Source organism: Streptomyces sp. NBC_01116 (assembly GCF_041435495.1).
GTDB lineage: Bacteria > Actinomycetota > Actinomycetes > Streptomycetales > Streptomycetaceae > Streptomyces.
The window spans coordinates 1,831,754-1,947,096 of sequence record NZ_CP108644.1 but is presented as its reverse complement, the minus strand read 5'-3'; the positions used below and the strand labels follow the sequence as shown (position 1 = coordinate 1,947,096).

The following is a 115,343-nucleotide window of genomic DNA, read 5'->3' as shown; positions in this document are numbered from 1 at the left end:
CCGCCCGCAGCGGGACGAGCGCGGTCTCGAAGTCCTCGTGGCGCACGGCCACTTCGGCCACCGCCTCGATCGCTGACCGGGTGCCGTCCCTGGCCAGGGAGAGGGCCGCGTCGACCACGGTGCCGGGGGTGGCGCCCGGGCGGCAGGCGGCGGCGACGGCGGCCGCGAAGACCCCGGCCGCCTCCCGTCCGTAGGAGGACTGGTGGGGGGCCGCGACCTCCAGCGCCTCGGCGTACGCGGCCTCCGGGCGGCCGGCGTTGACCAGGCCGACCGGGGCCATGTACATCGCCGCCCCGCAGTTGACGATGTTGCCCGCACCGGCCTCGCGCGGGTCCACGTGCCCGTAGTGCAGCCGGGCCACGATCCACTTCTCCGCCAGGAAGATCCGCTGGAGGGGGAGGGCCTCTGCCTCCAGCTCCGGGATCCAGCGGGGCGACAGCAGGTCCGGGACGAGATGGTCCGCGACGGCGTACGCGTCGAGGTGGTCGCGGACCCGGTCGTAGACCCGGATCAGCGCATGGGTCATCAGGGTGTCGTCGGTGACGTGCCCGTCGCCCTTGTGGTACGGGGCGATGGGGCGCGCGGTGCGCCAGTCATCGCCGTGCCAGGGGCCGACGATCCCGGTCACCCGGCCGCCGTGGCGCTCGGCGATCTGCTCGGGGGTCCAGCCCTCGACCGGGCCGCCGAGCGCGTCGCCCACGGCGGCTCCGACGAGGGCCCGGCGGACGCGTTCATCGAGTCCGGGCGTGGTGGGGGAGGGGCGCGGTGTCGAGAGGACGGCTTCCATGGCCGTGGCGGGCGTCATGTCGGAATTGTCCACCCGGGGTGGCCGGTTCCGTGGCTGCCAGCAGCCCGGCGAGTTCGATCAGATCCGTGCCCGCCAGCCGGGGCAGCGCACAGCCCGCCAGTGTCCGGCACGCCTCGCGCCAGCCCGCCGGAACGGCGCTGACCGAGCCGATGGTCCCGGTCAGCGCCCCGGCGAGGGCGGGCGCGGAGTCCGCGACCCGGGACAGGCAGGCGGCGGCCGGGACCGCCTGGGCGATCTCGCCCCGGGCCGCGGTGGTGAGGGCCAGGGCGACGGGCACGGTCTCCGCCGCCGCGATCCCGTAGCTGTAGACGTGATCCACGATCTGGTGTTCCAGCACCGGGACCAGGGCGAACGCCCCGGCCGGCTCGCCCGCGAACTCCCGGGCCAGGCGGACCGCGTGCGCGGCGTTGCGGGCGATCTCGGTGCCCTCGGGGAGCCGGTCGAGGGCCGCGTTCACCACGGTGTCGACGTCCGCCCCGGCCAGCGCCACGGCGATCGCGGCGGCCACGGCCCGTGCCCCGTGCACCCCGTCGCCGTCCTGGGTGTAGCGGGCGTCGAACTCGGCGAGCGCCGCCGCCTCGTCCGGGTCGCCCGGGTGGACCACGGCGAGGACGGCGGCCCGCACGCAGGCGGCGTCGTCGAAGTAGTGCGGGTTGTCGTGCCCGGTGGCGGGCGGCCGCAGCCCGGCGGCCAGGTTGCCGAGCCCGGCCCGCACCGAGATCCGGGCCCGCAGCGGGAGCACCGCGGCCTCGACCTCGGGGGCCCGGGCGCTGGCGGCGGCGACGGTGGCGGCCAGCGCGTTCCAGGCCCGGTCCACCGCGTCCCGCATCCGGCGGCCGGAGGAGAGGCCCGCCGCCTCGTCGGCCGCCGCCGCCAGCACCGTACGGGCGGCGAACGCGGCCCACTCGGCGTCGTCGGACGGGCCGAGCCGCAGCGGCTCGGGCGGCTGGTTCAGGGCGATGGGCACCGGCAGTGTGGTGGTGGCGTTCTGCTCGGCGAAGGTGTCCAGCTCCCGGGTGAGCCGCCGGGTCCACTCGGGCATCCGGGCCGCCCGGTGCCGGGCGGCGGGCCACCCGGCGGCGTCGCCCGCCGCGAGCCCGAGCAGCAGCCCCTCGATCCGGGCCCGGCGGGAGGGGACGGGGGGCCCGGGGGCCGCGTCGGAGGTGGTCATGGGCGGGCCTGCGGGGAGTGCTTCCCGTGGCGTGGTCATGGCCGGACGGCTCCCGGTCGCCTCACCCGGCCCCGTCATCGCCGCTCCTCCCATACGGGCCCGGAGGAGGCCGGCGCGGACGCCAGGTCCCGTACGGGTCCGGAAGAGGCCCCCGCGGACGCCAGGTCCCGGACGGGCTCGAAGGAGGCCGCCGCCGACGGCAGGCCCCGTACGGCCGCCGGTTCGCGACCGCCGTCCCGCCCCTGCGGGGGCCCCGCGGGACCGGTTCCGTCCGGATCCTCCGGGGTCAGCAGCTCCGCGATGTCCAGCACGTGGTAGCCGCGCATCGAGGGCAGACAGCTGCCCCGGACCGGGCCGATCGCGGCGGCCCAGTCCGGCGGGACGGCGCTCTCCCCGTTCAGCGCCCCGGCCAGGGCGCCCGCCACCGCAGCCGTCGTGTCCGCGTCGCGGCCCATGTTGACGGCGGTGAGCACCGCCGTCCGGAAGTCCCCGCGCGCCGCCGTGAACGCCCCGAACGCCAGGCCCACCGCCTCCGGCGCGAGGTCCGTCCACGGGTAGCCGGCGATGACCACCGCCGAGCGCACCGCACGCTCCATCGTGAGCCGGTCGGGGTGGGGCCGCTGGGCCGCCGCCACCGCCCGGCGCAGCGACCGGGCCGTCCAGGAGTCCATCGGGACCACCGAGAGCGCAGCCGCGATCACCGAGGCGAGGCCCGAACCGACCATGGCCGCCGCCACCCCGGCCGCCACCGCCTGCCCCCCGTAGATCCCCTCGCCCTCGTGGCTGACCCGGCCGTCCACCGCGACCAGCCGGGCCGCCTCGGCCGGGCGGCCCGCCGCGAACACCCCGAAGGGGGCCGCCCGCATCGCGAGCCCGTCGCTCCAGGCGTGCCGGTGCTGGGCCGAGATGGGGGCGGCCAGGCCCCGGCGCAGGTTCTCCAGCGTGCCGCGCTCGCTGAACCCGGCGCCCCGGAACGGGCCCTCGTCCAGATCGGCGATCCAGTGGTGCCAGGCCCGCTCCACATGGGAGACGTCGAGCGCCGAACCGTGCCGGGCGAGCAGCAGCCCGGAGAAGATCGCGTACTCCGTGTCGTCGGTGCCCGCCGGATCATCGCTCACGAAGCCCTCGATCCGCCCCCAGCGGCGGCGGATCTCGGAGGGCCGCAGGTTCTCCGCCGGGGCGCCGAGCGCGTCCCCGACCGCCAGCCCCAGCAGCGCACCCCTGGCCCGGTCATTGCCGACGGCCGTGTCCATCGCGTCGCCCTTCGCTCGTCCGGCGGTTTCCATCCGCGCCCGCATCCGCACCCGAGCCCGCATCCGCATCCGCATCCGCATCCGAGTCCGGATCCGATCCCCGTGTCCCGATTCCGGGCCCTGTCCGCATCTGTGCCACGCGGCGGGCGAGGAGAGGCGAAAAACGGCGGGAAAGGAGCCGCCCGGGTGACGGCCCGGATAGCTGAGGCTGTCCTTCCTTCGCAGGTCAGAGGGGTGGTAAGCCAGGCTTGCCTTGCTGGCGGCGGTCACCCGGACGGCGTAGTTTGGACTTTGTCGAAAGTTGTATTCAGCGGGGAACGGCGGGGTGACGGCCCGCCGGAGCAAAGGGGAGAGACACGCCGTGGCCATCATCGAGACCGAAGCCGTCCTGCACGAGGCGCACCGGGACAACCACACCCACCGGGACGTGAACGGCGGCTGGCTGCGCCCGGCCGTCTTCGGTGCGATGGACGGCCTGGTCTCCAACCTCGCCCTGATGACCGGGGTCGCGGGCGGCGCGGTCTCCCAGCAGACCATCGTCATCACCGGCCTGGCGGGGCTCGCGGCCGGGGCCTTCTCCATGGCGGCGGGTGAGTACACCTCCGTCGCCTCGCAGCGCGAGCTGGTCGAGGCCGAGCTCGACGTCGAGCGCCGTGAGCTCCGCAAGCACCCCAAGGACGAGATGGCCGAGCTGGCCGCCCTCTACGAGTCCCGGGGCGTGGACGCCCCGCTCGCCCGCGAGGTCGCCCGGCAGCTGTCGCGCGACCCGGAGCAGGCGCTGGAGATCCACGCCCGCGAGGAGCTCGGCATCGATCCGGGCGACCTGCCCTCGCCGCTCGTCGCCGCCGTCTCGTCGTTCGGCGCGTTCGCGCTCGGCGCCCTGCTGCCCTTGCTGCCCTACCTCCTCGGCGCGAGCGCGCTGTGGCCCGCGGTGCTCCTCGCGCTGGTCGGTCTGTTCGGGTGCGGCGCGGTGGTGGCCAGGGTGACCGCCCGCAGCTGGTGGTTCAGCGGGCTGCGCCAGCTCGCCCTGGGTGGTGCCGCGGCGGCGATGACGTACGGACTCGGCACCCTGTTCGGCGTCGCTGTCGGCTGATGCGGCTGACGTAGGAGGCAGATGACGCGGCTGATGCGGGTGGTGCGGGTGGTGCGGGGCTGAGGGCCGGCGGCGTACCCGGGCCGCCCGAACGGCGCAACGGCACGGCAACCCGTGTGACGTACGTCTTGGCGCCGCCCACTGGGCGGGAAAGGCCCTGCGGCCGTAAAATGAGACCCTATGCAGGGCTGCACATAAGTAGCCATTACCCGGTGGTTTCGTTTCCGTCGCCACCGGGCATGAGCCGTAGGCACCGCAGGCAACGACGCCTGCTCTCTGCGGGTCCCCGGGCGCCGATCGTTCCGACAGCGACCCACCCCCTGGACGGTCCGGTCACCACTGGTCACCCAGTCACTTCCGGTCACCACGGTGTCCGCATGTTGGAACACGCCTTCCGCTTCTTGAGAAGCGCCCCATCATGTAACCTGCACGAAATTTCGCAGAGGGCCAACGTCGTCCCTCGGCACCGCAAATGCCACGACGACGACGGGAGAGCCGATGCGTATCGACGCCTGGTCGCCCATGGACGGTCGCCCCGCCCAGCAGGGGATGTACGACCCCCGTAACGAACACGACGCCTGTGGTGTCGGGTTCGTGGCCACTCTGACCGGTGTGGCCAGCCATGAGCTGGTCGAGCAGGCGCTGACCGTGCTGCGCAACCTCGAACACCGCGGCGCCACCGGCTCCGAGCCCGACTCCGGCGACGGCGCCGGCATTCTCTGCCAGGTCCCGGACGCCTTCCTGCGCGCCGAGACCTCTTTCGACCTTCCCGAGGCCGGCTCGTATGCCGTGGGCATCGCCTTCCTCCCCGCGGACGACTCCACCGAGGCCGTCCGCACGATCGAGGAGATCGCCGCCCAGGAGGGCCTGGAGGTCCTCGGCTGGCGCGACGTCCCGGTCACCCCCGCACTTCTCGGCAACGGCGCCCGCGCCACCATGCCCACCTTCCGCCAGGTCTTCGTCGCCGACGGCGAGTCCACCGGCATCGTCCTGGACCGCAAGGCCTTCGTCCTGCGCAAGCGTGCCGAGCGTGAGGCCGGGGTGTACTTCCCCTCGCTCTCCGCCCGCACCATCGTCTACAAGGGCATGCTCACCACCGGGCAGCTGGAGCCGTTCTTCCCGGACCTCTCCGACCGCCGCTTCGCCTCCACGGTCGCGCTGGTCCACTCCCGCTTCTCCACCAACACCTTCCCCAGCTGGCCGCTGGCCCACCCGTACCGCTTCGTCGCGCACAACGGCGAGATCAACACGGTCAAGGGCAACCGCAACTGGATGAAGGCCCGCGAGTCCCAGCTCGCCTCCGAGCTCTTCGGCCCGGCGCAGCTGAGCCGGATCTTCCCCGTCTGCACCCCGGACGCCTCCGACTCGGCCTCCTTCGACGAGGTCCTGGAGCTGCTCCACCTCGGCGGGCGCTCGCTGCCGCACTCGGTGCTGATGATGGTCCCCGAGGCGTGGGAGAACCACGACTCGATGGACCCGGCCCGGCGCGCGTTCTACCAGTACCACGCCACGATGATGGAGCCCTGGGACGGCCCGGCCTGCGTCACCTTCACCGACGGCGTCCAGGTCGGCGCGGTCCTCGACCGCAACGGTCTGCGCCCCGGCCGCTACTGGGTCACCGACGACGGCCTCGTCGTGCTCTCCTCCGAGGTCGGCGTCCTGGACATCGACCCGGCGAAGGTCGTCCGCAAGGGCCGCCTCCAGCCCGGCAAGATGTTCCTCGTCGACACCGCCGAGCACCGCATCATCGAGGACGACGAGATCAAGGCGTCCCTCGCCGCCGAGCAGCCCTACGAGGAGTGGCTGGAGACCGGCGAGATCGAGCTGAGCGACCTGCCCGAGCGTGAGCACATCGTGCACACCCACGCCTCGGTCACCCGCCGCCAGCAGACCTTCGGCTACACCGAGGAAGAGCTCCGCGTCATCCTCGCGCCGATGGCCCGCACCGCCGGCGAACCGCTCGGCTCCATGGGCACCGACTCGCCGATCGCCGCGCTCTCCGAGCGCCCCCGGCTGCTGTTCGACTACTTCACCCAGCTCTTCGCCCAGGTCACCAACCCGCCGCTGGACGCCATCCGCGAGGAGCTCGTCACCTCGCTGCGCTCCTCGCTGGGCCCCCAGGGCAACATCCTGGAGCCGACCGCCGCCGCGTGCCGCAGCGTCACGCTGCCCTTCCCGGTGATCGACAACGACGAGCTCGCCAAGCTGATACACATCAACGCCGACGGCGACATGCCGGGCATGAAGGCCGCCACCCTCTCCGGTCTCTACCGGGTCGGCGGCGGAGGCGACGCGCTGGCCGCGCGGATCGAGCAGATCTGCACCGAGGTCGACGCCGCCATAGAGGACGGCGCCCGCCTGATCGTCCTCTCCGACCGGCACTCCGACGCCGAGCACGCGCCGATCCCCTCGCTGCTGCTCACCTCCGCCGTCCACCACCACCTCATCCGCACCAAGCAGCGCACCCAGGTGGGCCTGCTGGTCGAGGCCGGGGACGTTCGCGAGGTCCACCACGTCGCGCTGCTCATCGGCTACGGCGCCGCCGCGGTCAACCCGTACCTCGCCATGGAGTCCGTCGAGGACCTGGTCCGCGCCGGCACCTTCATCGAGAACATCGACGCCGAGCAGGCCATCCGGAACCTGATCTACGCGCTCGGCAAGGGCGTCCTGAAGGTCATGTCCAAGATGGGCATCTCCACCGTCGCCTCCTACCGCGGCGCCCAGGTCTTCGAGGCCGTCGGCCTGGACGAGGCCTTCGTCGCGACGTACTTCAACGGCACCGCCACCAAGATCGGCGGCGCCGGCCTGGACGTCGTCGCCAAGGAGGTCGCCGCCCGGCACACCAAGGCGTACCCCGCCTCCGGCATCGCGGCCTCGCACCGCGCGCTGGAGATCGGCGGCGAGTACCAGTGGCGGCGCGAGGGCGAACCGCACCTGTTCGACCCGGAGACGGTCTTCCGCCTCCAGCACGCCACCCGCAACCGGCGCTACGACATCTTCAAGCAGTACACGGAGCGGGTGAACGAGCAGTCCGAGCGCCTCATGACGCTCCGCGGCCTCTTCGGCTTCGACTCCGGCCGCGAGCCGATCTCCCTCGACGAGGTCGAGCCCGCCTCCGAGATCGTCAAGCGCTTCTCCACCGGCGCCATGTCCTACGGCTCCATCTCCCGCGAGGCGCACGAGACGCTCGCCATCGCGATGAACCAGCTCGGCGGCAAGTCCAACACCGGTGAGGGCGGTGAGGACCCGGACCGCCTGTACGACCCGGCGCGCCGCTCCTCCATCAAGCAGGTCGCCTCCGGCCGCTTCGGTGTGACCAGCGAATACCTGGTCAACGCCGACGACATCCAGATCAAGATGGCCCAGGGCGCCAAGCCCGGCGAGGGCGGCCAGCTGCCCGGCCACAAGGTCTACCCGTGGGTCGCCAAGACACGTCACTCGACGCCCGGCGTCGGCCTCATCTCGCCGCCGCCGCACCACGACATCTACTCCATCGAAGACCTCGCGCAGCTGATCCACGACCTGAAGAACGCGAACCCGCAGGCGCGGATCCACGTGAAGCTGGTCTCCGAGGTCGGCGTCGGCACGGTCGCCGCCGGTGTCTCCAAGGCCCACGCGGACGTCGTCCTCATCTCCGGCCACGACGGCGGAACGGGCGCCTCCCCGCTCACCTCGCTCAAGCACGCGGGCGGCCCCTGGGAACTCGGCCTCGCCGAGACCCAGCAGACCCTGCTGCTCAACGGCCTGCGCGACCGCATCGTCGTGCAGACCGACGGCCAGCTCAAGACCGGCCGCGACGTCGTCATCGCCGCGCTGCTCGGCGCCGAGGAGTTCGGTTTCGCGACCGCGCCGCTCGTCGTCTCCGGCTGCGTCATGATGCGCGTCTGCCACCTGGACACCTGCCCGGTCGGCATCGCCACCCAGAACCCGGTGCTGCGCGACCGGTTCTCCGGCAAGGCCGAGTACATCGTCAACTTCTTCGAGTTCATCGCCGAAGAGGTCCGCGAGATCCTCGCCGAGCTGGGCTTCCGCACCATCGAGGAGGCCGTCGGCCACGCCGAGCTCCTCGACACCGACCGGGCCGTCACCCACTGGAAGGCGCAGGGCCTGGACCTGGCTCCGCTCTTCTTCGTTCCCGAGCTGCCCGAGGGCGCGGTCCGCCACCGCATCGTCGAGCAGGACCACGGTCTGACGAAGGCGCTCGACAACCAGCTGATCAAGCTGGCAGCCGACGCGCTCGGGGCGGAGAGCGCCGAGGCCGCCCAGCCGGTCCGCGCCCAGGTCGCGATCCGCAACATCAACCGGACCGTCGGCACCATGCTCGGCCACGAGGTGACCAAGAAGTTCGGTGGTCCGGGCCTGCCCGAGAACACCATCGACATCACCTTCACCGGCTCGGCCGGCCAGTCCTTCGGCGCCTTCGTGCCGCGCGGGGTCACCCTGCGCCTGGAGGGCGACGCCAACGACTACGTCGGCAAGGGCCTCTCCGGCGGCCGGGTCATCGTCCGCCCCGACCGGGGCGCCGACCACCTCGCCGAGTACTCCACCATCGCCGGCAACACCATCGGCTACGGCGCGACCGGCGGCGAGATCTTCCTCCGCGGCCGCACCGGCGAGCGCTTCTGCGTCCGCAACTCCGGTGCGCTCGTCGTCTCCGAAGGCGTCGGCGACCACGGCTGCGAGTACATGACCGGCGGCCAAGCCGTCGTCCTCGGCGAGACCGGCCGCAACTTCGCCGCCGGCATGTCGGGCGGCGTCGCGTACGTCATCGACCTGAACCGCGACAACGTCAACGTCGGCAACCTCGGCGCGGTCGAGGAACTGGACGACACCGACCGGCAGTGGCTGCACGACGTCGTGCGCCGCCACCAGGAGGAGACCGGCTCCACCGTCGCCGCGAAGCTCCTCGCCGAGTGGGACAGCGCCGTCGGCGGCGCGTCCCGCTTCAGCAAGATCATCCCGTCCACGTACAAGGCAGTGCTCGCCGCCAAGGACGCCGCTGAGCTCGCCGGTCTCTCCGAGCAGGAGACCACCGAGAAGATGATGGAGGCGGCGACCCATGGCTGACCCCAAGGGCTTCCTGACCACCGGACGCGAGGTCGCCCAGACCCGCCCCGTTGCCGAGCGCGTCAAGGACTGGAACGAGGTCTACGTTCCGGGCTCGCTGCTCCCGATCATCAGCAAGCAGGCCGGCCGCTGCATGGACTGCGGCATCCCGTTCTGCCACAACGGCTGCCCGCTCGGAAACCTCATCCCCGAGTGGAACGACTACGCCTACCGCGAGGACTGGACCGCGGCGTCCGAGCGGCTGCACGCCACGAACAACTTCCCGGAGTTCACCGGGCGGCTGTGCCCGGCCCCCTGCGAGTCGGCGTGCGTGCTGGGCATCAACCAGCCCGCCGTCACCATCAAGAACGTCGAGGTCTCCATCATCGACAAGGCGTGGGACAGCGGCGACGTCACCCCGCAGCCGCCGGAGCGCCTCTCCGGCAAGACCGTCGCGGTCATCGGCTCGGGGCCGGCGGGACTCGCCGCCGCCCAGCAGCTGACCCGGGCCGGCCACACCGTCGCCGTCTACGAGCGCGCGGACCGCATCGGGGGCCTCCTCCGCTACGGCATCCCCGAGTTCAAGATGGAGAAGTCGCACATCAACCGCCGCATCGAGCAGATGCGCCTGGAAGGCACCAAGTTCCGTACGGAGGTGGAGATCGGCAAGGACATCGACGCCGCGAAGCTCCGCCGCCGCTACGACGCGGTCGTCATCGCGGCCGGCGCCACCGTCTCCCGCGACCTCCCCGTTCCCGGCCGTGAGCTGGGCGGCATCCACTTCGCGATGGAGTACCTGCCGCTCGCCAACAAGGTGCAGGAGGGCGACCTGACGGTGGCCCCGATCCACGCCGGCGGCAAGCACGTCGTCGTCATCGGCGGCGGTGACACCGGAGCCGACTGCGTGGGCACCGCCCACCGCCAGGGCGCGGCCTCCGTCACCCAGCTGGAGATCATGCCGAAGCCGGGCGAGGACCGGAACCCGGGCCAGCCGTGGCCGACCTTCCCGATGCTCTACAAGGTCACCTCCGCGCACGAGGAGGGCGGCGAGCGGGTCTACTCCGTCTCCACCACCCACTTCGAGGGCGACGAGGACGGAAACGTCGCGGCCCTCCACCTGGTGGAGGTCGAGTTCAAGGACGGTAAGCTGGAGCAGAAGCCCGGCACGGAGCGGCGCATCCCCGCGCAGCTCGTCACCCTCGCCATGGGCTTCACCGGAACCGACCAGTCCAACGGTCTGGTCCAGCAGTTCGGCCTGGAGCTCGACCAGCGCGGCAACGTCGCCCGCGACGAGCACTACGCGACCAACGTCGACGGCGTCTATGTCGCCGGTGACGCGGGACGCGGCCAGTCGCTGATCGTCTGGGCGATCGCCGAGGGCCGCTCCGCCGCCCGCGGAGTGGACCGCTTCCTGACCGGGACCAGCGCCCTGCACGCGCCGATCCGCCCGACGGACCGGTCCCTGCTGGTCTGAGCACCACCCGGGTTCCCCTGGGCCACGCGGCCCGGGGGAGCCCCCACAAGACGTCCCGTACAACGGCGTACGGAACTGAACGCGGCGCCTGCCTGTCCCCGACCGGACTCCAGCGGGCGCCGTGGCGCGTCCGGGGCCGGGTGCCTTCCACGGCGCCCGGCCTCAGCCGTTCGGCCGCGTCCTTGCCTCAGCCACCCCCGTGGCGCCGGGCTCAGCCACCCGGCCGTGGTGTCCGGCCTCAGCCGCCCGTCAGGGCCGAGGTCTTCAGCACCACCGCCACCGCGAACAGGCCCGTCAGCACCAGCGCGCCCGCGAGCTGGACCTGCCAGGTCCGCAGCTTCGCCGGCGCGAACGCGAGCCCGTACGTCACCAGCGCCCCCGTCAGCAGCCCGCCCAGGTGCCCCTGCCACGAGGTGAACGCGGCCGAGATCAGCATCCAGAGCAGGAATCCGGCCATGAAGCGGTTGACCGCCGCCATGTCACGGCCGAGCCGCCGGTGGATGACCCAGTACGCGGCGGCCAGCCCGAAGACCGAGCCGGAGGCGCCGACCGTCGAGGTGTCCGGGGCCAGCAGGTACACCAGGACCGAACCGCCCACCGCCGACAGCAGGTACAGCGCCAGATAACGGGCCCGCCCGAGCTGGCCCTCCACCGCACGGCCGATGTTCCACAGCGCGAGCATGTTGAACACCAGGTGCATCACCCCGAACGAGGCGTCCGGCGGAAGGTGCAGGAAGGCCCCGGTCACCAGCCGGTACCACTCGCCGTCCGCGATGCCCGTCAGGTCGTACCCGGGATAGGTGTCACCCCGGTAGTAGTACTGCTCGCCGTCCGGCCCGGTGAGCGCCGCCCCGAGCACCGCGAACCGGTCCACGGTCTCGGGCCGCACCACCTCGCCGAGGTAGGCCAGGACGTTGAGCGCCATCAGTACGTACGTCACCACCGGCGCGGTCGCCCGGGACACCGCACCGCCGAAGACGGTACGGGCCTGCCGCACCGACCGCTGCCCCTCCTTCACGCACTCCACGCAGTGGTGGCCGACAGCGGCCTCCCGCATGCAGTCCGGGCAGATGGAGCGGTCGCAACGGGTGCAGCGGACGTACGTCTCGTAGGACGGATGGCGGTAACACGCGGTGGCGGCGGCCTCCATGGCCGGCTCCTTCACTGAAGATGTGCAACGGGGCCGGTGAGGGCGGCGGCGATCAAGATAGCGAACCGGGATGAAGGCCGTTAAGTCCGGGGCCGGTGGTGGCCTACGCTCAAGGTCCGCAGAGCACAGATCGGGGGGCCGTCATGCAGGGTGTGAACACGGCCGCGGGCACCGGCCCGGCCATCAGCCTCACCAAGGTGCGGGAGACGGCTCCGGCCCTGGTCAGCCACTACACGAGCGCCGGGATCTCGCTGGAGAAGCACGGACTGGGCGGTCACCGCGCGGCCGTCTACCTCGTCCTCGACCACTCCGGCTCGATGAAGCCCTACTACGACGACGGCAGCGTCCAGGCGCTGGCCGACCGGGTGCTGGGCCTTTCGGCCAACCTCGACGACGACGGCACGGTGCCCGTCGTCTTCTTCTCCACCGACGTCGACGCGGTCACCGACATCGCCCTCGCCCACCACCACGGCAGGATCGACGAGATCCGGGCGGGCCTCGGGCACATGGGGAGGACCAGCTACCACCTGGCGATGGACGCGGTCATCGACCACTACCTCGACAGCGGCTCCACCGCGCCCGCCCTCGTCGTCTTCCAGACGGACGGCGGGCCGATCAACAAGCTCGCCGCCGAGCGCTACCTCTGCAAGGCCGCGAAGCTGCCCCTGTTCTGGCAGTTCGTCGGCTTCGGCAACACCCGCAGCAGCCAGTTCGACTTCCTGCGCAAGCTCGACGAGCTGTCCGTCCCCGCAAAGCGGATCGTCGACAACGCCGGGTACTTCCACGCCGGCGAGGACCCCCGGAAGGTCCCGGACCCCGAGCTGTACGACCGGCTCGTCGCCGAGTTCCCGCTCTGGCTGGCCGCCGCCCGGGAGCAGGGGATCGTCCGATGACGGTACGGATCCTGCGCGCCGCCGACCGCGCGCCCGTCCCCTGGAAGAACGGCGGCGGGACCGTCCGCGAGATCGCCGCCGGCCCCGGGGGCGCCGGGACCGACGTCTTCGACTGGCGGGTGAGCCTGGCGGACGTCACCGCCGACGGGCCGTTCTCGCGGTTCCCGGGTGTGGAGCGGATCCTGACCGTGGTCGAGGGCGCGGGCATGGACCTCGTCGTCGGCGGCGAGCACCACATCGTCGACGAGCCGCTGTGGCCGTACGGCTTCCCCGGTGACCTGCCCACCGAGGGCTTCCTGCTGGGCGGGCCCGTCGTCAATCTCAACGTCATGTACCGCAGGGCCCGTACGCGGGCGGAGGCCGCCGTCGTCTGCGGCACGGTCCGCCTGCTGCCACCGGAGGGCGGGGCGGTGCTGGCCGTCTCCCTGGACGACGGCGCGGAGCTGGAGCACGGGGGCGTCCGGCTGGACCGCTACGACGCGGTCCTGGCGGCCGGGGTGTCGCCCGGGGTCCTGCGGACGATGGGCCGGGCGGTGCTGATCACGCTCTCCGACGCGTGACCGACCGGCTCCCGGTGATCGGCTCCCCGGGACCGGCTCCCCGGGACCGGCTCCCGGCGACAGGCTCCCGGGGACCGTCCGAAGACGACCGTCTGTCTGCGACCGCTGTCGGCGGCCGGGAAACTCGGCTGCCGAACTCCCCGCCTCGGGATACGGTCGCGCGCATGCCCGAGAACACACCCGAACGCGCCGTGATCCGCCGCTATGCCGCCGCCGACGAGAACGCGGCGGTGGACGTCTGGTCCCGTGCCGGCAGCCTGGCGCATCCCTTCATCCCCGGTGAGGGCGAGGGCGAGCGCGCCCGCAAGATGCGCGAGGTCTATCTCGTCCACGCCGAGAACTGGGTCGCCGAGACGGACGGCCGTGTGGTGGCCCTCCTGGGGCTCCTGGGCGCCGAGATCGGCGGCCTCTTCGTTGCTCCTGAGGCGCAGGGCACCGGGGTGGGCCGACGCCTGGTCGAACACGCGGCGGCGCTGCACGGCGCGCTGACCCTGGAGGTGTACGAGAAGAACACGGCGGCCCGGAGCTTCTACACCCGGATGGGCTTCGTGGAGGAGAGCCGCCGCGTCGACGAGGAGTACGACGAGGTCATGCTGAAGCTCACCCGCCCGGCTCCGGAGAACCACGCCTGAAGCGGTGAGGCGGTGAGGCGGTGAGACCGTGACGGCGGTGAAGCGGTCGGACCGTGGCGGCGCTGAGGCGTTCGGCTCGCCGGAAACTCGCCCGCCTTTCGCGAGCAAATACCGACAGGAGATGTCGGGTAATCGGTGTTCCATGGCATCCATGGCATCCACGACGTCTTCATCGCCTTCGCACGCGCCTGTCTCCTGGGACGGCTTCGCCACCGCCGAGCCCGAGTTCGCCGACACCGTGCAGCGCCGCTTCCGGCTCTACAAGCACCACGTCCTGGCCACTCTCCGCAAGGACGGCTCGCCCCGGGTCACGGGCCTTGAGGCCGACTTCCGCTTCGGTGAGCTGCTGCTCGGCATGATGCCGAACTCCCGCAAGGCCCTGGACCTGCGGCGCGATCCGCGCTTCGCCCTCCAGGCCAACCCCGGGCCCGACGCCGAGCTGAACGACGGGGACGTCCGCGTCAGCGGCCGGGCCGTGGAGATCAGCGATCCGCGGGTGATCGCCCGCTTCATCGAGGAGGCGACCCCGCCGGAGCCCTTCCACCTCTTCCGGGCCGAGCTGACCGAGGTGGTCCGCATCGGGCTCGACGGCGAGGCGCTGGTCATCCGGTCCTGGCGTCCCGGGCAGCCGCTGCGCACCGTGCGCCGCACCGGCGACGACACCCCGCCCACGACCGACGCGTCCTGAACCGGGGGCGGTGCGGACCGGGCCGGGGGCGGGGTGCCCCCGGGCTCAGCCCGCCAGCACCCGGGCCCGGCAGGCGGACGGCGTCCCCCAGGCGTCCCGCAGCGGCCGGGCCCGGCGCAGCCACCACGCGAGGTCCAGCTCCTCGGTGTAGCCGACCGCGCCGTGCGACTGGAGCGCGGTGCGGGCCGCCGCGTACCCCGCCTCGCCCGCCGCCGCCTTCGCCGCCGCGACCGCCGCCCCCGCCCCGGCCGCTCCGCCCGCCAGCTCCACCGCCGCGCCGTACAGCAGCGGACGCGCGAACTCCAGGCCGAGCAGGGTGTCCGCGAGGCGGTGCTTGACCGCCTGGAAGGACCCGACGGGCACCCCGAACTGGGTGCGCTGCTTCACGTACGCAACGGTCGCCCGCAGCAGCTCCTCCCCGCAGCCCAGCGCCAGGGCCGCCGTGGCGAACGCCGCCAGGTCGCCCGCCGCCCGCGCCGCCCCGCGCACCCCGGGACCGGCCGCCGCCACCTCGCCGCCCGGCTCCGGCCTGAACAGCCGCCGCGCCGGATCCGCCGACGCCGACGGCTCCCCGGGCCCCGGTGCGAGCCGCAGTTCGTCGCCGTCCACCGTGAACACCGCGTCCGCCGCGTCCGCGTCCAGGGCGTACGGCCCGTGCCCGGCCAGCCGCAGCGACACCACCGCCCCGCCGGAGGCGATCCGGGGCAGCCACTCCTTCGCCGCCGGTCCGCCCGCCCCCGCCAGCAGCACCGCGGCCGCCAGGGTCTCCGCCACCGGTCCGGGCACCGCGTGCCGCCCCAGCCCGACGCAGGCCACGGCCATCTCCACGGGGAGCGGCCCGAGCCCCCCGTACGCCTCCGGGACCGCGAGCGCGAACACCCCCGCGTCCCCGAGCCGCCCCCACAGGGCCCGTCCCGGCCCGTGATCCCCGGCCGCCCACGTCCGCAGCACCGACGGTGTGCCGGCCGCCGTCAGCATCGCGTCCAGCGACCGGGCGAACTCCCGCTGCTCGTCGTCGAGAAGGAAACGCATCAGCGCCGTCCCTTCGGCAGGCCGAGCAGCCGCTCGGCGATGATGTCCCGCTGGATCTCGTTCGTCCCCGCGTACACGGGGCCCGCGAGCGCGAAGACGTACCCCTCCGCCCACGCCGTGTCCGCCAGCTCCGCGTCCGGGCCCAGCAGATCGAGCGCCGTCTCGTGCAGCGCGATGTCGTAACGCGACCAGAAGACCTTGTTCAGGCTGGACTCGGGCCCCAGCGACGCCCCCGCCGCGAACCGGGACGCGGAGGCGGCCGTGAACAGCTGATACGCCCGCGCCCCGATCACCGCGTCCGCCACCCGGTCCCGCAGCGCCGTGTCCGCCGGGTCGCCCGCCTCCCGCCACAGGTCCTGGAGCCGGTCGGCGGCGGCCAGGAAACGGCCGGGGGAGCGGAGGGTGAGGCCGCGCTCGTCGCCGGTGGCCGACATGGCGATGCGCCAGCCCTGCCCCGGCTCGCCGATGACGTCCGCGTCCGGTACGAAGACCTCGTCGAGGAAGATCTCGGCGAACGCGGGCTTCCCGTCCAGCCGCCCGATCGGGCGGACCGTGACCCCGGGGTCCCGCAGCCCGAACATCAGGTACGTCAGCCCCTGGTGCGGTTTCGCCGCCCCCGGGTCCGTACGGAAGATCCCGAAGGCCCGGTCCGCGAACGCCGCCCGCGAGGACCAGGTCTTCTGCCCCGACAGCAGCCAGCCGCCGTCCGCGCGCACCGCCCGCGACCGCAGCGCCGCAAGGTCCGACCCCGCCTCCGGCTCCGACCAGGCCTGCGCCCAGATGACCTCGCCGCTCGCCATCGGGGGCAGGACCCGGGCCCGCTGCTCTGCCGTGCCGTGGGCGAGGAGGGTCGGGGCGAGGAGGCTGATCCCGTTCTGCGAGACCCGGCCCGGCGCGCCCGCCGCCCAGTACTCCTCCTCGAACGCCAGCCAGCCGAAGAGGTCCGCGCCCCGGCCCCCGTACTCCTCCGGCCAGGAGACCGCCGACCAGCGGCCGGTGTGCAGCAGCGCCTCCCACTCCCGGTGCGCGGCGAACCCCTTCCCGGTCTCCAGGGAGGGCAGCGGCCGGGCCGGCACGTGGTCCCGGAGCCAGGCCCGCGCCTCGGCCCGCAGGGCTGTCGTCCGTGCCGTCTGCGCCAGATCCATGAGGCGCCCGCCTTCCGTCCGGTCGGCGCCGTCGCCGAGGGCGTTCCCTAACAAGTGTTTGGTAGGTTAACGTACGACCCACAGACCGTCGAGAAGCCGGGGGACCGGGCCATGGACACACCGCCGTACCTGCCGGGACACGGACTGCTGGCCGGCCGCACCGCCGTCGTCACCGCCGCCGCCGGAGCCGGGATCGGCGGCGCGACCGCCCGCCGCTTCCTGGAGGAGGGCGCCCGCGTCGTGATCGGCGACGCCCACGCCCGCCGCCTGAAGGAGAGCGCGCACGCCCTCGCCGACGAGTTCGGCGCCGACCGCGTCACCCACCTGACCTGCGACGTCACCGACGAGGACCAGGTCGGCGCCCTCTTCGCCCACGCCGAACGCGCCCACGGCGGCCTCGACATCGTCGTCAACAACGCGGGCCTCGGCGGCACCGCCGAACTCACCGAGATGACCGACGACCAGTGGACGAGGATCCTCGACGTCACCCTGAACGGCACCTTCCGCTGCACCCGCGCCGCCCTGCGCTCCCTCAAGGCCGCCGGAACCGGCGGAGTCCTCGTCAACAACGCCTCCGTCGTCGGCTGGCGCGCCCAGCGCGGCCAGGCCCACTACGCCGCCGCCAAGGCCGGTGTCATGGCCCTCACCCGCTGCGCCGCCGTCGAGGCCGCCGACTACGGCGTACGCGTCAACGCCGTCGCCCCCAGCCTCGCCATGCACCCGCACCTGGCCAAGGTCACCTCCGCCGAACTCCTCACCGAACTCACCGCGAAGGAGGCCTTCGGCCGGTACGCCGAACCCTGGGAGGTCGCCAACGTGATCGTCTTCCTCGCCAGCGGCTACTCCTCCTACATGACCGGCGAGGTCGTCCCCGTCAGCAGCCAGCATGCGTGAACACCCGGGCCGCGGGCGGACAATGGCCCGGTGCCTACCAAGAAGAAGCCCCAGGTGACCCCCACGCCGGAGCGACGCCGTGAACTGCTCGCCACCGCCGCCGAGGTCTTCGCCGCCCACGGATACAACGCCACCACCGTCCGCCGGATCGCGGACGAGGCCGGGATGCTCGCGGGCAGCCTCTACTACCACTTCGATTCCAAGGAATCGATGATCGACGAAATCCTCTCCACCTTCCTCGACGAGCTCTGGCAGGGCTACGACACGGTCCTGGAAGCCGGTCTCGGCCCCCGCGCGACCATCGAGGCGCTCGTCACCGAGTCCTTCCGGGAGATCGACCGGCACCGCCCCGCCGTCGCGATCTACCAGAAGGAGTCCAAGCACCTCGCCCACCAGCCGCGCTTCGCCTACCTCGTCGACTCGCAGACGAAGTTCGAGAAGGCCTGGCTCGGCACCCTGGAACGCGGCGTCGCCGAAGGCGCCTTCCGCGACGACCTCGACATCCGCCTCACCTACCGCTTCGTCCGCGACACCGTCTGGGTCGCGGCCTCCTGGTACCGGCCCGGCGGACACCACAGCCCCGAGGAGATCGCCCGTCAGTACCTCTCGATGGTGCTCGACGGAATCGCCCTGCGTACGTAACCGAAGAGCCGGTCCATCCCGAGCGCACCGAGGAGCAGCAGCCATGGCCGAGGCATACATCGTCGAAGCGGTACGCACCCCCGTCGGACGGCGCAAGGGCGGCCTCGGGGCCGTCCACCCCGCCGACCTCGGCGCGCATGTGCTCGGAGAGCTGATCGCCCGCTCCGGCGTCGACCCGGCGGCCGTCGAGGACGTCGTCTTCGGCTGCCTCGACACCGTCGGACCGCAGGCCGGCGACATCGCCCGTACGTCATGGCTGGCCGCCGGACTGCCCGAGGAGGTCCCCGGCGTCACCATCGACCGGCAGTGCGGCTCCTCCCAGCAGGCCCTCCACTTCGCGGCCCAGGGCGTCCTCTCCGGCACCCAGGACCTCGTCGTCGCGGGCGGCACCCAGAACATGACCCAGATCCCGATCGCCTTCGCCTCCCGGCAGGCCGCCGAACCCCTCGGCCTCACCCAGGGGCCGTACGCGGGCAGCGAGGGCTGGCGCGCCCGCTACGGCGACGCCCCCGTCAACCAGTTCCACGGCGCCCAGCTGATCGCCGAGAAGTGGGGCATCAGCCGCCGGGACATGGAGGAGTTCGCCCTCACCTCCCACCACCGGGCACTCCGCGCCATCGACGAGGGCCGCTTCGCCCGCGAGATCGTCGCGTACGGGGACGTCACCGCGGACGAGGGGCCGCGCCGCGACACCACCCTGGAGAAAATGGCCGGTCTGCGACCCGTCATGGAGGGCGGCACCATCACCGCGGCCTGCTCCTCCCAGGTCTCCGACGGGGCCGCCGCCCTGCTCATCGCCTCGGAGCGGGCCGTCGCCGAACACGGGCTCACCCCGCGGGCCCGCGTCCACCACCTGTCCGTACGGGGCGAGGACCCGATCCGGATGCTCTCGGCCCCGATCCCGGCCACCGCGCACGCCCTGAAGAAGACCGGCCTCACCCTCGACGCCATCGACCTCGTCGAGATCAACGAGGCGTTCGCCCCGGTCGTGCTCGCCTGGCTGAAAGAGACCGGTGCGGACCCCGAGCGGGTCAACGTCAACGGCGGAGCCATCGCGCTCGGCCATCCGCTCGGCGCGACCGGGGCCCGGCTGATGACGACCCTGCTGCACGAACTGGAGCGCACCGGCGGCCGCTACGGGCTCCAGACGATGTGCGAGGGCGGCGGACAGGCCAACGTCACCATCGTCGAGCGGCTCTGAGAACCCGCCCCCGGCCCCGCCCGCGCCCCGGCGGGACCGCCCGTACGCCCTCTGGTCAGCCAAGTTTTCCCTCCGGCGGCGCGGCGCGCTCCGCCGCCGGAGGAGAGGACGTGCTAGGGTGTTTCCCGTTGCAGTTTTGGTACCCATGAACTTTATGTGCGCCTGACGGGAATGCTTCCTCAGGCGCTTTATTGTTTTCCGGCTTTCTCCGGGTGGGGCTCAATGCGGCGACTTGGAATCCGTAAAGTGCGGATTCTCGGCACTGCACCTCTTTTAGGAGAATGACATGGCTACTGGAACCGTGAAGTGGTTCAACTCGGAAAAGGGCTTCGGCTTCATCGAGCAGGACGGCGGCGGCGCCGACGTCTTCGCCCACTACTCCAACATCGCCACCTCGGGCTTCCGTGAGCTCCAGGAGGGCCAGAAGGTCTCCTTCGACGTCACGCAGGGCCAGAAGGGCCCGCAGGCGGAGAACATCGTCCCGGCCTAATTGCCGGACGCGTACCTCGCTGACCGGGGCCCGCACCGTGAAGGTGCGGGCCCCGGTTTGTGCTGTCCGAGCGACAACCCGTCGCAACAACCCGTTCTGTGCGCACATCCTGGGGGCGCACCCGGACGGCCGGGCCGGCACATCGCAGTAAACCCATTCGGCAGTTGCCCAGGAATCCCCCAGGAGGGCAATTCCATATGACCAGCTCCGAACGCCAGGACCGCACCCCCCGCTCGCGACCGGCCCGTGGCCGAGGCCGCGGCCAGGGCGCCGGCACCCAGGCTCCCGCGAACGGCCGGGGCGGCGCACCCCGCTCCCGGGCCCAGGGCGGCTCCAAGCCCCCGGCCCGCCGCCGCGCCACCCCGCCGCAGGGCGAGTTCGCCCTGCCGGAGACCGTGACCCCCGCGCTGCCCGCCGTCGACGCCTTCGCCGACCTGGACATGCCCGCCGGGCTGCTGAAGACCCTCACCGCGCAGGGCGTCACCGAGCCGTTCCCGATCCAGGGCGCGACCCTGCCGAACTCGCTGGCCGGCCGCGACATCCTCGGCCGCGGACGCACCGGCTCCGGCAAGACGCTCGCCTTCGGCCTGGCGCTGCTGGCCCGCACCGCCGGGCGCCGCAGCGAGCCGCGCGCCCCGCTCGCCATGGTCCTCGTGCCCACGCGTGAGCTGGCCCAGCAGGTCACCGACGCCCTGACCCCGTACGCGACCGCCGTGAACCTGCGGCTCGCCACCGTCGTCGGCGGCATGTCGATCACCAAGCAGTCCGCCACCCTGCGGCGCGGCGCCGAAGTGCTCGTCGCCACCCCGGGCCGGCTCAAGGACCTCATCGAGCGCGGCGACTGCCGCCTGGACGAGGTCTCCATCACCGTCCTCGACGAGGCCGACCAGATGGCCGACATGGGCTTCATGCCGCAGGTCGTCGCCCTGCTCAAGCAGGTCGAGGCGGACGGGCAGCGGATGCTGTTCTCCGCGACCCTCGACAAGAACATCGACCGGCTCGTGAAGATGTTCCTCACCGACCCGGTCGTGCACTCCGTCGACCCGTCCGCCGGTGCGGTCACCACGATGGAGCACCACGTGCTCCACGTCCTGGACGAGACCGACAAGAAGGCCGTCGCCACGAAGATCGCCGCCCGCGAGGGCCGGGTGATCATGTTCGTCGACACCAAGCGCGCCGCCGACCGCTTCGCCAAACGGCTGCTCGCCAGCGGTGTACGGGCGGCCGCCCTGCACGGCGGGCGTTCGCAGCCGCAGCGCAACCGGACGCTCGACCAGTTCAAGAACGGTCAGGTCACCGCGCTCGTCGCGACGAACGTCGCGGCCCGCGGCATCCACGTCGACGACCTCGACCTGGTCGTCAACGTGGACCCGCCGACCGACCACAAGGACTACCTCCACCGCGGCGGGCGCACGGCGCGCGCCGGGGAGTCCGGCAGCGTCGTCACGCTGGTGCTGCCCGAGGAGAAGCGCGAGATGACCCGGCTGATGCAGGACGCCGGCATCGCGCCCCGCACCACGCGGGTCACCTCCAGCGACGCGGAACTGGGCCGGATCACGGGGGCCCGCGAGCCCTCGGGCGTCGCGATCGTGATCGAGGTGCCGCAGGCGACGCCGCCGAAGCAGCGGACCCGGTCGGGCGGCGCGGCGGGCGGCTCCGGCGGGGGTGCGGTGCGCTCCGGCAGCCGCGGACGTGGCCGGCGCGGGGCCGGCGGGGCCGGTGGCGTCGGTGGCGGTGGCGGTGCTCAGGGTGCGCGTTCCGGTGGCGGCGCGGGTCGCTCCGGCGGCGCGGGCCGTTCGGGCGGCGAGGCGCGCGGCGCCGGTCGCTCGGGTGCGCCTGCCCGGGGCCGTCGGGCCGCGTAGGACCGACTTCGACCCCGGTCCGGAGCTTGAGGACCGGGGTCACCCCCCAGCCGTCCGGCGATGGAGGACCGGGGTCCGGGGCAGAGCCCCGAAAGCCCCGGGCCGGGGCTTTCTCCTCAAGCGCCGGACGGGCTGGATGTGGCCGCCTGGTTGTCGGTGTCGGTGTCGGCCGAGAGCCTGGGCTCGGGCCGATGCGGCGGGGCCGGGTCGGCCAGAAGCACGCGAGTCGTCTCCGCCTCCGCCACGATCCGGTCCACCAGCTCCGCCACGCTCGGCAGGTCCTCGATCAGGGCCGCGACCTGGCCCGAGGCCATGATGCCGAGGTCCGTGCGCCCGTCGACCATGGACGCCCTCAACAGCATCGGGGTGTTCGCCGCCAGCAGCACCTGACTCCAGCTCAGCTCCTTGCCGTGCCGCATCGCCAGGCCGTCGCGGACCATGCCCGGCCAGCTCAGGCCGGAGATCCGGCGGAAACCGGACGCCCGGCGCAGCGCCCGGTACAGGGAGCGCAGCCGGCCCGCACCCTCCAGTTCCGCCACCATCTCCGTACGGAGCATCCGGTGCGGGAGGCCGTCCACCGCCCTCGTCAGGGTGATGTCCTTGGCGGTCGCCGCCAGATAGCGGGCCTTCACCGCGTCCGGGACCGTCGAGTCCGACGTCAGCAGGAACCGGGTGCCCATCGCGACACCCGCCGCCCCGTACGCCAGCGCCGCCACCAGGCCCCGGCCGTCATGGAAGCCGCCCGCCGCGACCACCGGGATGTCCACCGCGTCCACGACCTGCGGCAGGAGCACCGTGGTGGCGACCTCCCCGGTGTGGCCGCCGCCCTCGCCGCCCTGCACGATCACCGCGTCCGCACCCCAGTCCGCGACCTTCTCCGCGTGCCGCCTGGCCCCCACCGACGGGACGACGACCACGCCCGCGTCCTTCAGCTCCGCGATCAGCTCCCTCGACGGGGCGAGCGCGAACGACGCCACCCGCACACCCTCCTCGACGATGATCCGGACCCGCTCCCGGGCGTCCCCCGCGTCCGCCCGCAGGTTCACCCCGAACGGCGCGTCCGTCCGGGACTTCACCTCCCTTACGGCCGAACGCAGTTGGTCCGGTGACATGGTCGCCGAGGCCAGGACGCCGAGCGCCCCGGCCCGTGCGGTCGCGGTGACCAGGCGGGGGCCCGCCACCCAGCCCATTCCGGTCTGCACGATCGGGTGCCGGACGCCGACGAGGTCGGTCAGGGCGGTGCGCATCAGGACCGGACCTCCCGGTCCCGGGTGCGGGCCGGGTCGACGACCTCGCGGATCAGGGTGAGTTCGGCGGCGGTCGGGGCGCGGGTGTGCGGGACGTCCGCGGGGACCGTGAGCGCGAAGCCCGTCGCTTCGCGTACCTGGTCCACCGTGACGCCGGGATGGACCGAGGCGAGGCGCATCGAACGGTCGGGCGTCGCGAAGTCGAAGACCCCGAGATCGCTGACGACCCGGGGGATGCGGTGGAAGCGGGTGGCGGAGGGGCCCGCCGCCCGCGCGCTGTCGTGGCCGACTCCGCAGATCATGTCGACGCGCTCGACGAAGACCCGGGGGGAGTGCCGGGGGATCCAGTAACTCACCGGGTTGTTGAGGGTGTTGACCGGGGCTCCGCGTACGCCGAGCAGCTGCCGCGAGGGCCGCTCCCAGTCGCCGATGCAGGAGATGTTCTGGTTGCCGAAGCGGTCGATCTGGCTCGCGCCCATCATCACGTGCCGCCGCCCGCCGGTCACCAGCGCCAGATGCCTGCGGTAGGGGAGCCAGCCCTCCGCCTCGCCGTCCGGGCCGACGAGTGTCGCCTCGCCGTCCGTGAGGAGCAGGTCGGGGGCGAAGGTCAGCCGGGCCAGCCGCGCGCCGGCCGACGGCACCGCGCCCATCGGGCTGGCCAGGATCTCGCCGTCGCCCCGCCAGGCCTCGGCGCACGCGATCACGCAGTACTCGGCACGGGTGATGTTCTCGGTGTCGGTGTCGGTGTCGGTGTCGGTGTCGGTGTCGGCGTCGGGAGTGGTGCTGGATGCGTTCATGTCTGCTCCTCGTGCCAGGTGCGGACCGCCTGCTGGTAGCCCTTCTCGTCGCCGTCCGGCGGCAGGAAACGGGCCGCGAACTCCGCCCAGGCGGCCGGGTCCGCCGCCGCTGCCGCGTAGGCCCTCTGGAACGGCTCGTCGCGCTGGTGGTCGGGTACGCAGGACGTGAAGTGCGCCCCGCCCGGCGTCTCCACGACACCGGTGACCGAGTGCCGCTGGACGAGAAGGGTCTGCGGGGCGGTGGCGTTCCCGGCCAACTCCTCCGTCCGCACGATGCGTTCGCAGGAGACGTACGCCGCGTCCGCCGCTTCGCAGAACAGGTCGTCGAAGTACGGGTCCGGACCCAGGTACTGGCCGTTGCCCAGGCGGTCCGCCCGGTTGAGGTGGACCAGCGCCGCGTCCATCCGCAGGGCCGGCGCCGCCACGAACTCCTCGCCGTCCTCGTACGGTGAAGTCACCGTGCGCAGCTCGGGGTTGACCCGCATCACATCCGATCCGAGGCCCGCGCGGACCGGCAGGAACGGCAGCCGGTTCGCCGCCGCGTGCAGCCCCCACATGAACATCGCCTCGTCGATCTCCGTCAGCGCGAACGCCCCGCGCTGCCGGGCGGCCCGGTAGTGCGGCTCCAGCGGGATGGAGTCGAGCGTCACGAACGCCGTGACCAGCCGGGCGATCCGGCCCGCCGCGGCCAGCAGCCCCACGTCCGGGCCGCCGTAGGAGATCACCGTGAGATCGGTGACGGACGACCGGAGCAGCGCCCTGACCAGGGCCATCGGCTTCCTGCGCGATCCCCAGCCGCCGATCCCGATCGTCATGCCGCTGCTCAGCCGGTCGACGACCTCCTCGGGCGTCATCGTCTTGTCGCGCACATGAGGGGGAGTGGTCACGGTTCAGGCCTCCTTGCCGAAGGTGTCGCGGACCCGGGCGGCGGTCCCGGCGAGGTTCGCCTCGAAGGTGAACCCCTGCTCGAAGCGGTAGCTGCGCTGTACGTCGACGGGGTCGATACCGTTCAGTGCGGCTTTCGCGAGCCGCAGCAGGTGGCCGTCCTTGGCGGCGATCTCGGCCGCCAACTCCAGCGCCGCTTCCATCAGTTCCCCGGCCCGGACCACCCGCCAGACCGATCCGTGGGCGAGCAGCTCGGCCGCGGTGACGGTGCGGGAGGTGTAGTACAGCGTGCGCATCAGGTGCTGCGGGACCAGCCGCGCCAGGTGGGTCGCTGCGCCGAGCGCGCCCCGGTCCAGCTCCGGCAGGCCGAAGACCGCGTCCTCGCTCGCGACGATCGCGTCCGCGTTCCCGACGAGTCCGATCCCGCCGCCCAGGCAGAAGCCCTGCACCGCCGCGACGACCGGAACCTCGCACGCGTACACCGCGGCGAACGCCTCGGCGCAGCCCCGGTTGGCGCCGATCAGGGCCTCGTGCCCCGTATCTCGCTGCAACTCCTTGATGTCGACGCCCGCGTTGAAGCCGCGCCCGGCGGCGGCCAGGACGACGCAGCGGACCCCGGGGTCGCGGCCCGCCGCCCGGACGGCGTCCGCCAGGTCGTGCCAGCCCCGCACGGGGAGCGCGTTGACGGGGGGACGGTCCACGGTGACGACGCGGACGCCGTCCGAGGGGCAGGCGGTGGAGACACTCATCGGAGGATCAGCTACCTTTCCACCAAACATTTGTTAGGTGGACGGTAGCAGCCCCGCCCCCGCGCGCCAACCGGCCGTCTCCCGGTCGCCATCGACCGTCCACGGGCCGCCGACCGTCGACCAGCCGCCGATCATGGGGAGATGAGATGACCGCACCGTTCGCACGCCGTGCCGGACTCTGCGCGGACCGGGTCGTCGCCGTCACGGGCGCCGGGCGGGGGCTCGGCCGGGCCCACGCCCTGGCCTTCGCCGCCGAAGGGGCGCGGGTCGTCGTCAACGACCTCGGCGTCGGACCCGACGGGGACGGGGGTTCCGCCGGTCCGGCCCGGGAGGTCGTCGACGAGATCGTCGCGGCGGGCGGCGAAGCCGTCGTCCACGGCGGCGACATCGCCACGGCCGAGGGCGCCGCCTCCCTGGTCGCCACCGCCGTGGAGGCCTTCGGACACCTCGACACCCTGGTCAACAACGCGGGCTTCCTGCGCGACCGGATGCTCGTCAACCTGGACGAGGACGACTGGGACGCGGTGATGCGGGTCCACCTCAGAGGCCACTTCCTGCCCCTGAAGCACGCCGCCGCCCACTGGCGGGCCGAGGCGAAGGCGGGCCGCCCGCCGACCGCCCGGATCGTCAACACCAGCTCCGGCGCCGGACTCCTCGGCAGCGTCGGCCAGGGCAACTACGCGGCGGCCAAGGCCGGCATCGTCGCCCTGACCCTGGTCGCCGCGGCCGAGCTGGGCCGGTACGGGGTCCACGTCAACGCCCTCGCCCCGGCCGCCCGGACCCGGATGACCGAGCTGACCTTCGCCGAGACGATGGCGGCCCCGGGGGCGGGGGAGTTCGACGCCATGGCCCCCGCGAACGTCTCGCCCCTCGTCGTCTGGCTCGGCTCCGCCGCGAGCGAGGGGGTGACGGGCCGCGTCTTCGAGGCCGAGGCGGGCCGCATCACCGTCATGGAGGGCTGGCGCCCGGGCCCCACCGACGACCGGGGCGCGCGCAGATCCCCGGCCGAGGCGGGCGAGACGGTGCGCCGGCTGCTGGCGGACGCGGAGGAGCCGGGGCGGGTCTACGGGGCGTCCTAGGTGTATTGATCCGCAGGGTTGTTGACTCGGCCGATGGGCGGGTGTCCGTCGAGCGCGTACGGCGCGGGAAACCCGTTTGCGTACCCGTGCGGGCGCCCGGTATGCAGCAGGGGACACCGGAGGAGCACACGATGACGCGGCACGGCCCGATGAACGAGTTCTGCTGGATGGACCTCAAGACCCGCGACCCGTCCGGCACGGCCGCCTTCTTCTCCTCGGTGCTGGGCTGGGACTTCGCCGTGGACGAGGAGGACTGGCGCCGGGCCGTCAAGATATCCGCCGGGGCCGACCGGATCGGCGGGGTCAGCGATCTCGCCCAGCCGGTCTACCCGCCCGGCACTCCGCCGCACATCGCCTACTACCTCGCGGTCGACGACGTGGACCACCGCACGGCTCTGGCGGTGGCGAACGGGGCGCAGGTCGTCGTCCCGCCGTTCGACGCGGGGGACCAGGGACTGATCGCCACGCTGACCGACCCGGTCGGCGCGGCCGTCTCCCTCTGGCGGCCACGGGGATTCGCCGGGTGGCCGGTGTCCGCCACGGCGGAGGGCACGCCCCACCACGCGGTCCTGGCCTGCGAAGACCCCGAGCGGGCCCGGGAGTTCTACGCCAGGACGACGGGCACGCCCCTCGGCCGGGCCGCGTTCCGGGAAGCAGCTCCCGCCGCGACCGGCACCGCCACCGGCACCGGCTCCGCGCCCCAGTGGGAGCTGGCCCTCGCCGTGGACGATCCGGACGCCGTGATCCGCCGGGCCCGCGCCCACGGGCCGGACCTCGTCACCCCCGCAGGAGAAGGCGGTCCCCGCACCGTGCGGCTGCGCAGCCCGGAAGGGCTGACGTTCCTGGTCCAGGGCCGGGACCAGATCTAGTCCATGGCCCTGGCAACGGCACCGGCACCGGCACCTGGGCCATGGCCGGGCACCGGCCCCGGGAACAGGACCGCCCCAGGCCCAGGAACCGTCCAAGCCCCGGCCCGGACCGGTGACGCCCGCGCGCATATCGGGTGGCGCTGCCCGGCCGCCGGCGGTGAGGATCGCCGTATGCGCACCTTCCTGGAGACCGACCGGCTCGTCCTGCACCCGGTCACCGAGGCCGACGCCCCCGACCTGCTCGCCCTCGACAACGACCCCGCCGTCATGCGGTACATCAACGGCGGCCGGCCGACGAGCCCCGAGGACATCCGGGACCGGACCCTGCCGAGGCTCCTCCACGACCACCCGTGCACCGGAACCCGCGGCTTCTGGGCCGCGCGGGAGAAGGCCACCGGTGCCTTCCTGGGCTGGTTCGAGCTCCGGCCGCTCGACGACCACGACCCGGCCGTCGCCGAACTCGGCTACCGGCTGAACCGGGCCGCCTGGGGCCGGGGTTACGCCACCGAGGGCGCGCGGGCCCTGGTCGACAAGGGGTTCACCGACCTAGGGGTCCAGCGGGTCACCGCCAACACCATGGCGGTCAACACCGCATCCCGGCGCGTGATGGAGAAGACGGGGCTGACCTTCCTGCGGGCCTACACCGAGGACTGGCCGGAGACCATCGAGGGCTCCGAGCACGGCGAGGTCGAGTACGTCATCACCCGTGAGGCCTGGCAGCGCGGCCGCCGGCCGGGAGCCCGATAGCGACTACGACGGCCCACCCAGCAGGGCCACGATCTCTCCATGCCCCGTGTGCTGGTCCGTGCCCGCCGACGGCACCCCGTCCCGGAGCAGTTCCACCGCCAGCGTCTCCTCGCCGTCCCTGCGGTCGCGGAGCGTCACCGTCTCGATCCCGGAGCCGTACGACTCCTCCAGCCGCCGCCGCAACTCCCGTTCCGGATCGAGAGCGGCGATGCGCCGCGCCTCGGCCAGCGCGAGGGCGACCACGGACTCCTGACCCGCCGCGCCCGCACCGTGCGCGAGCAGCGCCCGTACCGTCCGCGAGGACCCGCGCTGCGCCGCCAGCACCAGCATCGCCTCGCCCCGCGGACCCGGCAGCAGCGGGTCCGCGCCATGGGCGAGGAGCGCTTCCACCGTCGGGGCGTGCCCCAGGCCGACCGCCCACCGCAGCGCGGTGAAACCGAACTCCTCGCGCAGATCCGGCCGGGCCCCGGCGGACAGCAGCGCCTCCACCACCCCGGTGTGCCCGCCGCAGGCCGCCCCGCACAGCGGCAGGTCGCTCGCCCCGGGGCCGCTCGCCCGGTTCGGGTCCGCCCCGACGGCGAGCAGCAGGCGCACCGCCTCCAGCCGGTCCTGCACCGACGCCAGGTAGAGCGCCGTCGTGCCCTCCTCGTCGCTCGACTCGGCCCGCGCGCCCGAGCGCAGCGCCCGCACGACCGCGTTCTCGTCCTCGTACAGCGCGTCGAACAGGCGTAGTTCGTCCCTGATCGGCTCGTTCGTCATGCTTCGATCGTACGGTGGCCGAAACGATGCTCAGGTGTCGCAATCCAGGTCGGTCCGGCACAGCCCGCAGCGCGCGGTGAACCGGCCCCGGACGGGGACCCGGATGCGCTGGTGGCAGGTGGGGCAGGGGAAGGAGACGCGCAGTCCCCGATCGCCGGTCTCGAAGGCGTACGGGAGGTCAGGGTCCGGGCTCGTGCCGGGGTGGTCCCGGGCATACCGCCGGTCCTTGGCGTAGCGGCGACGGCCCGCCCAGCCCGCGGCGGTCAGCGGGGGCCTGCGCAGATCGTGCAGCGCCCGCTCCCGCCCCTTGGTGTACGCGGTGTACGCCTGGGGGCTGGTGAACCACGGGGAGGGGTCCTCACCGAAGGCGAACGCCCGCTTGGCCAGGACGTATCCGAACTCCTCCGGGGTGAGGTAGCCGAGCTTCTGGCGGGACGTGGCGTCCTCCCGGAACGCGTCCAGCAGCAGCCAGCCCGCGCCGAGGTACGCCGTCGTCGTGTCGGTCAGGATCTCGTTGGCGCGGGTGCCGGGGAACTCCAGGCCGAGCCGGTGCAGCAGCACATGCGTGACCTCGTGCGCGAGCGCCGCGCCGATGTCCCTGCGGTGGGTGCGGAAGCGGTCGTTCAGCTCGATGAAGTACTCGGGGCCCGCGGTCAGTTCCACGCTCGCCGCGTGCTCCATCGCCCGGAAGCCGACGATCATGCGGGCCTCGGGCAGATGGAGGTGCTGGACCAGGGAGCGGGCCACCCGTTGGGCTCCCAGGTGCAGGTCGTCCTGGTCCGCGAAGGCGGCGTCGGCGGGCGGGAGGCTGGTGGCGTAGGCGCGGACGCCGTCCGCGGAGAGCCGGCGGTAGAGCGCGGTGATGGCGGAGCGGACCGTGTCCAGATGCGGAAAGCCATGGACGACGGGGGCGCCCGGAGGGCCGTTCGCCACGTCGGAACCCCCATCCGTGACGGTCGACGGACCTCCACTGTATGCCGGGTCGGGGAGGGGGTCCCGGATGTTCCGGACACCCGCCGATGATCTTGGCCGAAAAGCGTGCCTTGTGGCAGCGGTCACCCGGCACCGATAATCGGAGTGTTCTTGTCAGGTGCATGACTAGTTCGGCTTCGGTGCCGGAGGCCGTCACCCGGCAGGGGCACGCGTGCCGGACCGCGCGACCCACAGCACTTCCGTACGCCCGCACTTCCGAGCGTCAGCACCCCGTACACCAGCAATTCCGTACGCCTGTACGTCCGCAGGACCTCACGCGGCACCGCTGTGCGGAAGACCACCGCCCAGCGCTCCGTACAGGGACTCCTGCACCGCAACACGGCACGGCAACCTCCCACAGCAACCCCCCACACGAAATCCCCCCACGAAAGCAGGTCCCCGTGAAGCTTCTGAGCGCGCTGAAAAGGTGTTCCGTCGCCATAGCCGCCGTCGCCCTCGCGACCGTCAGCCTCCAGCCCGCCTCCGCGGCCCCCCAGCCGATCGTCGGCGGGGAACGCGCCGCGCAGGGCGAGTTCCCCTTCATGGTCCGGCTCTCCATGGGCTGCGGCGGTGCGCTCTACGCCCAGGACATCGTCCTCACCGCCGCGCACTGCGTGGACGGTTCGGGCAACGACACCTCGATCACCGTCACCGGCGGCGTCGCCGACCTCCAGTCGCCCGACGCCGTCGAGGTCCAGTCCACCAAGGTCCTCCAGGCCCCCGGCTACAACGGCACCGGCAAGGACTGGGCGCTGATCAAGCTCGCCCAGCCGATCGACCGGCCCACCCTGAAGATCGCCACCGACAGCACCTACGACGAGGGCACCTTCACCGTCGCGGGCTGGGGCGCCGACCGCGAGGGCGGCAGCCAGCAGCGCCACCTGCTCAAGGCCGACGTCCCGTTCGTCTCCGACGCCGACTGCCAGAGCGCCTACAGCGACCTCGTCCCCGGTGAGGAGCTGTGCGCCGGCCTCCTCGACACCGGCGGCGTCGACAGCTGCCAGGGCGACTCCGGCGGCCCGATGTTCCGCAAGGACGACGCCGACGAGTGGATCCAGGTCGGCATCGTCAGCTGGGGCCAGGGCTGCGCCCGCCCGAACTACCCGGGCGTCTACACCGAGGTCTCGCACTTCGCGGGCGACATCGCCTCCGCGGCCGACTCGCTCTGACCCGATCCGGTCCGGCCACCTGATCACCGCGCGTCCGGCCGGTGATCACGGCTGAACCATCCCGGGGGCGTCCGCATCCGCGGGCGCCCCCGGACCCAGCTCCACCCGCGGCTCGCCCGCGTCCTCCAGCTCCAGCACCCACACCTCGTTGGCGCCCTCGCGGAGCACCGGACCCGGCACGTACAGGGTCCGCTGCGGGCCCACCGACCAGTACCGGCCCAGGCAGAATCCATTCACCCAGACGAAACCGCGGGTCCAGCCCGGCAGTTCGAGCCCCGCGTGATCAACGCCGACAGCGCCGGAAGCGAAGGAAGCGCCAGAGGCGGTCGCAACTGCTGACGCGCCCGTGGTCCCCTCGATCGTGAACGTCCCCCGGAACAGGCCCGTCCGCCCCGCGTCACCCGCCCCGGCGGCGGCCTCCACCGGCCCGAACGGGATCGCCGCCACCGCGCCCGCGCTCTCGAACGCGTCCAGCCGCAGCCCCCGGGCCCGTACCCCGTGCAGATACTGCCGCTCGTGCAGCAGCCCGCCCGTGACGCCCTTCGGCTCGCCGAGGCGCGGCCCGTAGTTGACCCGGCCCAGCGACTCCACCCACAGCTCGACCTCCGCCGGACCCGCCACCGGCTCCGGCAGCGTGCCGGACTCCTCGGTCAGCACCCCGGCCCGGACCCCGTCCACGGACACCACCGCCCGGTCCCGCAGCCCCGATGCCCCCAGCGGATACGCCTGGCGCGGCCCCGGCACCGCCACCCGGTAGCGCACCAGGCCCCGGTCCACGCCCAGCTCCTCGAAGGTCGGCGGCACCCCCGACTCCGTCTCCGGATCGCCCAGCGCCTCCAGTACGTCCCCGAGCCCGGCCCACTCCGTCAGCTCCACCCGCACCGGCCCGGCGAGCCCGACCGGCTCCGGCGGCAGCGCGGGCAACGGCCCCTCGGCGTACGCCGCCAGAACCTCCCGGAACAGCCGGAACTTCTCCGTGGCCCGCCCGTACTCGTCGACCGGCGCGTCGTAGTCGTACGACGTCACCGTCGGCTGGAACGACTCGTCCTGATGCGGGCCGGACCGGTTCGCCCCCGCCCAGCCCCCGAAGTTCGTCCCCCCGTGCGCCATGTAGACGTTCACCGACGCCCCGCACTCCAGGATCTCCCGCAGCGCCCCGGCCGCCTGCTCCGGATCCCGGCGCACCGGCTCGGCCCCCCAGTGGTCGAACCAGCCGCACCAGAACTCCATGCACATCAGCGGACCCCGCGACCGGTGCCGGCGCAGCACCTCGAACCCCTCCCGCGCCCCCGAACCGAAGTTCGCCGTCGCCAGCAGCCCCGGCACCGAACCACCGGTCAGCATGTGGTCCTCCGGGCCGTCCGACGTGAACAGGGGAACCGTCACCCCGCACCGCCGCAACAGACCCGCCAGCCACTCCAGATACACCGCGTCGCTGCCGTAACTCCCGTACTCGTTCTCCGCCTGCACGAGAATCACCGGGCCGCCCCGGGACACCTGCCGCTGCACCACCTGCGGCAGCAGCTCCAGGAACCACCGCTCCACCACCGCCCGGTACTCCGCGTCCCGGGTCCGCACCCGCCGCCCGAACCGGCCCGTCACCCACACCGGAAGACCGCCGTTCTCCCACTCGGCGCAGATGTACGGGCCCGGCCGCACGATCGCCCACAGCCCGGCCCGCTCCACAGCGTCCAGGAACCGGCCGAGCGCCCCCACGTCCCGGACCTCGCCCTCCCGGGGCTCGTGCAGATTCCACGGCACATACGTCTCGACGCAGTTCAGCCCCATCGCGGCGAGCATCGCCAGCCGGTGGTCCCACTGCGCCTCGTGCACCCGGAAGTAGTGCAGGGCGCCCGACAGCAGTCGCACGGGCTTCCCGTCGAGCCGGAAGCAGTCGTCCCCCACGGTGAAGTCGGTCATGGTGCAGATACGCTCCTGTGCTCGGCCGCGTCCGGCGGCCCTCGGGTCGATGGGTCCGACCACCTTCACCTCTGGCGCCGCACCCGGTCCATGGACAAAGATCGCTGTTGATTGGACACAACGGACCAGCCGGGATCAGCCGCAACGCACCCGCCGGGATCGGCGCAACGCACTACCGGGATCGAGGTCGCGGAGCAGCCGGGATCGGCACCACGGAGCAGCAGACCAGCAGGGAGAGGAAGGACGGCGATGTACCACACCTGGATGCGCTTCTTCACCCCGAGCCCGCTCCACCACCGCCTGGGACTCGTCTGCCTCGGCGTCGGCCTCCAGCACGGAGCGCTCCCCACCGTCGGACCCCGCACCCTCGACCACCACGTCGCCGTGGTCGTCAACTCCGGCACCGGCTGGTTCAAGGGCCCCGACGGCCGCCGCACCCCCGTCACCGGCCCCAGCCTCATCTGGCTGACCCCCGGCACCCCCCACCACTACGGTGCCGACCCCGGCACCGGCTGGGACGAGAGCTTCGTCGACTTCACCGGACCCGCCACCACCACGTACACCGAACTCGGCTACATCGAGCCCGACCGCCCCCTCGTCCCCCTCACCGACACCGCCGCCCCCCGCGCGGCCGTCGGACGCATCGTGCGCGCCGCCCGGCGCGGCAACCCCCTCCTGGAGGTGGAGACCGGGGCTGCCGTCCACGAACTCCTGGTCACCCTGCGCCGCGCCCGCGCCGACATCGGCCCCGACGGCGACCCGGTGCTCCAGGCGCTGGCCCGCGACGCGTACCAGCCGCTCACCGTCGCCGAGCACGCGGCCCGGCACGGCATGACCCCCGCCGAACTGCGCACCGCCGTACGGCGCGGCGCCGGATGCAGCCCCAAGGACTACCTGCTGGGCATCCGTCTGGGCCGGGCCAAGGAACTCCTCGCCGCCACCGACCTCCCGGTCGCCGCCGTGGCGCGCCGGGTCGGCTACGACGACCCCGCCTACTTCTCCCGGCTCTTCGCCCGCCGGGTCGGCACCGCACCCGTCCGGTTCCGGGAACAGCAGGGCCGCAGTGTGCCCGGCGGCTGGAGCGACCAAGTGCCCGACCCCGACGCCCCACCGACGATCACCACCTGAGCGCGGCGGTCCACGGCCCACCGGCGATTGGGGGGCGGCGCCACGGGGGCTCTAAGCTCGCTGACCATGAGTACGAGCGAGATCGACGCGTCCGTCCAGGCCGAGCTGAACCGGCTGCGCGAGAGCATCGACAACATCGACGCCGCCGTCGTCCACATGCTGGCCGAGCGCTTCAAGGCCACCCAGCAGGTCGGCCGCCTCAAGGCGGACCACAAGCTGCCGCCCGCCGACCCCGCCCGCGAGACCCGACAGATCGCCCGGCTCCGGCAGCTGGCGCAGAGCGCCAACCTGGACCCGGCGTTCGCCGAGAAGCTGCTGAACTTCATCATCGCCGAGGTGATCCGTCACCACGAGCGCATCGCCGACGAAGCGGAGAACGGCGGAGGAGACCGGCCCACGGACTGACCCCGGACCACGGGCCGAACCCGGCCCATGGCCCGACCCTGCCCCACGGACCGGCCCCGGCCCAGGGACCCGCCCCCGACCGCCTCCGGCACCTGACCGCGTCGACGAGCACCGCGCCGAGCACCGCGCCGAGCACCGCGCCCAGGACCGGCCCGAGCAGATACACCCACAGCCGGTCGACGTCCCCGGCGAGCACCGCCGGGCCGAACTGACGCGCCGGATTGGCCGATCCACCGCTCGACCGACCGAGCACCGCGATGACCACGGCCGTCGTCAGCCCCACCGCGTACGGGAGCCCCCGGCTCCCCACCGGCCGCGACAGGAACACCGCGAGCATCACCGTCACCCCGACCAGCACCACCGCCTCGGCGCCCAGCACGGCCGCGTCGCTCCACGCCGGATCCGGCCGCACCGACGCGCTGCGCACCGGGTCCCCGGTCGCGGCCGGACCCCACAGGGCCCCGGCCGACCACGCCCCGGCCAGCGACCCCGCCAGCTGCGCCACGGCGTACGGGGCGACATCACGGCCCGGAAACGCGCCCAGCCGCCACAGGGCCAGGGTCACGGCCGGATTCAGATGGCAGCCCGAACACCGTCCGGGAGACGACACCATCAACACGGTGAGCAGCCCACCGGTCACCAGGCCGAGGACGGCCGTGGCGAGGGGCGGGCCGAACACGACCGCCACCGGCGATCCCGTCCCCACGAGCCAGCGCACAGCCGTCACGACGAGGAACAACAGCAGCGCCGTCAGCCCGAACTCGCACCCCGCGCGCACCGTGACGGGGGAGAGGGCGCCGACCGGCGGCGCCAAGGGCTTCGGCACCGGGACGGCGAAACCGGCCGGAGGTCTCGGACGGACCGGTTCGTGCGCAGGCCTGAGCGTCATGAGGACGTCCTCGATACTCGGTGTGCCGCGCCGAGGAGATGGTAAGCGGCAGCAGACCCCACCGTCCCGCGCAGGGCGCACACCGCTTCCCGCACCGCTCCCGCGCAGGGCACCCACTGCGCACCCGCGCGGAGCGCACACGGCCCCCGCGCGCAGGGCCCGCACCGCTCCCGCGCACAGCGCACCACGCTCCCGCGCAGGGCCCCGCCCGCATCGCCCCGTCCGCCCAGGGAGAACGCCCCTGCGCCCGCCGCCCCCCGTACGGCAGCATGGGGCCATGTCCGTACTGACGCGCGACGAAGCGCAGACCCGAGCCCAGATCCTCGACGTGGAGCGGTACACGATCGCCCTCGACCTCACCACCGGCGAGAAGACCTTCGACTCCCGCACCGCCATCCGGTTCACCGCCCGCGCGGCCGGAGACACCTTCGTCGAGGTCAAGCCCGCCACCCTGCGCTCGATCAGCCTCGACGGACAACCCCTGGACCCCGCCCTCCTCGACGGCAACCGCTACCCCCTCACCGCACTCGCCGCCGGCCCCCACGAACTGCACATCGACGCCGCGATGCACTACTCCCGCACCGGCGAGGGCATGCACCGCTTCACCGACCCCACCGACGGCGAGACCTACCTCTACACCCAGCTGTTCATGGAGGACGTCCAGCGCGTCTTCGCCGCCTTCGACCAGCCCGACCTCAAGTCCGTCTTCGCCATCGACGTCACCGCACCCGAAGGCTGGACCGTCCTCGGCAACGGCGTCGCCGAACACACGGGGGAGGGACGCTGGACCATCGCCGCCACACCCCTCGTCTCCACCTACCTCGTCGCGGTCGCCGCAGGCCCCTGGCACTCGGTCACCACCGAACACGCCGGACTGCCCTTCGGCATCCACTGCCGCCGCTCCCTCGCCCCGTACCTGGACGCCGACGCCGACGAGATCCTCGACATCACCCGCGCCTGCTACGACCGCTACCACGAGAAGTTCGACGAGCCCTACCCGTTCGACTCCTACGACCAGGCCTTCGTCCCCGAGTTCAACGCGGGCGCCATGGAGAACCCCGGCCTCGTCACCTTCCGCGACGAGTTCGTCTACCGCTCCGCCGTCACCGACACCGAGCGCCAGACCCGTGCCATGGTCATCGCCCACGAGATGGCCCACATGTGGTTCGGCGACCTCGTCACCCTGACCTGGTGGGACGACATCTGGCTGAACGAGTCCTTCGCCGAGTACATGGGCTACCAGACGCTCACCGAGGCGACCCTTCCCCGGACTTCCCACACCGCCCGAGCAGGGGAGACCCTCTTCCCCGACACCTGGGTCGACTTCGGCGTCGCCCGCAAGGGCTGGGGCTACGACGCCGACCAGCGCCCCTCCACCCACCCCGTCGCCCCGGACCCCGACGCCGTCCCCGACACCGCGTCCGCCCTCCTCAACTTCGACGGCATCAGCTACGCCAAGGGCGCCTCCGCACTGCGCCAACTCGTCGCCTGGCTCGGCGAGAAGGACTTCCTGGCCGGCATCAACACCCACTTCGCCCGCCACAAGTTCGCCAACGCCACCCTCGCCGACTTCATCGACAACCTGGCCTCCGCCACCGACCGCGACGTCCACGCCTGGGCCGAAAAGTGGCTGCGCACCACCGGCATCGACACCCTCACCGCCGAGACCGGCGCCCCCGAGCCCGCAGAGCCCTCGCCGAACGGCGCCGCGCAGTCCTGGTCCCTCGCCGTCACCCGTGACGGCTCCCGCCCCCACCGCATCTCCGTCGGCGCCTACGACCACGCCCTGGGAACCCAGGCCGGCGGCCCCGGCCACCTCGCCCTGCGCGACCGCTTCGAGCTCGACGTACCCGGCGACGGGACGCCCACGATCCGCCCCGGCAGCCGCCCCGCCCTCGTCGTCCTCAACGACGGCGACCTCACCTACGCCAAGGTCCGCCTGGACACCGCCTCCTGGGGCACCGTCCTGACCAGCCTCTCCGGCATCCCCGACGCCCTCACCCGGGCCGTCGTCTGGAACACCGCCCGCGACATGGTCCGCGACGCCGAACTCCTCCCCGCCACCTACCTCGCGACCGCCCGCACGCACCTCCCGCACGAGACCGACCTCGCGCTCGTCCAGGGCGTCCTGTCCTTCGCCGCCGGCCAGGTCGTCGACCGCTACACCGCCCCCGCGGACCGCCCGGCCGCCCTGGCCACCCTCACCGACCTCTGCCGCGACCTCATCCGCCGCACCGAGGACGGCTCCAACCCCGGCCTCCGCCTCATCGCCGTACGCCACTTCATCGACGCCGCCACCCAGCCCGACACCCTGCGCAGCTGGATCGACGAGGACACCGTCCACGGCGGACCCGAGCTCGACCCCGAGCTGCGCTGGCGCATCCTCACCCGCCTCGCCGTCCTCGGCGCCACCGACGAGGCCGCCATCGCCGCCGCCCTGGACGCCGACCCCAGCGCCACCGGCCGCGAGGGCGCCGCCCGCTGCCGCGCCGCGCTGCCCACCCCCGAGGCCAAGGCCGCGGCCTGGGGCGCCCTGTTCACCGACGACACCCTGTCCAACTACCTCTTCACCGCCACCGCCCAGGGCTTCTGGCAGCCCGGACAGGAAGAGCTCCTCGGCGGTTACGTGTCCCGCTTCTACCCGGAAGCCGCCGCGCTCGCCGCCCGCCGGGGCCCCGCCATCGCCGAGGCCGCCGGACGCTACGCCTTCCCCGCGTACGCCGTCGACCCGGAGAGCCTCGACATCGGCGTCCGCGCCCTGGAGGACCCGGACCTCATCCCCGCCCTGCGCCGCAAGCTCGTCGACCAGCTCGACGACCTCCGCCGCGCCCTCGCCGTACGGACCGCGCCCACCACGACCGACTGACCAGGCGCGCACGGCCGCGGGACGGGAACCGCCCCCGCCCCGCGGCCGAAACGGGATCACCGAGGACGGCACGAACGAGGACGGCACGAATGGGGCCGGTACGCACGGGGCCGGTACGGAGGATCAGCCGCCGTCGCTGCTGTTGTTCTCGTCCGTGGCCTGTCCGCGTCCGTGGCCGCGTCCATGTCCAGCCCGGACGCCCCACCGTCTTGAGGAAGTCCGCCGTCCATCGGTACAGCGGTGTGCTCACCGGCGCGGCCCCGCTCCGCACGACGGGAACCCGTCGCACCACAGCTGACGGCTGACCAGAACTCTTCTCCGTGGGGCATCTTCCCCAGCCCTCGGCTGCCTCAGCCCCGGCTTCCCCAGCCCTCGGCTGCCTCAGCCCCGGCTTCCCCAGCCCTCGGTTGCCTCAGCCCCGGCTTCCCCAGCCCTCGGCTGCCTCAGCCCCGGCTTCCCCAGCCTCCACCCGGCCGGCCGCCCCCGAACCCCACGCCCAGGCCCCCCACCTCGGCCCCCTCGGGCACGTACACCCGTCCCAGAACCGCACACCTCTACCACCCCACCCCTCTCCGGCCAGGTCACACCCACCAGCAGTACCCCTTTCGAGTTCGGATCGTTGGGCTCTTCGGCCGCGCCACCCGAAACCCGGGACAAGCTGGCATGTCCACCCCCGCGCACCCGAAGGACCACCCACCCATGCCCACCCCGCCCCTCGCCGGAGGCACCGCAGGCCCCGCCGCCCTGCGCCCCCTCATCGACACCGTCCTCACCGCGCTCCACGACGGCGCGACCCTCCGCAGCGGCCCCCTCCCCGCCGGCGGACCCGACACCGTCACCCCCCGCACCCGCACCGCCACCCACCCCCTCATCCCCGACCACGGCACCGGCCCCCACCACGCCCTCCGCGGTCTCGTCACCGCCCTCGCCGCAGGCGCGGCGGACCCCGCCCACCCCCACTGCGCCGCCCACCTCCACACCCCACCCCTCGCCCTGGCCGCAGCAGCCGACCTCGCCGCCAGCGCCCTCAACCCCTCCATGGACTCCTGGGACCAGGCCCCCGCCGCCTCCGCCCTCGAAGCCGACCTCACCACCGCCCTCGCCGCCGAGATCTACCCGCGCGCCGCCTCACCCGACGCCGTCATCACCACCGGCGGCACCGAGGCCAACCAGCTCGCCCTGCTTCTCGCCCGCGAACGCCACGGCCCCGTACAGACCATCTGCGGCGCCAACGCCCACCACAGCGTCACCCGCGCCGCCTGGCTCCTCGGCCTCCCCCAACCCGTCGTCGTCCCCGCGCCCACCGGCACCCTCGACCTCGCCGCCCTCGACGACGCCCTCACCCACCTCCACCGCCCCCTCCTCGTCGTCGCCACCGCCGGCACCACCGACACCGGCGACATCGACCCCCTCCACGCCATCGCCGACCTCTGCGCCACCCACGGCGCCGAACTCCACATCGACGCCGCCTACGGCGGACCCCTCCTCTTCAGCCCCACCCACCGCACCCTCCTCCACGGCCTCGACCGCGCCCACAGCGTCACCCTCGACCTGCACAAACTCGGCTGGCAGCCCGCCTCCGCCGGCCTCCTCGCCGTACCCGAACACCACCACCTCACCCCCCTCCACCACCACGCCCCCTACCTCAACGCCGACGACGACACCGAAGCCGGCCTCCCCGACCTCCTCGGCCGCTCCCTGCGCACCACCCGCCGCCCCGACGCCCTCAAGATCGCCGTCACCCTCCAGGCACTCGGCCGCACCGGACTCGCCGACCTCATCGACCGCACCCTCGCCACCGCCCACCACCTCGCCGACCTCGTCACCCGGAGCCCGGCACTCGACCTCTACGACCGCCCCACCATCAGCACCGTCCTCCTCCGCCCCACCGGCGCCGACGACCACACCGTCGCCACCGTCCGCCGCACCCTCCTCCAACGCGGCCACGCCGTCCTCGGCCGCGCCCACGCCGAAGGCCGCCTCTGGCTCAAAGCGACCCTCCTCAACCCCCACACCACCCCCCAGGACCTCCAAGCACTCCTCGACCTCATCACCGACACCACCACCGAACACCTCACCCACCCGCCCGCCGCGACCCACGCCACCTCCCACCCCACGGAAAGCGACACCCCGCGATGACCGCCCGGCCCGCACCCGCACCCGACCGGCCCCACGACCTCGTCGGCATCGGCATCGGCCCCTTCAACCTCTCCCTCGCCGCACTCGCCCACAACATCCCCGCGAGCACCGACGACTCCCGCCCCCTCGCCGCGACCTTCTACGAACAACGCCCCGCATTCCACTGGCACCCCGGTCTCCTCCTCGACGGCGCTAGCCTCCAGGTCCCCTTCCTGGCCGACCTCGTCACCCTCGCCGACCCCGCCAGCCCCTGGAGCTTCCTCAACTACCTCCGCACCCGCGACCGGCTCTTCCCCTTCTACTTCGCCGAGCGCTTCCACATCCAACGAGCCGAGTACGACGCCTACTGCCGCTGGGTCAGCGAACAACTCCCCGGCCTCCACTTCGGCCACCAGGTCGACGCCGTCCGCTGGAACACCGACCGCGCCCTCTTCGAAGTCGACTTCACCCAAATCGACCGCGACGGCGAAGCCGAAGCCCTCGGCCGCGCCTACGCCCGCCACATCGCCCTCGGCATCGGCACCGAACCCTTCGTCCCCGAACCCCTCAAACCCCTCGCCGAAGCCGAAACCGTCCCCGTACTCCACTCCGCCGACTACCTCCGCCACCGCGAACGGCTCCTCACCGCCGAACACATCACCGTCATCGGCTCCGGACAGTCCGGCGCCGAGATCTTCCTCGACCTCCTGCGCGCCCGCCCCGAAGGCGCCGAGAGAATCCACTGGCTCGCCCGCACCCAGGCCTTCGCCCCCATGGAGTACTCCAAACTCGGCCTCGAACACTTCACCCCCGACTACAGCCGCTACTTCCACGCGCTGCCCGAATCCGCCCGCGACGAACTCGTCCCCCGCCAATGGCAGCTCCACAAAGGCATCGACGCCGACACCATCGCCGCCATCCACGACGAGCTCTACCGCCGCACCCTCCACGGCGGCTGGCCCGACGCCACCCTCACCCCCGGCGTCCACGTCCGCACCGCCGGACGCGTCGCCAACACCCGCGTCGAACTCCACCTCGAACACACCCAGCAGCGCACCCGCTCCCGCCTCACCACCGACGCCGTCATCCTCGCCACCGGCTACCGCGAACGCCCCCTCGACGCCGTCCTCGGCAGCCTCGGCCCCTACCTCAGCCGCGACGCCTCGCACCGCCCCCGCATCGACGACCAGTACCGCCTCGTCCTCGACCCCGCGGTCACCGGACACGTCTACGTACAGAACGCCGAACGCCACACCCACGGAGTCGGCGCCCCCGACCTCGGCCTCGCCGCCTGGCGCAGCGCCACCATCCTCAACAACCTCACCGGCGCCAACCCCTACCCCCTCCCCGACCGCACCGCCTTCACGACCTTCGGCCTCGCCGCCCAACCCCCGAGAATCCCCGCCCAGGGCCACGCCCTCGTCCCCCTGAGCCAATCCGTCTAGCCCCCCGCACAACGAACGGCCCGGGCCCCACCGAAGGAGACCCGGGCCGAACGAACACCCCACCGCACGCGAACACCGGCGCCAAGGGATCACGGCAACACCGGCACCACACGAACGGACCGGTGGCCTCCGACAACAACGCCGGCCACCCTGCTGCGCCCGCTCCGCTACGGCGGAGAGGGCTGCACTACTGGCCCAGCGTCTGCAAGACCGCGCGCACCGCGTCCACCACCGGGACGCCGACGCCGCCGACCACGCCGGCGACCCCCGCGATGCTTGCCAAAGCCAGGCGCACCCGTCCCGGATCCGCGTTGCCGTCGGCGACCACCGTCTGCATACCCGCGTCCACGATGGGAAGTTCGTGTTCGCTCAGGTGCGGGCGTAGCAGGAGAACCGCCGCTTGCAGGCGGCTCACGGACTCCTCCGCCGAATGATGGTGCACGACGCCCGTGTTGTGGTTGCCGTACTGGTTCACCTCGTCGCCTATGTGAATTCCCTCGGTCATGCGCTCGCCTTCCCCGTGTTGTGGTTCCCGTACTGCGTGATGCGATCCCCGACATGCAGCTTCGCTATGTGGATCGCGAACTCGGCGTCAGGGTTGCTGATCGCATCCATGATCATGTGCACGAGGCGCTGGATCTCGGCATTCGACCAGCTCACCAGCGCGGTGTGCGGTGCGCCGGCGGTCTCGATGATCAGGGCGTAGAAAGTCTTCCGCAGGAGTATCCGAACCATCCTGACGAGAGAGACGGTCGCGATCAGACCGAACAGAGCGAGAGTGAGAGTCCGAAGCGTCGATGCACTCAGCGCACCCAGAAGCCAGGACCAGAACGCTGCGAACAAGCCGAGTACAACCATGCGCTTGAGGAACTGCGCTACCGCCGCGGCGCGGTCGGGTGTGTACATCACCGCGGATGCCCTGGCGATATTCTGCAGGGGGTACGCCTCCATGCCTATCCATAACACCCGTCTTTTGACCGCCACTTCCACCGTTTCGCTTTTCAACGTTCGTCCCCCCGTAGTGATGGCCGAGTGTTCCCGAACGGACCAGCTTCCCCCCAAGGACGGTCCACCACAAGTGGCTCGTCAGCCGTGGCAGGGGGCACCGCCGGGCCTCGCGTTTCGCGAGTGAGTCCGTCCGGGGCCTGATCAAATAGGCGGAGAGCGCTCCTGAACTGCAACGATGGGACTTTTCCAGGGTCCAGTCAGCCGCAGGGAAGAAGTACTCTCCAGGTGAGTGAGCGCATCGGGTTGTACCCGCGTCTCCGTGTCGAGGGCGGTGGCAGTGGGACGGCCCCGCAAGGCAACACCGGCGTCACGGAAACACCGGCGCTACGGGAACACCGGCGCCCCACCACGCGTCAGCCGCCACCCCACCGAAGCGAACGCCGCCGGATCAACCGACCTCTTCTCCCGCACCCACCCGATGATCGTGTTCCGGATCTCGTCCGAATCCGCCCACACCTGCCGCGCACCCGGCACATGCGGGAAGTTCCCCCCACCACTCGCCCGATAGTTGTTCACCGCCAACACGAACCGCGCCGCCGGATCGATCGCCTTCCCCTCGAACGACAGCCCCACGATCCGCGAGCCCACCGGCTGCGCGATGTCGATGTCGTACGTCACCCCCGACACCGCGTCGTAGTTGTAGTCCGGAATCCCGTCCGCGTTCGTCAGCTTCGCCGTGTCCACCGGACCACCCGCCGGCGTCCGCACGTAATACCGCGCCGAATACTCCAGGTAATCCTTCAGCTGCGCACCCGTGAGCAGCCGCGCCTCCAGCGTGTTCTCGAACGGATACAACCCCGCCGCATCCTTGATCGTCACCTCACCGGCCGGAATCCCCGCCGTACGCGAGAAGCACGAAGCCTGCGACAGCACCGGCAACGCCGCGAACTCCCCACCCGCCAGCGCCGCCCGCACCGTCTCCGCCTGCACCTGGTTGATCAGATCGATGATCGGCTCGTCCTTCCACGGCGCGTCCGCCGTCGACATCGCCACCACCGACGTACCGATGACCTGGTTGACGTACTCCACCACCTTGCGGTGCTCCGACCGCAGCAGCGACGTCACCCTCCGGTCCTCCGGAACCGTGTTGGAGTTCAGCACCCGCGAACCGGCCTTCTCCACCGTCCAGCGGCCCCTCTCCCACACCAGATCGAAGTCGAACAGCGTCAGCCGCTGACCCCACTTCGCCGGCTCCGAGAGCACGACCCGCTTCCCGGTCTCCTCGTTCGTCACGAAGTGCTCGGCGATCTCCACATGCGCGTGCCCCACCAGAATCGCGTCGATCCCCGGCACCCGCTCCGCCACCAGCGCCGCGGCGTTCTCCACGTACGGCAACTGATCACCCCACGACGACGTCCCCGAAGAACCCGAATGCGCCGACACCAGCACCACGTCCGCACCCATCGACCGCAGCCTCGGCACCCACTTCGCCGCCTGCTCCTCCAGACCCGGGAACACCATCCTCCCGCCCACATTCGCCTTGTCCCAGATCGCGACACCAGGATTCGTCAGCCCCAGCACCGCCACCCGCACATCACGCCCGTACGGCGTCCGCATCCGCTTGATGACATACGGGGCGAACGCCGGCCGCAACGTCCGCGCATCCAGCGCATTCGCCCCGAGCAGCGGAAAGTCGCACTGCTCCTCGAATTTCCGCAGCACCTCAATGCCGTAATTGAACTCGTGGTTCCCGAGAGCCGCCGCGTCGTAACCGATCGCGTTCATCGCCCGCGCCATCGGATGCACCGGACCACGCCGCGCCGTGATCGGATCGACCTTCGCGTAGTAGTACGACAACTGCGTGCCCTGAATCGTGTCGCCCGCGTCGATCAGCAGCGTGTTCCGACGGCCCTTCTCCCGGCGCACCTGCTCCACCAACGTCGAGATCTTCGCCAGACCGACATCGTTGTGCGCGGAGTCGTCGTACTCCTTGTCCGTGAAGTAGTCCCAGTTGAAGACGTTCCCGTGCAGATCGGTCGTCCCCATCACCGTGAACGCGTACCGCTTCGCCGGACGCCCGTGACCGTGCCCCCGCCCCCTCGCCTCCGCCGCACCGGCCGAGCCCACGACCGTCCCGCCCGCCATCGCCGCACCCGCGCCCGCGGCAGCCGATCGGCCCAGAAAAGTCCTACGGTTCAACGGCATCTCTTCACTCCTCGTCCAGTCGGGCAACGCGCGTAGATTCTGGCCCACGGACCACCACGCACAACACCCCACGCAGGTTTCGATCCGATGACCACGCGACACACACCACGACACCCCACCCTCCATGCCACAGTGAACACATGACCGAAACCCCCACGCCCGCCCACCACCACCCCTACGGCACCCCCACCACCCCGCACGTCACCGTCCGCGGCGAAGCCCACCTCGAAGTCGACCCCGAGATCGCCCACATCACCATCACCCTCACCGCCCGCGGCACCGACCGCCGCACCACCCTCGACGACCTCACCCACCGCAACACCACCACCCTCGACCACATCAGGACCTACGGCGAAGCCATCGAGAAACTGGAGACCGGCACCCTCACCATCCGCCCCGAACTCACCCGCCACGGCCGCGCCGAACGCATCCGCGCCTACCACGGCAGCATCCAACTCACTGCGACCCTCAACGACTTCACCGCACTCGGCGAACTCGTCACCCGCCTCGCCGACCACGACCTCACCCGCGTCGACGGCCCCTGGTGGGCACTGCGCCCCACCTCCCCCCACCACGCCGCCGCCCGCCGCCAAGCCGTCCAGGAAGCCCTCCAGCGCGCGCGCGAATACGCCGAAGCCCTCGACACCCGACTCGGCGCCCTCCTCGAACTCAGCGACACCGGCACCCACGGCAGCCCCCACATGGGCCCCGTCGGCTTCTCCGCCCAGGCCAGGTCCTACGCAGGAGCCACCGAAGCCGCCACCGACGCCGCACCCGTCGACCTCGAACCCGTACGCCAGACCATCGACGCCCAGGTCGAAGCGTCCTTCACGCTCATCCCGCCGAACCTCGGATAAACGCTCATCGGAGCGACCCGCCGCACAATTAAACAGTTGTCAACAACCCTTCATTAAGCGGTTGTTGAGGTGTCACTCGCAGCCAATTACCTACCCGTAGGTAAGGTTTAGTCTCGAACCATGCGCCGAGCGAAAATCGTTTGTACCCTGGGACCCGCAACCGACACATACGACCAGATCAAAGCCCTGGTCGAAGCGGGAATGGACATCGCCCGCTTCAACCTCAGCCACGGCAGCTACGCCGAACACGAAGAGCGCTACCACCACGTCCGCAAAGCCTCCGAGGAAACCGGCCGCAACGTCGGCATCCTCGCCGACCTTCAAGGCCCGAAGATCCGCCTCGGACGCTTCCGCGAAGGCCCCGTACTCCTTGAACGCGGCGACACCTTCACCATCACCGTCGAACCCCTCGAAGGACAGGGCACCGGCGACATCTGCGGCACCACCTACGACGGACTCGCCGCCGACGTCACCGCCGGCGAACGCATCCTCGTCGACGACGGCCGCGTCACCCTCGAAGTCACCGGCGTCGAAGGCCCCCGCGTCCACACCACCGTCATCGAAGGCGGCATGGTCTCCGACAACAAGGGACTCAACCTCCCCGGCGTCGCCGTCTCCGTCCCCGCCCTCTCCGAGAAGGACATCGACGACCTCCGCTGGGCCCTGCGCATCGGCGCCGACATCATCGCCCTGTCCTTCGTCCGCACCGGACGCGACATCGACGACGTCCACCGCGTCATGGACGAGGAGAACCGCCGCCTCCCCGTCATCGCCAAGGTCGAGAAGCCCCAGGCCGTCGACAACATCGACGACATCGTCGCCGCCTTCGACGGCATCATGGTCGCCCGCGGCGACCTCGGCGTCGAAATGCCCCTGGAACAGGTCCCGATCGTCCAGAAGCGCGCCATCAAGCTCGCCCGGCGCAACGCCAAACCGGTCATCGTCGCCACCCAGATGCTCGACTCGATGATCGACAACTCCCGCCCCACCCGCGCCGAGGCCTCCGACGTCGCCAACGCCGTCATCGACGGCACCGACGCGGTCATGCTCTCCGGCGAGACCAGCGTCGGCAAGTACGCCATCGAGACCGTCCGCACCATGTCCCGCATCGTCGAGGCCGCCGAGGAAGACCTCCTCGCCAAGGGCCTCCCGCCCCTCACCGAGCGCAACAAGCCCCGCACCCAGGGCGGCGCCGTCGCGAGGGCCGCCGCCGAGATGGGCGACTTCCTCGACGCGAAGTTCCTCGTCGCCTTCACCCAGAGCGGCGACACCGTCAAGCGCCTCTCCCGCTACCGCTCACCCATCCCGCTCCTCGCCTTCACCCCCGACGAGGCCACCCGCGCCCAGCTCAACCTCACCTGGGGCGTCGAGACCTTCCTCGGCCCGCACGTCGACTCCACGGACGCGATGGTCGCCCAGGTCGACGAGGAGCTGCTGCGCATCGGCCGCTGCAAGAAGGGCGACGTGGTCGTGATCACCGCCGGCTCCCCGCCGGGCGTCGCGGGCTCCACGAACCTGGTCCGCGTCCACCACATCGGCGAGGACGACAGCCCGAAGTAGGGCGGCTCAGTATTTCGGCCCGACGTGCGCATCCATGAGGGCTACGGATGCCCGTCGGGCTACGGAGATGTTGTAGGGCTTGCCCGCGCGCGTGCAGTGCGTCCAGGTGATGCCGAGCGCGTCGAGGGTGTCGGTGTAGAGGCGGCGGATGTCGTCGGAGGCGTTGGTGAACCAGTACCGGGGGTATTCGTAGCGCTTGCGTTCGCCGCCGACCACGCGTGTGGTCCAGTTGGTGAGCCGACAGCCGTCGGAATGGATGAGGCCTCGGACGAGCTGCCAGGGATGCGTGTCGACGATCCTCTGCTGCCAGGGCTCCAGGGCGATCTCGCGCTCGTGTTTCCTGCCCGGACCGTGCTGCGGGAAGTAGCAGACGAGGTGCTTCGAGTACACCTTGATGTTGTGGCAGCCGGTCCTGCGGACCCGTCACGTGGCGTTGTCCGGGAAGGTCCTGCGTAACGCTTTCTCTGCCTCGTCCTGGATGCCGGGCCATGTGTCATCCAGCGTGATCATGAGGCTCGGTGCCCGATGGGCCGAGTAGCGGCTGATATGGCCGTCGCCCAGGTAGAGCCCGAGCAGATACGCATAGGCGGGCTTGTCGAGTTCTGTGCCGTCGCATCGGTGGCAGGACGGGTCGTGCGCCCCAGGGCATTCACCACGCTTGGAACGGTCCATGTGCAGCCAGTAGGAGACGGTGCCGTGCGGCACGTTCAGCCGACGGGCCACTTCGGCATTCCCGGTACCGCTCCGGAGGAGCGTGAGGGCCTTCTGACGTACCTCAGTGCTGTGCGCGTTCATTCATCCACTCTTGGTGGAGAGAGTCGGCCCTGGACAGCGAAAAGCGAATGTTCACGCGAAAGTGAACATCCGCTTCGCAGGGTGGTGCCGGGTATGGGATTCGAACCCACATGTCCTCTCGGACAGAGGTGTTTGAGACCTCCGCGTCAACCAATTGCGCCAACCCGGCGTGGTGGCCGATCAGCAGTGTACCTGGTGACAGAAGGCGGCAGCAGGTAGGTAGGCTGCTTCGCAGCAGTGCCTGCCCTGAATCAAGGAGCCCCGTGACCACCCCCGAGTCGCCCCAGCCCGTAGACGCCGTCGACGACGACAAGTCGCACGTCCCGCCGCTGACGACCCGCGTCGTCATCGCCGAGGACGAGGCCCTCATCCGCCTCGACCTCAAGGAGATGCTGGAGGAGGAGGGTTACTCCGTGGTCGGTGAGGCGGGCGACGGGCAGCAGGCCGTCGAGCTGGCCCGGGAGCACAAGCCGGACCTCGTCATCCTGGATGTGAAGATGCCGGTCCTCGACGGCATCTCCGCCGCCGAGAAGATCGCCGAGGAGTCCATCGCCCCGGTCCTCATGCTCACCGCGTTCTCGCAGCGCGACCTCGTCGAGCGGGCCCGGGACGCCGGGGCCATGGCGTACCTCGTGAAGCCGTTCAGCAAGAGCGACGTGGTGCCGGCCATCGAGATGGCCGTCTCCCGGTTCGCGGAGCTGAAGGCACTGGAGAGCGAGATCGCGGACCTCTCCCAGCGGCTGGAGACCCGGAAGCTGGTGGACCGGGCCAAGAGCATCCTGCAGACGGATTACGGGCTCTCCGAGCCGGCCGCCTTCCGGTGGATCCAGAAGACGTCGATGGACCGCCGGATGTCGATGCAGCAGCTGGCGGAGGCGCTGATCGAGGACGCCGAGGAGAAGAAGAAGTCGGCCGAGTAGCCGCGTACACGGAACGAGGACGAGAGGCCCGCACCCCGGAGGATCGGGGTGCGGGCCTCTCGCGTACGGCAGGGGCGTCAGTCCTCGCCGAGGTAGGCCTTGCGGACCGACTCGTCGTGGAGCAGGTCCGAGCCCGGGCCGGAGAGGACGATCTTGCCGACCTCCATGACGTGACCCTGGTCCGCGAGGGACAGGGCGGCCTGGGCGTTCTGCTCGACGAGCAGGATCGTGGTGCCCGACGCCTTGAGCTCGACGATGGTCTCCATGATCTTCTGCATCATGATCGGGGAGAGTCCCATCGAGGGCTCGTCGAGCATGAGCAGCTTGGGCTGGGACATCATGGCGCGTCCCATGGCGAGCATCTGCTGTTCTCCGCCCGAGAGGGTGCCCGCGGCCTGCTTCCGGCGTTCCCCGAGGATGGGGAAGAGGTCGTAGGCGCGCTGGACGTCCTTCTCGATGCCTGCCTTGTCGTTGCGGAGGTAGGCGCCGAGGAGGAGGTTCTCGGTGATCGTCAGCCGGGGGAAGATGTGGCGGCCCTCGGGGGAGTGGGCGATGCCCAGGGAGACGATCTTGTGGGCGGGGATGTTGGCCAGCGGCTTGCCCTCGAAGAGGATGCGGCCGCTGAGCGGCTTGAGCAGTCCGGAGAGGGTGCGCAGCGTGGTGGTCTTGCCCGCGCCGTTGGTGCCGATGAGGGTGACGACCTGGCCGGCGTCGACGGTGAAGGAGATGCCCTTGACCGCTTCGATCTTGCCGTAGGCGACCCGGAGGTCTTCGACCTCTAGCAGTGCGGTCATCGGGTGCCCTCCTCATCGGTGCTGGTGGTGTCGGGCGTGGTGTCCTTCGCCGGGGTGGCGGTGCGGGTGGTGGTTCCGGCGTGGGCCTCCGCCGCTTCGACCTCGGCGACCTCGTCGGCGCCGGGGGCGCCTTCGAAGGGGGTGCCGAGGTAGGCGGCGACGACGCGTTCGTCGGCCTGGACGTCGCCGGGGGTGCCCTCGACGAGTTTCTCGCCCTGGACGAGGCAGGCGACGCGGTCGCAGAGGTTGAAGATGAACCGCATGTCGTGCTCGATGACGAGGACGGCGACGCCTTGGTCCCGGATGGCGAAGATGAGTTCTTCGGTGACGCGGGTTTCCTGGGGGTTCATGCCTGCGGTGGGCTCGTCCAGGAGGAGGAGCCCGGGGTCGCTGGCCAGCGCGCGGGCGATTTCGAGCTTGCGCTGGTCTCCGTAGGGGAGGTTGCGCGCGAGGTGGTCGGCCTTGTCCTGGAGGCCGATGAACTCCAGGAGTTCCATGGCGCGTTCGCGGCTGGCGTCTTCTGCCTTGTGGTAGCCGGGGAGGCGCAGGAGGGCCGACCAGAGGCCTTCCTTGGTCCGGGTGTGGCGTCCGACGAGGACGTTCTCCAGGACGGTCATGTTGGAGAAGAGCCGGATGTTCTGGAAGGTGCGGGCGATGCCGGCCTTGGTGACGAGGTGGGGCTTGGGCGGCAGGACGGTGCCCTTGTAGCTGACCTTGCCCTCGGTGGGGATGTAGAGGCCGGTGAGGCAGTTGAAGAAGGTGGTCTTGCCGGCGCCGTTGGGGCCGATGAGACCGACGATCTCTCCGCTGTTGACGGTGAGGTCGACGTCGCGTACGGCGGTGAGTCCGCCGAACCGCATGGTGACGCCGCTGGCGTCGAGGACCGTGGTGGCAGGGTTGGCCGGGGTGGTCGTCGTGGTGGTCATGTGGTCACGCCCCCGCCTTCGTGGTGCCGGCGGCCTGGTCGGTGAGTGGGACGTCCGGTGGGACGTCGAGTTGGCCGGTCTCGTGGAATTCGAGCTGCTTCCTGCGGTCGGCGACGAGCCCTTCGGGGCGGAAGCGCATCAGGAGGATGAGCGCGATGCCGAAGAGGAAGAGCTGGTAGTCCTGCATGAACTGCAGCTTGGCCGGGATGAGGTAGAGCAGTGCGGCGCCGACGAGGGGTCCGCTGAGGGTTCCCATGCCGCCGAGGATGACGGCGGCGAGGAGGAAGGCGGAGTTCGGGGGCACCGAGCCGGCGAACTGGTACTGCTCGGGCGTCACGGTGTAGGAGACGTGGGCCTGGACGGTACCGGCGAGTCCGGCGAGGGTGGCGCCGAGGGCGAAGGCGAGCAGCTTGAGCCGGAAGGCGTTGATGCCCATGGCGGTGGCGGCGGTCTCGTCCTCGCGGATGGCGACCCAGGCGCGGCCGATGCGGGATTCTCCGGAGCGTCGGAAGACCAGGACGACGACGGCGGTGAAGACGAGCATCAGCAGGTAGTAGTTGGCCGACCTGCCGAGGGTGAATCCGGCGATGTCGTGGCTGACGCCGAAGTCGAAGCCGAAGAGGTTGAGGTCGGGGATGCTCGGGATGCCCTGGGAGCCGTTGGTGAGGTCCGGTCCGCTGACGCCGTTGAGGGCGTTGACGGTGAGCCGGAAGATCTCACCGAATCCGAGGGTGACGATGGCGAGGTAGTCGCCGCGCAGTCGCAGGGTCGGGGCGCCGATGACGACGCCGAAGACCAGGGAGGCCGCGGCGCCCGTGAGGACGGCGGCCCAGAAGGGGAACTGGACGCCGACCGGGGAGAGCGGGGAGCCGGAGACCAGGGCGGCGGCGTAGGCGCCGACGCCGAGGAAGGCGACGTATCCGAGGTCGAGGAGGCCGGCGAGGCCGACGACGACGTTGAGGCCGAGCGCGACGGTCGCGAAGATGAGGATGTTCGCGCCGATGAGGGCGTACTGCTCGTTCTGCTGGGTGAAGGGGAAGCAGAACGCCGCGATGAGTGCGGCGGCGAGTGTGACGTTGCGGTGCTTCGTGGTCAGCCGGGTGATGCGGGCGATGAGCCCGGCCCGGGTGAGGGCGGTGAAGCCGAACGCGACGCTGATGATGTAGCCGATGAAGAGTTCGGCGTACTCGGTGTCGATGCCGTACGTGAAGACGTGGAGGGCGACGCCGAAGGCTCCGGCGATGATGAGGATCTCGGCCCAGTTGGGGAGTTCCTTGGCGCGCCGGATCTCGCGGGGGTTGGGGCCGAGGCGGATGTAGCGCCAGAGCGGGTAGGTGATCAGCCCGGTGACGATGGTGAGGCCGATGAAGGCGGGCCAGCTGAACTGGGGCTGGGATTCCTTGGTGTGCCGGTCGAGCGGCAGGCCGAGGGAGGCGATCACCGTGAGGAGTGAGGCCGCCATGGCGACGAAGCCGCCGGGTTCGAGGTTGGCCAGTCCGCCGAGTTCCGCGGCGATGGCGATGGTGGTGAACCAGGTGGTGGCGAAGGTGCCGAGGGCGACGAAGAAGGTGGAGTTGTTGCCGCCGGCGGGATTGAGCCAGCCGAGTCCTCGTACGCCGTAGCCGGCGGTGGCGAAGAGGAGGGTCAGCAGTGCGCTGATGAGGGTGAGGACCTGGAGGCCGCCGGGGTATCCGTAGACGGTGAGGTCGCCGGGGAAGGCGTCGGTGTAGGTCCAGGCGAGGAAGGTGGAGACGACCGTGAGCGCGGCACCGGCGACGGTGGCCGCGCGGGCGGCTGTGGTGGGGACGGGGATGACCGGGGTGGTCTCGGTGGTGTTGATCGTCATGGTCATCACGCCCGATCCGCGACGCGTTCGCCGAGCAGGCCCTGGGGGCGTACGAGGAGGACGATGATGAGGAGCGCGAAGGCCCACACGTCCTTCCAGGCGCCGCCGCCGAAGAGTTCCATGCCGGGGACTTCGCTCATGTAGCCGGTGGCGAGGGCTTCGGCGACGCCGAGGACGATGCCGCCGAGCATGGCGCCGTAGATGTTGCCGATGCCGCCGAGGACGGCCGCGGTGAAGGCCTTGAGGCCCATGATGAAGCCCATGCGGAAGCCGATCTGGCCGTTCTTGAGCCCGTAGGCGACGGCGGCGACGGCGGCGAACGCGGCACCGATGGCGAAGGCCATGACGATGATGCGGTCGGTGTTGATGCCCATGAGCTTGGCGGTGTCGGGGTCCTGGGAGGTGGCCTGCATGCCGCGGCCGGACCGGGTCTTGGAGACGAAGAGTCCGAGGGCGAGCATGCACAGGGGGGCCACGACGAGGACGAAGATGTCGCCGCGCTGGATGGTGGCGCCGAGGATGTCGAAGGCTTCGCCTTCGAACTGGGGGAAGGAGCGGTCCTTGGTGGCGTCGGGGTACCACATCCACACCGCTTGCTGGAGGGCGAGGGAGAGCCCGATGGCCGTGATGAGTGGTGCCAGGCGTGGTCCGCCGCGCAGGGGCCGGTAGGCGAAGCGCTCGGCGGCCATGCTGATGGCGACGGCGGCTATGACGCCGCCGACGATCATGAGGGGTATCGCGGCTATGAGGGAGAATCCGGACGGAAGCCCGAGGTAGACCGTGAGGGCTCCGAAGCCCCCGATCATGAAGATCTCGCCGTGCGCGAAGTTGATGAGCTGGATGATTCCGTAGACCATCGTGTAACCGATCGCGATGAGACCGTACATCGCGCCGAGGATGAGTCCATTGGCCAGCTGTTGCGGCAGTTCGTTCACCGCAGGGCCTCCGTGGAGTGGTTCGGATATGGCACCGCGCGGGAGGGCTCGTAGCGCTCCCGCGCGGTCTGGTTGCTTTGTGTGGTGGTGGCGGGGGCGGTGCCCGGCCGGTGGTTACTCGACGGTGCCGCTGATCTTGGAGACCCACTTGCCGCCGGTGACCTGGTAGGCGGTCATCAGGGTGTTGGTGGTGTCGCCGAACTCGTCGAAGGAGACGGGGCCGGTGACGCCCTCGAACTTGACCTTGGCCATGGCTTCGAGGACCTTGGCGCGGCCGTCCTCAGCGGGGATCTTGCCGTCGTTCTCGGCGGCGACGATCTTGACGGCCTCGATGATGGACCAGGTGGCGTCGTAGGTGCCGCCGCCGTAGGCCTCGTAGGCGTCCTTGTAGCCGGCCGTCTTGTAGTCCGCGATGAACTTCTTGGCGGACTCCAGCTCCTCGACGGGCTTGCCGACGGAGGTGGCGATGTCGCCTTCGGCCTTCTTGTTGAGCTTGATGAAGTCGGCGCTGTACATGCCGTCGCCGCCCATGAAGGGGATCTTGACGCTGTCCTTGATCTGCTGGCTCAGCGGGGCGCCGGCGGGGTACTCGCCGCCGTAGTAGACGGCCTTGGCCTTGGAGCTCTTGACCTTGGTGGCGACGGAGTTGAAGTCGCGGTCCTCGGGGTTCACGTGGTCGGTGCCGACGATCTTGCCGCCGAGCTCGGTGAACGTGGCCTTGAAGGAGGCGGCGAGTCCGGCGCCGTAGGGCTTCTGGTCGTCGATGAGGTAGACGTCCTTGATCTTCGCGGTCTCGAAGAGGTACTTGGCCGCGAAGGCGCCCTGGATCTGGTCCGTGGTGGCGGTGCGGAAGTAGGACGCGTAGGGGCGCTTCTTGTCGCCGGCCTTCCAGGCGTTGCCCTGGGTCAGCTCGGTGCCGGTGTTGGCTGGGGAGACCTGGGTGAGCTTGGCGTCGTTGAGCGGCTTCTGCATCGACTGGGCGACGCCGGAGTTCAGCGGGCCGACGACACCGAGGACCTCTTTGGTGTCGATGAGCTTGACGGCGTTCTGCTGGCCGACGGAGGGCTGGGCCTGGTCGTCGAGTGCTTCCAGCTTGAAGGTGATGCCGGGGACGGTCTTTTCCTTGTTCGCCGTCTTGACGGCGAGGTCGGCGGAGTTCTTGATGCCGAGGCCGAGGGCGGACAGGTCGCCGGTGAGCGGGGCGTCGAGGCCGATGACGACCGTCTGGTTGCCGCCGTCGCCGCCGCCGCTGTTCTTGCTGTCGTCGCGCGAACCGCAGGCGGTGAGGGTGAGTGCTCCGGTGGTGAGCACTGCGGTGAGTATGAGCAAAGAACGGTGTCGCACGAAAGGTCCTTTCCCTGGCGCGGCCTCCTCTGCTTGAGGTGCCGTGACGATCGCCGGGCCGTACTGGGTTGGTACAGGGCCGTGCAGCAGACGCGCCCGGCGGCGCGGTGACTGGCCGTGACTCTAAGCGCAGCCGGGGGCCACCGGGACCGGTCGGCGGCGGATGTGACTCTCTTGTTATGCCCTTGAGCAAGGCTTGAGGTTCCTGTGAGGACATGTGGCGGTTTCGCCTGGAGTGCGGAGCGACCACATGGTGAGAACGCGCAGCTCTGCTAAGGGGCTTGGGGTGATCTTGGTGCTGACGCCGTTCGGTGGCGGCCGCGGGCAGGGCGAAGCTCCCCGGGTGCCGGCGGTCGGGGGGCGCGGCCGGATTCCGCATTTCCCGTACGTTACGCAGTGTTACATCGGTGCCCGGGGCGGCGGGGCCGCGGGGGCTGATGTGGCTGCTGAGTGGCTCATGGAACGCGGCTTGCCGTCAAGGAAGTTGACCGAGTGTGTTGGCCAACTGTCGTTCTTTGGTGGGGAAATGACACTGCCCGGCCGGAATGCACAGGGTGTGATTCTGGCCGGGCAGGCGGTTTCGCGCTGTGGGGGAGGGGGTTGGCGGGGTGGGGGTCAGCCCGCTTCGGGCCGGGGGGTGTCGCGGAGGAGGCAGGTGAGGCGCGCGGTGCAGACCCGCTTGTCCTGTTCGTCGGTGATGACGATCTCGTAGGTGGCGGTGGAGCGGCCCTGGTGGACGGGGGTGGCGACGCCGGTGACGAGGCCGTTGCGGACGCCCCGGTGGTGGGTGCAGTTGAGGTCGACGCCGACGGCGAGCTTGGAGGCTCCCCCGTGGAGCATGGAGCCGATGGAGCCGAGGGTTTCGGCGAGGACGGCGGAGGCGCCGCCGTGCAGGAGGCCGTAGGGCTGGGTGTTGCCCTCGACGGGCATGGTGCCGACGACGCGGTCCGCGGAGGCCTCCACGATGGTCACGCCCATGCGTTCGCCGAGGTGGCCGGCGGAGAAGAGGGCGGGCAGGTCGACGCCGAGTGCCGCGTACTCGTCGATGACTTCCTGCGGGAAGAGGGGTGCGGTGTGCTCGCCCATGGGTCCGGCTCCGTTTCGGTGCGCTCGTTCGTTGCTGTCTGCACTGTTCCTATCAGACGGCTGAGCGAACGCTTAGGGAGTGGCGGGTTTTCCGTCGCTCCGGGTGCTCTCGAAGCGGATGACGACCGATTTGCTGGCGGGGGTGTTGCTGGTGTCGGCCGTGGAGTCCAGGGGGACCAGGACGTTGGTCTCCGGGTAGTAGGCGGCGGCGCAGCCGCGGGCGGTGGGGTAGTGGACGACGCGGAAGCCCTCCGCGCGGCGCTCGACGCCGTCCTTCCACTCGCTGACGAGGTCGGTGTACGCGCCGTCGGCGAGGCCGAGGGCGGCGGCGTCCTCGGGGTTGACCATGACGATGCGGCGGCCGCCCTTGATGCCCCGGTAGCGGTCGTCGAGGCCGTAGATGGTGGTGTTGTACTGGTCGTGGGAGCGCAGCGTCTGCAACAGCAGCCTGCCGTCGGGGAGTTCGGGGTACTCGACGGGGGCGGCGGTGAAGTTGGCGCGGCCGGTGGCGGTGGGGAAGCGGCGCTCGTCGCGGGGTGCGTGGGGGAGGGTGAAGCCGCCGGGGCGGGCGACGCGGGTGTTGAAGTCCTCGAAGCCGGGGACGACGCGGGAGATGCGGTCGCGGATGGTGGCGTAGTCCCGTTCGAAGGCCTCCCAGTCGGTGCGGGAGCCGGCGCCGAGGACGGCGCGGGCGAGGCGGGCGACGATGGCCGGCTCGGAGAGCAGGTGGGGGCTCGCGGGGGCGAGGTTGCCGCGTGAGGCGTGGACCATGCCCATGGAGTCCTCGACGGTGACGAACTGCTTGCCGCTCGCCTGGACGTCCTTGTCGGTGCGGCCGAGCGTGGGCAGGATCAGGGCGCGGGTCCCGGTCACGGCGTGCGAGCGGTTGAGTTTGGTCGAGACGTGGACGGTGAGGCGGGCGCGGCGCATGGCGGCCTCGGTGACGGCCGTGTCGGGTGTGGCCGCGACGAAGTTGCCGCCCATGGCGAAGAAGACCTTCGCCTCGCCGTCGCGCAGGGCCTGGATGGAGCGCACCACGTCCAGGCCGTGGTGGCGCGGCGAGGTGATGCCGAACTCCTTGTCGAGGGCGTCGAGGAAGGCCGGGGCGGGCCGTTCGAAGATGCCCATGGTGCGGTCGCCCTGGACGTTGGAGTGGCCGCGCACCGGACAGACTCCGGCGCCGGGGCGGCCGATGTTTCCGCGCAGGAGGAGGAAGTTGACGACCTCGCGGATGGTGGGCACGGAGTGCTTGTGCTGGGTGAGGCCCATCGCCCAGCAGACGATGGTGCGCCGGGAGGCGAGGACGAGGGCGAGGGCCTGTTCGATCTCGGCGCGGGTGAGGCCGGTCGCGGTGAGGGTCTCGTCCCAGTCGGCGGCCTCGGCGGCCTTGGCGAACTCCTCGTAGCCGTGGGTGTGTTCGGTGACGAACGCGGTGTCGACGGCGCCGTCGGCGGCGAGGATCAGCTTGTTGAGGAGGCGGAAGAGGGCCTGGTCGCCGCCGATGCGGATCTGGAGGAAGAGGTCGTTGAGGGCGGTGCCCTTGATCATGCCCTGCGGCGTCTGGGGGTTCTTGAACCGTTCCATGCCGGCTTCGGGCAGCGGGTTCACCGAGATGATCTTCGCGCCGGAGTTCTTCGCCTTCTCCAGGGCGGAGAGCATCCGGGGGTGGTTGGTGCCGGGGTTCTGGCCGGCGACGATGATCAGGTCGGCCTGGTGGAGGTCCTCCAGCGAGACGCTGCCCTTGCCGACGCCGATGGTCTCGTTGAGCGCGGAGCCGGACGACTCGTGGCACATGTTGGAGCAGTCGGGGAGGTTGTTGGTGCCGAACTCGCGGGCGAAGAGCTGGAGGAGGAACGCGGCCTCGTTGCTGGTGCGGCCCGAGGTGTAGAAGAGGGCCTCGTCGGGGGAGTCGAGGGCGGTCAGCTCCTCGGCGATGATCGCGAACGCCCGCTCCCAGCTCACCGCCTCGTACCGGTCGGCGCCCTCGGGGAGGTACACCGGCTGGGTGATCCTGCCCTGCTGGCCGAGCCAGTAGCCGCTGCGCTCCGCGAGGTCGGCGACCGGGTGGGCGGCGAAGAAGCCGGGGGTGACGCGGCGCAGGGTCGCCTCCTCGGCGACGGCCTTGGCGCCGTTCTCGCAGAATTCGGCGGTGTGCCGTTCGTCGCCCTCGGGCCAGGCGCAGCCGGGGCAGTCGAAGCCGTCCTTCTGGTTGACCTTGAGGAGGGTCTGCGCGGTGCGGCGCACGCCCATCTGCTGCCTCGCGATGCGCAGGGAGTGGGCGACGGCGGGCAGCCCGGCGGCGGCGTGCGGGGCCGCTTCGACCTGCGGGGCGTCCTGGACCGGGTCACCGGTCGGCGGCTTGGTGGCCATGATGCTGCTCCCCTTCGAGCGCTCTTCCGCGTGGCGAGGTGGTGCATGTCCTCACCATCGATCCTGTCACGGCCGCGCAAGGCCGTGCCCGGTCCGGATTGTCAGTGGGCCGTGGCAGGATCGGGGGCGTGGCTGAGACGGCATCGAAGAAGACGGCAGACAACCGACCGCGCCTGCTCCTCATGGACGGGCACTCCCTGGCGTACCGGGCGTTCTTCGCCCTGCCCGCGGAGAATTTCACGACGGCGGTGGGGCAGCCGACGAACGCCGTGTACGGCTTCATGTCGATGCTGGCGAACACCCTGCGTGACGAGGCGCCCACGCACTTCGCGGTGGCGTTCGACGTGTCCCGCAAGACCTGGCGGGCGCAGGAGTTCCCGGAGTACAAGGCGAACCGCTCCAAGACCCCCGACGAGTTCAAGGGGCAGGTCGAGCTGATCGGCGAGCTGCTGGACGCGATGCACGCGGACCGGTTCGCGGTCGACGGTTTCGAGGCGGACGACGTCATCGCGACGCTGGCGACCCAGGCCGAGGCGGCCGGGTTCGAGGTGCTGATCGTCACCGGCGACCGGGACTCCTTCCAGCTGATCACGGAGAACGTGACCGTGCTGTACCCCACCAAGGGGGTCTCCGAGCTGACCCGGTTCACCCCGGAGAAGGTCGTCGAGAAGTACGGGCTCACGCCCCAGCAGTATCCGGACTTCGCCGCCCTGCGTGGCGACCCGTCGGACAACCTCCCCGGCATCCCCGGGGTCGGTGAGAAGACGGCCGCGAAGTGGATCAACCAGTTCGGTTCCTTCGCCGAGCTGGTCGAGCGGGCGGAAGAGGTCAAGGGCAAGGCCGGGCAGAATTTCCGCGACCACCTGGACGCGGTGAAGATGAACCGGGTGCTGACCGAGATGGTCCGCGACGTGGAGCTGCCGAAGACCCCGGCCGAGCTGGAGCGCGCCCCGTACGACCGGACGGCGGTCACCGGTGTCCTGGACATACTGGAGATCCGCAACCCGAGCCTGCGCGAGCGCCTCCTCGCCGTCGATCCGGGTGCGGCGGAGGCCGAGCCGCCCGCGCCCGCCGCCGGGATCGAGCTGGACGGGGCCGTGCTCGGCTCCGGCGAGGTCGCCCCGTGGCTGGAGGCGCACGGCGCGCAGCCGCTCGGCGTCATGACGGTGGACACCTGGTCGCTGGGCGCCGGCACGGTCACCGAGATCGCGCTCGCCGCCGCCGACGGGGCCGCCGCCTGGCTGGACCCGACGCAGCTGGAGGAGGCCGACGAGCAGGCGTTCGCGGCCTGGGTCTCGGACCCGGCCCGCCCGAAGGTCCTGCACAACGCGAAGAACGTGATGCGGGTCTTCCCCGAGCACGGCTGGCGGCTCGAAGGCGTCGCGATGGACACCGCGCTCGCGGCGTATCTGGTGAAGCCGGGCCGCCGGTCCTTCGCCCTGGACGCGCTGGCCGTGGAGTATCTGGGCCGGGAGCTGGCCCCGGCCGCCGCCTCCGACGGGCAGCTGGCCTTCGGCGCGGACGACCGGGCCGAGCAGGACGCCCTGATGGCGCAGGCCCGTGCCGTGCTCGACCTGGGCGACGCGTTCACCACCCGTCTTACGGAGGTGGGCGCGGCGGAGCTGCTGCACGACATGGAGCTGCCGACGTCGATCCTCCTGGCCCGTCTGGAGCGGCACGGGATCGCCGCGGACCGGGCCCACCTGGAGGGGATGGAGCAGCAGTTCGCGGGGACCGTGCAGCAGGCGGTGAAGGAGGCGCACGCGGCGGTGGGCCGTGAGTTCAACCTCGGATCGCCCAAGCAGCTCCAGGAGATCCTCTTCGGCGAGCTGGGCCTGCCGAAGACGAAGAAGACCAAGACGGGATACACGACGGACGCGGACGCGCTGGCCTGGCTGGCCGCGCAGACCGAGCACGAGCTGCCGGTGCTGATGCTGCGCCACCGAGAGCAGGCCAAGCTGCGGGTCACCGTCGAGGGCCTGGTCAAGACGATCGCCGCCGACGGCCGGATCCACACCACGTTCAACCAGACGGTGGCGGCGACCGGCCGGCTCTCCTCCACCGATCCCAACCTGCAGAACATCCCGGTCCGCACGGACGAGGGCCGGGCGATCCGCCGGGGCTTCGTCGTCGGCGAGGGCTTCGAGACGCTGATGACGGCGGACTACAGCCAGATCGAGCTGCGGGTGATGGCGCACCTCTCCGAGGACGCCGGTCTGATCGAGGCGTTCACCTCCGGCGAGGACCTCCACACCACGGTCGCCTCGCAGGTCTTCGGCGTGGAGAAGGACGCGGTCGACGCGGAGATGCGCCGCAAGATCAAGGCCATGTCCTACGGCCTGGCCTACGGTCTCTCCGCGTTCGGCCTCTCCCAGCAGCTGAACATCGACCCGGCCGAGGCCCGGGTGCTGATGGACACCTACTTCGAGCGGTTCGGCGGCGTACGGGACTATCTCCACCGGGTCGTCGAGGAGGCCAGGGCCACCGGGTACACGGAGACGATCCTCGGCCGGCGCCGCTATCTTCCCGACCTGAACAGCGACAACCGCCAGCGCCGCGAGGCCGCCGAGCGGATGGCGCTGAACGCCCCGATCCAGGGCACGGCCGCGGACATCGTGAAGGTGGCGATGCTGCGGGTGGACCGGGCGCTGACCGAGGCCGGGCTGACCTCGCGGATGCTGCTCCAGGTCCACGACGAAATCGTCCTGGAGATCGCGAAGGGCGAGCGGAAGCGGGTGGAGGAGATCCTGCGCCACGAGATGGCCCACGCGGTCGAGCTGCGCGCCCCGCTCGACGTCTCGGTCGGCGTCGGCAAGGACTGGGAGTCGGCCGCGCACTGAGCCGCCGACGGAGGCCGGGCCCGGACCGTGTCACGGTTCCGGGCCCGGCCTCCTGCTCGCTCGCTGCTCGCTGCCTGCTCGCTCCCTGATCCGACCTGACCCGAACGGGAGGCCTACCCCCGGCCGGCCGGGGCTTCCCTGCGGGACTCCTCCGGTTCCGGCGTCCGCTCCGGGCCCCGCGTCCCGCGCCGCCCGCGCGGCAGGCGCATCCACACCCCGTACAGCAGCAGGCCGGCCGCCAGTCCGGCGCCCGCGCCGAAGCAGGCCGTGGGGATGATGTCGAGCGGGCTCTCCACCCGGCCGAAGCGGGCGTACCAGCGGACGCACCGGTGGACGACGCCGAGCAGCACGCACAGGCCCAGCAGGCCGAGCGCGCCCCACCTCTCCCGGCGGCCGAGCACCGGCACCTCCCCGGGCGCGGGGGCCTTCGGCGTCAGCCGGAGCCCGGTGGCGGCGAACCAGCCGATGACCAGGAGGGCCAGGGCCGAACTGCCGTACTGGACGAGCTGGAACACCGGGAATCCGCCGACGCTGCTGCTGAGCACCGGCAGCAGCTCCGTCCCCCACCGGCTGTGGTGGGTGAACGCGTCCCACACCACATGCGTGGCCGCGCCCAGCGCGGCGGACACGGCGAACCACAGCCAGGCGGAAGGACCGAAGGAGGCGCGCGTCCACCGCTGCCCCCGGACGTAGGCGTGGACGCGGCCCCGTACCCGTACCGGCAGCAGCGCCGCCAGCGGCTCCCGCAGCAGGACCCACACCGTCACCAGCACCGCGGCGATGCCCACGTTCACCGTGACCACCCCGAGGAAGGTGTGCGTGAACGATCCGAACTCCATCGCCCCGGGGATCACCGTGTCCGCGAAGTACGTGATGTCGGGCGCGAACGAACCGGCGACGAGGGCGGAGGGGAACAGCGGCCAGCGGGCCGTCCCGTTCCGGCGGATCGCCGGGAGCACGGCGGCGGCATGACTGAGCGTGAACGGCATGGCGGCAAGTATGCGCGACCGTTAGGGCACCCTTCCATGGCCGCCAGGACAACATGCGCCCGCGAACGTGAAAATACAGTAAGAAGCGGTCAGGGCTCGGTGCTCCGGCGACACAAGGTGCCGTAGGGTCGCTGGAGTCCTTGCGCTGGGGAGCGCGAGCAGCCTTCGAGGGGGAGGGACCGGAACGTATGGCAGCGCACATTCGCCGACGTCTGCGCAAGGGGGCCACGACCACCGCGGTGGCGGCGGCCGCCGTGGCGGCACTCGCGGCCTCGCAGGCGCCCGCAGCGACCCTGGCCGACGGCCCCGCCGGCGGCGGTGACCCGAAGGCGGCCGGTGAGGACACCGCGAGCGCCGAGGACGACGGCGCCGCGACCGGCAACTCGCCCTACTACACGGACCTTCCGCCCCTGGTCACGCCCGACCGGCCCGGAGCCTCCAGCAACCTGCCGACGACCGGCAGCGCGGAAGCCGGCATTCCGGCGTCGATCCTGGCCGCGTACAAGCAGGCCGAGCAGACCGTCGCGACCACCGACCCCGCCTGCCGGCTCCCCTGGCAACTCCTCGCGGCGATCGGCAAGGTCGAGTCCGGCCAGGCCCGCGGCGGACGCGTCGACGCCAACGGCACCGCGAGCCCCCGGATCCTAGGCCCGGCCCTCAACGGCCAGGGCTTCGCCCTGATCAAGGACACCGACGGCGGGGCGTACGACGGCGACGCGGTCCACGACCGCGCGGTCGGCCCCATGCAGTTCATCCCGTCGACCTGGGCCTCCTGGGGCCAGGACGCCAACGGCGACGGCCGCAAGGACCCCAACAACATCTACGACGCGGCGCTCGCCGCCGGCCGCTACCTCTGCGCCAACGACCGCGATCTGGCCATCGCCGCCGACCTCGACAAGGCCGTGCTGAGCTACAACCGGTCGAACGAGTACCTGCGTACGGTCCGCTCCTGGTTCTCGTACTACCAGCGCGGTACGCACGAGATCCCCGACGGCACCGGAACGCTGCCGACCACTCCGAGCACCCCCTCCCCGAACCCGGGCCCGAGCACCGACCCCGGCCCGAGCACCACCCCGAGCCCGAAGCCTTCCCCGGACAAGCCGGGCGGGAAGCCGAGCCCGGGCCCCTCGAAGCCCGGCGACGGCTCCACCAGCCCGACGCCGAAGCCGCCGAAGCCGCCCACCTCCAAGCCGACGCCGGCCGAGACCTTCGGCTCCCTGGAGAACGCGGGCACCGGTCCGCTGCGCGCCACCGCGGGCCAGGCGTTCGACGAGCGGGTCTCCGTCCTCGCCCGCAACGCGCTGGGCGCCCCGCTCGGCAAGGTGCCCGTCACCTTCACCGTCACCGGGAACACCGGCACGCTCTTCGCCGGCGGCAAGAAGACCGTCACCGTGCGGACCGGGTCCGACGGCACCGCCACCGCGCCGGAGCTCAAGGCCGGCGAGAAGGCGGGGGAGTTCACGGTGACCGCCGTCGCGGGCACCGGCCGGCCGCGCACCCTGACCTACGCGGCGACCGTCACCGCCCGCCAGGCCGACGCGATCGCCCGGACCGACGAGAAGGCGCTCGTCGCCGCACCCGGCGAGAAGTTCGCAAACGCCGTCACCGTCAAGGCCACGTACAAGGACGCCTCGGCGGCCGGAGTGGCCGTCACCGCCACCATGGTCAAGGACCCCCTGGGGCTGTTCGACAACGACAAGGGCCCGTACTTCAAGGACGCGGCCGGGAAGCCGGTGCGCACCCTGACGACCCTGACGACGGACGCCGAGGGCGTGCTCCGGCTCCCGGAGATCTTCGCGGACGACACCGAGGGCACCTTCAAACTGCGCCTCACCACCGAGGGCGGCGCCTCGGTCGTCATCGAACTCACCGTCCAGGCCCCGGAGGAGGCGGCCCCCGAGGAGGCGGCCCCGGAGGAGACCGCCCCGGAGGAGACGGCGACCCCCGAAGCCTGACCCCGCGGCACCCGCCGCACCGCAACGACACCGCACAGCCCCTCGGTCATCCGGCCGAGGGGCTGTCCGCTGTGTTCTCATCTCGCGCCCCGGTTGCTACGGTGCCCCAGCCCTGACGACCCATCAGGTCGCCGTCATCGGACCACCGCCCCGGGAGGCCGATCATGCGTGCCCTCGTCGCCGCCGCCATCGGACTGGCCGCCGCCCTCGCGCTCGTGTTCACCGTCTCCGCCGTCGGCTCCCCGGCCGGGGAGACCTCGCCGAAACCCCTGCTGACCACCGTCCCGGGACCCAAGAGATAGCCGCCGCAGAGGGAGAGGTCACCACCATGCGCCGCCGAGCCGGTCTCGTACTCCTGGCCTTCGCCGTGTTCTTCACCGCCCTGTCACCGCTGCTGCGCTGGTACGCCTTCCCGCGCCTGGCCAAGGTCCCGCCGAACCAGTACCAGGAAGTCGTCCTGGAGGCGTCGCCCGCGACCCTCCTCGACTACACCACCCTCAAGGCCAGGAAGGTCGAGAAGGTCACCATCGTCCAGACGCTCAAGGGCAACGTCGAGGAGTCCGAGAAGATCGAGCGCAGCGCCGGACGCGACGTCGTCGTCTGGGACGCGCTCTCCTACATCCAGGGCCCCGACGGCAGGATGGTCTCCGAGATCCCCGAGCGCTACATCTTCGACGCCCACTCCCAGGCCCCCGTCAACGCCACCGGCGAGATGGTCGACGGCGACCCGGTCCGGCGCGAGGGCATCGAGTACAAGTGGCCCTTCCTCACCGAGAAGCGGGACTACGAGTACTTCGACGCCCAGAGCCGCACCACCGCCCCCATCCACTACCGGGGCACCCGGACCTTCCGCGGCCTGGAGGTCTACTACTTCGAGCAGACCATCCCGTGGACCGAGGTCCCGATGCCCAAGAAGATGCCCATCGAGGGCATCACCGCCGAACAGATCGCCCAGACCGGCATGACCCGCTGGTACACCACCAAGCGCATGTTCTGGGTCGACCCCGTCACCGGAGCCCCCGTCAACGGCGAGGAGATCCACACGGAAGAGCTGCGCGACGCCGAGAAGATGGGCATGTCCGAGGACACCGTCACCGCGTTCTCCGGCCATGTGAAGATGCGCGAGGACTACATCGCGGACACGGTCGACCTGGTGAAGTCCCAGCGCGTCCTGGTCCTCCTCCTCACCGCGTACCTGCCCTGGGGCTTCCTCGGCCTCGGCCTCGGACTGCTCGCGCTCGCCCTCTGGCTGGAGGCGCGGTCCCGGGCCGCGGAGAGCCCTACGACCGCTTGAGACGCGCCGAGGTGAACCGCGTCGCCGGTACGGTCGCGGGGTCCTCCGGCCACGGATGCTTCGGGTAGCGGCCGCGCAGCTCCGCCCGCACCGCCCGGTACCCCTCCCGCCAGAACGACGCCAGGTCCGCCGTGACGGCCGCGGGCCGCCCGGCGGGGGAGAGCAGGTGCACCAGGACCGGCACCCCGGCCACCCGGGGCGTCTCGGCCATCCCGAACAACTCCTGGAGCTTCACCGCCAGGACGGGCTGCTCGCCGCCGTACTCGACCCTGATCCGGGAGCCGCTCGGCACCTCGATCCGCTCCGGCGCCAGCTCGTCCAGCCGGGCCGCCTCCCCGGTCGCCCACGGCAGCAGCCGCCGCAGCGCCTGGCCCGCGTCGATCCGGCCCAGGTCCGCGCGCCGCCGCGCCCGTGACAGCTCCGGCTCCAGCCACGCCCCGGTCCCCGCGAGCAGCGCCTCGTCCGACACGTCCGGCCACGGCGCGCCCAGCACGCGGTGCAGGAACGCCAGCCGCAGCCGGAACTGCCCACTGTCCCGGGTCCACCGCAGCAGCCCGAGCCCCTCCCGCCGCAGCCCCTCCACCAGGGCCCCGCGCACCAGCTCCGGATCGGGCTGCCGCAGCGGCCGCACCGCCAGCTCCACCGCACCCAGCCGGTCCACCGACCGGGCCACCACGTCGCCGTCCACCCAGCGGACCTCCTCGCCCCGCACCCGCAGATGCCCGGCGGCCAGCAGCGCGGTCGGCTCGTCGACCACCGCCGCCAGCCGCACCCGCGCCGACGCCGCGTGGGAGGGCCGGTCCGCGACCGCCACGGCCAGCCAGGGCGCGCTGCGCAGCCGTGAGGCGTCCCGCAGCTCCGCGCCCGTGCCCGACGCCATCAGGAAGGCCCCGTCGCCCCGGGCCCGCGCCACCCGCTCCGGGAACGCCAGCGCGGCGACGAGGCCGACGACGGCGTCGTCCGGACGGGCCCCGCCGGAGTCGGCGCCGTCCACCTGGCCCGACAGCCGGCGCACCTCCTGCTTCCAGCGCGCCGCGTATCCGTCCTGGCCCCGGCGGGCGGTCCGCAGCGCCGCCGCGAGATCGTCCCCGTACTCCCTCGGCGGCTCCTCGCTCAGCAGCGCCACCACCTCCGCGGCCCGCCGCGCCCCGGCCTCCCGGGCGCCGTCCAGCAGGGCCCGAGCCAGCCGGGGATGCAGCCCGAGCCGGGACATCCTCACGCCGCGCCCGGTGACCCGGCCCGCCTCGTCCACCGCGCCGATCGCCTCCAGCACCTCCCGGGCGGCACCCATCGCCCCGGCGGGCGGCGGGTCCAGCAGCGCGAGCGAGGAGGCGCCCGGATCGCCCCAGCACGCCGCCTGGAGCGCGAAGGCGGCGAGATCGGCGACCTTGATCTCGGGCGATGGGAAGCGTGCGAGCCGCCCGTCCTCGGCCTGGTCCCAGCACCGGTACACCGCCCCCGGAGCCTCCCGCCCCGCCCGCCCGGCGCGCTGCCGCCCGGCCGCCTGGGAGGCCCGTACGGTGCTCAGGGCGCTCAGCCCCCGGGCGTGGTCGGTACGCGGTTCCCGGGCGAGACCCGAGTCGACGACGACCCGCACGCCCGGCACCGTCAGCGACGACTCCGCCACCGAGGTCGCCAGGACCACCCGCCGCCCCCCGGAGGACCCGGCGAGCACCGCGTCCTGCACGGCGGCCGGAGCCCGCCCGTGCACCTGGAGCACCTCCGCGTCCACCCCCGCGAGCTGCCCGGCCACCCGCCCGATCTCCCCGACGCCGGGCAGGAAGCAGAGCACGTCCCCCTCCCGCTCACCGAGCGCCCGCCGCACGGTCGCCGCCACATGCGTCAGCAGCGCGGGGTCCACCCTCATCCCGTGCGGCGGCTTCACCGGACGGGCGGGCGGCGCCCAGAGGACCTCCACCGGATGCGAGACGCCCTCCGCCTCGATCACCGGGGCGTCGCCGAGCAGCCGCGCCCAGCCCTCCGCGTCCGTCGTCGCGGACGCCGCCACCAGCCGCAGATCGGGCCGGATCGTCTCCCGTACGTCCAGGAGGAACGCGGCGACCGTGTCCGCGTCCAGGTGCCGCTCGTGGCACTCGTCGATGATCACCACGTCCACCCCGGCCAGCTCCTGGTCCCGCTGGAGCCGCTGGAGCAGCACCCCGGTGGTCACGACCTCCACCACCGTGTCCCGCCCCACCACGCGCTCGCCGCGCACCGTGAAGCCGACCCGCTCGCCCGGCCGTTCGCCCAGCAGCCAGGCCATCCGCCGCGCCGCCGCCCGCGCGGCGATCCGGCGCGGCTCGGCCACCACGACCCGGCGCACCGGGCCCCCACCGGTCAGCCCGGCCAGCACCAGCGGGACGAGCGTCGTCTTGCCGGTGCCGGGCGGGGCGCACAGGACGGCGACGCCCCGGTCGTCGAGCGCGCGCCGCAGGGCGGGCACGGCGGTGCGGACGGGCAGTCGGTCCAGGGCTTCGGTGCGGATCACGCCCCCAGTGTCGTACGGGAGCGTCCCCAGGCCTTCCGCACCCCGGCCCGTCGGCGGCTCAGCCCCGCTCGCAGACGAAGATCGCCGTGCCCGGGATCAGGTTGCCGCGCAGCGGGGACCAGCCGCCCCACTCCTGGTCGTTCCAGGCGGGCCATTCCGGTTCGACCAGGTCGACCAGCCGGAAGCCGCCGGCCACCACGTCCCGGACCCGGTCGCCCAGCGTGCGGTGGTGTTCCACGTAGACGGCGTCGCCGTCCTCGCCCTGCTCCACGTAGGGGACGCGGTCGAAGTAGGAGGCGGCGACGGACAGCCCCTCGGGTCCGGGCTCGTCCGGGAAGGCCCAGCGGATCGGGTGCGTCACGGAGAACACCCAGCGCCCGCCGGGCCGCAGCACCCGGTGGACCTCGCGGAAGACCCGCACCGGGTCGGCGACGAACGGCACCGCCCCGTACGCGGAGCAGGCCAGGTCGAAGGACCCGTCCCGGAACGGGAGCCGGCCCGCGTCGGCCTCGACGAGCGGGACGTCCCCGCCGATCCGCAGCGCGTGCTGGAGCTGGCGGTGGGAGAGGTCGAGCGCGACCGGGCGGGCGCCCTGCCCGGCCAGCCAGCGCGAGCACTGGGCGGCCCCGGCGCCGATCTCCAGGACGTCGAGGCCCTTGAGGGAGGCGGCGGGCCCCAGCAGGGCGGCGTCCGCCTCGTCGAGTCCTTCCGGACCCCAGACGAAGCGGTCGTCCCCCAGGAAACCGCCGTGGTCGCTCTGGTACTCGTCGGCGTTCCGGTCCCACCAGCCGCGGCTGGCCCGGCTGCTCTCCGCCTCGTCCGCCGCGCGGCGCGTGGCCTCCGGCTCCGGCGGCTCCGCGGGTTCTGCGGAGTAGGTCCCGTGGATCTCTTGGCTCATCGTGCCCGTCGTTGTAGTTTGCCTTCACCCGCCGCGCGCGGTACGTACCTGGGGGCGCACCCCGGAGGTACGGACGCGCGTCCGCGGCGCCGTGCCGTAGTGTTCTCGGGCCGATGCGGCCTCGGACAACACGAGTTGTGCCGGAATCGGGGCGATGCGCCCCGGGTGTGCGCCTTCGCGCATTGACCCTGTCCGGCTGCCCCCGTATGCTACAAGTTGCGCTGCGAGCCTGCGCGCCTCAGACCTAGCAGGCCGCGCTCGCGTCTGTTGCATGTCCCCTCGGTTGTCGAGGCGTCTCTCCGGAAACGGATTGCGCGCTTTCCAGGCTGTCCGGCTTCTGCAGAGGCGATACGGGCTTTCGGCGTAGCAGTACCTACGACTCTCTGTCCGTACCGGAGCCCTTTCCCACATGACGAGCAGCACCGAGACCACCGCCACCACTCCGCAGGTTGCGGTCAACGACATCGGCGACGCGGACGCGTTCCTCGCGGCGATCGACGAGACGATCAAGTACTTCAACGACGGCGACATCGTTGACGGTGTCATCGTCAAGGTTGACCGGGACGAAGTTCTCCTCGACATCGGTTACAAGACCGAAGGTGTCATCCCGAGCCGCGAGCTCTCGATCAAGCACGACGTCGACCCGAACGAGGTCGTCAAGGTCGGCGACGAGATCGAGGCCCTGGTTCTCCAGAAGGAGGACAAGGAAGGCCGCCTGATTCTCTCGAAGAAGCGCGCTCAGTACGAGCGTGCCTGGGGCACCATCGAGAAGATCAAGGAAGAGGACGGCATCGTCACCGGTACCGTCATCGAGGTCGTCAAGGGTGGTCTCATCCTCGACATCGGCCTCCGTGGCTTCCTGCCGGCGTCGCTCGTCGAGATGCGTCGCGTCCGCGACCTCCAGCCCTACGTGGGCAAGGAGCTCGAGGCCAAGATCATCGAGCTGGACAAGAACCGCAACAACGTGGTCCTGTCCCGCCGTGCCTGGCTCGAGCAGACCCAGTCCGAGGTTCGCCAGACGTTCCTCACGACCCTCCAGAAGGGTCAGGTCCGCTCCGGCGTCGTCTCCTCGATCGTCAACTTCGGTGCCTTCGTGGACCTGGGTGGCGTCGACGGTCTCGTGCACGTCTCCGAGCTGTCCTGGAAGCACATCGACCACCCCTCCGAGGTTGTCGAGGTCGGCCAGGAAGTCACCGTCGAGGTCCTCGACGTCGACATGGACCGCGAGCGCGTCTCCCTGTCGCTCAAGGCGACGCAGGAAGACCCGTGGCAGCAGTTCGCCCGGACGCACCAGATCGGTCAGGTCGTCCCGGGTAAGGTCACCAAGCTCGTTCCCTTCGGTGCGTTCGTCCGCGTCGACGAGGGCATCGAGGGTCTGGTCCACATCTCCGAGCTGGCCGAGCGCCACGTGGAGATCCCGGAGCAGGTCGTCCAGGTCAACGACGAGATCTTCGTCAAGGTCATCGACATCGACCTCGAGCGTCGTCGCATCAGCCTCTCGCTGAAGCAGGCCAACGAGTCCTTCGGTGGCGACCCGGCCTCGGTCGAGTTCGACCCGACGCTGTACGGCATGGCCGCGTCGTACGACGACCAGGGCAACTACATCTACCCCGAGGGCTTCGACCCCGAGACCAACGACTGGCTCGAGGGCTTCGAGGCGCAGCGCGAGGTCTGGGAGACCCAGTACGCCGAGGCGCAGACGCGCTTCGAGCAGCACCAGGCCCAGGTCATCAAGTCCCGCGAGGCCGACGAGGCTGCTGCGGCCGAGGGCGCTGCTGCCCCGGCCGGCGCTGCTCCGGCCGCCTCCGGTGGCAGCGGTGGCGGTGGCGGCGGCTCCTACTCCTCGGAGTCGGCGGACAACTCCGGCGCCCTGGCGTCGGACGAGGCCCTTGCCGCGCTGCGCGAGAAGCTCGCGGGCGGCCAGAGCTGACGCTCTGACCCCGGCGGCTCATCGGCTGCGGTAGCTGTACAGCGGTAAGTGAGGCCCGTTCCCTTCGGGGGGCGGGCCTCACTCGCGTTCACGGGACGGGGCGGAGCGGGCGGCTACGGGGTGACGGCGATGTTCGTGAGCCCCTTGCCGCCGCTGACGGTGTTGCTGGCGTAGACGGTGGTGCGGCAACCGGAGCTGTTGTTGGTGACGTTGATGGCGAGCTGCTTGTCGCCGGTGGCTCCGGAGAGGTTCGAGGAGTTGCCCCGGAAGACGGTGCCGCAGCCCCAGCCGCTCTGCTGGGTGTGCGTCTCGTAGCCGTTGTTGGTGGTGCGGGACCCCTTGTTGCCCTCCACCAGGACGTTGTTGCCCTTCACGTCGACCCAGGAGTCGTCGTAGTTGGCCCCGGTCAGTCCGTGGCCGTCGAAGGTGTTGCCGATGATCCTCGCGCCGGTCGTGCCCTCCTTGATGTCGATGCTCTCGCCGCCGACGTCCGGGCCGATGGTGTTGTTCAGGATCTGCGCGTTGTCGCTGCGGTCGGAGAGGTCCCCGGCCGAACCGACGTACACGCCCTCGCCCATGCCGCGCCCGTTCTGCCCGGTGTCGTAGATCCGGGAGTTCTTCAGGACGCCGTCCTTGCTGGACTTACGGAAGTGGACGCCTTCCATGTCGAGGTCGTGCACGGTCACCGCGTCGATGACGACGCCGTTCGCCGCGTCGGTCATGATGCCCTTCTGGCCGCCCTTGAGGGTGATGCCCTGGACGGTCCAGTACGAGGCGCCGTTCAGGTGCAGCCCGTAGCCGCCGCCCGCGGTCAGGACCGCGCTGCTGGAGCCGGTGAGGGTGATCCGTGCTCCGGAGGCGCCGGGCCGGGTGGCCTTGAAGTTCCCGGTGTACGTGCCGTCGGCGAGCCGGATCGTGTCACCGGGGGAGACGGTGGTGAGCGCCGACTTGAGCTGGGCCGCGGTGCTGACGTCGATGACCGCGGCGTTCGCGGTCCCGGCGCCGGCCAGGGTGAGGCCGCCGGCGGCCAGGGCGGCGGCGAGCAGGGCGGTGAGGGGGGAGCGGGTGCGCATGGGGGTGCCTTCCCGTGGAGGAGTCCGGACGTCCGCGTGCGGTGGTGCTCGCGCGAGGTTCGCGCATATCGACGTTCCCGTACATGAACGTGAGACGGGTGACTGAACGTTGTGCTCAGTGACGGTAGGGATGCCGACGGGGTGCGTCAAGGTCTGGACCAGGATCGGTGGGCCGTGCCGGAGAGACCGAACGGCCCGCGCGGCACGGGCGGCTGACGTGCCGTGAACCGGTCCCGCCGGGGAAAGGGCCGGGTGCGGGGAATGCGCGTGCCGCGCTTCGCGTTCTTCCCTAGGAATACGAGGAGGAGCGGTAACCGTGCCTGATCCGCAGAGTTTGTACGAATGGGAGCCGAAGGGCCTGGCCGTCGTCGACATGGCGCTGGCCCAGGAGTCGGCCGGCCTGGTCATGCTCTACCACTTCGACGGCTACATCGACGCGGGCGAGACCGGCGAGCAGATCGTCGACGGCCTGCTCGAAACGCTGCCGCACCAGGTCGTCGCGCGCTTCGACCACGACCGGCTCGTCGACTACCGCGCACGGCGCCCCCTGCTCACCTTCCGGCGCGACCGCTGGACGTCCTTCGAGGCCCCCACCCTGGAGGTGCGGGTGGTCCAGGACGCCACCGGAGCCCCCTTCCTGCTGCTGTCGGGCCCGGAGCCGGACGTGGAGTGGGAGCGGTTCGCCGCCGCCGTCGAGCAGATCGTCGAGCGCCTCGGCGTCCGGCTCGCGGTGAATTTCCACGGCATCCCGATGGGCGTCCCGCACACCCGCCCCGTCGGCATCACCCCGCACGGCAACCGCACCGACCTGATGCCCGGCCACCGCAGCCCCTTCGACGAGGCCCAGGTGCCCGGTTCGGCCGAAGCCCTCGTCGAGTACCGGCTGATGGAGTCCGGCCACGACGTCCTCGGCGTCGCCACGCACGTCCCGCACTATGTCGCCAGGTCCTCCTACCCGGACGCGGCGTTGACCGCGCTGGAGGCGATCACCGCGGCGACCGGTCTCGTGCTGCCCGCGCTCGCGCACTCCCTGCGCACCGAGGCGCACCGCACCCAGACCGAGATCGACCGGCAGATCGGCCAGGGCGACGAGGAGCTGGTCACCCTCGTCGAGGGCCTGGAGCACCAGTACGACGCCGTCGCCGGCTCCGAGACGCGCGGCAACCTCGTCGCCGAGCCGGTCGACCTGCCGTCCGCCGACGAGATCGGCCGCGAGTTCGAACGCTTCCTCGCCGAGCGGGAGGGCGAGGGCTGAGCGCCCCCGTCCGGCCCGTAGGCTGCGGCCCATGCTGAAAGTGGGCCTGACCGGCGGCATCGGCGCCGGCAAGAGCGAAGTGTCGCGGCTGCTCGTCACGTACGGCGCCGTCCTGATCGACTCCGACCGGATCGCCCGTGAGGTCGTCGAGCCCGGTACGCCCGGACTCGCGGCCGTCGTCGAGGAGTTCGGGCCGGACGTCCTGACCGCCGAAGGCGCTCTGGACCGCCCGGCGCTCGGCGCGCTCGTCTTCGCCGACGCCGGGCGGCTGGCCGCGCTCAACGCGATCGTCCACCCGCTGGTCGGCGCCCGAGCGGCCGAACGGGAACGGGCGGCTCCCGAGGACGCCGTCGTCGTCCACGACGTCCCCCTCCTCGTGGAGAACGGGCTCGCCCCCTTGTACGACCTGGTCGTGGTCGTCGACGCCTCCGCCGAGACCCAGCTCCACCGGCTCGTCACGCTGCGCGGAATGACGGAGTCCGACGCCCGTGCCAGGATGGCCGCACAGGCCACCCGCGAGCAGCGCCGGGCCGTCGCCGACCGGATCGTGGACAACGACGGGCCGCTGGAGGCGCTGGAACCGCAGGTCCGCGCGGTCTGGGAGGAGTTGGTCCGCAGGGCCGCCGCCCGCTGAGCCCGCGCACGGGGACGCCCCGGCCGGACGTACCGGAATACCGGCTCCGGGGCGTACGTTGGAAACCCGCGAGGGAAGGGAAGGACGCGACCGTGCCAGAGAGGAATCCGCAGACCCACGTCATCGACTTCCGCGCGGCCGAGCGACTGCTCGACGCCCGGGACCCCCGGGGTGCCGTCAAGCTCCTCGACTCGGTGATCGCCGCGCATCCGGAGAACACCGCCGCCCGGCTGCTCCGGGCCCGCGCCTTCTTTGCCGCCGCCCAACTGCGCCCCGCCGAGCTGGAGTTCGAGCTGGTGCTGGAGCGCGAGCCGGACAACGCGTTCGCCCACTTCGCGCTGGCCCGCACCTTCGAGCGGGCCGGTCGCCCCGAGCAGGCGACCCGGCACTTCCGCCTGGCGGCGGCGCTCGACCCGAAGCCGGAGTACCTGCGGGCCGCGAAGTTCGACGAGCGGGCCTGAACGCTCTGCCTAGGGCGTGTTTCGAAAGTAGCGCCGTCCGCCCGGAGGGCGGGCTCGGCGGCGTCTGGTGCGTGCGATCGCAAGGCGGAGGGTCGCCCCGATACGGGATGTATCGGGGTGATCCCGACAACGCGGCGAGCGTGCGTGCCAGGCGTCGCCGAGCAGGCGGGACTTTCGAAACACGCCCTAGCCGCGCCCGGTGGAAGGGCCCGCCCGCCCTCCGTTCCGCCGGCCGCCGTCCGGCCCCGGCCCGCGCGGACGGCCGTGGCCCGGCTCGTACGGCGGGACGTCACGGCCCGGCTGGTAGCGCGGGCCCTGGCGCATCCGGTACGTGATCACGCCGAGGTCCAGGATCGCGAGCAGCAGCACCACGCCGCAGGCCGCCGCCCAGCCCGGCCGTCCGGTCAGCGAGAACGCCACCACGCCGAAGAGGGTCCAGAGCAGGCCCCACAGGCTCAGCCAGAGCCGCATCCGCAGCGGACTGCGGGCGGTCGCGGGTTCACTGCCGGTACGCATGGCGATCACCTCACACCACCAGCATGGACCCGTCCGGCACCGGACGGGACAGGGGGCCGCCGGGCGGTGCCCGACCGCTACGCCGCGGAATCCGGCGCTGACCCGGCGTGATGGGCGGGGAACCGCTTTCGGTGACGGTTCGTTCGTCCCTCATGAGCGAATCACTGGTACGTGAGGGGTACGAAGGGACCGGGCCCGGAGCCATCACGCCGGACGGGTGCGCTGTCGAGCTGTACCGCCGGCTGTCCGTCGGCGAGGAGCCGGACGTGATCGCGAGCGTGGCCCCCGCCGGGGCGAGCATTCTCGAACTGGGCTGCGGGGCGGGCCGGGTGACGCATCCGCTGGTGCGGCGCGGGTTCGGTGTGACGGCGGTCGACGAGTCGCCGGAGATGCTGGAGGAGATCGTCGGGGCGCGCAGGGTGCGGAGCCCCATCGAGACGCTGGACCTGGGCGGCGAGCGGTTCGACGTGGTGCTGCTCGGCTCCTTCCTGGTCCACGCGGGCGAGCACCGGGTGCGCGACGGGATGCTGCGCGTCTGCCGCGCCCACGTACGGGACGACGGGATCGTCCTCCTCCAGCGCGAGGGAGCGGCGCACCGCTCGGAGCTGCCGTGGGAGCGGACCGATCCCTCCGGCGGTCTGATCCGGATCGTCTCCGCGGATCCGGTGGGCGACGGCGTGCGCTCGGTGCGCGCGGAGTATCACTTCGACGACGCGCGGTGGACGCAGACCTTCCTGTCGCGGGAGCTGTCCGACGAGGACCTCATCCGGCACCTGGCGACGGCCGGGCTGACCCTGGACCGCACCCTCACCGACGACGGCACCTGGCTGCTGGCCCGGCCCGTGCTCTGAGGGGCGGCACCCGTCGCTCAGTGCACGAAGCTGTAGCTGCGCCACGGCCCGCTGCCCGGCGCCGTCACATCGCTGAACCGGGTCGGCACGTAGGTCGTCCGGCCGCCCGTGCAGTCCCGGGTGCGGTACAGGATGACGTCGACCAGGGTCCCGTTCTCCACCTCGTGGGCTCCCGCCGGGGCGATCCGGTGGCAGCCGCGTACCGACGGGCTGTTCACCTGGAGCACCGCTTCGCGCTCCGTCGTGTACGTCACCGGGCCCACCGCCGTGCGGCCGAGCCCGGAGCAGCCCGAGACGGCGAGGGCGAGGAGCGCGGCTCCGGCGGCGATCCCGAGGCGGCGTCGGCGGGGAACGGTGGCGGTCACGGACATGGGCGGGTCCTCGTCTGCTCGTCCGGTGCTCGTCCGGCGATTCGGTACGTCGGGAAGACGTGCTGGCGCTGGCCACCCTGCCCGGCCGGGGGCGGCCCGGCATCCGGTGCGCGGCCGACCGGGCGAGCCAGAGGTCCGGAGGGCTTCTCCCCTCACCTCGATAGAGGTTCACCGTGCATCCAAATGGGGCATAACGCCGGTAAGAGTGTTGTGCAGTCGAGCGTGTGGCCGCTCCCACTCCTCCGAAGGAGGTTGTGATGGTCGAGGGCCTGGTGATCGCGTTGGTGGTGGTGCTCTGCGCCGGGGCGCTGTACGTGGCTTCGGGGGCGCGGGTGATCCGGCAGTACGAGCGCGGTGTGGTGCTGCGGCTCGGCAGGCTGCGCGAGGACGTGCGGCTGCCGGGCTTCACGATGGTCGTGCCGGGGATCGACCGGCTGCGCAAGGTCAACATGCAGATCGTCACCATGCCGGTGCCCGCCCAGGACGGCATCACCCGGGACAACGTCACCGTCCGCGTGGACGCCGTCATCTACTTCAAGGTGGTCGACCCGACGAACGCCGTCATCGCGGTGGAGGACTACCGGTTCGCCGTCTCGCAGATGGCCCAGACCTCGCTCCGGTCGATCATCGGCAAGAGCGACCTGGACGATCTGCTGTCCAACCGCGAGAAGCTGAACCAGGGGCTGGAGGTCATGATCGACAGCCCCGCGGTCAGCTGGGGCGTGCAGATCGACCGGGTCGAGATCAAGGACGTCTCGCTGCCGGAGACCATGAAGCGGTCCATGGCCCGCCAGGCCGAGGCCGACCGGGAGCGGCGGGCCAGGGTGATCAACGCCGACGCGGAGCTCCAGGCCTCGAAGAAGCTGGCGCAGGCGGCCGGCGAGATGTCCGCCCAGCCCGCGGCGCTCCAGCTGAGGCTGCTCCAGACCGTGGTCGCCGTCGCGGCGGAGAAGAACTCCACGCTGGTGCTGCCCTTCCCGGTGGAGCTGCTCCGCTTCCTGGAGCGAGCGCAGCAGCAGCCGGCGGCGGAGGCGGGGCAGGACGAGCCCTCCGCCCCGTTCGTACCCGCTGCCCTCCGCGGCCCGGCCGCGGCCCCCGCCCGGACCGTGCCGGCCGCCGCCCCCGCCCCGGCCGCACCGCCCGTGGCGGAGCAGCCACTCGCCCATCACTGAGCGTGGCGGCCGATCGAACGGGGCGGGGCACCCGTCCGGTCGACTCCACCGCCGCTGACCTGCGGCGATGAGACGGGCGTCCGCAGTGTCAGACCTCCCGCCTAGACTCGCGGAGTCAGCACATTCCGTGCCGACGGAGACCGTGATCAGGTGGGAGGGGGTGGTGGACATGACGGCACGGACCCGGGAGGACGAGCCGCGGGACACCGAGGACACCTTCCGTACCGCCGACGCCGGACGCCTGCTGCGCTGCGCGGCGGTCTTCCTGCCCGGCCAGGTGCCCAGGGACGGCCGCGTCGCCTTCTGGGACCCGGTCGCGGGCGCCGACCCGTGGCACCACGCCGCCGCGCAGGGGCGGACCGGCACGCCCTTCGGGTACGCGGAGACCTCCGCCCGCCCCGACTCCGTCCCGTGCACCACCGCCCCGCTCACCGTCGTCCGGCCGGACCCGGCGGCGGGCCCCGGGAGCGTCCGCGCCGTGGCGACGCCCGCGGCTCTGCTGTCCGTCGCCGACGCGCTGCCCCTGCTCGTCCGGGCGCGTCACCAGGGCTCCGCCCATCCCGCCACCCGCTGCTGGGGCGCGGCCGCGCTGCACGCCCTCCAGCTCGTCGCCCGCGGCAGGCTCCTCCCCGGACTCACGGCCGACGGCCACGACGCCTGGCGGGCGGGCCCGAGGGACGCCGAGGACGTCGCGCATCTGCGGGCGGTCGCCGCCGCCCTGCCGCCCGAGGGACACGCGGCGCCCGTCCCCGGTTCCGCGCCGCCCCGGCTCCCCGACCCCGAGGTCCTGATCGGGGCGTTCCTGGACGCCGTCGCCGACACCCTGCCGCGCACGCCCGCCGCGGCGTTCGCGATGGGCGCGCCGTTCGCCGCCCGCGAGGCCCAGCACCTGCCCCATGCCGCGGCCTGGGCCGTGGAGGTCGCCTCGGGCCTGGACGCGGGCGTGCGGATCTCGCTGCGCCTGGACCTCTCCGCGTACGAGCTGTTCGACACCGCCGACTCCTACGCGGTCACGGCCGCCCGCGAGGAGGCGGAGACCGACGGGGGACCCGCGCGGCCGGAGCACCCGGACGACCCGGCGGTCCGGCACGCCGCCGCTGCCGTCGTCCAGGTCCACAGCCTCGCCGACCCGACGTACGTGGTGGACGCGGCCGCCCTCTGGCACGGCGCGGCGGGCGAGCCGTTCGGGCCGCGGGCCCGCGTCGACGCGGTGCTGGCACTGCGTCGCGCCGCCCGCGTCTGGGCCCCGCTGGAACGGCTGCTGGGGCAGCCCGCCCCTGATGTGCTCGCGATCACCGAGGACGAGCTGTACGAGCTGCTGAGCGACGCGGGATCCCGGCTGGCCGCCGCCGGGGTCGAGGTGCACTGGCCGCGCGAGCTGGCCCGTTCCCTCACCGCGACCGCCGTCGTGCGGCCCGCGCCCGGATCGGCCACCGACGGCACGTCCTTCTTCGACGCCGAGCACCTCTTCGCCTTCGACTGGCAGCTGTCCCTGGGCGAGGAGCGGCTGACCGAAGCCGAGATGGACACCCTGGCCGAGGCCCACCGCCCGGTGGTGCGGCTGCGCGACCAGTGGGTGGTCGTCGACCCCGCCCTCGTACGCAAGGCACGCAAGCGGGAGCTGGGACTCCTGGACCCGGTGGACGCGCTCGCCGTCGCCCTCACCGGCAGCGCGGAGGTGGACGGCGAGCGGGTGGACGCCGTCCCCGCCGGGGCGCTGGCCGCCCTCCGTACGCGGATCCTCGCCCAGGACACCACGATCGCGCCCCCGCCCGGCCTCGACGCGACCCTGCGCGACTACCAACTGCGCGGTCTGGCCTGGCTGGACCGGATGACCTCGCTCGGGCTCGGCGGCTGCCTCGCCGACGACATGGGCCTCGGCAAGACGATCACCCTCATCGCCCTCCATCTGCACCGGGCGCACCCCGCGCCCACCCTGGTGGTCTGCCCCGCCTCCCTCCTCGGCAACTGGCACCGCGAGATCAACCGCTTCGCCCCCGGCGTCCCCGTGCGCCGCTTCCACGGCACAGACCGCACCCTGAGCGACCCGGACGGCGGCTTCGTCCTCACCACCTACGGCACGATGCGCTCCAGCGCCCCCCGGCTCGCCGAGCAGAGCTGGGGCCTGGTCGTCGCCGACGAGGCGCAGCACGTCAAGAATCCGCACTCCTCCACGGCCAAGGCGCTGCGCACCATCCCCGCCCCGGCCCGGGTCGCCCTCACCGGCACCCCCGTCGAGAACAACCTCTCCGAGCTCTGGGCGCTCCTCGACTGGACCACACCCGGACTGCTCGGCCCGCTCAAGGCGTTCCGCGCCCGGCACGCCCGGATCGTGGAGAACACCGGCACCGCCGCGGGCCTGGGCAACGAGGAGGCGGTGGAGCGGCTGTCCCGGCTGGTGCGGCCCTTCCTCCTGCGGCGCAAGAAGTCCGACCCCGGCATCGCTCCCGAGCTGCCGCCCAAGACGGAGACCGACCACCCCGTCTCCCTCACCCGCGAACAGGCCACGCTCTACGAGGCGGCCGTCCGCGAGACGATGGCGCAGATCGAGGCGGCGGAGGGCATCGCCCGGCGGGGCCTCGTCATGAAGCTGCTGACCTCGCTCAAGCAGATCTGCAACCACCCCGCCCAGTATCTGAAGGAGGAGCCCACCCGGCTCACGGGCCGCTCCGGCAAGCTCGCCCTCCTCGACGAGCTGCTCGACACGATCCTGTCCGAGGACGGCTCGGTCCTGATCTTCACCCAGTACGTGGCGATGGCGAAGCTCCTCTCCGCGCACCTCGCCTCCCGCGCGATCCCCTCCCAGCTCCTCCACGGCGGCACACCGGTGGCCGAGCGGGAGCGGATGGTGGACCGCTTCCAGTCCGCGGAGGTCCCCGTCTTCCTGCTCTCCCTCAAGGCGGCCGGCACCGGGCTGAACCTGACCCGCGCCGCCCATGTCGTCCACTTCGACCGCTGGTGGAACCCCGCCGTGGAGGAGCAGGCCACCGACCGGGCGTACCGCATCGGCCAGACCCAGCCCGTGCAGGTCCACCGGATCATCGCGGAGGGCACCGTGGAGGACCGGATCGCCGAGCTGCTGGAGTCCAAGCGGGTCCTGGCCGACGCGGTGCTCGGCAGCGGCGAGAGCGCCCTGACCGAGCTGAGCGACCGTGACCTCGCCGACCTCGTATCGCTGCGGAGGCCCGCATGAGCCCGCGCCCGGCCACCGGCCCGGCCGCCCGGAGGTCGGCACCCCGCGCCCGGCCCGGCCCGGACGACCTGCGGCGCACCTTCGAGGCGGTGCCCGCCCGCACCTCCGCCGAGGGCGAGCCCTTCGCCGGCAGCTGGTGGGGCCGGGCCTGGGTGGACGCGCTGGAGTCGCTGTCCATGGACGAGGCCCGGCTCGCCCGCGGCCGTGCCTATGCCGACGACGGCAAGGTCGCCGCGATCACCGTCACCCCCGGGCGGGTCGTCGCCTATGTGCACGGCAGCCGGGCCCGCCCCTACCGCGCCGAGCTGCGGCTGCGCACCTTCACCGACCCCGGCTGGGAGACCCTGCTCGACGCGGTCGCCGCCCACCCCGGCCATCTGTCCGCGCTGCTGGCCAAGGAGATGCCGCACTCCCTGGTCCCCACCGCCGAGGAGGCCGGTGTCCGGCTGCTGCCCGCCGCCGACGACCTCGACCCCACCTGCACCTGCCCCGACCACGGGCGGCCCTGCAAGCACGTCGCCGCCCTCTGCTTCCAGACGGCCCTGCTGCTCGACAGCGACCCGTTCGTCCTGCTGCTGATGCGGGGCCGGGGCGAGCGCGAGCTGCTGGACGAGCTGGGCCGGCGCAACGCCGAGCACTCCGCCCGCGAGCGCCCCGCCGCCCCCGCCGTCCCGTCGGTCGGGGCCCGGGAGGCCTTCGCCGCCCGCTTCCTGCCGCCGCTCCCGGCGCCCCTGCCCGTACCGCCGCATCCCGGTCAGCCACCGTCGTATCCGGATCTGCCCGGCGCCCGCGACCCGTTGGGCCTGGACCAACTCGCCACCGACGCCGCCGCCCGCGCCCACGCCCTGCTGACCACGGGCCGTGATCCGCTGGCCGGGCTCACCCCGTGGCAGGACGCGGTCCGCCTCGCCGCGGCCCGGCCGACCGCAGGGCTCACCGCCACCACCCGCGCGCTCTACCGGGAGCTGGCCTACGCCACCGGCCGCACCACCACCGACCTCGCCCGCGCCGTCGCGGCCTGGCGGCAGGGCGAGGCCGAGGGCCTCGCGGTGCTTCAGACGCCCTGGGATCCGCCGGCCGGCCCCTTCGACCGGGCCAGGCCCGCGCTCGCCGCCGCCGACTTCCCGCGCTTCACACCCTGGCGCAACCACCTCACCCACCCGGACGGTTCGCTCCAGCTCCGCTTCGGCCGCGACCACCGGTGGTACGGCTACGAATCCGATCCCGGCGCCGACGACTGGTGGCCGCGCGCCGCCCCGGACCCCGACCCGGTGGCCGCCCTGGAAGCCCTGCTGGCCGGCGACTCCGCCCCCGACACCTCCGGGGCCGACGACCCGTCGTACGTACGGTAAAACCTTTGGCCGGCGGGGAGTTGGCCCTGTCAGCGTCCACGACGTGGCGAAACTCAATCAGATCATCGCAGTGGAGAAGGGCGTCAAGTCCAAGGCACACCAGGACCTGACGGCGGCTCGGCCGAACTGATCGGCCGCTTCCGGCAGATGGCCGACGGGGAGCGGGCCCGCAGGGTGGAGAGCGCCGCGGGGGAGTTGGTCGGCGTCACACTCGGCGACGACCTCTCCCGTCTGATCCCCTCCGAGCCGGCCAACCTCGGCCTGCCCGAGCTGCGTGCCGTCTTCGCCGCGCGGTACGCCGCCGGGGAGCTGATGCTCTACGACAGCCGGGGCGAGCAGCCGACGGGGCGGGGCGCCGTCATCGCGTGCGTGGACACCTCCCACTCGATGTACGCGGCGGGGTCACGCGGGAGGCGTGGCCCAAGGCGTGTGCCCTGGCGCTGCTGGACCAGGCCCGCCATGCCGGGCGCGACTTCGTCGGCATCCTGTTCTCCGCGGAGGACAGGCTCCAGGTCTTCCGTTTCCCGGCCGGCCGGTCCGCCGGCATCGAGCAGGTGCTCGACCTCGCGGAGACCTTCCTCGGCGGCGGCACCAGCAACCAGGCACCCCTGACCGTGGCCCGCGAACTGCTGGAGGAGGAGTTCGACGACGCCGCCACCACGCGGGGCGACATCGTGATGATCACCGACGACGAGTGCGGCGTCACCGAGGAGTGGATGCGTGGCTGGAGGGAGGCCAGGCGGGTGCTGGGCTTCCGCGTCTTCGGCCTCGCGGTCGGTGCCCCGGGCGCCGCCGAGGCCGGTTCGGTCCTGGAAGCGCTGTGCGACAACCTCCGGTCCATCGAGGACCTCACCGACGTCCACGCCGCCGCGGATCTCTTCCGCCTCATCTGACCTCCTGGCTGGGATCCGCCTCCTCTGACCCTGGCCGGATCCGCCTCATCCGGCCCCGGCCGGACCGTGCGCGCGGATCACTGCCGGTATCCGTTCAGGAAGCGGCCGATGCGGCTGATCGCCGCGTCGAGGTCGTCGGCGTACGGGAGGGTCAGGATGCGGAAGTGGTCCGGGCGCGGCCAGCTGAAGCCGGTGCCCTGCACCACCTGGATCTTCTCCCGCAGCAGCAGGTCCAGCACGAACTTCTCGTCGTCGACGATGGGGTGCACCTTCGGATCGATGCGTGGGAAGGCGTACAGCGCGCCCTTCGGCTTCACGCACGAGACGCCGGGGATCTCGTTCAGCCGCTCCCAGGCCCGGTCGCGCTGCTCGTGCAGCCTCCCGCCCGGCGCGACCAGCTCCCGGATCGACTGCCGTCCGCCGAGCGCGGCCTGAATGGCGTACTGGGCGGGGGCGTTGGGGCACAGGCGCATGGAGGCCAGCATGGTGAGGCCCTCCAGATAGTTGCGGGCGTGCTGCCGCGGGCCGGACACCACCATCCAGCCGGACCGGAAGCCGGCCACCCGGTACGTCTTCGACAGACCGCTGAAGGTGAGGCAGACCAGGTCGGGGGCGAGGACCGCCGCGCTGTGGTGCTCGGCCCCGTCGTACAGGATCTGGTCGTAGATCTCGTCGGCGAACACCATCAGTCCGTGCCGCCGGGCCAGATCGAGGATGCCTTCGAGGATCTCGCGCGGATAGACGGCCCCGGTCGGGTTGTTCGGGTTGATGATCACGACGGCCCTGGTCCGGTCGGTGATCTTCGCGGCCATGTCGGCGAGATCCGGATTCCAGTCGGACTCCTCGTCGCAGACGTAGTGCACCGCCTTGCCGCCCGCGAGCGTGGTCACCGCCGTCCACAGCGGGAAGTCCGGGGCCGGGATCAGCACCTCGTCGCCGTCCTCCAGCAGCGCCTGCACCGCCATGGAGATCAGCTCGGAAACCCCGTTGCCGAGGAACACGTCGTCCACGCCGATCTCGGTCAGCCCCATGGCCTGGTAACGCTGGACCACCGCCCGCCGGGCCGAGAGGATGCCGCGCGAGTCGGTGTAGCCGTGGGCCTGCGGCAGCATCCGGATCATGTCCTGGACGATCTCCTCGGGAGCCTCGAAGCCGAAGAGCGCCGGATTGCCCGTGTTGAGCCGGAGCACGCTGTGGCCCGCCTCCTCCAGGGCGTTGGCGTGCTCGATGACCGGGCCCCGGATCTCGTAGCAGACCTCGTTGAGCTTGCTGGACTGCCGGAACTCCATGCGCTGCCTCCCGAGCCGAATTGCGATACTTGGTTTTACCAAGCTTCAGCTTGGAAAGTCCAACAACATGTCTAGACTGCGTCGCATGCCACGTCAGCAGCAGCCAGCAGCACGCCCCGTCCGCCGCCGGAGCTACGACCAGTTCGACGCCACCGCCCGCGCCCTCGACTCCGTCGGCGACCGGTGGACGCTGCTGATCGTCCGTGAACTGCTGGGCGGGCCGCGCCGGTACACCGACCTGCACGCCGACCTGCCCGGCGTCAGCACGGACGTGCTGGCCTCCCGGCTCAAGGACATGGAGCAGACCGGCCTGGCCCTGCGCCGCAAGCTGCCGCCTCCGTCGGCCGCGACGGTCTACGAGCTCACCACGCGCGGCCACGGCCTGCTGCCCGTCCTCGCCGCCCTCGCCGCGTGGGGGGCGCCCGCGCTCGCCGAGCGCCGCCCCACGGACGCGGTGCGGGCCCACTGGTTCGCCCTGCCCCTGCTCGGCGCCCTCGCCGGGCTCACGCGGGAGGGCGTTCTCGAAGTCCGGCTGGAGGAGGGCGAGTTCCACCTCCGCGTCGGTGGGGCGGCGGGCCTCCCGCTCCCGGCCGCCGAAGCGGTCGCCGCGGTGTACGGATACGGACCCGCCGACCGCCCCGACGCCCGGATCGTCCTCGACGCCGAGGTGTGCCTGGAGCTCGCGCGGGGCGGGGCGACCCTCGCGGAGGCGGTGAAGGACGGTCGCGTCGAGGTGCTCGGCGAAGGCCCGCTCGCCGCCGAACTGCGGGGCGCCTGAGCCTCGCTCACGGGCGGCCGGACCTCCCTCGCCCGGGCGTCCCACCGCCGGTCCGGCGATGATGGAGCCGTGAGACTCGAAGCGATCACCTGGGAACGGCTGGCCGGCGAGCTGGCCCGGTACGCCGACGGGCTGTCCGCCGCCGACGGCGGGCCCTGGCTCGCGCTCGGCATCGACGGCGCGCCGGCCGCCCGCACCGACGCGAGCGCCGAGCGCCTCGCGCGGGAACTGCGGCTGCTCGGCCGTGCGGTGCTCGTCGTCTCCACGGAGGGCTTCCTGCGCCCGGCGAGCCTGCGCTTCGAGTACGGGAAGCGGGACCCGGACGCGTACCTCGACAGCTGGTACGACACCGGGGCGCTGTGGCGCGAGGTGTTCGGGCCGCTGGAGGCGGGCGGCTCCGGTCGTGTGCTGCCCGACCTGTGGGACCCCGTGACCGACCGCGCCACCCGGACCCCGTACCAGTCCCTGCCCGAGGGCGGGGTGGTCGTCGTGCACGGCCCGTTCCTGCTGGGGCACTGGTTCCCGTTCGCGCTCGGCGTCCATCTGCGGTTGTCCCCGGGGGCGCTGCGGCGGCGTACGGCGGAGCCGGAACGCTGGACCCTGCCCGCCTTCGCCCGGTACGAGGACGAGGTGGCGCCCATGGAGCGCGCGGACGTGGTGGTCCGGGCGGACGACCCCTCGCACCCCGCGTGGTCGGGGCTGCCCGGAAGCGGGTGAACGGCGTCCGCCCCGGGACTGCCCGCCCCGGGACTGCCTGCCCCGGCGCCACCCGTCACCGGACCGGCGGTGGTCGGCCGCCCACCGTGGCCACCGCCGCCGCCCCCGCCCGGCAGCCCTCCGCCGCCGCGGCCATGTCGTCGGCCCCGGCCAGCAGAGCCGCGAGGAACCCGCCGGTGAACGCGTCGCCCGCCCCCGTCGAGTCGACCGGCTCGCGCACCGGCGGGGCGGGGACGCGGCCGATGACCTCGCCCCCGGCGGCCAGCACGGCTCCCCGCGCGCCCAGGGTGACGACGACGCGCGGGAACCACCGGCTCAACTCGGCCGCCGCGGACTCCGGTCCGGATGCCCCGGTGAGCAGGCGTGCCTCGTCCGCGTTCGGGAGCAACAGCTCCGCTCCCGCCGCGAACTCCAGGAACCGCCGGGGGCCCAGCTCGCCGAGGAACCCGGCCGACGCCGGATCCACACTCACCGGAACGCCCCGCTCCACGGCGGTGCGCAGGGCGAGGAGGGCGGCGGCCCGGCTCACCCCGGCGAACAGGAGATAGCCGGAGAGGTGCAGCCGCCCGACGCCGTCGAGCATGGCGGGCGCGAAGTCCTCGACGGCGAGCCGCAGCACCGCCCCGCCATCGGTCAGGAACGTGCGCTCCGCCGCCGCGTCGACCAGGGCGATGACCGTCGCCGTCGGAAACTCGCGGTCCACCGCCAGGAACGCCCGCACCCCCGCCCGCTCCAGCTCCTCCCGGTGCCAGCCGGCCGAGTCCGCCCCCGCCCTGGCCAGCAGGCGCACGTCCGTGCACCCCGAACGCGCCGCCCAGCAGGCGACGTTGGCCCCGGCGCCGCCCGGCAGCGTACGGATCCGGGCCGCCGTGTCCGTACCGTGGGCGAGCGCCGATCCGTACCGCGCCACCACGTCCGTGACCACGTCCCCCACCACCAGCAGCCCACCGCCCGCCGCCGGACGGTTCACCGGGCGCCCGCCGCCGCGACGGCGATCCGCGCCGCGAGGACCACGTTCCCGCGGACGGCCGCCAGGTTCGCCTCCAGCGACGCGCCCCCGGTGCGCCGCATCAACTGGTCCAGCAGGAACGGAGTCACGCCCTGCCCCGAGATGCCCCGCTCCCGGCACGCGTCCAGCGCCTCCGCGAGCACCCGGTCGTGCAGTACCGGATCCAACTGATGCTGCTCCGCCACGGGGTTGGCGACGATCAGCGCGGCCGGCGGGCCGCCCAGCGCCTCCTTCGCCCGGATCACCTGCACCACCTCCTCGGGGCTGTGCACCGTCCAGTCGACGGGTTCGCCGGAACTGCTCAGGTAGAAGCCGGGGAAGCGCCCGGTGCCGTAGCCGACGACGGAGACGCCGAGGGTCTCCAGCCGCTGGAGGGTCGCCGGGACGTCGAGGATCGACTTCACGCCCGCGCAGACCACGGTGATCCTGGTGCGGGCGAGCAGCCGCAGATCGGCCGACTCGTCCTGGTTCTCGGCCCACGCGCGGTGTACGCCGCCGAGCCCGCCCGTCGCGAAGACGCCGAGGCCCGCCCGCGCCGCCAGGAACGCCGTCGCGGACACCGTCGTCGCCCCGCTCGCCCCGGCGGCGAGTGCCGGGGCGAGATCGCGGTGACCCAGTTTGCGTACGGCCGGGTCTCCGGCAACCCGCGCCAACTGATCCTCGTCCAGACCGACATGGGCCCGCCCGTCCAGGACGGCGACGGTGGCCGGGACGGCGCCCGCGGACCGGACGAGCCCCTCCAGCTCCCGGGCCACGGACAGGTTGCGGGGCCGCGGCAGACCGTGCGCGATGATCGTCGACTCCAGTGCCACGACGGGCAGACCGGCGCTCAGGGCGGTCCGCACCTGGGCCGAGAGCACGAGGTCGTAGGCGTTCGTCCCAGAGTTCTCGCGGTTCTCGCGTGGAGCGGGACGCTGGTCCGGTGGGTTCTGAGGCATGCCCCATCCCTGTCGCGGCCGGGAGGGGCGCAAACCACGGACGGGCGTCGCCCGGCGGGTCCTGGCCGCAGGGTGGCCGGAAGTGGTCGCTAAGGTGACCGGCCATGACGACAAACGACCAGGTCCCCGCCTCCTTCGCCGTACACATCCCCGACGCCGAACTCGTACCGGAGCCACTCGATCCGGCGCAGATCGTCTCGGGCGATCCCGTGGTGACGGGCAAGGTGCTGTGGGAGTCGGCCGATGGCAAGCAGCTCCGGGGGATCTGGCAGATCACGCCCGGTGTGGTCACCGACACCGAGGCGAACGAGCTGTTCGTGGTCGTCAGCGGCCGGGCGACCGTCGCAGTCGAGGGCGGGGCGACGCTGGAGATCGGCCCGGGGGACGCCTGCGTCCTGCGCGAGGGCGACCGGACGACCTGGACGGTTCACGAGACGCTCCGCAAGGCGTACCACATCAGCCTCTGAGGCCTCTGAGAGCTGCGGCTGACAACTGCGGTCGCGCCGAGGGCGGTTGAGGCAGTGGGTGGCGGCTGTGGCCGGCGTGCGGTCCGGCGGCGTGTCAGCCGCTGACCGCTCCCGGCCGCCGCAGGCTCCGGTGCAGGGCGAGCGCTGCGACCGGCAGCAGCAGGGCGGCGCCGATCGCGTTGAGAGGGCCGTATCCCCACTGGGCGACGATCACCCCGGCCGCCGCCCCGCCGACGGCCGCCGCCGCGTTCATGGTCAGGTCCGACAGCCCCTGCACCGCGGCCTGGGCCGAGCGCGGCACCGCGTCGGTGAGCAGCGCCGAACCGGCGATCATCCCCGCCGACCAGCCGAGGCCCAGCAGGAACAGGCCCGCGGCGGTCTGCCCGTGCCGGGGCCCCGCGGTGCCCGCGAGCAGAGCGGCGCAGCTCAGCAGTCCGACGGCCAGTCCGATCACGGTGAGCCGGCCGAACCGGTCGGCCAGCCAGCCCATCACCGGTGAGAACGCGTACATGCCCGCGATGTGCCCGCTGATGACGAGCCCGATCAACTGGAGACCGGCGCCGTGCCGGCCCAGGTCGACCGGGGTCATGACCATGATCGACACCATGGCGGTGTGCGACACGGTGACCGTCAGCAGCGCGAGCCGCGCCATCGGCGACTCCCGGACGGCCTCGATCCCGGCGCGCAGGGAACGCTTCGGCGGCCCGGTCGGGCCCTCCGGAGCCAGGGCGCGGGCCGTGAGGAGCGGATCCGGACGCAGCGCGAGCGCCACGACCACCGCGGCGAGCAGGAACACGGCCGCCGAGCACAGATACGGCCCGGCGGCCTCGGGCACCGGCGTACCGCGGAACAGCCGGCTCGCCGGGGCGGAGATGTTGGGGCCCACGACCGAGCCGATCGTGGTGGCCCAGACGACGACGGAGATCGCCCGCCCCCGCCGCTCCGGCCCCACCAGGTCGGCCGCCGCGAACCTGGCCTGGAGACCGGCCAGGGATCCCGCGCCGAAAGCGGCCATGCCGAGCAGCAGCAGCGGGAAGCTGGACAGCATCGTGGCGAGGACCACCAGGCCGCCGCCCAGCGCACCGATCAGATAGGCGAGCGCCAGGCCGGACCTGCGGCCCCGGGCGGTCATCAGGGCGGCCAGCGGCAGTGACAGCAGCGCCGTGCCGACGACGGACGCGGTCGGCGCCAGCCCGGACAGCGCCTCCGAACCACTCACCTCGGCGGCCAGTAGCGGGGCCAGGGCGATGCCGACGGCCACGCCGAGGCCGCCGAGTATCTGGCTGACGATGAGCACGGCCGACGTCCGGCGCTGGAGAGCGGGCACGTCGGCGGCCGTGACCGGGGAGAGGGAGGAAGGTCGCGTCACCGGCGCAGTGTGTCACCGCTCGGCCGCCGCCGTGCACCCGGACGGGTGAATGACTCCTGACACTGATCGACCGGAGAGCGCTGATCGACCGGAGAGTCCAGGAGCTTTCGTCCGGACCGGTGAACCCTGCGAGCCCGTCGTGATCCGAACGAGCGCACTGGACCAAGACCGCTGGAACAAGACCCCTGGACGAGGGCCCTGGAACAGACCTCTCGCCACGAGCGTCCTGGCACACGATCCCTAGAACAGCGGCCGCGGCAGAACCCCCTCCAGCGCCAGCAGTTGCCGCTTGGTCTCCAGACCGCCGCCGAACCCGCCCAGGCCGCCGTCGCTCTCCACCACCCGGTGACACGGCACCACCACCGGCAGCGGGTTGGCCCCCATGGCCGCGCCCACCGCCTGCGCCCCCTCCGGCCGGCCGACCCGCGCGGCCAGGTCTCCGTACCCGACGACCGTTCCGTAGGGCACCCCGGACGCCAGCTCGCGGAGCACCTCACGGTGGAACCCGGAGGTCAGCGACCAGTCCAGATCGAGGTCGAAAGCGTGCCGCTCGCCGGCGAAATACTCCGCGAGCGCGCGTACGGGCCCGGCGAGTCGCGGGGAATCGGGCGCCTCCACCGGCTCCGTGCCGAAACGGGTCCGCAACCGGTCGAGGACCGCGTCCCGCACGGCGGGGCGGGCGTGGAAGGACACACTCACCAGACCGGAGCCGGTCGCGGCGAGCAGCAGCGGGCCGATGTCGCTGTCCACGACGGTCCACTCGACGACCGGCCCGGCACCGGTCCCGTAGCTGTTCATGCCGACCACCGTACGACCCGCCACTGACAGCGGCGGGCCCGTCGGCGGGAGAGCGAGGGGCCCACCCCTCCGCCGGGTCAGCTCGTCGCGTCGCGCACCACGTCGGGGAAGTTGGTGATGATGCCGTCGACCCCGTAGTCACGGGCCTTCACCGCGTCCGCCGCCTTGTTGACCGTCCACGTGTTCACCCGCAGACGCTTGCCGTGCGGGCCCTTGAGCCGCTGGACGGCGGCCACGTAGTCGGCGCCGATCGTCGCGTACGAGGGGTTGATCTGATCGGTGAACGCCGCGTACGAGGGCAGGTCGGCCACCGCCGGGGTGCCCAGGAAGCCCGTCGTGATGTCGGGGCGCAGGCTGTGCACCTTCTTCACGCTGTCGGCGCCGAAGCTCTGGATGACCAGCCGGCTCCGTACGTGGGAGCGGTCCAGCCACCCCGACCGGCCCAGGACCCGGATGATGTCCCGCTCGATGCCCGGGTAGGTCGCCGGGCTCTTGATCTCCAGGAGCAGCTTCTGCCGGTTGCGCTCCATGCGGTGCAGGAACTGGGTGAGCGTCGGCACCCGGGCCCCGGTGAACTGCGGTCCGAACCAGCTGCCCGCGTCGAGCTTCGCCACCTCCGCCGCGGTGAAGTCCTTGACCGCCCACGGCGCCCGGTCGGGGAAGACCTGCTCGACGTCCGTCGTGCGCTTCAGGTCGGTGTCGTGGAGCACGACGAGCTCGCCGTCACGGGTGCGGTGGACGTCGTTCTCGACCCAGGAGATGCCGAGCGCGTCGGCGGCGTCGACGGCGGCGAGGGTGTTCTCCGGCGCGTAGCCCGACGCCCCCCGGTGTGCCACGACGACCGGGGCGTCCTGCCCCTGCCGCTCCGGAGCCTCGGGCCGGTCGGCGGGCAGCAGCAGGGCGCCGGCGCCGAGCAGGGCGGCGGCCGTGGTGGAGGCGGTGGCTGTGCGGACGAACACGGTGACTCCTCACGTCGGGAGAGTGCGGACACGCAGAGAGTGACAGCGGCCCGCCAACGCCCGGCGGGGCGGTGATGGCCGCGAAATGAACGGAACCTTCGATCCCGGGGCCACCGCCGGAGCAGGGCACACGGCTGTGCCGATAAAATGTGCTTTCTTTGTCTGCCTGCCGGGACTCGCCCCTTAAGGACCCTCCTCGACCCCGGGCTTTTCGAAGGGCGTACGCGCATGCAAGGAACAGTCGACGGATTCACCTACGGCCTGGTGACTCCGGTCGCGGCCTTCCTGATGGCCGCCCTGGGAGCCGCCCTCGGACTCCGTTGCACCACCCGGTCCCTTCACGCCTCACGTTCCTGGCGGGCCGGCTGGCTGGCGCTGGGTTCGCTGTCCATCGGCTCCGGGGTGTGGACCATGCACTTCGTCGCGATGACGGGCTTCACCGTCCAGGAGGCTCCGATCTCCTACGACAAACCCCTCACCTTCGCGGGCCTGGCCGTGGCCGTGCTGATGGTCGGCATCGGCATCTTCATTGTCGGGTACCGGGGCGCGACCCGCATGGCGTTGATCACGGGAGGCACCATCACCGGCCTCGGCATCGCCTCCATGCACTATCTCGGCATGGCGGGCATGCGCATGGACGCGCGGTTCGCCTACGACACGCCCCTCGTCGTCCTCTCGGTGCTGATCGCCGGCATCGCCGCCACGGGCGCCCTGTGGGCCGCTGTCAGCCTCCGGGGAGCCCTCTCCGGTCTCGGCGCCAGCATCCTGATGGCCGTCGCGGTCACCGGGATGCACTACACCGGCATGGCCGCGCTCGACGTGCACCTGCACCTGCCGCCCACCCTGCCGTCCGACCTGTCCGACGTCCTGCCCGGCGACCGGCCCGCCGAGATGATCGGCCCGATGCTGGCCGGCCCCGCGTGCTTCCTGCTGCTCGCCGCCGTGGTGCTCCTGTTCGACCCCGGGGCAGTGACGGGTGAACCCGGTCCGCACCGGCGGGCCGGGCAGCGCCCGCGGAGCACCGCCCGCGAGGGGGCGGGAGGGGCCCGGTACCGCTGATCCGGGGCCGTTGTCAGTGGCGGGCCGTACGGTGGATGCATGCGGCCCGTTTCCAAGATCGAACGTTCGGTGGCGCCCTTCGAGGTCGTCAGTCCCTACCAGCCCAGCGGCGACCAGCCGGCGGCCATCGCCGAGCTGGAGCGGCGCATCCGCGCGGACGAGAAGGACGTGGTCCTGCTCGGCGCGACCGGCACCGGCAAGTCCGCGACCACCGCGTGGATGATCGAGAAGCTGCAGCGCCCCACCCTGGTGATGGCGCCGAACAAGACCCTCGCCGCGCAGCTGGCCAACGAGTTCCGTGAGCTCCTCCCGAACAACGCGGTGGAGTATTTCGTCTCGTACTACGACTACTACCAGCCCGAGGCGTACGTCCCGCAGTCGGACACCTACATCGAGAAGGACTCCTCCATCAACGAGGAGGTCGAGCGGCTGCGCCACTCGGCGACGAATTCGCTGCTCACCCGGCGCGACGTCGTCGTGGTCGCCTCGGTCTCCTGCATCTACGGCCTCGGCACGCCGCAGGAGTACGTGGACCGCATGGTCCAGCTCAAGGTCGGCGAGGAGATCGACCGCGACCAGCTGCTGCGCCGCTTCGTCGAGATGCAGTACAGCCGCAACGACCTGGCGTTCACCCGCGGCACGTTCCGGGTCCGGGGCGACACCATCGAGATCTTCCCGGTCTACGAGGAGCTCGCCGTCCGGATCGAGATGTTCGGCGACGAGATCGAGGCCCTGTCCACGCTCCATCCGCTGACCGGCGAGATCATCAGCGAGGACCCCACGGTCCACGTCTTCCCCGCCAGCCACTATGTCGCCGGGCCCGAGCGCATGGAGAAGGCCGTCGGCGGCATCGAGCGGGAGCTGGAGCAGCGCCTGGCCGAGCTGGAGAAGCAGGGCAAGATGCTGGAGGCCCAGCGGCTGCGCATGCGCACCACGTACGACATCGAGATGCTCCGCCAGATCGGCACCTGCTCCGGCGTCGAGAACTACTCGATGCACTTCGACGACCGCGCGCCCGGCACCGCCCCCAACACCCTCCTCGACTACTTCCCGGACGACTTCCTGCTCGTCCTGGACGAGTCCCACGTCACGGTCCCGCAGATCGGCGCGATGTACGAGGGCGACGCCTCCCGCAAGCGGACCCTCGTCGACCACGGCTTCCGGCTGCCGTCCGCGATGGACAACCGGCCGCTGAAGTGGGAGGAGTTCCTGAAGCGGATCGACCAGACGGTGTACCTCTCCGCCACCCCGGGGAAGTACGAGCTCTCGCGCGGCGACGGGTTCGTCGAGCAGATCATCCGCCCCACCGGCCTCGTCGACCCCGAGGTCGTGGTCAAGCCCACCGAGGGCCAGATCGACGACCTGGTCCACGAGATCCGCCAGCGCGTCGAGCGCGACGAGCGGGTCCTGGTCACCACGCTCACCAAGAAGATGTCGGAGGACCTCACCGACTACTTCCTGGAACTCGGCATCCAGGTCCGCTATCTGCACAGCGACGTCGACACCCTGCGCCGCATCGAGCTGCTGCGCGAGCTGCGTTCCGGCGAGTACGACGTGCTCGTCGGCATCAACCTCCTGCGTGAGGGCCTCGACCTCCCCGAGGTGTCCCTCGTGGCCATCCTCGACGCCGACAAGCAGGGCTTCCTGCGCTCGGGCACCTCGCTCATCCAGACGATCGGCCGCGCCGCCCGTAACGTCTCCGGCCAGGTCCACATGTACGCCGACAAGATCACCCCGGCCATGGCGCAGGCGATCGACGAGACGAACCGCCGCCGCGAGAAGCAGGTCGCGTACAACACCGAGCGCGGCATCGACCCGCAGCCGCTGCGCAAGAAGATCAACGACATCGTCGCGACCATCGCCCGCGAGGAGGTCGACACCGAGCAGCTGCTCGGCACCGGCTACCGGCAGGGCAAGGAGGCCAAGGCGCCGGTGCCCGCGCTCGGCTCCAAGGCGGCCAAGGGCGGGGCGAAGGGCAAGGCGGCCTCGCCCGGCGCGGTGCTCAGCGACCGGCCCGCCACCGAGCTGGCCGGGATCATCGAGGAGATGACCGAGCGGATGCGGGCCGCCGCCGCGGATCTGCAGTTCGAGGTGGCCGCCAGGCTGCGCGACGAGGTCGGTGAACTGAAGAAGGAGCTGCGCCAGATGAAGGAGGCGGGCCTCGCCTGATTCCGGCGGCCCGACGGGCGCGGATTCCGGAGGGGAATCCGGCGCGGATTCCGTGCCGCCGGGCATGCCGTGCCGGGTGTGTTGCAAGACCGACACAAAAGCGGACCGAGCCTGCTGCCGCCCGGGGTGGAATGCGTAGGGTGCGGTGAAACCGCACACGGATGGCTGCGGGGCAATGCCGAGAGGGGACAGCGCGTGACGGTCAATATGACCAAGGGTCAGGCCATCAGCCTGCAGAAGAGCGACGGGGGGACCCTGACCGCGGTACGGATGGGGCTCGGCTGGCAGGCGGCTCCGCGCCGTGGCCTGTTCGGTTCGCGCACCCGTGAGGTCGACCTGGACGCCTCGGCGGTGCTCTTCGCCGAGAAGCAGCCGGTCGACGTCGTGTTCTTCCGCCACCTCGTCAGCGATGACGGCTCCGTCAAGCACACCGGTGACAACCTGGTCGGCGGCGCCGGCTCCGGCGGCGACGACGAGGCGATCCTCGTCGACCTCCAGCGTGTGCCGGTCCACATCGACCAGATCGTCTTCACGGTGAACTCCTTCACCGGGCAGACGTTCCAGGAGGTCCGACACGCCTTCTGCCGCATCGTCGACGAGACCAACGGCCAGGAGCTCGCCCGGTACACGCTCGACGGCGGCGGCCAGTACACCGCCCAGATCATGGCGAAGGTGCACCGCTCGGGCAGCGGATGGCAGATGACGGCCCTCGGGAACCCGGCCAACGGCCGCACCTTCCAGGACCTGATGCCGTCGATCCTCCCGCACCTGTAGGACCCGCACCGGTCCGGCACACGGTCGGCACCGGGCAGGGGCAGCTCCCGGAGGCGCCCGCCGCCGGGAGCTGCCCCACACGCGGCACGGCCGCCCACGGCACGCCCGTTCACGGTCACGCACCGCACCGCACCGCACGACAGAGCACGGCACCGCATCGCACCGCAGAGCACGGCATCGCACGGCACCGCGCCCACCAGAGCACGGGCCATCGTCGAGGGGGACAGGGCAATGACGGCCGAACTGGTCCGGGGGCAGAACCACACCTTGCCCCAGACCCGTCTGGAGATCCGGGTATCGGCGGGCACGCCCGTCGTGGCCGGGGCCACCCTCGGCGACGAACGGGGCACGGTGCGCGGCGTCGAATGGATCGCCCACCCCGGCTCGCCCCAGCTCCCCGGCCTCGAGGTCTCCCAGCAGGCGGCGGCCGACCACCGCCTCGCCGTCGACCTGGAGGCACTGCCCGCCGGCGCCCACCGGGTCACCGTCCTGCTCGCGCTCCCCGTCGGAGCCGGCGGCCCGGCACGCTTCGGCGCCGTCCCCGCGCCCTTCGTCGCCGTCACCGGGCTCGACGGCGCCGAGATCGCCACCTTCACGCTCACCGGCCTGGACGCCGAGTCCGCGGTCAGCGCCCTGGAGCTCTACCGCCGCCAGGACGCCTGGAAGGTCCGCGCCGTGGGACAGGGGTACGCCGGCGGACTCGCCGAGATGCTCGCCGACCAAGGCGTGGCCGAGGCCACCGGACTGGCCGGATCCATTCAGGAGGCCGTCACCCGGGGCCTGGCCCGCTCGGTGGCGCCGCCGCCGCGGACCCAGGGAGGCGACCGCGTACGGCACGCGACGGGCTCCGCGGACCACCGCCCGCCCACGCCGTCGGCCCCGGAGCCCCCCGAGCCGCTGGCCGACCCGGCCACCACCCCTCAGCCGCACACCGCCCCGGCCGCCGGCGGCCCCATCGACTACGCGCACCCGCGGCGGCAGCACGCCGCACCTCCGTCGCCCCCGCCCACCGCGCCCGCGCCCCAGCCCGGACAGGCCGCGCAGCCGGTCGCGGGGGACGCCACCGGCTGGTCGATGGACGAGCGCCTCTACAACCAGATCTGGGGCATGTTCGAGGATCTGGCCCGCGCGGTCGCCGCCTACCGCAGCGCCGTGGACTTCGCCGAGTCCCGCATGGACCAGGAGCTCGACCGGGCGCTGTCGGACCCGCGCAACCGGATCGGCGGTGCGGGGGACCGCGCCCGCGAGGGGGCCCGCGCCAAGCGCGACGAGCTGACCTCCCGGGCCCGGGAGGTCCTCGACCGCGATCTGGCCCAGCTGGCCGCCGAGGCGGCCGTCGTCGAGCCCGCGCTCCCGGCCGCGTACGCCGGCTGGGACAACCCCGTCTGGCACGCCCACCGCGTCCCCATGGAGATACCGATGGCGCTGCGCGTCGGCGACCTCCACCTGCCCGAGCGCACCGACCTGCGCATCCCGCTGCTCGTCCGGCTGCCGCTGGAGCGCGGGATCTGGGTGGACAGCGGAAGGACGGCGTCGGAGGCGGCCGCGCCGATGGACACCGACCGGCTGCGTCGGCTGGCCATGGAGACCGCGGTCGCCCACGCCGCGCGGCTGCTCGCGGTGTATCCGCCCGGGGAGTTCTCGGTGCACGTCATCGACCCGGCGGGCGCGGCGGCCGCTCCGCTCGCTCCGCTGGTCGACGCGGGCGTCCTCGCCGGACCGCCCGCCGCCGGGCCCGGGGGAGTGGCCTCGGTCCTCGCCCACCTCACCCGGCGGGTGGACCTGGTGCAGATGGCGGTGCGGGCCGGGGCGGCCGATTCGCTCCCGCCCGATCTGGACACCGGTGAGCAGCTCCTGGTGGTCAACGACTTCCCGCACGGCTTCGACGACCGGGCCGTCACCCAGCTCCGCTATCTCGCCGACGAGGGCCCCGCGGTCGGGGTGCACCTCCTGATGGTCGCGGACCGGGAGGAGGCCCGTGCGTACGGGCCGGTGCTCGACCCGCTGTGGCGTTCGCTGCTGCGGATCACCCCGGTAGCCGACAGCCACCTCGCCGACCCATGGGTCGGGCATGCCTGGACGTACGAGCCGTTGGCGGTCCCGCCGGGCAGCCGCGTCCTGGAACAGGTGCTCACGGCGGTTGCAGCAGCCCGTCGGGCCGCCGGCCGCTGACCTAGCGACCAAGTCTGACCTGCTGTTTTGACGACTTCTTTACTCTTTCCTTTACCTTTACTTGGTGATACCTGTACTGTTCGGGGAACGGAGGGGAGTACTCCTTACGCGACGTCCCGTCAATACGGACCGTTATCGGTCCCGGGGCGCCGGTCCAGGCACGCGTCATCGCGTGCAAGGGTGGAAGAGACCTCCGGCAGCGACGACGCTGATCAGTAGCCGTAGCGAACTGCCGGAGGCGCAGTGGACGTTTCATGGACCGTATGGGTCCTTACCATCGTGGGTCTGTCGACCCTGATCGCCGTCGACTTCTTCATCGGGCGCAAGCCCCATGACGTGTCGACCAAGGAAGCCGGAATCTGGACGATCGTCTGGATCGTGCTGGCCGTGCTCTTCGGAGCCGGACTCGCGATCCTCGGCGAGGGCAAGGCGTCCGGCGAGTTCTTCGCGGGATTCATCACCGAGAAGTCGCTGAGCGTCGACAACCTCTTCGTCTTCGTCCTGATCATGGCGAAGTTCGCGGTGCCCTCGCAGCTCCAGCAGCGCGTGCTGCTCATCGGTGTGCTGATCGCCCTGGTGCTCCGGGCCATCTTCATCGCCGCCGGCGCCGCCGTGATCGCGAACTTCTCGTGGGTGTTCTACATCTTCGGCGCGTTCCTGATCTACACCGCCTGGAAGCTCATCCAGGAGGCGCGGGCCGACGAGGACGACGACGACTGGGAGGAGAACCGCCTCCTGAAGTCGATCGAGCACCGCTTCGGTGTCGCCGACAAGTACCACGGCACCAAGCTCTTCATCCGCAACAACGGCAAGCGCGTCATGACCCCGCTGATGGTGGTCATGCTCGCCATCGGTATGACCGACGTGCTGTTCGCGGTGGACTCGATCCCGGCGATCTTCGGCCTGACCCAGGACCCGTACATCGTCTTCACGGCGAACGCGTTCGCCCTGATGGGTCTGCGCCAGCTGTACTTCCTCATCGGCGGTCTGCTGAAGAAGCTGGTCCACCTCAGCTACGGCCTGTCGGTGATCCTCGGCTTCATCGGCGTCAAGCTGGTGCTGCACGCCCTGCACGAGAGCGGCGTGCACGTGCCCGTCGTGTCCATCCCGTTCTCCCTCGCCGTCATCGGCGGTGTCCTGGTGATCACCACGATCACCAGCCTCATCGCCAGCAAGAAGATGGCGGCCGCCGAGGCTGCGAAGGCCGAGGAGGACGGGAAGCCGGAGACCGCCGGTCCGTCCGACGAGGAGAGCAAGAGCGTCAACAGCTGACCCGGGGCCGCCCCGAGCGGCACAGGGACACACCGGCAGCGGCCGGGGCGGTAACGGCGAAAGCCGTCCGCCCCGGCCGCTGCCGTACGCGTGGGATGCGCCGGAGAGGCGCGCGCGGGCTACCAGCCGCGGGCACGCCACTCGGGGAGCCGGGGCCGCTCGTCGCCGAGGGTCGTGTCGTGGCCGTGGCCCGGGTAGACCCACGTCTCGTCGGGCAGCCGGTCGAACAGCTTCGTCTCGACGTCGTGCAGGAGGCTCGCGAACGCCTCGGGATCCTGGCGGGTGTTTCCGACCCCGCCGGGGAACAGGCAGTCCCCGGTGAACAGGTGCGGGGCGCCGTGCGGGTCGTCGTAGACCAGGGCGATGGAGCCGGGGGTGTGACCGACCAGATGGCGGGCGGTCAGCTCGACCCGGCCGACGGTGATCGTGTCGCCGTCCCCGACCAGGACGTCGGTCGGGACCGGGATGCCCTCGGCGTCGTAGCGGCCCGCGTACGTCCGGGCGCCCGTCGCCCCGACCACCTCGGCCAGCGCCTGCCAGTGGTCCCCGTGCCGGTGCGTGGTGACGACGGAGGCGATCGAGTCGTCGCCGATCAGCGCCAGCAGGGTCTCCGGCTCGGCGGCCGCGTCGATCAGCAGCTGCTCGCCGGTCGCCCGGCAGCGCAGCAGATAGGCGTTGTTGTCCATGTCGCCGACGGCGACCTTGGAGATCATCAGATCCGTCAGTTCGTGCACGCTCGCCGGCCCGCCGACCTTCACCGCTCCGCTGTACGTCATGCGGCTCAGCCTATAGGGGGGGCAGTGCGGGCAGAGGGCCCCCGGCCACGGTCAGGGCGGAGCCGTCACGGCGGCCGCAGAGCCAGCCCAGCAGCTCGGCGGCGGACCCCTGCACCGTCACCAGAGCGCTCGGCGGGCCACCGCCGGTGCTCCAGGTGCGGCCGTCCAGATCGGTCAGCGCGGTGGCGGGCACGTCCTGGTTGCCCGAGAAGCGATCCGCGAGGAAGGCGATCTCCCGCGAGACGAACTCCGCGGGCAGGTCCTCCAGCTCGTAGCCGATGTCGAGGTCGACGTGGTGCAGCTCCACCTCGACCCAGCGGCGGAAGGGCACCCGGCCCGCGGAATCCGTCACGCCGTTGCGCAGGGTGACCGTACGGGACCAGTCGACGGTTTCGGCGGCGACCGCGAGCAGGCCGTCCGCGCTCTCCCGCAGGTCCTTCAGCTGCTCGGCCGCCGGACGGGGCGCGCCGGCGGCGATGTCGGCGTCCCGGGTTTCGCTGCTCGCGTACATCGGTCGGTTCCGGAGAACATTTCCGATCGCGTCGGCGTTACGTGACAGGTGGGCCAGAACATGGCCCCTGCTCCATCCGGGCAGCCGTGACGCCTTGGCGACCGAGGCGTTGTCCAGTTCACCGACTGCGTCGAGCAGCCGTTCGGTCGCTTCGCGTACAGCTCCCAGGTCGTGCGCATGATCAGTCATGCGGCCGAGCCTAGCTCCGCCACTCATTCGGGTGAAGGAGTCCAAGGGCGTCCGTAAATCGAATGTGCGTGCTATACGCTCGGAATCGAAAGCTTCTTACACCGCTGTGGCGCCCCCCATACCCTGGGAGAGGGGCTCAGTTCCCCCGCTTCTCTCTAGAAAGGTGCGGACCGGCGTGGCCGACCGTCTCATCGTCCGTGGCGCGCGCGAGCACAACCTGAAGAACGTCTCGCTCGACCTGCCCCGCGACTCCCTCATCGTCTTCACCGGGCTCTCCGGGTCGGGCAAGTCGTCCCTCGCGTTCGACACGATCTTCGCCGAGGGGCAGCGCCGTTACGTGGAGTCGCTCTCCTCGTACGCCCGCCAGTTCCTCGGCCAGATGGACAAGCCGGACGTCGACTTCATCGAAGGTCTCTCCCCGGCCGTCTCCATCGACCAGAAGTCGACCTCGCGCAACCCGCGCTCGACGGTCGGCACCATCACCGAGGTCTACGACTACCTCCGGCTGCTCTTCGCCAGGATCGGCAAGCCGCACTGCCCGGAGTGCCACCGCCCCATCTCGCGCCAGTCGCCCCAGGCCATCGTCGACAAGGTCCTCGGCCTGCCGGAGGGCAGCCGCTTCCAGGTGCTCTCGCCGCTGGTGCGTGAGCGCAAGGGCGAGTTCGTCGACCTCTTCGCCGACCTCCAGACCAAGGGCTACAGCCGCGCCAGGGTCGACGGCACCACCATCCAGCTCTCCGAGCCGCCCACGCTGAAGAAGCAGGAGAAGCACACCATCGAGGTGGTCGTCGACCGCCTCACCGTCAAGGACAGCGCCAAGCGACGGCTGACCGACTCGGTCGAGACCGCGCTCGGCCTCTCCGGCGGCATGGTCGTGCTCGACTTCGTCGACCTCCCCGAGGACGACCCCGAGCGTGAGCGGATGTACTCCGAGCACCTCTACTGCCCGTACGACGACCTCTCCTTCGAGGAGCTGGAGCCGCGCTCCTTCTCCTTCAACTCGCCCTTCGGCGCCTGCCCCGACTGCACCGGCATCGGCACGCGCATGGAGGTCGACCCGGAGCTGATCGTTCCGGACGAGGAGAAGTCCCTCGACGAGGGCGCGATCCACCCCTGGTCCCACGGCCACACCAAGGAGTACTTCGGCCGCCTCATCGGCGCGCTCTCCGAAGCGCTCGGCTTCCGTACGGACATCCCCTGGGCCGGGCTGCCGCAGCGGGCCAAGAAGGCCCTGCTCTTCGGCCACAAGATCCAGACCGAGGTCCGCTACCGCAACCGCTACGGGCGCGAGCGCGCCTACACCACCCCCGCCTTCGAGGGCGCGGTGCAGTTCGTCAAGAGGCGCCACACCGAGGCCGAGAGCGACTCCAGCCGGGAGCGCTTCGAGGGCTACATGCGCGAGGTGCCCTGCCCCACCTGCGAGGGCACCCGGCTGAAGCCGATCGTGCTCGCGGTGACGGTGATGGAGAAGTCCATCGCCGAGGTCGCCGCGATGTCGATCAGCGAGTGCGCCGAGTTCCTCGGCCGCCTCAAGCTGAACGCCCGCGACAAGAAGATCGCCGAGCGGGTCCTCAAGGAGGTCAACGAGCGGCTGAAGTTCCTCGTCGACGTCGGTCTGGACTACCTGTCGCTGAACCGCGCGGCCGGCACCCTCTCCGGCGGCGAGGCCCAGCGCATCCGCCTGGCCACCCAGATCGGCTCCGGCCTGGTCGGCGTGCTGTACGTCCTGGACGAGCCGTCCATCGGCCTGCACCAGCGCGACAACCACCGGCTCATCGAGACCCTGGTCCGGCTCCGCGACATGGGCAACACGCTCATCGTCGTCGAGCACGACGAGGACACCATCAAGGTCGCCGACTGGGTCGTCGACATCGGCCCCGGCGCGGGTGAGCACGGCGGCAAGGTCGTCCACTCCGGCTCGCTCAAGGAGCTCCTGGCCAACAAGGAGTCCATCACCGGCCAGTATCTGTCCGGCAAGCGGTCCATCACGACCCCCGACATCCGCCGCCCGGTCGACCCGGCCCGCCGTCTCACCGTGCACGGCGCCCGGGAGAACAACCTCCAGGACATCGACGTCTCCTTCCCGCTCGGCGTCCTCACCGCCGTCACGGGCGTCTCCGGGTCCGGGAAGTCGACGCTGGTCAACGACATCCTCTACACCCACCTGGCCCGCGAGCTGAACGGCGCCAAGTCGGTCCCCGGCCGCCACACCCGGGTCGACGGCGACGACCTCGTCGACAAGGTGGTGCACGTCGACCAGTCGCCGATCGGCCGGACCCCCCGGTCCAACCCGGCGACGTACACCGGAGTCTTCGACCACGTCCGCCGGCTCTTCGCCGAGACGATGGAGGCGAAGGTGCGCGGCTATCTGCCGGGCCGCTTCTCCTTCAACGTCAAGGGCGGCCGCTGCGAGAACTGCTCCGGCGACGGCACCATCAAGATCGAGATGAACTTCCTGCCCGACGTGTACGTCCCGTGCGAGGTCTGCCACGGAGCGCGCTACAACCGGGAGACCCTGGAGGTCCACTACAAGGGCAAGTCCATCGCCGAGGTGCTGGACATGCCGATCGAGGAGGGCCTGGACTTCTTCGAGGCCGTCCCCACGATCGCCCGCCACCTCCGTACGCTCAACGAGGTCGGCCTCGGCTATGTGCGGCTCGGCCAGTCCGCGCCGACCCTCTCCGGCGGTGAGGCGCAGCGCGTCAAGCTGGCGAGCGAGCTCCAGAAGCGCTCCACCGGCCGCACGGTCTACGTCCTGGACGAGCCGACCACCGGTCTGCACTTCGAGGACATCAGCAAGCTGATCACCGTGCTCTCCGGCCTGGTGGACAAGGGCAACACGGTCATCGTCATCGAGCACAACCTCGATGTCATCAAGACCGCCGACTGGGTCGTCGACATGGGCCCCGAGGGCGGCAGCGGCGGTGGCCTGGTGATCGCCGAGGGGACGCCGGAACAGGTCGCCTCGGTCCCCGCCAGCCACACCGGGAAGTTCCTCCAGGGCGTCCTGGACGCGGACCGCATCAGCGAGGCCGCGGTCCCCTCCGGGCGGGGGACGGCCCGCAAGACGGCCGCCCGCAAGACCGCCCCGGCGAAGAAGACGGCCGCCGCCGCCAAGAAGGCCGCGGTGGCCAAGGCGAACGCCACGGGGGCCAAGGCGGGCACGGCCAAGGCCGTCACGAAGAAGGCCGCCGCGAAGAAGGCCACCCGCGCCCGCAAGGCCTGAGCGAGGGCGAGCGGCCGCCCGGCCCGGCAGCCGCTCGCCCCTCGCCGACGACGGCGGCCCCCACCGCACGAAGGGGGCCGCCGTCGCCCGTCGGGGCAGGCGCTCCAGCCCGGTCGCAGGGCTTCCGATCCCCGCCGGTATCGTCGGTTCTGTCACCGGCACGCAGGGCCGCCGTCGCCGCCCCGCCCTGTCCGGCGACGCCGATCGACCGCGATCCACCCCCGAACACCCCGAACACCCCGCCCCACCGCGATCCACCGTGATCCGCCCCGAACAACGACCCGTGGAGTCCGCATGCCCGGCCTGCCCGCCGCCCGCCGTACCGTGCTGAAGGGCGCCGCGCTCGCCGGCGCCGCCGGGCTGGGAGCGGCCGCCTGCTCCACCGAGTCCAAGCTCGGCCACGCCAAGAACCCCACCCCCACCGCCCCCGTCGACCTCGGGGCCGCCTCCGAGGTGCCCGTCGGCGGGGCCAAGCTCTACCGCGAGCAGCGTGTGGTCGTGGTCTGCCCGGCGAAGGGCGAGTACAAGGCGTTCAGTGCCCAGTGCACCCACGGCGGCTGTGTCCTGGACAAGGTCGAGGGCACGGAGGGCCACTGCCCCTGTCACGGCAGCCGCTTCGACATGACCACCGGCAAGCCCGTGAAGGGCCCGGCCACCGTGCCGCTGCCCGCCGTTCCGGTCACCGCCGAGGGCGGAAAGCTCGTCGCGGGCCCCGAGGCCTGAGCTCCGCGAAGAGCCTCACTCCCAGTCCCAGTCGACCCCGATCAGGCCCGGCCGTACGCTCTCCTCCACCAGGTGCACGGTCCGGTGCCGGCCGGTCAGCGTGAGGTCCTCGCGGGCCCCGCGCGCCGCCCCCGCCGACGCCTGGGCGAACCGGCGGCACCGCACCGGGAGCGCCGCCTCGTCGAAGCCGACCTGGAGCACGTACTGCCCGCCGCCGAAGGTGAAGCCGCGCACGTACTCTCCGCCGGCCCCGCCCGTACCGTCCTCGAAGCCGTAGCCGAAGAGGTACGTCTCACCGGACCGCAGCCGGGTGTCGAAGAGCAGCTCCGCCACCAGCACCCCCGCGTCCCGGTCCCAGCGGACCCGGCCCGTCCGGCAGTTCTCCAGGGACCGCACCGCGATCCGCGACGGGTCGCAGCCGGGGTCGCCCCGGTGGACCGCGAGATAGCGGTCGACGCCGTCCCGGTGCGCGCGCACCACGTGCTGCGACGTGCGGCCCGCCAGCTCGCGCCGCGCCCCGATCCGTACCCGCTCCTGGTGCCCCACCGTGTGCAGTCCGCCGTCCACGGGTGACTCCATCGCCGCGAGGAGCCGCTCCACCGAGCCCGACGCCTCCATGAGCGACCGGTACGAACGGGCGGCCGGGCGGTCACCGTCCGCCGGGCCGTCACCGTCGCGCAGCAGCCGCAGCAGCGAGTCGTCCGGCAGCGCGAGCACCTCCTCCAGCGCCCGAACGGCCCGCAACGACTCGGTCCGCCGGGGCCTGCGCACCCCCTGCTGCCAGTAACTGAGGCTGGTCACCCCGAGCTTGACGCCCCGGTGCGCCAGATGGTGCTGCACCCGCTGGAGCGGCAGCCCGCGCACCGACAGAGCGGTGCGCAACGCCAGATGGAACGGTCCGGTCCGCAGCACCTGCGCCAGGTCGGTCTCGGTCTGCCGCACGGCGGGCCTCCGGTGAACGTTCACGTGGGGAGTGGCGACACCGGCCCCGGGGGACGCGGGGGAGCAGGTGACCGGGACAGAGCCGTTCACACGGGCGCCGTGCCGTTCACACCGCGATGTCACCTCGCATTGAAGCGTGTTGACCTGCTCCGGACAACGCCCGATGCTCATCGTCAGCGTCCGGACGCGCTCCTCCGATCCCCACCCCCGCATTGGGAGGAACGCCATGCGCAACCGAAGAGTCAGGCCCGGAAGGTTCTCGTTCACCGCCCTCCTGGCCGCCGTCCTGCTCGCCGTACCCGCGGGCACCGTCACCGCCGCCCAGTCCCCGGACGGGGCGGGCCCCACCGTCGCGGCCGCCCAGCGGCTCGACATCACCATGCAGGCGCAACAGCAGACCAACTGGTGCTGGGCGGCCGGCGGCAACACCATCGCCGCCTGGTTCGGCCGCGGCTACTCCCAGAACCAGTTCTGCAACGCCGCCTTCAACCGCGGCCAGAACTCCCAGTGCCCCAACTCGCAGGCCACCCTCGGCAACGTCCAGACCGGTCTGTCCTGGGCCGGGGTCAGGCCCGGCAGCTACGTCACCGGCTGGCTGCGCTATCCGACCGTGCAGGCCGAGATATCCGCCCAGCGCCCCATCGAGACCCGTATCCAGTGGTCGTCCGGCGGCGGCCACATGCACGTCATCTACGGGTACGACGACGCCAACAGCTGGGTCTACTGGGGCGACCCGTGGCCCTCCAGCGACCGCTACAACTGGGCCTCCCACGCCTGGTACGTCAACAACAACGAGTTCTCCTGGACCCACTCGCTCTACCGGATCGGGGCGTGAGGTCATGAACTCCACCACCCGGCGCATCGCCGTCGCCACCGCCCTCACCGGCGCCGCCCTGTTCACCGCCGCCGCACCCGCCCTCGCCGACGACGGCCGGGCGGCCCCGCCGAAGCTGACCGCCGCCACCCTCGAAGCGGCCCACGAGGCCGCCACCGAGCCCGCGACCCTGGACACCCTGTCCCGGTTCTTCTCCCGGGAGGGCGCGGTGAGCAGGGCGGCGAGCGCCCCCAGGATCGAGGGGGAGGCCGTTCCCGTCCGCACGCTCTCCGCCGCCTTCGTCGCCGGGAAGCCGGGAGCCGCCCCGAGCACCGTGGACTACCTGGCCAGCACCGCCGTCTCCTCCGACGGACAGAAGGCCTCCCTGTGGACCGTCCCCGGAACGGACGGCGGCGACCGGTGGCAGGTGGTGAACATCGCCACCGGCGACGACGAGGCCCGCTACACCGCGCGGGGGGCCCGCGCGCTCCCCGGCGGCACCGTGTTCCGCGAACCGCAGATCGACGCCTGGTACGTCCACGACGGCTCCCGGGTCCTCCCGCTGGACGAGGACGCGAAGACCGCCGTGGGAGCGAAGGGCAGCACGCTCGACGCCTACCGGACCCGGGTGAAGGAGGCGTACGGCGACAAGCTGCCCGGCTCCGGATACGCCCGCTCCGGCAAGGCGGGCGGCTACGGCCCCGACGCGGCCACCGACGCCGGCGGAGCCCCGGCGGCCGCCCCCGGCCCGGTGCGGGGACCGGCCCCGGACACCGCCGGGAGCCCCGCGCTCGCCGGTACGGCGTCCGGGTCGCCGGACACGGCCCTGACCGCCGTGTCCACGACCGCCGGGGCCGGGGCGCTGCTCGCCCTGGTCCTGTGCGGGGCCGCCGCGCTGCGCCGCCGCGGCCGTGCCGGGCGGTCCCCGGCCACGGAAGCCTGACCGGCGGCACTCCACCGGCCCACGGGCCCGCGCTCCGGGGGGCGAACACCCCACCGCACCCCGGAGCGCGGCACCGCCCCCGGTAACACGTGAGGACGACGTGCTGTCACTGCCCGCAAGTAGGGTGTGAGACATGGCAGACCCCTCCAGCTACCGCCCCAAGCCGGGACAGATCCCCGACTCCCCGGGGGTCTACAAGTTCCGCGACGAGCACCGCCGGGTGATCTACGTCGGGAAGGCCAAGAACCTGCGCCAACGCGTGGCCAACTACTTCCAGGACCTGGCGAACCTCCATCCGCGTACGCGCACGATGGTCACCACCGCCGCCTCCGTCGAGTGGACGGTCGTCTCCACCGAGGTCGAGGCGCTCCAGCTGGAGTATTCCTGGATCAAGGAGTTCGACCCCCGGTTCAACGTCAAGTACCGGGACGACAAGAGCTATCCGTATCTCGCGGTCACGCTCAACGAGGAGTTCCCCCGCGTCCAGGTCCTGCGCGGCGCCAAGAAGAAGGGCGTGCGCTACTTCGGTCCGTACGGCCACGCCTGGGCGATCCGCGAGACCGTCGACCTGATGCTCCGCGTCTTCCCCGTCCGCACCTGCTCCGCCGGCGTCTTCAAGAACGCCGCCCGCACCGGCCGCCCCTGCCTGCTGGGCTACATCGGCAAGTGCTCGGCCCCCTGCGTCGGCCGGGTCACCCCCGAGGAACACCGGGAGCTGGCCGAGGACTTCTGCGACTTCATGGCCGGCCGCACGGGCACGTACATCCGCCGCCTGGAGAAGGACATGATGCAGGCGGCCGAGGAGATGGAGTACGAGCGGGCCGCCCGTCTCCGCGACGACGCCGAGGCCCTCAAGCGGGCCATGGAGAAGAGCGCCGTCGTCCTCGCCGACGCCACCGACGCCGACCTGATCGCCGTCGCCGAGGACGAGCTGGAGGCCGCCCTCCAGATCTTCCACGTACGCGGCGGCCGGGTGCGCGGCCAGCGCGGCTGGGTCACCGACAAGGTCGAGGCGGTCGACACCTCCGGCCTCGTCGAGCACGCCCTCCAGCAGCTGTACGGGGAGGAGCGCGGCGACGCCGTCCCCAAGGAGGTCCTGGTCCCCGCCCTGCCCGAGGACGCCGAAGCGGTCTCCCAGTGGCTCGCCGAGCGCCGGGGCTCCCAGGTCAGCCTGCGCATCCCGCAGCGCGGCGACAAGAAGGACCTCATGGTCACCGTCCAGCGCAACGCCCAGCAGGCGCTCGGGCTGCACAAGACCAAGCGCGCCTCCGACCTGACCACCCGCTCCCGCGCCCTGGAGGAGATCGCCGAGGCGCTGGGCCTGGACACCGCGCCGCTGCGCATCGAGTGCTACGACATCTCCCACCTCCAGGGCGACGACGTCGTGGCCTCCATGGTCGTCTTCGAGGACGGCCTCGCCCGCAAGAGCGAGTACCGCCGCTTCCAGATCAAGGGCTTCGAGGGCCAGGACGACGTCCGCTCGATGCACGAGGTGATCGGCCGCCGCTTCAAGCGCTACCTCCAGGACAAGGAGCGCACGGGGGAGTGGGAGGAGGCACCGGAGGCCGCGCCCGGCGTCGGCGGCCCTGTCCCCGGTGCCCCCGGCCCGGCCCCCGTCCCCGCCGCCACCGGCCCCGTCCCCGCCCCGGCCCTCACCGCCGCCTCCCCGGACGACGAGCCCGAGCCCCGGGAGGACGACGGCCGCCCCAAGCGGTTCGCCTACCCGCCGCAGCTCGTCGTCGTCGACGGCGGGCAGCCCCAGGTCGCCGCAGCCAAGCGCGCCCTGGACGAGCTGGGCATCGACGACATCGCGGTCTGCGGCCTGGCCAAGCGCCTGGAAGAGGTCTGGCTCCCCGACGACGACGATCCGGTCGTCCTGCCCCGCTCCAGCGAGGGCCTCTACCTCCTCCAGCGCGTCCGGGACGAGGCCCACCGCTTCGCCATCACCTACCAGCGCGCCAAGCGGGCCAAGCGCATCCGCAGCAGCCCCCTCGACGACGTGGCCGGTCTCGGCGAGACCCGGAAGCAGGCCCTCATCAAGCATTTCGGCTCGGTGAAGAAGCTCCGGCAGGCGACAATCGACGAGATCTGCGAGGTCCCCGGGATAGGGCGAAGGACGGCGGAATCGGTGGCCGCCGCCCTCGCCTCGACCGCTCCCGCGGCACCTGCCGTGAACACGGCCACAGGAGAGATCATTGAAGAGGACGACGGGGGCAGCCCATGACCGAGAACAGCCACGAGACCGCACGGAACAGCGCGGCGCACGAGACCGCGGACCGGGACGTCACCGACCGGGACGGCACCGACCGAGACACCGCAGACCGAGCAGACGGAGCAGCAGACGTGAGTACGAACACCCCGGCCGAGACGGGTGAGGCGGCCATCCCCGAGCTGGTGATCATCTCCGGGATGTCGGGCGCCGGCCGCAGCACCGCCGCCAAGTGTCTGGAGGACCTCGGCTGGTTCGTCGTCGACAACCTGCCGCCCGCGCTGATCCCCACCATGGTGGAGCTCGGCGCCCGCTCGCAGGGCAACGTGGCCCGGATCGCCGTCGTCGTCGACGTACGCGGCCGGCGCTTCTTCGACAACCTCCGCGAATCCCTCGCGGACCTGGAGGCCAAGCACGTCACCCGGCGGATCGTCTTCCTGGAGTCCTCCGACGACGCCCTCGTGCGCCGCTTCGAGTCGGTCCGCCGCCCGCACCCCCTCCAGGGCGACGGCCGCATCGTCGACGGCATCGCGGCCGAGCGCGACCTGCTGCGCGAGCTGCGCGGCGACGCCGACCTGGTCATCGACACCTCCAGCCTCAACGTGCACGAGCTGCGGGCCAAGATGGACGCCCAGTTCGCGGGCGAGTCGGAGCCGGAGCTGCGGGCCACGGTGATGTCCTTCGGCTACAAGTACGGCCTGCCCGTCGACGCCGACCTGGTCGTCGACTGCCGCTTCCTGCCCAACCCGCACTGGGTCCCCGAGCTGCGCCCCTTCACCGGCGTCAACGAGGAGGTGTCCGACTACGTCTTCGACCAGCCGGGCGCCAAGGAGTTCCTCAACCAGTACACCGAGCTGCTCCAGCTGATCGCCGCGGGCTACCGCCGTGAGGGCAAGCGGTACGTGACCATCGCCGTGGGCTGCACCGGCGGCAAGCACCGCTCCGTCGCCATGTCGGAGAAGCTCTCGGCCCGCCTCGCCGCCGAAGGCGTCGAGACCGTCCTCGTCCACCGCGACATGGGGCGAGAGTGACCGGACGCAATCTGCGGATGCGGCGCCTGAGCCGCGCCACCTCGGCGCTCTCCGGCCGCAAGCGCGGTGCTCAACCCAAGGTCGTCGCGCTCGGCGGCGGCATGGGACTCTCGGCGTCCCTGGCGGCGCTGCGCCGCATCACCGGCGATCTCACGGCCGTGGTCACCGTCGCCGACGACGGCGGCTCCAGCGGCCGGCTCCGCGAGGAGCTGGGCGTGCTGCCCCCCGGCGACCTGCGCAAGGCGCTCGCCGCGCTCTGCGGCGACGACGACTGGGGCCGCACCTGGTCCCGGGTCATCCAGCACCGCTTCGAGTCGAAGGGCGACCTCCACGAGCACGCGGTCGGCAATCTGCTGATCGTGGCCCTCTGGGAGCAGCTCGGCGACCACGTGCAGGCGCTCGACCTGGTCGGCAGGCTGCTCGGAGCGCACGGGCGGGTGCTGCCGATGTCGGCCGTCCCGCTGGAGCTCCAGGCGCTGGTCAAGGGCCACGACCCCGATCTGCCCGACGCGATCGTCACCGTGCGCGGCCAGGCCACGGTGGCGCTCACGCCCGGCGAGGTGCAGTCCGTGCACGTGGTCCCGCCCGACCCGCCGGCCGTCCCGGAGGCCGTGGAGGCGGTCCTCGACGCCGACTGGGTGGTGCTCGGTCCCGGCTCCTGGTTCTCCTCGGTGATCCCGCACCTGCTCGTGCCGGAACTGCTCGACGCGCTGGTCACCACGAAGGCCCGCAAGGTCCTCTCGTTGAACCTGGCACCCCAGCCCGGTGAAACAGAAGGCTTCTCACCGCAGCGTCATTTGGAGGTTTTGGGGCGACACGCCCCTAAACTCGCCTTGGACGTGGTGCTGGCCGACGAGGCCGCCGTGCCCGACCGTGAGTCACTCGCCGATGCCGCACGACGGCTGGGAGCCGCGGTCGAGCTGGCGCCGGTGGCATCGCCCGACGGCGTTCCGGTCCATGATCAGGAGCTGTTGGCCGCCGCGTACGACCGTATTTTTCGGATGCATGGAAGGATCGGCCCATGGCGATGACGCCAGCGGTGAAGAACGAAATCTCTCATCTTCCCGTCACCCGGACCTGCTGCAGGAAAGCAGAGGTCTCGGCGATTCTTCGGTTCGCGGGCGGCCTGCACCTGGTGAGCGGCCGGATTGTGATCGAGGCGGAGCTGGACACCGGCAACGCCGCCCGCCGCCTCAAGCGCGACATCCTGGAGATCTTCGGGCACAGCTCCGAGCTGATCGTGATGGCCCCCGGCGGACTGCGCCGCGGCTCGCGCTTCGTCGTACGGGTGGTGGCGGGCGGCGACCAGCTGGCCCGCCAGACCGGTCTGGTGGACGGCCGCGGCCGTCCGATCCGTGGGCTGCCCCCGCAGGTGGTCTCGGGGGCCACCTGCGACGCCGAGGCGGCCTGGCGCGGAGCGTTCCTCGCCCACGGCTCGCTCACCGAGCCCGGCCGCTCCTCCTCTCTGGAGGTCACCTGCCCGGGGCCGGAGGCGGCCCTCGCCCTGGTCGGGGCGGCGCGCCGGCTCTCCATCGCCGCCAAGGCCCGTGAGGTGCGCGGCGTGGACCGCGTGGTGGTCCGCGACGGCGACGCGATCGGCGCCCTGCTGACCCGGCTCGGCGCGCACGACGCCGTGCTCGCCTGGGAGGAGCGGCGGATGCGGCGCGAGGTCCGCGCCACGGCCAACCGGCTCGCCAACTTCGACGACGCGAACCTGCGCCGCTCGGCCCGCGCCGCGGTCGCCGCCGGGGCCCGGGTGGGGCGCGCGCTGGAGATCCTCGGCGAGGAGGTCCCCGAGCACCTCGCCGCCGCGGGACGGCTCCGCATGGAGCACAAGCAGGCCTCCCTGGAGGAGCTGGGCGCGCTCGCCGACCCGCCGCTGACCAAGGACGCGGTCGCCGGCCGGATCCGCCGGCTGCTGGCGATGGCCGACAAGCGGGCCCAGGACCTGGGCATCCCGGGGACCGAGTCGACGCTCAGCGAGGAGCTCGCCGACGGCCTGGTCGGCTGACTCGGCGGTGGGCGGGGGACGTTGGTCCCGCCCCGCGGGGACCGGCGTCCCCGCGGCACCGGGGCCCAGGTCCCGGCGGGCGAAACGGAGATTCGTACTCCTACTGGTGAGTACGGACCTCTCGTCGTTTCCGGTGGCGCTTACCGGCCCTCTCGATGTCACCCCCGGGCCCTCGGAGAGGTAGGGTCGGAAGCGGTCGGGGACATCCCTATACAACTCGCCGGCGTCGAAAACCGGCGTACCTAACGAGGAGATCGGTTCGTGACGATCCGCGTAGGCATCAACGGCTTCGGCCGCATCGGCCGCAACTACTTCCGCGCTCTGCTGGAGCAGGGTGCGGACATCGAGATCGTCGCTGTCAACGACCTGGGTGACACTGCGACCACGGCCCACCTGCTGAAGTACGACACCATTCTGGGTCGTCTCAAGGCAGAGGTCAGCCACACCGCCGACACCATCACCGTCGATGGTCACACCGTCAAGGTGCTCTCCGAGCGCAACCCGGCCGACATCCCCTGGGGTGAGCTGGGCGTCGACATCGTCATCGAGTCGACCGGCATCTTCACCAAGAAGGCCGACGCCGAGAAGCACATCACGGGCGGCGCCAAGAAGGTCCTCATCTCGGCTCCGGCCAAGGACGAGGACATCACCATCGTGATGGGCGTCAACCAGGACCAGTACGACGCGGCCAACCACAACGTCATCTCCAACGCCTCCTGCACCACCAACTGTGTGGCGCCGATGGCCAAGGTTCTCGACGAGAACTTCGGCATCGTCAAGGGCCTGATGACGACGGTCCACGCGTACACCAACGACCAGCGGATCCTGGACTTCCCGCACTCGGACCTGCGTCGCGCCCGCGCCGCCGCCGAGAACATCATCCCGACCACCACCGGTGCCGCCAAGGCCACCGCCCTGGTGCTCCCGCAGCTCAAGGGCAAGCTCGACGGCATCGCGATGCGCGTCCCGGTCCCGACCGGCTCCGCCACCGACCTGGTCGTCACCCTCCAGCGCGAGGTCACCAAGGACGAGGTCAACGCCGCGTTCAAGAAGGCCTCCGACGACGGCGCCCTCAAGGGCTTCCTGACGTACACCGAGGACCCGATCGTCTCCTCGGACATCGTCGGCGACCCGTCGTCCTGCACCTTCGACTCCTCCCTGACCATGGTCCAGGAGGGCAACTCGGTGAAGATCCTCGGCTGGTACGACAACGAGTGGGGCTACTCCAACCGCCTCGTCGACCTCACGGTCTTCGTCGGCGAACAGCTCTGATCCTCGGGTCGGCAGGCACATCGATGTAAGCGAAGGGGCTCGACCGGCGCAAAGAAGCGCGGGTCGAGCCCCTAGGTCCTGTCGTCGAACTGCCGCCTGCCCCGCGGTGCCATGCACGCGCTCTCGCCGCACCGGGCACAGGCCCGAGTACGTCCCGTACGAGGACCCGCCCCCGGCACACCGAGAGCACGCACCTGACCCCGCGGGGCCGCCCTTCGGGCGACGACGGCAGTTCGACGACAGGACCTAGCATGCTCATCGGTTCTTCCAAGGAGTGAACGGAACAGATGAAGACGATCGACGAACTTCTCGCCGAAGGGGTCGCGGGCAAGCGGGTATTCGTCCGTGCCGACCTCAACGTGCCGCTGGACGGCACCACGATCACCGACGACGGCCGTATCCGCGCCGTCGTCCCGACGATCGCCAAGCTCGCCGAGGCCGGCGCGCGTGTCGTCGTCGCCTCGCACCTCGGCCGCCCCAAGGGCGCCCCGGACCCGGCCTTCTCGCTGGCGCCCGCCGCCGCCCGCCTCGGTGAGCTCCTCGGAGCCGAGGTCGCCTTCGCCGCCGACACGGTCGGCGAGTCCGCCCGCGCCACGGTCGGCGGCCTCGCCGACGGCCGCGTCGCGGTCATCGAGAACCTCCGCTTCAACGCCGGCGAGACGTCCAAGGACGACGCCGAGCGCGGTGCCTTCGCCGATCGGCTGGCCGGGCTCGCGGACATCTACGTGGGCGACGGCTTCGGCGCGGTGCACCGCAAGCACGCCTCGGTCTTCGACCTCCCGGCCCGGCTCCCGCACTACGCGGGCTACCTCATCGCCACCGAGGTCGGCGTCCTGAAGAAGCTCACCACCGACGTCGCGCGGCCCTACGCGGTCGTCCTCGGCGGCGCCAAGGTCTCCGACAAGCTCGGTGTGATCGACCACCTGCTGGAGCGGGCCGACCGCATCCTCATCGGCGGCGGCATGGCGTACACCTTCCTCAAGGCCCAGGGCCACGAGGTCGGCAGCTCGCTGCTCCAGGAGGACCAGATCCCGGCCGTCCAGGAGTACCTGCGACGCGCCGAGGAGAAGGGCGTGGAGTTCGTCCTCCCCGTCGACGTCGTGGTCGCCCCGTCCTTCCCGGACCTGAAGACCAAGGCCCCGGCCCACCCCACCACGGTCGCCGCCGACGCCATGCCGGCCGGCCAGATGGGGCTGGACAACGGCCCGGAGACCAACAAGCTCTACGCATCGAAGCTCGCCGACGCGGCCACCGTCTTCTGGAACGGCCCGATGGGCGTCTTCGAGCACCCCGACTTCGCCGACGGCACCCGCGCGGTCGCCCAGGCGCTCGTCGACTCGTCGGCCTTCAGCGTCGTCGGCGGTGGCGACTCCGCCGCGGCCGTTCGCATCCTGGGCTTCGACGAGAATGCTTTCGGACATATTTCGACCGGTGGCGGCGCGAGTCTCGAATACCTCGAGGGCAAGACGCTTCCCGGCCTCGCCGCACTGGAGGACTGACCTTTCATGACCACCCGTACCCCGCTGATGGCGGGCAACTGGAAGATGAACCTCAACCACCTCGAGGCCATCGCCCACGTCCAGAAGCTCTCCTTCGCCCTGGCCGACAAGGACTACGAGGACGTCGAGGTCGCCGTCCTGCCGCCCTTCACCGACCTGCGCTCCGTGCAGACCCTGGTGGACGGCGACAAGCTGAAGATCAAGTACGGCGCCCAGGACATCTCGGCGCACGACTCCGGCGCGTACACCGGTGAGATCTCCGGCCCCATGCTCGCCAAGCTGCGCTGCACGTACGTGGCCGTCGGCCACAGCGAGCGCCGCCAGTACCACGGCGAGAACGACGAGATCTGCAACGCCAAGGTGAAGGCCGCCTACAAGCACGGCCTGACCCCGATCCTCTGCGTCGGCGAGGGCCTGGACATCCGCAAGGCCGGTGACCAGGTCTCCTACACGCTCGCGCAGCTCGACGGCGCCCTGAAGGACCTCCCGGCCGAGCAGGCCGAGACCATCGTGATCGCCTACGAGCCGGTCTGGGCCATCGGGACCGGCGAGGTCGCCACCCCCGAGGACGCCCAGGAGGTCTGCGGCGCGATCCGCG

Annotated in this window: 94 protein-coding genes, 1 tRNA gene and 2 pseudogenes (2 of these 97 running past the window's edge); 56 read left to right on the top strand and 41 right to left on the bottom strand. The window is 71.9% G+C overall.

Features of this window, described 5'->3' with window-relative positions; genetic code table 11:
- The 3 genes in view from OG245_RS08455 to OG245_RS08445 are tightly spaced (each overlapping or abutting the next) and all read right to left on the bottom strand, a layout consistent with a single transcriptional unit that may run on beyond the window.
- Positions 1 to 805: the 5' portion of an ADP-ribosylglycohydrolase family protein gene (locus OG245_RS08455; RefSeq protein WP_371622903.1), read on the bottom strand. It extends 389 nt beyond the left edge of the window; the window shows 805 of its 1,194 coding nt (coding positions 1-805); the start codon lies at positions 803 to 805; its stop codon lies beyond the left edge, outside the window.
- A complete protein-coding gene (locus OG245_RS08450) occupies positions 732 to 2,057 on the bottom strand; it encodes an ADP-ribosylglycohydrolase family protein (protein WP_371622902.1) in 1,326 nt (441 codons plus the stop codon). The genes OG245_RS08455 and OG245_RS08450 overlap by 74 nt, the downstream gene beginning before the upstream one ends.
- On the bottom strand, positions 2,054 to 3,232 hold the full coding sequence (locus tag OG245_RS08445; RefSeq protein WP_371627841.1) for an ADP-ribosylglycohydrolase family protein: 1,179 nt from the start codon (positions 3,230 to 3,232) through the stop codon (positions 2,054 to 2,056). Before OG245_RS08445 ends, OG245_RS08450 begins: the two co-directional genes overlap by 4 nt.
- 361 nt (positions 3,233 to 3,593) lie before the next feature.
- On the opposite strand from OG245_RS08445, the gene OG245_RS08440 reads away from it, so the two are divergent.
- The 3 genes from OG245_RS08440 to OG245_RS08430 all read left to right on the top strand — a co-directional run bounded on the left by OG245_RS08440 (position 3,594) and on the right by OG245_RS08430 (position 10,845).
- On the top strand, positions 3,594 to 4,325 hold the full coding sequence (locus OG245_RS08440; protein ID WP_371622901.1) for a VIT1/CCC1 transporter family protein: 732 nt from the start codon (positions 3,594 to 3,596) through the stop codon (positions 4,323 to 4,325).
- Positions 4,326 to 4,823: 498 nt separating this feature from the next.
- The gene (gene gltB / locus OG245_RS08435; RefSeq protein ID WP_371622900.1) at positions 4,824 to 9,392 is read left to right on the top strand and encodes a glutamate synthase large subunit; all 4,569 of its coding nucleotides are present in this window, start codon (positions 4,824 to 4,826) and stop codon (positions 9,390 to 9,392) included.
- A complete protein-coding gene (locus OG245_RS08430; RefSeq protein WP_371622899.1) occupies positions 9,385 to 10,845 on the top strand; it encodes a glutamate synthase subunit beta in 1,461 nt (486 codons plus the stop codon). The genes gltB and OG245_RS08430 overlap by 8 nt, the downstream gene beginning before the upstream one ends.
- Before the next feature lie 238 nt (positions 10,846 to 11,083).
- Here OG245_RS08430 and OG245_RS08425 read toward each other — a convergent pair whose 3' ends face one another.
- Positions 11,084 to 11,995, bottom strand: coding sequence for a rhomboid family intramembrane serine protease (locus OG245_RS08425; protein WP_371622898.1), 912 nt, complete (start codon positions 11,993 to 11,995; stop codon positions 11,084 to 11,086).
- Positions 11,996 to 12,138: 143 nt separating this feature from the next.
- On the opposite strand from OG245_RS08425, the gene OG245_RS08420 reads away from it, so the two are divergent.
- From OG245_RS08420 to OG245_RS08405, 4 genes are all read left to right on the top strand, one after another.
- Entirely contained in the window at positions 12,139 to 12,888 is a 750-nt protein-coding gene (locus OG245_RS08420) for a VWA domain-containing protein (RefSeq protein WP_371622897.1), read from the top strand.
- Positions 12,885 to 13,448 (top strand): HutD family protein, encoded by a 564-nt coding sequence (locus OG245_RS08415; RefSeq protein ID WP_371622896.1) that lies wholly within the window; start codon positions 12,885 to 12,887, stop codon positions 13,446 to 13,448. Before OG245_RS08420 ends, OG245_RS08415 begins: the two co-directional genes overlap by 4 nt.
- Before the next feature lie 164 nt (positions 13,449 to 13,612).
- Positions 13,613 to 14,080 carry a GNAT family N-acetyltransferase gene (locus OG245_RS08410; RefSeq protein WP_371622895.1) on the top strand — a complete coding sequence of 156 codons (468 nt, stop codon included), beginning with the start codon at positions 13,613 to 13,615 and terminating at the stop codon, positions 14,078 to 14,080.
- Between the two features lie 151 nt (positions 14,081 to 14,231).
- A complete protein-coding gene (locus OG245_RS08405) occupies positions 14,232 to 14,768 on the top strand; it encodes a pyridoxamine 5'-phosphate oxidase family protein (RefSeq protein WP_371622894.1) in 537 nt (178 codons plus the stop codon).
- Positions 14,769 to 14,813: 45 nt separating this feature from the next.
- On the opposite strand, the gene OG245_RS08400 is transcribed toward OG245_RS08405, so the two are convergent.
- On the bottom strand, positions 14,814 to 15,800 hold the full coding sequence (locus OG245_RS08400; protein ID WP_371622893.1) for an acyl-CoA dehydrogenase family protein: 987 nt from the start codon (positions 15,798 to 15,800) through the stop codon (positions 14,814 to 14,816).
- Positions 15,800 to 16,945, bottom strand: a complete 1,146-nt coding sequence (locus OG245_RS08395; protein ID WP_371622892.1) for an acyl-CoA dehydrogenase family protein — start codon at positions 16,943 to 16,945, stop codon at positions 15,800 to 15,802. The genes OG245_RS08400 and OG245_RS08395 overlap by 1 nt, the downstream gene beginning before the upstream one ends.
- 111 nt (positions 16,946 to 17,056) lie before the next feature.
- Here OG245_RS08395 and OG245_RS08390 point away from each other — a divergent pair, with 111 nt between their 5' ends.
- The 5 genes from OG245_RS08390 to OG245_RS08370 all read left to right on the top strand — a co-directional run bounded on the left by OG245_RS08390 (position 17,057) and on the right by OG245_RS08370 (position 22,034).
- Positions 17,057 to 17,839, top strand: coding sequence for an SDR family oxidoreductase (locus OG245_RS08390; RefSeq protein ID WP_371622891.1), 783 nt, complete (start codon positions 17,057 to 17,059; stop codon positions 17,837 to 17,839).
- Between the two features lie 30 nt (positions 17,840 to 17,869).
- On the top strand, positions 17,870 to 18,481 hold the full coding sequence (locus tag OG245_RS08385; protein WP_371622890.1) for a TetR/AcrR family transcriptional regulator: 612 nt from the start codon (positions 17,870 to 17,872) through the stop codon (positions 18,479 to 18,481).
- A 43-nt stretch (positions 18,482 to 18,524) separates the two neighbouring features.
- Positions 18,525 to 19,682 (top strand): acetyl-CoA C-acetyltransferase, encoded by a 1,158-nt coding sequence (locus OG245_RS08380; RefSeq protein ID WP_371622889.1) that lies wholly within the window; start codon positions 18,525 to 18,527, stop codon positions 19,680 to 19,682.
- Between the two features lie 286 nt (positions 19,683 to 19,968).
- Positions 19,969 to 20,172 carry a cold-shock protein gene (locus OG245_RS08375; RefSeq protein WP_003969786.1) on the top strand — a complete coding sequence of 68 codons (204 nt, stop codon included), beginning with the start codon at positions 19,969 to 19,971 and terminating at the stop codon, positions 20,170 to 20,172.
- A gap of 197 nt (positions 20,173 to 20,369) precedes the next feature.
- A complete protein-coding gene (locus tag OG245_RS08370; protein ID WP_371622888.1) occupies positions 20,370 to 22,034 on the top strand; it encodes a DEAD/DEAH box helicase in 1,665 nt (554 codons plus the stop codon).
- 116 nt (positions 22,035 to 22,150) lie between these two features.
- On the opposite strand, the gene OG245_RS08365 is transcribed toward OG245_RS08370, so the two are convergent.
- From OG245_RS08365 to OG245_RS08350, 4 genes are read right to left on the bottom strand one after another with little or no spacing between them, the layout of a single operon-like run.
- The gene (locus OG245_RS08365; protein WP_371622887.1) at positions 22,151 to 23,281 is read right to left on the bottom strand and encodes an NAD(P)H-dependent flavin oxidoreductase; all 1,131 of its coding nucleotides are present in this window, start codon (positions 23,279 to 23,281) and stop codon (positions 22,151 to 22,153) included.
- Positions 23,281 to 24,078, bottom strand: coding sequence for a CoA-transferase subunit beta (locus tag OG245_RS08360; protein ID WP_371622886.1), 798 nt, complete (start codon positions 24,076 to 24,078; stop codon positions 23,281 to 23,283). Before OG245_RS08360 ends, OG245_RS08365 begins: the two co-directional genes overlap by 1 nt.
- Positions 24,075 to 24,965, bottom strand: coding sequence for a CoA transferase subunit A (locus OG245_RS08355; protein ID WP_371622885.1), 891 nt, complete (start codon positions 24,963 to 24,965; stop codon positions 24,075 to 24,077). Before OG245_RS08355 ends, OG245_RS08360 begins: the two co-directional genes overlap by 4 nt.
- A 3-nt stretch (positions 24,966 to 24,968) precedes the next feature.
- Positions 24,969 to 25,712: an enoyl-CoA hydratase family protein gene (locus OG245_RS08350; RefSeq protein WP_371622884.1), complete on the bottom strand. Its 744-nt coding sequence runs from the start codon at positions 25,710 to 25,712 to the stop codon at positions 24,969 to 24,971.
- A gap of 146 nt (positions 25,713 to 25,858) precedes the next feature.
- On the opposite strand from OG245_RS08350, the gene OG245_RS08345 reads away from it, so the two are divergent.
- From OG245_RS08345 to OG245_RS08335, 3 genes are all read left to right on the top strand, one after another.
- Positions 25,859 to 26,791, top strand: coding sequence for an SDR family oxidoreductase (locus OG245_RS08345; RefSeq protein WP_371622883.1), 933 nt, complete (start codon positions 25,859 to 25,861; stop codon positions 26,789 to 26,791).
- 131 nt (positions 26,792 to 26,922) lie between these two features.
- Entirely contained in the window at positions 26,923 to 27,660 is a 738-nt protein-coding gene (locus OG245_RS08340) for a VOC family protein (protein ID WP_371622882.1), read from the top strand.
- Between the two features lie 171 nt (positions 27,661 to 27,831).
- The gene (locus OG245_RS08335) at positions 27,832 to 28,407 is read left to right on the top strand and encodes a GNAT family N-acetyltransferase (protein ID WP_371622881.1); all 576 of its coding nucleotides are present in this window, start codon (positions 27,832 to 27,834) and stop codon (positions 28,405 to 28,407) included.
- 3 nt (positions 28,408 to 28,410) lie between these two features.
- Here the strand turns inward: OG245_RS08335 and OG245_RS08330 are convergent, their stop codons facing one another.
- Complete coding sequence (locus OG245_RS08330; protein ID WP_371622880.1) at positions 28,411 to 29,166, bottom strand: ankyrin repeat domain-containing protein; 756 nt, start codon at positions 29,164 to 29,166, stop codon at positions 28,411 to 28,413.
- A gap of 30 nt (positions 29,167 to 29,196) precedes the next feature.
- On the bottom strand, positions 29,197 to 30,099 hold the full coding sequence (locus OG245_RS08325; protein WP_371622879.1) for a hypothetical protein: 903 nt from the start codon (positions 30,097 to 30,099) through the stop codon (positions 29,197 to 29,199).
- 440 nt (positions 30,100 to 30,539) lie between these two features.
- On the opposite strand from OG245_RS08325, the gene OG245_RS08320 reads away from it, so the two are divergent.
- Entirely contained in the window at positions 30,540 to 31,307 is a 768-nt protein-coding gene (locus OG245_RS08320) for a trypsin-like serine protease (RefSeq protein WP_371622878.1), read from the top strand.
- A gap of 45 nt (positions 31,308 to 31,352) precedes the next feature.
- On the opposite strand, the gene OG245_RS08315 is transcribed toward OG245_RS08320, so the two are convergent.
- The gene (locus OG245_RS08315; protein WP_371622877.1) at positions 31,353 to 33,227 is read right to left on the bottom strand and encodes a beta-galactosidase family protein; all 1,875 of its coding nucleotides are present in this window, start codon (positions 33,225 to 33,227) and stop codon (positions 31,353 to 31,355) included.
- 249 nt (positions 33,228 to 33,476) lie between these two features.
- Here OG245_RS08315 and OG245_RS08310 point away from each other — a divergent pair, with 249 nt between their 5' ends.
- Both OG245_RS08310 and OG245_RS08305 read left to right on the top strand, forming a co-directional pair.
- Complete coding sequence (locus tag OG245_RS08310; RefSeq protein WP_371622876.1) at positions 33,477 to 34,355, top strand: helix-turn-helix domain-containing protein; 879 nt, start codon at positions 33,477 to 33,479, stop codon at positions 34,353 to 34,355.
- A 66-nt stretch (positions 34,356 to 34,421) separates the two neighbouring features.
- Entirely contained in the window at positions 34,422 to 34,760 is a 339-nt protein-coding gene (locus OG245_RS08305; protein WP_371622875.1) for a chorismate mutase, read from the top strand.
- Here the strand turns inward: OG245_RS08305 and OG245_RS08300 are convergent.
- Positions 34,681 to 35,649: an MIP/aquaporin family protein gene (locus tag OG245_RS08300; protein ID WP_371622874.1), complete on the bottom strand. Its 969-nt coding sequence runs from the start codon at positions 35,647 to 35,649 to the stop codon at positions 34,681 to 34,683. The genes OG245_RS08305 and OG245_RS08300 overlap by 80 nt on opposite strands.
- A gap of 277 nt (positions 35,650 to 35,926) precedes the next feature.
- Between OG245_RS08300 and pepN the strand changes: the two genes are divergently transcribed.
- The 3 genes from pepN (at position 35,927) to OG245_RS08285 (ending at position 42,078) form a co-directional block, all read left to right on the top strand.
- Positions 35,927 to 38,515, top strand: a complete 2,589-nt coding sequence (pepN, locus tag OG245_RS08295) for an aminopeptidase N (protein WP_371622873.1) — start codon at positions 35,927 to 35,929, stop codon at positions 38,513 to 38,515.
- Between the two features lie 699 nt (positions 38,516 to 39,214).
- Entirely contained in the window at positions 39,215 to 40,654 is a 1,440-nt protein-coding gene (locus OG245_RS08290) for an aspartate aminotransferase family protein (RefSeq protein WP_371622872.1), read from the top strand.
- The gene (locus OG245_RS08285) at positions 40,651 to 42,078 is read left to right on the top strand and encodes a lysine N(6)-hydroxylase/L-ornithine N(5)-oxygenase family protein (protein WP_371622871.1); all 1,428 of its coding nucleotides are present in this window, start codon (positions 40,651 to 40,653) and stop codon (positions 42,076 to 42,078) included. The genes OG245_RS08290 and OG245_RS08285 overlap by 4 nt, the downstream gene beginning before the upstream one ends.
- A gap of 187 nt (positions 42,079 to 42,265) precedes the next feature.
- On the opposite strand, the gene OG245_RS08280 is transcribed toward OG245_RS08285, so the two are convergent.
- The 3 genes from OG245_RS08280 to OG245_RS08270 all read right to left on the bottom strand — a co-directional run bounded on the left by OG245_RS08280 (position 42,266) and on the right by OG245_RS08270 (position 45,231).
- Complete coding sequence (locus OG245_RS08280) at positions 42,266 to 42,583, bottom strand: hypothetical protein (protein ID WP_371622870.1); 318 nt, start codon at positions 42,581 to 42,583, stop codon at positions 42,266 to 42,268.
- Positions 42,580 to 43,062, bottom strand: coding sequence for a DUF6232 family protein (locus OG245_RS08275; protein ID WP_371627840.1), 483 nt, complete (start codon positions 43,060 to 43,062; stop codon positions 42,580 to 42,582). Before OG245_RS08275 ends, OG245_RS08280 begins: the two co-directional genes overlap by 4 nt.
- A 348-nt stretch (positions 43,063 to 43,410) precedes the next feature.
- Positions 43,411 to 45,231 carry a bifunctional UDP-sugar hydrolase/5'-nucleotidase gene (locus OG245_RS08270; protein ID WP_371627839.1) on the bottom strand — a complete coding sequence of 607 codons (1,821 nt, stop codon included), beginning with the start codon at positions 45,229 to 45,231 and terminating at the stop codon, positions 43,411 to 43,413.
- A 140-nt stretch (positions 45,232 to 45,371) separates the two neighbouring features.
- Between OG245_RS08270 and OG245_RS08265 the strand changes: the two genes are divergently transcribed.
- Positions 45,372 to 46,088: an SIMPL domain-containing protein gene (locus OG245_RS08265; RefSeq protein WP_371622869.1), complete on the top strand. Its 717-nt coding sequence runs from the start codon at positions 45,372 to 45,374 to the stop codon at positions 46,086 to 46,088.
- Between the two features lie 120 nt (positions 46,089 to 46,208).
- On the top strand, positions 46,209 to 47,648 hold the full coding sequence (pyk, locus tag OG245_RS08260; protein WP_371622868.1) for a pyruvate kinase: 1,440 nt from the start codon (positions 46,209 to 46,211) through the stop codon (positions 47,646 to 47,648).
- 6 nt (positions 47,649 to 47,654) lie between these two features.
- On the opposite strand, the pseudogene OG245_RS08255 reads toward pyk, so the two are convergent.
- Positions 47,655 to 48,443 (bottom strand): annotated as a pseudogene (locus OG245_RS08255) (helix-turn-helix domain-containing protein).
- 82 nt (positions 48,444 to 48,525) lie between these two features.
- A tRNA-Leu gene (locus OG245_RS08250) sits at positions 48,526 to 48,612 on the bottom strand.
- Positions 48,613 to 48,706: 94 nt separating this feature from the next.
- Here OG245_RS08250 and OG245_RS08245 point away from each other — a divergent pair.
- Positions 48,707 to 49,363, top strand: a complete 657-nt coding sequence (locus OG245_RS08245; RefSeq protein WP_003969810.1) for an ANTAR domain-containing response regulator — start codon at positions 48,707 to 48,709, stop codon at positions 49,361 to 49,363.
- Between the two features lie 77 nt (positions 49,364 to 49,440).
- Here OG245_RS08245 and OG245_RS08240 read toward each other — a convergent pair whose 3' ends face one another.
- The 7 genes from OG245_RS08240 to OG245_RS08210 form a co-directional block, all read right to left on the bottom strand.
- The gene (locus tag OG245_RS08240) at positions 49,441 to 50,157 is read right to left on the bottom strand and encodes an ABC transporter ATP-binding protein (RefSeq protein WP_371622867.1); all 717 of its coding nucleotides are present in this window, start codon (positions 50,155 to 50,157) and stop codon (positions 49,441 to 49,443) included.
- The gene (locus OG245_RS08235) at positions 50,154 to 51,083 is read right to left on the bottom strand and encodes an ABC transporter ATP-binding protein (protein WP_371622866.1); all 930 of its coding nucleotides are present in this window, start codon (positions 51,081 to 51,083) and stop codon (positions 50,154 to 50,156) included. The genes OG245_RS08240 and OG245_RS08235 overlap by 4 nt, the downstream gene beginning before the upstream one ends.
- Positions 51,084 to 51,087: 4 nt before the next feature.
- Positions 51,088 to 52,935, bottom strand: a complete 1,848-nt coding sequence (locus OG245_RS08230) for a branched-chain amino acid ABC transporter permease (protein ID WP_371622865.1) — start codon at positions 52,933 to 52,935, stop codon at positions 51,088 to 51,090.
- Positions 52,935 to 53,864, bottom strand: a complete 930-nt coding sequence (locus OG245_RS08225; RefSeq protein WP_371622864.1) for a branched-chain amino acid ABC transporter permease — start codon at positions 53,862 to 53,864, stop codon at positions 52,935 to 52,937. The genes OG245_RS08230 and OG245_RS08225 overlap by 1 nt, the downstream gene beginning before the upstream one ends.
- Before the next feature lie 114 nt (positions 53,865 to 53,978).
- A complete protein-coding gene (locus OG245_RS08220; RefSeq protein WP_371627838.1) occupies positions 53,979 to 55,193 on the bottom strand; it encodes a branched-chain amino acid ABC transporter substrate-binding protein in 1,215 nt (404 codons plus the stop codon).
- A gap of 630 nt (positions 55,194 to 55,823) precedes the next feature.
- The gene (locus tag OG245_RS08215; protein WP_327331019.1) at positions 55,824 to 56,294 is read right to left on the bottom strand and encodes a hotdog fold thioesterase; all 471 of its coding nucleotides are present in this window, start codon (positions 56,292 to 56,294) and stop codon (positions 55,824 to 55,826) included.
- 72 nt (positions 56,295 to 56,366) lie between these two features.
- On the bottom strand, positions 56,367 to 58,664 hold the full coding sequence (locus OG245_RS08210) for an FdhF/YdeP family oxidoreductase (protein ID WP_371622863.1): 2,298 nt from the start codon (positions 58,662 to 58,664) through the stop codon (positions 56,367 to 56,369).
- Positions 58,665 to 58,792: 128 nt separating this feature from the next.
- Here OG245_RS08210 and polA point away from each other — a divergent pair, with 128 nt between their 5' ends.
- On the top strand, positions 58,793 to 61,504 hold the full coding sequence (polA, locus tag OG245_RS08205) for a DNA polymerase I (RefSeq protein WP_371622862.1): 2,712 nt from the start codon (positions 58,793 to 58,795) through the stop codon (positions 61,502 to 61,504).
- Between the two features lie 113 nt (positions 61,505 to 61,617).
- On the opposite strand, the gene OG245_RS08200 is transcribed toward polA, so the two are convergent.
- Positions 61,618 to 62,493, bottom strand: a complete 876-nt coding sequence (locus tag OG245_RS08200; protein ID WP_371622861.1) for a DUF4184 family protein — start codon at positions 62,491 to 62,493, stop codon at positions 61,618 to 61,620.
- Positions 62,494 to 62,681: 188 nt separating this feature from the next.
- Here OG245_RS08200 and OG245_RS08195 point away from each other — a divergent pair, with 188 nt between their 5' ends.
- From OG245_RS08195 to OG245_RS08185, 3 genes are all read left to right on the top strand, one after another.
- Positions 62,682 to 64,448: a lytic murein transglycosylase gene (locus OG245_RS08195; protein ID WP_371622860.1), complete on the top strand. Its 1,767-nt coding sequence runs from the start codon at positions 62,682 to 62,684 to the stop codon at positions 64,446 to 64,448.
- A 164-nt stretch (positions 64,449 to 64,612) separates the two neighbouring features.
- Positions 64,613 to 64,750 carry an SPW_0924 family protein gene (locus tag OG245_RS08190; protein ID WP_106969524.1) on the top strand — a complete coding sequence of 46 codons (138 nt, stop codon included), beginning with the start codon at positions 64,613 to 64,615 and terminating at the stop codon, positions 64,748 to 64,750.
- A 26-nt stretch (positions 64,751 to 64,776) separates the two neighbouring features.
- Complete coding sequence (locus OG245_RS08185) at positions 64,777 to 65,742, top strand: DUF3068 domain-containing protein (RefSeq protein ID WP_371622859.1); 966 nt, start codon at positions 64,777 to 64,779, stop codon at positions 65,740 to 65,742.
- Here OG245_RS08185 and hrpB read toward each other — a convergent pair.
- Complete coding sequence (gene hrpB, locus OG245_RS08180) at positions 65,729 to 68,230, bottom strand: ATP-dependent helicase HrpB (RefSeq protein WP_371622858.1); 2,502 nt, start codon at positions 68,228 to 68,230, stop codon at positions 65,729 to 65,731. The two genes, OG245_RS08185 and hrpB, sit on opposite strands and share 14 nt — an antisense overlap.
- A gap of 58 nt (positions 68,231 to 68,288) precedes the next feature.
- A complete protein-coding gene (locus tag OG245_RS08175; RefSeq protein WP_371622857.1) occupies positions 68,289 to 69,128 on the bottom strand; it encodes a class I SAM-dependent methyltransferase in 840 nt (279 codons plus the stop codon).
- Positions 69,129 to 69,537: 409 nt separating this feature from the next.
- Between OG245_RS08175 and rpsA the strand changes: the two genes are divergently transcribed.
- Positions 69,538 to 71,058, top strand: coding sequence for a 30S ribosomal protein S1 (gene rpsA / locus OG245_RS08170; RefSeq protein WP_024493912.1), 1,521 nt, complete (start codon positions 69,538 to 69,540; stop codon positions 71,056 to 71,058).
- A 113-nt stretch (positions 71,059 to 71,171) separates the two neighbouring features.
- Here rpsA and OG245_RS08165 read toward each other — a convergent pair whose 3' ends face one another.
- Positions 71,172 to 72,131 carry a right-handed parallel beta-helix repeat-containing protein gene (locus tag OG245_RS08165; RefSeq protein ID WP_371622856.1) on the bottom strand — a complete coding sequence of 320 codons (960 nt, stop codon included), beginning with the start codon at positions 72,129 to 72,131 and terminating at the stop codon, positions 71,172 to 71,174.
- A 316-nt stretch (positions 72,132 to 72,447) separates the two neighbouring features.
- Here OG245_RS08165 and OG245_RS08160 point away from each other — a divergent pair, with 316 nt between their 5' ends.
- From OG245_RS08160 to OG245_RS08150, 3 genes are all read left to right on the top strand, one after another.
- Complete coding sequence (locus tag OG245_RS08160; protein WP_371622855.1) at positions 72,448 to 73,386, top strand: PAC2 family protein; 939 nt, start codon at positions 72,448 to 72,450, stop codon at positions 73,384 to 73,386.
- Between the two features lie 31 nt (positions 73,387 to 73,417).
- Positions 73,418 to 74,020, top strand: a complete 603-nt coding sequence (coaE, locus tag OG245_RS08155; RefSeq protein WP_371622854.1) for a dephospho-CoA kinase — start codon at positions 73,418 to 73,420, stop codon at positions 74,018 to 74,020.
- Between the two features lie 92 nt (positions 74,021 to 74,112).
- Positions 74,113 to 74,481: a tetratricopeptide repeat protein gene (locus OG245_RS08150; RefSeq protein ID WP_371622853.1), complete on the top strand. Its 369-nt coding sequence runs from the start codon at positions 74,113 to 74,115 to the stop codon at positions 74,479 to 74,481.
- 186 nt (positions 74,482 to 74,667) lie between these two features.
- Here OG245_RS08150 and OG245_RS08145 read toward each other — a convergent pair whose 3' ends face one another.
- Positions 74,668 to 74,997 (bottom strand): DUF6343 family protein, encoded by a 330-nt coding sequence (locus tag OG245_RS08145; protein ID WP_371622852.1) that lies wholly within the window; start codon positions 74,995 to 74,997, stop codon positions 74,668 to 74,670.
- A 152-nt stretch (positions 74,998 to 75,149) separates the two neighbouring features.
- On the opposite strand from OG245_RS08145, the gene OG245_RS08140 reads away from it, so the two are divergent.
- Positions 75,150 to 75,848, top strand: a complete 699-nt coding sequence (locus tag OG245_RS08140) for a class I SAM-dependent methyltransferase (protein ID WP_371622851.1) — start codon at positions 75,150 to 75,152, stop codon at positions 75,846 to 75,848.
- Positions 75,849 to 75,865: 17 nt separating this feature from the next.
- Here the strand turns inward: OG245_RS08140 and OG245_RS08135 are convergent, their stop codons facing one another.
- A complete protein-coding gene (locus tag OG245_RS08135; protein WP_371622850.1) occupies positions 75,866 to 76,219 on the bottom strand; it encodes a hypothetical protein in 354 nt (117 codons plus the stop codon).
- A gap of 257 nt (positions 76,220 to 76,476) precedes the next feature.
- Here OG245_RS08135 and OG245_RS08130 point away from each other — a divergent pair, with 257 nt between their 5' ends.
- From OG245_RS08130 to OG245_RS08115, 4 genes and pseudogenes are all read left to right on the top strand, one after another.
- Positions 76,477 to 77,391: a slipin family protein gene (locus tag OG245_RS08130; protein ID WP_371622849.1), complete on the top strand. Its 915-nt coding sequence runs from the start codon at positions 76,477 to 76,479 to the stop codon at positions 77,389 to 77,391.
- 169 nt (positions 77,392 to 77,560) lie between these two features.
- Complete coding sequence (locus OG245_RS08125; RefSeq protein ID WP_371622848.1) at positions 77,561 to 80,584, top strand: SNF2-related protein; 3,024 nt, start codon at positions 77,561 to 77,563, stop codon at positions 80,582 to 80,584.
- The gene (locus OG245_RS08120) at positions 80,581 to 81,936 is read left to right on the top strand and encodes an SWIM zinc finger family protein (protein ID WP_371622847.1); all 1,356 of its coding nucleotides are present in this window, start codon (positions 80,581 to 80,583) and stop codon (positions 81,934 to 81,936) included. Before OG245_RS08125 ends, OG245_RS08120 begins: the two co-directional genes overlap by 4 nt.
- A gap of 120 nt (positions 81,937 to 82,056) precedes the next feature.
- Positions 82,057 to 82,829: pseudogene (locus OG245_RS08115) on the top strand (VWA domain-containing protein); the annotation flags it as partial.
- A 77-nt stretch (positions 82,830 to 82,906) separates the two neighbouring features.
- Here OG245_RS08115 and OG245_RS08110 read toward each other — a convergent pair.
- Positions 82,907 to 84,118, bottom strand: coding sequence for a pyridoxal phosphate-dependent aminotransferase (locus OG245_RS08110; RefSeq protein ID WP_371622846.1), 1,212 nt, complete (start codon positions 84,116 to 84,118; stop codon positions 82,907 to 82,909).
- An 85-nt stretch (positions 84,119 to 84,203) separates the two neighbouring features.
- On the opposite strand from OG245_RS08110, the gene OG245_RS08105 reads away from it, so the two are divergent.
- Together OG245_RS08105 and OG245_RS08100 are read left to right on the top strand one after the other, a co-directional pair.
- Entirely contained in the window at positions 84,204 to 84,896 is a 693-nt protein-coding gene (locus tag OG245_RS08105; protein ID WP_371622845.1) for a winged helix-turn-helix transcriptional regulator, read from the top strand.
- Between the two features lie 69 nt (positions 84,897 to 84,965).
- Positions 84,966 to 85,613, top strand: coding sequence for a uridine kinase (locus OG245_RS08100; RefSeq protein ID WP_371622844.1), 648 nt, complete (start codon positions 84,966 to 84,968; stop codon positions 85,611 to 85,613).
- Between the two features lie 55 nt (positions 85,614 to 85,668).
- On the opposite strand, the gene OG245_RS08095 is transcribed toward OG245_RS08100, so the two are convergent.
- Positions 85,669 to 86,583 (bottom strand): carbohydrate kinase family protein, encoded by a 915-nt coding sequence (locus OG245_RS08095; RefSeq protein WP_371622843.1) that lies wholly within the window; start codon positions 86,581 to 86,583, stop codon positions 85,669 to 85,671.
- Positions 86,580 to 87,560 carry a pseudouridine-5'-phosphate glycosidase gene (locus OG245_RS08090; RefSeq protein WP_371622842.1) on the bottom strand — a complete coding sequence of 327 codons (981 nt, stop codon included), beginning with the start codon at positions 87,558 to 87,560 and terminating at the stop codon, positions 86,580 to 86,582. Before OG245_RS08090 ends, OG245_RS08095 begins: the two co-directional genes overlap by 4 nt.
- Positions 87,561 to 87,664: 104 nt before the next feature.
- On the opposite strand from OG245_RS08090, the gene OG245_RS08085 reads away from it, so the two are divergent.
- Positions 87,665 to 88,027, top strand: a complete 363-nt coding sequence (locus tag OG245_RS08085; protein ID WP_371622841.1) for a cupin domain-containing protein — start codon at positions 87,665 to 87,667, stop codon at positions 88,025 to 88,027.
- A 94-nt stretch (positions 88,028 to 88,121) separates the two neighbouring features.
- On the opposite strand, the gene OG245_RS08080 is transcribed toward OG245_RS08085, so the two are convergent.
- The 3 genes from OG245_RS08080 to OG245_RS08070 all read right to left on the bottom strand — a co-directional run bounded on the left by OG245_RS08080 (position 88,122) and on the right by OG245_RS08070 (position 91,153).
- On the bottom strand, positions 88,122 to 89,324 hold the full coding sequence (locus OG245_RS08080; protein WP_371627837.1) for an MFS transporter: 1,203 nt from the start codon (positions 89,322 to 89,324) through the stop codon (positions 88,122 to 88,124).
- A gap of 312 nt (positions 89,325 to 89,636) precedes the next feature.
- Positions 89,637 to 90,194, bottom strand: a complete 558-nt coding sequence (locus OG245_RS08075) for a methylated-DNA--[protein]-cysteine S-methyltransferase (RefSeq protein WP_371622840.1) — start codon at positions 90,192 to 90,194, stop codon at positions 89,637 to 89,639.
- Between the two features lie 77 nt (positions 90,195 to 90,271).
- Positions 90,272 to 91,153, bottom strand: a complete 882-nt coding sequence (locus OG245_RS08070; protein ID WP_371622839.1) for a glycerophosphodiester phosphodiesterase family protein — start codon at positions 91,151 to 91,153, stop codon at positions 90,272 to 90,274.
- 228 nt (positions 91,154 to 91,381) lie between these two features.
- Here OG245_RS08070 and OG245_RS08065 point away from each other — a divergent pair, with 228 nt between their 5' ends.
- From OG245_RS08065 to OG245_RS08045, 5 genes are all read left to right on the top strand, one after another.
- Positions 91,382 to 92,212 (top strand): MHYT domain-containing protein, encoded by an 831-nt coding sequence (locus OG245_RS08065; RefSeq protein WP_371622838.1) that lies wholly within the window; start codon positions 91,382 to 91,384, stop codon positions 92,210 to 92,212.
- Between the two features lie 39 nt (positions 92,213 to 92,251).
- On the top strand, positions 92,252 to 94,381 hold the full coding sequence (uvrB, locus tag OG245_RS08060; RefSeq protein WP_371622837.1) for an excinuclease ABC subunit UvrB: 2,130 nt from the start codon (positions 92,252 to 92,254) through the stop codon (positions 94,379 to 94,381).
- Between the two features lie 195 nt (positions 94,382 to 94,576).
- Positions 94,577 to 95,155, top strand: a complete 579-nt coding sequence (locus OG245_RS08055; RefSeq protein WP_371622836.1) for a TerD family protein — start codon at positions 94,577 to 94,579, stop codon at positions 95,153 to 95,155.
- A 231-nt stretch (positions 95,156 to 95,386) separates the two neighbouring features.
- Positions 95,387 to 97,327 carry a TerD family protein gene (locus OG245_RS08050; RefSeq protein ID WP_371622835.1) on the top strand — a complete coding sequence of 647 codons (1,941 nt, stop codon included), beginning with the start codon at positions 95,387 to 95,389 and terminating at the stop codon, positions 97,325 to 97,327.
- Positions 97,328 to 97,570: 243 nt separating this feature from the next.
- Complete coding sequence (locus OG245_RS08045; protein WP_371622834.1) at positions 97,571 to 98,599, top strand: TerC family protein; 1,029 nt, start codon at positions 97,571 to 97,573, stop codon at positions 98,597 to 98,599.
- 119 nt (positions 98,600 to 98,718) lie between these two features.
- On the opposite strand, the gene OG245_RS08040 is transcribed toward OG245_RS08045, so the two are convergent.
- Entirely contained in the window at positions 98,719 to 99,375 is a 657-nt protein-coding gene (locus tag OG245_RS08040) for an MBL fold metallo-hydrolase (protein ID WP_371622833.1), read from the bottom strand.
- A 10-nt stretch (positions 99,376 to 99,385) separates the two neighbouring features.
- On the bottom strand, positions 99,386 to 100,075 hold the full coding sequence (locus OG245_RS08035; RefSeq protein ID WP_371622832.1) for a maleylpyruvate isomerase family mycothiol-dependent enzyme: 690 nt from the start codon (positions 100,073 to 100,075) through the stop codon (positions 99,386 to 99,388).
- 175 nt (positions 100,076 to 100,250) lie between these two features.
- Here OG245_RS08035 and uvrA point away from each other — a divergent pair, with 175 nt between their 5' ends.
- Complete coding sequence (gene uvrA / locus OG245_RS08030) at positions 100,251 to 103,301, top strand: excinuclease ABC subunit UvrA (protein WP_371622831.1); 3,051 nt, start codon at positions 100,251 to 100,253, stop codon at positions 103,299 to 103,301.
- A 294-nt stretch (positions 103,302 to 103,595) separates the two neighbouring features.
- Complete coding sequence (locus tag OG245_RS08025; protein ID WP_274345592.1) at positions 103,596 to 104,024, top strand: Rieske (2Fe-2S) protein; 429 nt, start codon at positions 103,596 to 103,598, stop codon at positions 104,022 to 104,024.
- Positions 104,025 to 104,039: 15 nt separating this feature from the next.
- On the opposite strand, the gene OG245_RS08020 is transcribed toward OG245_RS08025, so the two are convergent.
- Positions 104,040 to 104,966, bottom strand: a complete 927-nt coding sequence (locus OG245_RS08020; RefSeq protein WP_371622830.1) for a hypothetical protein — start codon at positions 104,964 to 104,966, stop codon at positions 104,040 to 104,042.
- Between the two features lie 226 nt (positions 104,967 to 105,192).
- Between OG245_RS08020 and OG245_RS08015 the strand changes: the two genes are divergently transcribed.
- The 9 genes from OG245_RS08015 to tpiA all read left to right on the top strand — a co-directional run.
- Positions 105,193 to 105,801, top strand: coding sequence for a papain-like cysteine protease family protein (locus OG245_RS08015; protein WP_371622829.1), 609 nt, complete (start codon positions 105,193 to 105,195; stop codon positions 105,799 to 105,801).
- 4 nt (positions 105,802 to 105,805) lie between these two features.
- Entirely contained in the window at positions 105,806 to 106,723 is a 918-nt protein-coding gene (locus OG245_RS08010) for a hypothetical protein (RefSeq protein WP_371622828.1), read from the top strand.
- A gap of 133 nt (positions 106,724 to 106,856) precedes the next feature.
- Positions 106,857 to 108,947 (top strand): excinuclease ABC subunit UvrC, encoded by a 2,091-nt coding sequence (uvrC, locus tag OG245_RS08005; RefSeq protein WP_371622827.1) that lies wholly within the window; start codon positions 106,857 to 106,859, stop codon positions 108,945 to 108,947.
- Positions 108,944 to 109,963, top strand: a complete 1,020-nt coding sequence (rapZ, locus tag OG245_RS08000; protein ID WP_371622826.1) for an RNase adapter RapZ — start codon at positions 108,944 to 108,946, stop codon at positions 109,961 to 109,963. The genes uvrC and rapZ overlap by 4 nt, the downstream gene beginning before the upstream one ends.
- On the top strand, positions 109,960 to 110,994 hold the full coding sequence (yvcK, locus tag OG245_RS07995; RefSeq protein ID WP_371622825.1) for a uridine diphosphate-N-acetylglucosamine-binding protein YvcK: 1,035 nt from the start codon (positions 109,960 to 109,962) through the stop codon (positions 110,992 to 110,994). The genes rapZ and yvcK overlap by 4 nt, the downstream gene beginning before the upstream one ends.
- Positions 110,985 to 111,974, top strand: a complete 990-nt coding sequence (gene whiA / locus OG245_RS07990; RefSeq protein ID WP_003969868.1) for a DNA-binding protein WhiA — start codon at positions 110,985 to 110,987, stop codon at positions 111,972 to 111,974. The genes yvcK and whiA overlap by 10 nt, the downstream gene beginning before the upstream one ends.
- 261 nt (positions 111,975 to 112,235) lie before the next feature.
- The gene (gene gap / locus OG245_RS07985; RefSeq protein WP_371622824.1) at positions 112,236 to 113,246 is read left to right on the top strand and encodes a type I glyceraldehyde-3-phosphate dehydrogenase; all 1,011 of its coding nucleotides are present in this window, start codon (positions 112,236 to 112,238) and stop codon (positions 113,244 to 113,246) included.
- Positions 113,247 to 113,533: 287 nt separating this feature from the next.
- On the top strand, positions 113,534 to 114,745 hold the full coding sequence (gene pgk / locus OG245_RS07980; RefSeq protein ID WP_371622823.1) for a phosphoglycerate kinase: 1,212 nt from the start codon (positions 113,534 to 113,536) through the stop codon (positions 114,743 to 114,745).
- A gap of 6 nt (positions 114,746 to 114,751) precedes the next feature.
- Positions 114,752 to 115,343, top strand: partial view of a triose-phosphate isomerase gene (gene tpiA / locus OG245_RS07975; RefSeq protein ID WP_371622822.1) — the 5' portion only. The gene runs 185 nt beyond the window's last position; only the first 592 of its 777 coding nucleotides appear in the window; its start codon is at positions 114,752 to 114,754; its stop codon lies off the right edge, out of view.

What these genes read in the sequence shown, in the direction of transcription:
- OG245_RS08450 (WP_371622902.1), bottom strand. Translation starts at nt 2,057, where the DNA reads ATGACGGGGCCGGGTGAGGCGACCGGGAGCCGTCCGGCCATGACCACG.
- OG245_RS08445 (WP_371627841.1), bottom strand. Translation starts at nt 3,232, where the DNA reads ATGGACACGGCCGTCGGCAATGACCGGGCCAGGGGTGCGCTGCTGGGG.
- gltB (WP_371622900.1), top strand. Translation starts at nt 4,824, where the DNA reads ATGCGTATCGACGCCTGGTCGCCCATGGACGGTCGCCCCGCCCAGCAG.
- OG245_RS08430 (WP_371622899.1), top strand. Translation starts at nt 9,385, where the DNA reads ATGGCTGACCCCAAGGGCTTCCTGACCACCGGACGCGAGGTCGCCCAG.
- OG245_RS08425 (WP_371622898.1), bottom strand. Translation starts at nt 11,995, where the DNA reads ATGGAGGCCGCCGCCACCGCGTGTTACCGCCATCCGTCCTACGAGACG.
- OG245_RS08420 (WP_371622897.1), top strand. Translation starts at nt 12,139, where the DNA reads ATGCAGGGTGTGAACACGGCCGCGGGCACCGGCCCGGCCATCAGCCTC.
- OG245_RS08415 (WP_371622896.1), top strand. Translation starts at nt 12,885, where the DNA reads ATGACGGTACGGATCCTGCGCGCCGCCGACCGCGCGCCCGTCCCCTGG.
- OG245_RS08410 (WP_371622895.1), top strand. Translation starts at nt 13,613, where the DNA reads ATGCCCGAGAACACACCCGAACGCGCCGTGATCCGCCGCTATGCCGCC.
- OG245_RS08405 (WP_371622894.1), top strand. Translation starts at nt 14,232, where the DNA reads ATGGCATCCACGACGTCTTCATCGCCTTCGCACGCGCCTGTCTCCTGG.
- OG245_RS08400 (WP_371622893.1), bottom strand. Translation starts at nt 15,800, where the DNA reads ATGCGTTTCCTTCTCGACGACGAGCAGCGGGAGTTCGCCCGGTCGCTG.
- OG245_RS08395 (WP_371622892.1), bottom strand. Translation starts at nt 16,945, where the DNA reads ATGGATCTGGCGCAGACGGCACGGACGACAGCCCTGCGGGCCGAGGCG.
- OG245_RS08390 (WP_371622891.1), top strand. Translation starts at nt 17,057, where the DNA reads ATGGACACACCGCCGTACCTGCCGGGACACGGACTGCTGGCCGGCCGC.
- OG245_RS08380 (WP_371622889.1), top strand. Translation starts at nt 18,525, where the DNA reads ATGGCCGAGGCATACATCGTCGAAGCGGTACGCACCCCCGTCGGACGG.
- OG245_RS08375 (WP_003969786.1), top strand. Translation starts at nt 19,969, where the DNA reads ATGGCTACTGGAACCGTGAAGTGGTTCAACTCGGAAAAGGGCTTCGGC.
- OG245_RS08370 (WP_371622888.1), top strand. Translation starts at nt 20,370, where the DNA reads ATGACCAGCTCCGAACGCCAGGACCGCACCCCCCGCTCGCGACCGGCC.
- OG245_RS08365 (WP_371622887.1), bottom strand. Translation starts at nt 23,281, where the DNA reads ATGCGCACCGCCCTGACCGACCTCGTCGGCGTCCGGCACCCGATCGTG.
- OG245_RS08360 (WP_371622886.1), bottom strand. Translation starts at nt 24,078, where the DNA reads ATGAACGCATCCAGCACCACTCCCGACGCCGACACCGACACCGACACC.
- OG245_RS08350 (WP_371622884.1), bottom strand. Translation starts at nt 25,712, where the DNA reads ATGAGTGTCTCCACCGCCTGCCCCTCGGACGGCGTCCGCGTCGTCACC.
- OG245_RS08345 (WP_371622883.1), top strand. Translation starts at nt 25,859, where the DNA reads ATGACCGCACCGTTCGCACGCCGTGCCGGACTCTGCGCGGACCGGGTC.
- OG245_RS08340 (WP_371622882.1), top strand. Translation starts at nt 26,923, where the DNA reads ATGACGCGGCACGGCCCGATGAACGAGTTCTGCTGGATGGACCTCAAG.
- OG245_RS08335 (WP_371622881.1), top strand. Translation starts at nt 27,832, where the DNA reads ATGCGCACCTTCCTGGAGACCGACCGGCTCGTCCTGCACCCGGTCACC.
- OG245_RS08330 (WP_371622880.1), bottom strand. Translation starts at nt 29,166, where the DNA reads ATGACGAACGAGCCGATCAGGGACGAACTACGCCTGTTCGACGCGCTG.
- OG245_RS08315 (WP_371622877.1), bottom strand. Translation starts at nt 33,227, where the DNA reads ATGACCGACTTCACCGTGGGGGACGACTGCTTCCGGCTCGACGGGAAG.
- OG245_RS08310 (WP_371622876.1), top strand. Translation starts at nt 33,477, where the DNA reads ATGTACCACACCTGGATGCGCTTCTTCACCCCGAGCCCGCTCCACCAC.
- OG245_RS08305 (WP_371622875.1), top strand. Translation starts at nt 34,422, where the DNA reads ATGAGTACGAGCGAGATCGACGCGTCCGTCCAGGCCGAGCTGAACCGG.
- OG245_RS08300 (WP_371622874.1), bottom strand. Translation starts at nt 35,649, where the DNA reads ATGACGCTCAGGCCTGCGCACGAACCGGTCCGTCCGAGACCTCCGGCC.
- pepN (WP_371622873.1), top strand. Translation starts at nt 35,927, where the DNA reads ATGTCCGTACTGACGCGCGACGAAGCGCAGACCCGAGCCCAGATCCTC.
- OG245_RS08290 (WP_371622872.1), top strand. Translation starts at nt 39,215, where the DNA reads ATGCCCACCCCGCCCCTCGCCGGAGGCACCGCAGGCCCCGCCGCCCTG.
- OG245_RS08285 (WP_371622871.1), top strand. Translation starts at nt 40,651, where the DNA reads ATGACCGCCCGGCCCGCACCCGCACCCGACCGGCCCCACGACCTCGTC.
- OG245_RS08280 (WP_371622870.1), bottom strand. Translation starts at nt 42,583, where the DNA reads ATGACCGAGGGAATTCACATAGGCGACGAGGTGAACCAGTACGGCAAC.
- OG245_RS08270 (WP_371627839.1), bottom strand. Translation starts at nt 45,231, where the DNA reads ATGCCGTTGAACCGTAGGACTTTTCTGGGCCGATCGGCTGCCGCGGGC.
- OG245_RS08265 (WP_371622869.1), top strand. Translation starts at nt 45,372, where the DNA reads ATGACCGAAACCCCCACGCCCGCCCACCACCACCCCTACGGCACCCCC.
- pyk (WP_371622868.1), top strand. Translation starts at nt 46,209, where the DNA reads ATGCGCCGAGCGAAAATCGTTTGTACCCTGGGACCCGCAACCGACACA.
- OG245_RS08240 (WP_371622867.1), bottom strand. Translation starts at nt 50,157, where the DNA reads ATGACCGCACTGCTAGAGGTCGAAGACCTCCGGGTCGCCTACGGCAAG.
- OG245_RS08235 (WP_371622866.1), bottom strand. Translation starts at nt 51,083, where the DNA reads ATGACCACCACGACGACCACCCCGGCCAACCCTGCCACCACGGTCCTC.
- OG245_RS08230 (WP_371622865.1), bottom strand. Translation starts at nt 52,935, where the DNA reads ATGACCATGACGATCAACACCACCGAGACCACCCCGGTCATCCCCGTC.
- OG245_RS08215 (WP_327331019.1), bottom strand. Translation starts at nt 56,294, where the DNA reads ATGGGCGAGCACACCGCACCCCTCTTCCCGCAGGAAGTCATCGACGAG.
- OG245_RS08210 (WP_371622863.1), bottom strand. Translation starts at nt 58,664, where the DNA reads ATGGCCACCAAGCCGCCGACCGGTGACCCGGTCCAGGACGCCCCGCAG.
- OG245_RS08200 (WP_371622861.1), bottom strand. Translation starts at nt 62,493, where the DNA reads ATGCCGTTCACGCTCAGTCATGCCGCCGCCGTGCTCCCGGCGATCCGC.
- OG245_RS08195 (WP_371622860.1), top strand. Translation starts at nt 62,682, where the DNA reads ATGGCAGCGCACATTCGCCGACGTCTGCGCAAGGGGGCCACGACCACC.
- OG245_RS08190 (WP_106969524.1), top strand. Translation starts at nt 64,613, where the DNA reads ATGCGTGCCCTCGTCGCCGCCGCCATCGGACTGGCCGCCGCCCTCGCG.
- OG245_RS08185 (WP_371622859.1), top strand. Translation starts at nt 64,777, where the DNA reads ATGCGCCGCCGAGCCGGTCTCGTACTCCTGGCCTTCGCCGTGTTCTTC.
- OG245_RS08175 (WP_371622857.1), bottom strand. Translation starts at nt 69,128, where the DNA reads ATGAGCCAAGAGATCCACGGGACCTACTCCGCAGAACCCGCGGAGCCG.
- rpsA (WP_024493912.1), top strand. Translation starts at nt 69,538, where the DNA reads ATGACGAGCAGCACCGAGACCACCGCCACCACTCCGCAGGTTGCGGTC.
- OG245_RS08165 (WP_371622856.1), bottom strand. Translation starts at nt 72,131, where the DNA reads ATGCGCACCCGCTCCCCCCTCACCGCCCTGCTCGCCGCCGCCCTGGCC.
- coaE (WP_371622854.1), top strand. Translation starts at nt 73,418, where the DNA reads ATGCTGAAAGTGGGCCTGACCGGCGGCATCGGCGCCGGCAAGAGCGAA.
- OG245_RS08145 (WP_371622852.1), bottom strand. Translation starts at nt 74,997, where the DNA reads ATGCGTACCGGCAGTGAACCCGCGACCGCCCGCAGTCCGCTGCGGATG.
- OG245_RS08140 (WP_371622851.1), top strand. Translation starts at nt 75,150, where the DNA reads ATGAGCGAATCACTGGTACGTGAGGGGTACGAAGGGACCGGGCCCGGA.
- OG245_RS08135 (WP_371622850.1), bottom strand. Translation starts at nt 76,219, where the DNA reads ATGTCCGTGACCGCCACCGTTCCCCGCCGACGCCGCCTCGGGATCGCC.
- OG245_RS08130 (WP_371622849.1), top strand. Translation starts at nt 76,477, where the DNA reads ATGGTCGAGGGCCTGGTGATCGCGTTGGTGGTGGTGCTCTGCGCCGGG.
- OG245_RS08125 (WP_371622848.1), top strand. Translation starts at nt 77,561, where the DNA reads ATGACGGCACGGACCCGGGAGGACGAGCCGCGGGACACCGAGGACACC.
- OG245_RS08120 (WP_371622847.1), top strand. Translation starts at nt 80,581, where the DNA reads ATGAGCCCGCGCCCGGCCACCGGCCCGGCCGCCCGGAGGTCGGCACCC.
- OG245_RS08110 (WP_371622846.1), bottom strand. Translation starts at nt 84,118, where the DNA reads ATGGAGTTCCGGCAGTCCAGCAAGCTCAACGAGGTCTGCTACGAGATC.
- OG245_RS08105 (WP_371622845.1), top strand. Translation starts at nt 84,204, where the DNA reads ATGCCACGTCAGCAGCAGCCAGCAGCACGCCCCGTCCGCCGCCGGAGC.
- OG245_RS08090 (WP_371622842.1), bottom strand. Translation starts at nt 87,560, where the DNA reads ATGCCTCAGAACCCACCGGACCAGCGTCCCGCTCCACGCGAGAACCGC.
- OG245_RS08085 (WP_371622841.1), top strand. Translation starts at nt 87,665, where the DNA reads ATGACGACAAACGACCAGGTCCCCGCCTCCTTCGCCGTACACATCCCC.
- OG245_RS08075 (WP_371622840.1), bottom strand. Translation starts at nt 90,194, where the DNA reads ATGAACAGCTACGGGACCGGTGCCGGGCCGGTCGTCGAGTGGACCGTC.
- OG245_RS08065 (WP_371622838.1), top strand. Translation starts at nt 91,382, where the DNA reads ATGCAAGGAACAGTCGACGGATTCACCTACGGCCTGGTGACTCCGGTC.
- uvrB (WP_371622837.1), top strand. Translation starts at nt 92,252, where the DNA reads ATGCGGCCCGTTTCCAAGATCGAACGTTCGGTGGCGCCCTTCGAGGTC.
- OG245_RS08050 (WP_371622835.1), top strand. Translation starts at nt 95,387, where the DNA reads ATGACGGCCGAACTGGTCCGGGGGCAGAACCACACCTTGCCCCAGACC.
- OG245_RS08040 (WP_371622833.1), bottom strand. Translation starts at nt 99,375, where the DNA reads ATGACGTACAGCGGAGCGGTGAAGGTCGGCGGGCCGGCGAGCGTGCAC.
- OG245_RS08035 (WP_371622832.1), bottom strand. Translation starts at nt 100,075, where the DNA reads ATGACTGATCATGCGCACGACCTGGGAGCTGTACGCGAAGCGACCGAA.
- OG245_RS08025 (WP_274345592.1), top strand. Translation starts at nt 103,596, where the DNA reads ATGCCCGGCCTGCCCGCCGCCCGCCGTACCGTGCTGAAGGGCGCCGCG.
- OG245_RS08015 (WP_371622829.1), top strand. Translation starts at nt 105,193, where the DNA reads ATGCGCAACCGAAGAGTCAGGCCCGGAAGGTTCTCGTTCACCGCCCTC.
- OG245_RS08010 (WP_371622828.1), top strand. Translation starts at nt 105,806, where the DNA reads ATGAACTCCACCACCCGGCGCATCGCCGTCGCCACCGCCCTCACCGGC.
- uvrC (WP_371622827.1), top strand. Translation starts at nt 106,857, where the DNA reads ATGGCAGACCCCTCCAGCTACCGCCCCAAGCCGGGACAGATCCCCGAC.
- rapZ (WP_371622826.1), top strand. Translation starts at nt 108,944, where the DNA reads ATGACCGAGAACAGCCACGAGACCGCACGGAACAGCGCGGCGCACGAG.
- whiA (WP_003969868.1), top strand. Translation starts at nt 110,985, where the DNA reads ATGGCGATGACGCCAGCGGTGAAGAACGAAATCTCTCATCTTCCCGTC.
- pgk (WP_371622823.1), top strand. Translation starts at nt 113,534, where the DNA reads ATGAAGACGATCGACGAACTTCTCGCCGAAGGGGTCGCGGGCAAGCGG.